103 protein-coding genes and 3 pseudogenes (1 of these 106 only partly in view) are annotated in these 114,325 nt (G+C 60.1%); 55 read left to right on the top strand and 51 right to left on the bottom strand.

What is annotated here, in order from left to right; translation table 11 throughout:
• Positions 1-947 carry the 3' portion of an integrase gene (locus ACLH0J_RS05960; protein ID WP_254989506.1) on the top strand. It extends 1,057 nt beyond the left edge of the window, so the window shows 947 of its 2,004 coding nt (coding positions 1,058-2,004); its start codon lies beyond the left edge, outside the window; its stop codon occupies positions 945-947.
• 2 nt (positions 948-949) lie between these two features.
• Positions 950-1,366: a hypothetical protein gene (locus ACLH0J_RS05955; RefSeq protein WP_254989505.1), complete on the top strand. Its 417-nt coding sequence runs from the start codon at positions 950-952 to the stop codon at positions 1,364-1,366.
• 180 nt (positions 1,367-1,546) lie between these two features.
• Here the strand turns inward: ACLH0J_RS05955 and ACLH0J_RS05950 are convergent, their stop codons facing one another.
• The 4 genes from ACLH0J_RS05950 to ACLH0J_RS05935 all read right to left on the bottom strand — a co-directional run bounded on the left by ACLH0J_RS05950 (position 1,547) and on the right by ACLH0J_RS05935 (position 8,519).
• A complete protein-coding gene (locus ACLH0J_RS05950; protein WP_254989504.1) occupies positions 1,547-1,840 on the bottom strand; it encodes a hypothetical protein in 294 nt (97 codons plus the stop codon).
• 637 nt (positions 1,841-2,477) lie between these two features.
• Complete coding sequence (locus ACLH0J_RS05945; RefSeq protein ID WP_411391248.1) at positions 2,478-5,315, bottom strand: AAA family ATPase; 2,838 nt, start codon at positions 5,313-5,315, stop codon at positions 2,478-2,480.
• A gap of 16 nt (positions 5,316-5,331) precedes the next feature.
• Positions 5,332-6,678: a CHAT domain-containing protein gene (locus tag ACLH0J_RS05940; protein ID WP_411391247.1), complete on the bottom strand. Its 1,347-nt coding sequence runs from the start codon at positions 6,676-6,678 to the stop codon at positions 5,332-5,334.
• 678 nt (positions 6,679-7,356) lie between these two features.
• Positions 7,357-8,519 (bottom strand): IS3 family transposase gene (locus tag ACLH0J_RS05935; RefSeq protein WP_340135116.1). Its coding sequence is split into 2 segments (ribosomal slippage): positions 7,357-8,267 and positions 8,267-8,519, totalling 1,164 coding nucleotides; the frame shifts between segments, so codons are not numbered across the junction.
• A gap of 494 nt (positions 8,520-9,013) precedes the next feature.
• Here ACLH0J_RS05935 and ACLH0J_RS05930 point away from each other — a divergent pair.
• From ACLH0J_RS05930 to tam, 3 genes are all read left to right on the top strand, one after another.
• On the top strand, positions 9,014-13,972 hold the full coding sequence (locus tag ACLH0J_RS05930) for an AAA domain-containing protein (protein WP_411391246.1): 4,959 nt from the start codon (positions 9,014-9,016) through the stop codon (positions 13,970-13,972).
• The gene (locus ACLH0J_RS05925) at positions 13,965-15,521 is read left to right on the top strand and encodes a hypothetical protein (protein WP_411391245.1); all 1,557 of its coding nucleotides are present in this window, start codon (positions 13,965-13,967) and stop codon (positions 15,519-15,521) included. The genes ACLH0J_RS05930 and ACLH0J_RS05925 overlap by 8 nt, the downstream gene beginning before the upstream one ends.
• Before the next feature lie 597 nt (positions 15,522-16,118).
• Positions 16,119-16,880, top strand: coding sequence for a trans-aconitate 2-methyltransferase (gene tam, locus ACLH0J_RS05920; protein ID WP_411391244.1), 762 nt, complete (start codon positions 16,119-16,121; stop codon positions 16,878-16,880).
• Positions 16,881-16,901: 21 nt separating this feature from the next.
• Here tam and ACLH0J_RS05915 read toward each other — a convergent pair whose 3' ends face one another.
• Complete coding sequence (locus ACLH0J_RS05915) at positions 16,902-17,465, bottom strand: cysteine hydrolase family protein (protein WP_411391243.1); 564 nt, start codon at positions 17,463-17,465, stop codon at positions 16,902-16,904.
• Positions 17,466-17,561: 96 nt separating this feature from the next.
• Here ACLH0J_RS05915 and ACLH0J_RS05910 point away from each other — a divergent pair, with 96 nt between their 5' ends.
• The 3 genes from ACLH0J_RS05910 to ACLH0J_RS05900 all read left to right on the top strand — a co-directional run bounded on the left by ACLH0J_RS05910 (position 17,562) and on the right by ACLH0J_RS05900 (position 20,561).
• On the top strand, positions 17,562-18,533 hold the full coding sequence (locus ACLH0J_RS05910) for a GlxA family transcriptional regulator (RefSeq protein ID WP_411391242.1): 972 nt from the start codon (positions 17,562-17,564) through the stop codon (positions 18,531-18,533).
• 173 nt (positions 18,534-18,706) lie between these two features.
• Entirely contained in the window at positions 18,707-19,816 is a 1,110-nt protein-coding gene (locus ACLH0J_RS05905; protein ID WP_411391241.1) for a DUF3182 family protein, read from the top strand.
• Positions 19,806-20,561, top strand: coding sequence for an alpha/beta hydrolase family protein (locus ACLH0J_RS05900; protein WP_411391240.1), 756 nt, complete (start codon positions 19,806-19,808; stop codon positions 20,559-20,561). Before ACLH0J_RS05905 ends, ACLH0J_RS05900 begins: the two co-directional genes overlap by 11 nt.
• A 5-nt stretch (positions 20,562-20,566) precedes the next feature.
• Here ACLH0J_RS05900 and ACLH0J_RS05895 read toward each other — a convergent pair whose 3' ends face one another.
• From ACLH0J_RS05895 to ACLH0J_RS05885, 3 genes are read right to left on the bottom strand one after another with little or no spacing between them, the layout of a single operon-like run.
• Positions 20,567-21,514 (bottom strand): lysylphosphatidylglycerol synthase domain-containing protein, encoded by a 948-nt coding sequence (locus ACLH0J_RS05895; protein WP_411391239.1) that lies wholly within the window; start codon positions 21,512-21,514, stop codon positions 20,567-20,569.
• Entirely contained in the window at positions 21,504-22,766 is a 1,263-nt protein-coding gene (gene clsB, locus ACLH0J_RS05890; protein WP_411391238.1) for a cardiolipin synthase ClsB, read from the bottom strand. Before clsB ends, ACLH0J_RS05895 begins: the two co-directional genes overlap by 11 nt.
• On the bottom strand, positions 22,763-23,542 hold the full coding sequence (locus tag ACLH0J_RS05885; protein ID WP_411391237.1) for an endonuclease/exonuclease/phosphatase family protein: 780 nt from the start codon (positions 23,540-23,542) through the stop codon (positions 22,763-22,765). Before ACLH0J_RS05885 ends, clsB begins: the two co-directional genes overlap by 4 nt.
• 171 nt (positions 23,543-23,713) lie before the next feature.
• Here ACLH0J_RS05885 and ACLH0J_RS05880 point away from each other — a divergent pair, with 171 nt between their 5' ends.
• Entirely contained in the window at positions 23,714-25,819 is a 2,106-nt protein-coding gene (locus tag ACLH0J_RS05880; protein ID WP_411391236.1) for a mechanosensitive ion channel family protein, read from the top strand.
• 40 nt (positions 25,820-25,859) lie between these two features.
• Here the strand turns inward: ACLH0J_RS05880 and ACLH0J_RS05875 are convergent, their stop codons facing one another.
• A complete protein-coding gene (locus ACLH0J_RS05875) occupies positions 25,860-30,116 on the bottom strand; it encodes a DEAD/DEAH box helicase (RefSeq protein WP_411391235.1) in 4,257 nt (1,418 codons plus the stop codon).
• A gap of 167 nt (positions 30,117-30,283) precedes the next feature.
• Between ACLH0J_RS05875 and ACLH0J_RS05870 the strand changes: the two genes are divergently transcribed.
• Positions 30,284-31,168, top strand: coding sequence for a sugar nucleotide-binding protein (locus tag ACLH0J_RS05870; protein ID WP_411391234.1), 885 nt, complete (start codon positions 30,284-30,286; stop codon positions 31,166-31,168).
• Between the two features lie 137 nt (positions 31,169-31,305).
• On the opposite strand, the gene ACLH0J_RS05865 is transcribed toward ACLH0J_RS05870, so the two are convergent.
• The 5 genes from ACLH0J_RS05865 to ACLH0J_RS05845 form a co-directional block, all read right to left on the bottom strand.
• A complete protein-coding gene (locus ACLH0J_RS05865; protein WP_411391233.1) occupies positions 31,306-32,004 on the bottom strand; it encodes an OmpW/AlkL family protein in 699 nt (232 codons plus the stop codon).
• Positions 32,005-32,098: 94 nt separating this feature from the next.
• A complete protein-coding gene (locus tag ACLH0J_RS05860) occupies positions 32,099-32,614 on the bottom strand; it encodes a DUF3299 domain-containing protein (protein WP_411391232.1) in 516 nt (171 codons plus the stop codon).
• Between the two features lie 11 nt (positions 32,615-32,625).
• Positions 32,626-33,891 carry an ABC transporter permease gene (locus tag ACLH0J_RS05855; RefSeq protein ID WP_411391231.1) on the bottom strand — a complete coding sequence of 422 codons (1,266 nt, stop codon included), beginning with the start codon at positions 33,889-33,891 and terminating at the stop codon, positions 32,626-32,628.
• A gap of 1 nt (position 33,892) precedes the next feature.
• A complete protein-coding gene (locus ACLH0J_RS05850; protein ID WP_411391230.1) occupies positions 33,893-34,603 on the bottom strand; it encodes an ABC transporter ATP-binding protein in 711 nt (236 codons plus the stop codon).
• A 6-nt stretch (positions 34,604-34,609) separates the two neighbouring features.
• Positions 34,610-35,218, bottom strand: a complete 609-nt coding sequence (locus tag ACLH0J_RS05845) for a DUF2796 domain-containing protein (RefSeq protein WP_411391229.1) — start codon at positions 35,216-35,218, stop codon at positions 34,610-34,612.
• A gap of 132 nt (positions 35,219-35,350) precedes the next feature.
• On the opposite strand from ACLH0J_RS05845, the gene ACLH0J_RS05840 reads away from it, so the two are divergent.
• Positions 35,351-35,701 carry a hypothetical protein gene (locus ACLH0J_RS05840; RefSeq protein WP_411391228.1) on the top strand — a complete coding sequence of 117 codons (351 nt, stop codon included), beginning with the start codon at positions 35,351-35,353 and terminating at the stop codon, positions 35,699-35,701.
• Positions 35,702-35,730: 29 nt separating this feature from the next.
• Here ACLH0J_RS05840 and trxA read toward each other — a convergent pair whose 3' ends face one another.
• Genes trxA through ACLH0J_RS05825 form a run of 3 tightly spaced genes read right to left on the bottom strand, consistent with a single transcriptional unit; the run spans position 35,731 to position 37,751 of the window.
• Entirely contained in the window at positions 35,731-36,603 is an 873-nt protein-coding gene (gene trxA / locus ACLH0J_RS05835; protein ID WP_411391227.1) for a thioredoxin, read from the bottom strand.
• A gap of 33 nt (positions 36,604-36,636) precedes the next feature.
• Positions 36,637-37,299, bottom strand: a complete 663-nt coding sequence (locus ACLH0J_RS05830) for a class I SAM-dependent methyltransferase (RefSeq protein ID WP_411391226.1) — start codon at positions 37,297-37,299, stop codon at positions 36,637-36,639.
• Positions 37,296-37,751, bottom strand: a complete 456-nt coding sequence (locus tag ACLH0J_RS05825) for a YbaY family lipoprotein (RefSeq protein ID WP_411391225.1) — start codon at positions 37,749-37,751, stop codon at positions 37,296-37,298. Before ACLH0J_RS05825 ends, ACLH0J_RS05830 begins: the two co-directional genes overlap by 4 nt.
• Before the next feature lie 1,181 nt (positions 37,752-38,932).
• On the opposite strand from ACLH0J_RS05825, the gene ltrA reads away from it, so the two are divergent.
• The 12 genes from ltrA to ACLH0J_RS05765 all read left to right on the top strand — a co-directional run bounded on the left by ltrA (position 38,933) and on the right by ACLH0J_RS05765 (position 48,918).
• Entirely contained in the window at positions 38,933-40,639 is a 1,707-nt protein-coding gene (gene ltrA, locus ACLH0J_RS05820; protein ID WP_042853748.1) for a group II intron reverse transcriptase/maturase, read from the top strand.
• Between the two features lie 92 nt (positions 40,640-40,731).
• Positions 40,732-41,196: a transcriptional regulator NrdR gene (gene nrdR / locus ACLH0J_RS05815; RefSeq protein WP_010566829.1), complete on the top strand. Its 465-nt coding sequence runs from the start codon at positions 40,732-40,734 to the stop codon at positions 41,194-41,196.
• Positions 41,193-42,329, top strand: coding sequence for a bifunctional diaminohydroxyphosphoribosylaminopyrimidine deaminase/5-amino-6-(5-phosphoribosylamino)uracil reductase RibD (gene ribD, locus ACLH0J_RS05810; RefSeq protein ID WP_411391224.1), 1,137 nt, complete (start codon positions 41,193-41,195; stop codon positions 42,327-42,329). The genes nrdR and ribD overlap by 4 nt, the downstream gene beginning before the upstream one ends.
• Before the next feature lie 46 nt (positions 42,330-42,375).
• Entirely contained in the window at positions 42,376-43,038 is a 663-nt protein-coding gene (locus ACLH0J_RS05805) for a riboflavin synthase (protein ID WP_411391223.1), read from the top strand.
• 15 nt (positions 43,039-43,053) lie between these two features.
• The gene (gene ribBA / locus ACLH0J_RS05800) at positions 43,054-44,145 is read left to right on the top strand and encodes a bifunctional 3,4-dihydroxy-2-butanone-4-phosphate synthase/GTP cyclohydrolase II (protein WP_010566826.1); all 1,092 of its coding nucleotides are present in this window, start codon (positions 43,054-43,056) and stop codon (positions 44,143-44,145) included.
• Between the two features lie 88 nt (positions 44,146-44,233).
• The gene (gene ribE / locus ACLH0J_RS05795; RefSeq protein WP_003209986.1) at positions 44,234-44,710 is read left to right on the top strand and encodes a 6,7-dimethyl-8-ribityllumazine synthase; all 477 of its coding nucleotides are present in this window, start codon (positions 44,234-44,236) and stop codon (positions 44,708-44,710) included.
• On the top strand, positions 44,707-45,207 hold the full coding sequence (gene nusB / locus ACLH0J_RS05790; protein WP_411391222.1) for a transcription antitermination factor NusB: 501 nt from the start codon (positions 44,707-44,709) through the stop codon (positions 45,205-45,207). The genes ribE and nusB overlap by 4 nt, the downstream gene beginning before the upstream one ends.
• Positions 45,208-45,225: 18 nt before the next feature.
• Positions 45,226-46,191 (top strand): thiamine-phosphate kinase, encoded by a 966-nt coding sequence (thiL, locus tag ACLH0J_RS05785; RefSeq protein WP_411391221.1) that lies wholly within the window; start codon positions 45,226-45,228, stop codon positions 46,189-46,191.
• Between the two features lie 62 nt (positions 46,192-46,253).
• Positions 46,254-46,970 (top strand): substrate-binding periplasmic protein, encoded by a 717-nt coding sequence (locus ACLH0J_RS05780; RefSeq protein ID WP_411391220.1) that lies wholly within the window; start codon positions 46,254-46,256, stop codon positions 46,968-46,970.
• Positions 46,971-47,099: 129 nt separating this feature from the next.
• Positions 47,100-47,717, top strand: coding sequence for a GTP cyclohydrolase II (gene ribA, locus ACLH0J_RS05775; protein WP_411391219.1), 618 nt, complete (start codon positions 47,100-47,102; stop codon positions 47,715-47,717).
• The gene (locus tag ACLH0J_RS05770) at positions 47,714-48,133 is read left to right on the top strand and encodes an MFS transporter (RefSeq protein ID WP_411391218.1); all 420 of its coding nucleotides are present in this window, start codon (positions 47,714-47,716) and stop codon (positions 48,131-48,133) included. Before ribA ends, ACLH0J_RS05770 begins: the two co-directional genes overlap by 4 nt.
• Entirely contained in the window at positions 48,130-48,918 is a 789-nt protein-coding gene (locus ACLH0J_RS05765; protein ID WP_411391217.1) for a cobalamin-binding protein, read from the top strand. The genes ACLH0J_RS05770 and ACLH0J_RS05765 overlap by 4 nt, the downstream gene beginning before the upstream one ends.
• Before the next feature lie 86 nt (positions 48,919-49,004).
• On the opposite strand, the pseudogene ACLH0J_RS05760 reads toward ACLH0J_RS05765, so the two are convergent.
• The 9 genes and pseudogenes from ACLH0J_RS05760 to ycaC form a co-directional block, all read right to left on the bottom strand.
• A pseudogene (locus tag ACLH0J_RS05760) lies at positions 49,005-50,937 on the bottom strand (TonB-dependent receptor domain-containing protein).
• 136 nt (positions 50,938-51,073) lie between these two features.
• Positions 51,074-52,969 (bottom strand): 1-deoxy-D-xylulose-5-phosphate synthase, encoded by a 1,896-nt coding sequence (dxs, locus tag ACLH0J_RS05755; RefSeq protein ID WP_411391216.1) that lies wholly within the window; start codon positions 52,967-52,969, stop codon positions 51,074-51,076.
• 110 nt (positions 52,970-53,079) lie between these two features.
• Positions 53,080-53,967: a (2E,6E)-farnesyl diphosphate synthase gene (gene ispA / locus ACLH0J_RS05750; RefSeq protein WP_411391215.1), complete on the bottom strand. Its 888-nt coding sequence runs from the start codon at positions 53,965-53,967 to the stop codon at positions 53,080-53,082.
• Positions 53,964-54,206 (bottom strand): exodeoxyribonuclease VII small subunit, encoded by a 243-nt coding sequence (locus tag ACLH0J_RS05745; protein ID WP_003176346.1) that lies wholly within the window; start codon positions 54,204-54,206, stop codon positions 53,964-53,966. Before ACLH0J_RS05745 ends, ispA begins: the two co-directional genes overlap by 4 nt.
• A gap of 380 nt (positions 54,207-54,586) precedes the next feature.
• On the bottom strand, positions 54,587-54,901 hold the full coding sequence (locus ACLH0J_RS05740) for a hypothetical protein (protein WP_411391214.1): 315 nt from the start codon (positions 54,899-54,901) through the stop codon (positions 54,587-54,589).
• A gap of 1 nt (position 54,902) precedes the next feature.
• Positions 54,903-56,638, bottom strand: a pseudogene (locus tag ACLH0J_RS05735) (RHS repeat domain-containing protein); the annotation flags it as partial.
• A gap of 500 nt (positions 56,639-57,138) precedes the next feature.
• Entirely contained in the window at positions 57,139-57,519 is a 381-nt protein-coding gene (locus tag ACLH0J_RS05730; RefSeq protein ID WP_411391213.1) for a MerR family transcriptional regulator, read from the bottom strand.
• Positions 57,458-58,102, bottom strand: coding sequence for an NAD(P)H-dependent oxidoreductase (locus tag ACLH0J_RS05725; RefSeq protein ID WP_411391212.1), 645 nt, complete (start codon positions 58,100-58,102; stop codon positions 57,458-57,460). Before ACLH0J_RS05725 ends, ACLH0J_RS05730 begins: the two co-directional genes overlap by 62 nt.
• 123 nt (positions 58,103-58,225) lie before the next feature.
• Positions 58,226-58,858 (bottom strand): isochorismate family cysteine hydrolase YcaC, encoded by a 633-nt coding sequence (ycaC, locus tag ACLH0J_RS05720; protein WP_411391211.1) that lies wholly within the window; start codon positions 58,856-58,858, stop codon positions 58,226-58,228.
• 370 nt (positions 58,859-59,228) lie between these two features.
• On the opposite strand from ycaC, the gene ACLH0J_RS05715 reads away from it, so the two are divergent.
• From ACLH0J_RS05715 to ACLH0J_RS05680, 8 genes are all read left to right on the top strand, one after another.
• On the top strand, positions 59,229-59,810 hold the full coding sequence (locus ACLH0J_RS05715) for a YjfI family protein (protein ID WP_411391210.1): 582 nt from the start codon (positions 59,229-59,231) through the stop codon (positions 59,808-59,810).
• 17 nt (positions 59,811-59,827) lie between these two features.
• Entirely contained in the window at positions 59,828-60,526 is a 699-nt protein-coding gene (locus ACLH0J_RS05710; protein WP_411391209.1) for a PspA/IM30 family protein, read from the top strand.
• Positions 60,527-60,582: 56 nt separating this feature from the next.
• Positions 60,583-61,143: a rhomboid family intramembrane serine protease gene (locus ACLH0J_RS05705; protein WP_411392777.1), complete on the top strand. Its 561-nt coding sequence runs from the start codon at positions 60,583-60,585 to the stop codon at positions 61,141-61,143.
• Between the two features lie 72 nt (positions 61,144-61,215).
• Positions 61,216-62,250, top strand: coding sequence for an ion channel (locus ACLH0J_RS05700; protein WP_411391208.1), 1,035 nt, complete (start codon positions 61,216-61,218; stop codon positions 62,248-62,250).
• Positions 62,237-62,911: a DUF2491 family protein gene (locus ACLH0J_RS05695; protein ID WP_411391207.1), complete on the top strand. Its 675-nt coding sequence runs from the start codon at positions 62,237-62,239 to the stop codon at positions 62,909-62,911. Before ACLH0J_RS05700 ends, ACLH0J_RS05695 begins: the two co-directional genes overlap by 14 nt.
• Positions 62,912-62,927: 16 nt before the next feature.
• Entirely contained in the window at positions 62,928-63,356 is a 429-nt protein-coding gene (locus ACLH0J_RS05690; RefSeq protein ID WP_411391206.1) for a DUF350 domain-containing protein, read from the top strand.
• A gap of 18 nt (positions 63,357-63,374) precedes the next feature.
• Positions 63,375-64,085 (top strand): DUF1190 domain-containing protein, encoded by a 711-nt coding sequence (locus ACLH0J_RS05685; RefSeq protein ID WP_411391205.1) that lies wholly within the window; start codon positions 63,375-63,377, stop codon positions 64,083-64,085.
• Between the two features lie 12 nt (positions 64,086-64,097).
• Complete coding sequence (locus tag ACLH0J_RS05680; RefSeq protein WP_411391204.1) at positions 64,098-65,255, top strand: glutathionylspermidine synthase family protein; 1,158 nt, start codon at positions 64,098-64,100, stop codon at positions 65,253-65,255.
• A gap of 140 nt (positions 65,256-65,395) precedes the next feature.
• Here ACLH0J_RS05680 and ACLH0J_RS05675 read toward each other — a convergent pair.
• The 10 genes and pseudogenes from ACLH0J_RS05675 to ACLH0J_RS05630 form a co-directional block, all read right to left on the bottom strand.
• A pseudogene (locus tag ACLH0J_RS05675) lies at positions 65,396-65,488 on the bottom strand (IS1096 element passenger TnpR family protein); the annotation flags it as partial.
• Positions 65,489-65,892: 404 nt separating this feature from the next.
• Positions 65,893-66,663: a helix-turn-helix transcriptional regulator gene (locus ACLH0J_RS05670; protein WP_411391203.1), complete on the bottom strand. Its 771-nt coding sequence runs from the start codon at positions 66,661-66,663 to the stop codon at positions 65,893-65,895.
• Between the two features lie 213 nt (positions 66,664-66,876).
• A complete protein-coding gene (gene ppa, locus ACLH0J_RS05665) occupies positions 66,877-67,404 on the bottom strand; it encodes an inorganic diphosphatase (protein WP_003176323.1) in 528 nt (175 codons plus the stop codon).
• Positions 67,405-67,512: 108 nt separating this feature from the next.
• Positions 67,513-68,328, bottom strand: coding sequence for a zinc-dependent peptidase (locus ACLH0J_RS05660; protein WP_411391202.1), 816 nt, complete (start codon positions 68,326-68,328; stop codon positions 67,513-67,515).
• A gap of 6 nt (positions 68,329-68,334) precedes the next feature.
• Entirely contained in the window at positions 68,335-68,991 is a 657-nt protein-coding gene (locus ACLH0J_RS05655; protein WP_247397360.1) for a DedA family protein, read from the bottom strand.
• 296 nt (positions 68,992-69,287) lie between these two features.
• A complete protein-coding gene (locus ACLH0J_RS05650) occupies positions 69,288-69,746 on the bottom strand; it encodes a GNAT family N-acetyltransferase (RefSeq protein WP_010562436.1) in 459 nt (152 codons plus the stop codon).
• Positions 69,747-69,838: 92 nt separating this feature from the next.
• Positions 69,839-70,672 carry an ethanolamine ammonia-lyase subunit EutC gene (gene eutC, locus ACLH0J_RS05645; protein WP_411391201.1) on the bottom strand — a complete coding sequence of 278 codons (834 nt, stop codon included), beginning with the start codon at positions 70,670-70,672 and terminating at the stop codon, positions 69,839-69,841.
• On the bottom strand, positions 70,669-72,063 hold the full coding sequence (locus ACLH0J_RS05640) for an ethanolamine ammonia-lyase subunit EutB (RefSeq protein WP_411391200.1): 1,395 nt from the start codon (positions 72,061-72,063) through the stop codon (positions 70,669-70,671). The genes eutC and ACLH0J_RS05640 overlap by 4 nt, the downstream gene beginning before the upstream one ends.
• A gap of 52 nt (positions 72,064-72,115) precedes the next feature.
• Positions 72,116-73,549, bottom strand: a complete 1,434-nt coding sequence (gene eat, locus ACLH0J_RS05635) for an ethanolamine permease (protein WP_411391199.1) — start codon at positions 73,547-73,549, stop codon at positions 72,116-72,118.
• 149 nt (positions 73,550-73,698) lie between these two features.
• Positions 73,699-75,219 carry an aldehyde dehydrogenase family protein gene (locus ACLH0J_RS05630; RefSeq protein WP_411391198.1) on the bottom strand — a complete coding sequence of 507 codons (1,521 nt, stop codon included), beginning with the start codon at positions 75,217-75,219 and terminating at the stop codon, positions 73,699-73,701.
• Positions 75,220-75,491: 272 nt separating this feature from the next.
• Here ACLH0J_RS05630 and ACLH0J_RS05625 point away from each other — a divergent pair, with 272 nt between their 5' ends.
• The 5 genes from ACLH0J_RS05625 (at position 75,492) to ACLH0J_RS05605 (ending at position 80,872) form a co-directional block, all read left to right on the top strand.
• Positions 75,492-77,402 carry a sigma-54-dependent Fis family transcriptional regulator gene (locus tag ACLH0J_RS05625; protein ID WP_411391197.1) on the top strand — a complete coding sequence of 637 codons (1,911 nt, stop codon included), beginning with the start codon at positions 75,492-75,494 and terminating at the stop codon, positions 77,400-77,402.
• A gap of 310 nt (positions 77,403-77,712) precedes the next feature.
• Positions 77,713-78,522 carry a hypothetical protein gene (locus ACLH0J_RS05620; RefSeq protein ID WP_411391196.1) on the top strand — a complete coding sequence of 270 codons (810 nt, stop codon included), beginning with the start codon at positions 77,713-77,715 and terminating at the stop codon, positions 78,520-78,522.
• Positions 78,523-78,619: 97 nt separating this feature from the next.
• A complete protein-coding gene (mpl, locus tag ACLH0J_RS05615) occupies positions 78,620-79,969 on the top strand; it encodes a UDP-N-acetylmuramate:L-alanyl-gamma-D-glutamyl-meso-diaminopimelate ligase (protein WP_411391195.1) in 1,350 nt (449 codons plus the stop codon).
• The gene (ubiX, locus tag ACLH0J_RS05610) at positions 79,966-80,595 is read left to right on the top strand and encodes a flavin prenyltransferase UbiX (protein WP_411391194.1); all 630 of its coding nucleotides are present in this window, start codon (positions 79,966-79,968) and stop codon (positions 80,593-80,595) included. The genes mpl and ubiX overlap by 4 nt, the downstream gene beginning before the upstream one ends.
• The gene (locus ACLH0J_RS05605) at positions 80,588-80,872 is read left to right on the top strand and encodes a YceK/YidQ family lipoprotein (RefSeq protein ID WP_411391193.1); all 285 of its coding nucleotides are present in this window, start codon (positions 80,588-80,590) and stop codon (positions 80,870-80,872) included. Before ubiX ends, ACLH0J_RS05605 begins: the two co-directional genes overlap by 8 nt.
• Before the next feature lie 6 nt (positions 80,873-80,878).
• Here ACLH0J_RS05605 and ACLH0J_RS05600 read toward each other — a convergent pair whose 3' ends face one another.
• The 3 genes from ACLH0J_RS05600 to ACLH0J_RS05590 all read right to left on the bottom strand — a co-directional run bounded on the left by ACLH0J_RS05600 (position 80,879) and on the right by ACLH0J_RS05590 (position 83,918).
• On the bottom strand, positions 80,879-81,520 hold the full coding sequence (locus ACLH0J_RS05600) for an oxidoreductase (protein WP_411391192.1): 642 nt from the start codon (positions 81,518-81,520) through the stop codon (positions 80,879-80,881).
• A 30-nt stretch (positions 81,521-81,550) separates the two neighbouring features.
• Complete coding sequence (locus ACLH0J_RS05595) at positions 81,551-83,269, bottom strand: C13 family peptidase (RefSeq protein WP_411391191.1); 1,719 nt, start codon at positions 83,267-83,269, stop codon at positions 81,551-81,553.
• A gap of 193 nt (positions 83,270-83,462) precedes the next feature.
• Positions 83,463-83,918 carry a MaoC family dehydratase gene (locus tag ACLH0J_RS05590; RefSeq protein WP_411391190.1) on the bottom strand — a complete coding sequence of 152 codons (456 nt, stop codon included), beginning with the start codon at positions 83,916-83,918 and terminating at the stop codon, positions 83,463-83,465.
• A 187-nt stretch (positions 83,919-84,105) separates the two neighbouring features.
• Here ACLH0J_RS05590 and ACLH0J_RS05585 point away from each other — a divergent pair, with 187 nt between their 5' ends.
• From ACLH0J_RS05585 to ACLH0J_RS05575, 3 genes are read left to right on the top strand one after another with little or no spacing between them, the layout of a single operon-like run.
• Positions 84,106-84,465 (top strand): CidA/LrgA family protein, encoded by a 360-nt coding sequence (locus ACLH0J_RS05585; protein ID WP_411391189.1) that lies wholly within the window; start codon positions 84,106-84,108, stop codon positions 84,463-84,465.
• On the top strand, positions 84,465-85,181 hold the full coding sequence (locus ACLH0J_RS05580; protein WP_411391188.1) for an LrgB family protein: 717 nt from the start codon (positions 84,465-84,467) through the stop codon (positions 85,179-85,181). The genes ACLH0J_RS05585 and ACLH0J_RS05580 overlap by 1 nt, the downstream gene beginning before the upstream one ends.
• A gap of 21 nt (positions 85,182-85,202) precedes the next feature.
• Positions 85,203-85,793 carry an LON peptidase substrate-binding domain-containing protein gene (locus ACLH0J_RS05575; RefSeq protein WP_411391187.1) on the top strand — a complete coding sequence of 197 codons (591 nt, stop codon included), beginning with the start codon at positions 85,203-85,205 and terminating at the stop codon, positions 85,791-85,793.
• Here ACLH0J_RS05575 and ACLH0J_RS05570 read toward each other — a convergent pair.
• Positions 85,790-87,106, bottom strand: coding sequence for a bifunctional DedA family/phosphatase PAP2 family protein (locus tag ACLH0J_RS05570; RefSeq protein ID WP_411391186.1), 1,317 nt, complete (start codon positions 87,104-87,106; stop codon positions 85,790-85,792). The two genes, ACLH0J_RS05575 and ACLH0J_RS05570, sit on opposite strands and share 4 nt — an antisense overlap.
• Positions 87,107-87,148: 42 nt before the next feature.
• Positions 87,149-87,832: a DNA-3-methyladenine glycosylase gene (locus ACLH0J_RS05565; protein WP_411391185.1), complete on the bottom strand. Its 684-nt coding sequence runs from the start codon at positions 87,830-87,832 to the stop codon at positions 87,149-87,151.
• A 175-nt stretch (positions 87,833-88,007) separates the two neighbouring features.
• Here ACLH0J_RS05565 and ACLH0J_RS05560 point away from each other — a divergent pair, with 175 nt between their 5' ends.
• The 13 genes from ACLH0J_RS05560 (at position 88,008) to ACLH0J_RS05500 (ending at position 100,471) form a co-directional block, all read left to right on the top strand.
• On the top strand, positions 88,008-89,273 hold the full coding sequence (locus ACLH0J_RS05560) for a glutamate-5-semialdehyde dehydrogenase (protein WP_411391184.1): 1,266 nt from the start codon (positions 88,008-88,010) through the stop codon (positions 89,271-89,273).
• Complete coding sequence (gene nadD / locus ACLH0J_RS05555) at positions 89,273-89,917, top strand: nicotinate-nucleotide adenylyltransferase (protein WP_411391183.1); 645 nt, start codon at positions 89,273-89,275, stop codon at positions 89,915-89,917. Before ACLH0J_RS05560 ends, nadD begins: the two co-directional genes overlap by 1 nt.
• A 69-nt stretch (positions 89,918-89,986) precedes the next feature.
• Positions 89,987-90,481, top strand: a complete 495-nt coding sequence (gene rsfS / locus ACLH0J_RS05550; protein WP_411391182.1) for a ribosome silencing factor — start codon at positions 89,987-89,989, stop codon at positions 90,479-90,481.
• Positions 90,482-90,490: 9 nt separating this feature from the next.
• Positions 90,491-90,958, top strand: a complete 468-nt coding sequence (rlmH, locus tag ACLH0J_RS05545; RefSeq protein ID WP_411391181.1) for a 23S rRNA (pseudouridine(1915)-N(3))-methyltransferase RlmH — start codon at positions 90,491-90,493, stop codon at positions 90,956-90,958.
• A 15-nt stretch (positions 90,959-90,973) separates the two neighbouring features.
• Positions 90,974-92,872 (top strand): penicillin-binding protein 2, encoded by a 1,899-nt coding sequence (mrdA, locus tag ACLH0J_RS05540; protein WP_411391180.1) that lies wholly within the window; start codon positions 90,974-90,976, stop codon positions 92,870-92,872.
• Between the two features lie 31 nt (positions 92,873-92,903).
• Positions 92,904-94,007, top strand: coding sequence for a rod shape-determining protein RodA (rodA, locus tag ACLH0J_RS05535; RefSeq protein ID WP_050442794.1), 1,104 nt, complete (start codon positions 92,904-92,906; stop codon positions 94,005-94,007).
• 17 nt (positions 94,008-94,024) lie between these two features.
• The gene (gene mltB / locus ACLH0J_RS05530) at positions 94,025-95,035 is read left to right on the top strand and encodes a lytic murein transglycosylase B (protein ID WP_411391179.1); all 1,011 of its coding nucleotides are present in this window, start codon (positions 94,025-94,027) and stop codon (positions 95,033-95,035) included.
• On the top strand, positions 95,035-96,033 hold the full coding sequence (locus tag ACLH0J_RS05525) for a septal ring lytic transglycosylase RlpA family protein (protein WP_411391178.1): 999 nt from the start codon (positions 95,035-95,037) through the stop codon (positions 96,031-96,033). Before mltB ends, ACLH0J_RS05525 begins: the two co-directional genes overlap by 1 nt.
• Positions 96,034-96,211: 178 nt before the next feature.
• Entirely contained in the window at positions 96,212-97,369 is a 1,158-nt protein-coding gene (locus ACLH0J_RS05520) for a D-alanyl-D-alanine carboxypeptidase family protein (protein WP_010562459.1), read from the top strand.
• Positions 97,370-97,454: 85 nt separating this feature from the next.
• A complete protein-coding gene (locus tag ACLH0J_RS05515; protein ID WP_010562460.1) occupies positions 97,455-97,730 on the top strand; it encodes a DUF493 domain-containing protein in 276 nt (91 codons plus the stop codon).
• A complete protein-coding gene (gene lipB / locus ACLH0J_RS05510; protein WP_411391177.1) occupies positions 97,730-98,377 on the top strand; it encodes a lipoyl(octanoyl) transferase LipB in 648 nt (215 codons plus the stop codon). The genes ACLH0J_RS05515 and lipB overlap by 1 nt, the downstream gene beginning before the upstream one ends.
• Positions 98,378-98,379: 2 nt before the next feature.
• Positions 98,380-99,399, top strand: coding sequence for a lipoyl synthase (gene lipA / locus ACLH0J_RS05505; RefSeq protein WP_411391176.1), 1,020 nt, complete (start codon positions 98,380-98,382; stop codon positions 99,397-99,399).
• Between the two features lie 151 nt (positions 99,400-99,550).
• Positions 99,551-100,471, top strand: a complete 921-nt coding sequence (locus tag ACLH0J_RS05500; protein ID WP_411391175.1) for a S66 peptidase family protein — start codon at positions 99,551-99,553, stop codon at positions 100,469-100,471.
• A gap of 127 nt (positions 100,472-100,598) precedes the next feature.
• Here ACLH0J_RS05500 and ACLH0J_RS05495 read toward each other — a convergent pair whose 3' ends face one another.
• The 5 genes from ACLH0J_RS05495 to leuS all read right to left on the bottom strand — a co-directional run bounded on the left by ACLH0J_RS05495 (position 100,599) and on the right by leuS (position 106,751).
• On the bottom strand, positions 100,599-101,924 hold the full coding sequence (locus tag ACLH0J_RS05495; RefSeq protein WP_411391174.1) for a lytic murein transglycosylase: 1,326 nt from the start codon (positions 101,922-101,924) through the stop codon (positions 100,599-100,601).
• Between the two features lie 61 nt (positions 101,925-101,985).
• Positions 101,986-102,150, bottom strand: coding sequence for an alternative ribosome rescue factor ArfA (gene arfA / locus ACLH0J_RS05490; RefSeq protein ID WP_003176285.1), 165 nt, complete (start codon positions 102,148-102,150; stop codon positions 101,986-101,988).
• Between the two features lie 223 nt (positions 102,151-102,373).
• Positions 102,374-103,411, bottom strand: a complete 1,038-nt coding sequence (holA, locus tag ACLH0J_RS05485; RefSeq protein ID WP_411391173.1) for a DNA polymerase III subunit delta — start codon at positions 103,409-103,411, stop codon at positions 102,374-102,376.
• Between the two features lie 39 nt (positions 103,412-103,450).
• The gene (gene lptE / locus ACLH0J_RS05480) at positions 103,451-104,056 is read right to left on the bottom strand and encodes an LPS assembly lipoprotein LptE (protein ID WP_411391172.1); all 606 of its coding nucleotides are present in this window, start codon (positions 104,054-104,056) and stop codon (positions 103,451-103,453) included.
• An 88-nt stretch (positions 104,057-104,144) separates the two neighbouring features.
• A complete protein-coding gene (leuS, locus tag ACLH0J_RS05475; protein WP_411391171.1) occupies positions 104,145-106,751 on the bottom strand; it encodes a leucine--tRNA ligase in 2,607 nt (868 codons plus the stop codon).
• Positions 106,752-107,013: 262 nt separating this feature from the next.
• Here leuS and ACLH0J_RS05470 point away from each other — a divergent pair, with 262 nt between their 5' ends.
• Entirely contained in the window at positions 107,014-107,325 is a 312-nt protein-coding gene (locus ACLH0J_RS05470; RefSeq protein WP_411391170.1) for a hypothetical protein, read from the top strand.
• Positions 107,326-107,419: 94 nt separating this feature from the next.
• The gene (locus ACLH0J_RS05465; RefSeq protein ID WP_411391169.1) at positions 107,420-108,181 is read left to right on the top strand and encodes a YdcF family protein; all 762 of its coding nucleotides are present in this window, start codon (positions 107,420-107,422) and stop codon (positions 108,179-108,181) included.
• A 67-nt stretch (positions 108,182-108,248) separates the two neighbouring features.
• On the opposite strand, the gene lnt is transcribed toward ACLH0J_RS05465, so the two are convergent.
• The 5 genes from lnt to miaB all read right to left on the bottom strand — a co-directional run bounded on the left by lnt (position 108,249) and on the right by miaB (position 113,651).
• Positions 108,249-109,772: an apolipoprotein N-acyltransferase gene (gene lnt / locus ACLH0J_RS05460; protein ID WP_411391168.1), complete on the bottom strand. Its 1,524-nt coding sequence runs from the start codon at positions 109,770-109,772 to the stop codon at positions 108,249-108,251.
• A gap of 8 nt (positions 109,773-109,780) precedes the next feature.
• Positions 109,781-110,620 (bottom strand): HlyC/CorC family transporter, encoded by an 840-nt coding sequence (locus ACLH0J_RS05455; RefSeq protein WP_247403765.1) that lies wholly within the window; start codon positions 110,618-110,620, stop codon positions 109,781-109,783.
• A 27-nt stretch (positions 110,621-110,647) separates the two neighbouring features.
• Entirely contained in the window at positions 110,648-111,121 is a 474-nt protein-coding gene (ybeY, locus tag ACLH0J_RS05450) for an rRNA maturation RNase YbeY (RefSeq protein ID WP_411391167.1), read from the bottom strand.
• On the bottom strand, positions 111,114-112,118 hold the full coding sequence (locus ACLH0J_RS05445; protein ID WP_411391166.1) for a PhoH family protein: 1,005 nt from the start codon (positions 112,116-112,118) through the stop codon (positions 111,114-111,116). The genes ybeY and ACLH0J_RS05445 overlap by 8 nt, the downstream gene beginning before the upstream one ends.
• A gap of 204 nt (positions 112,119-112,322) precedes the next feature.
• The gene (gene miaB, locus ACLH0J_RS05440; RefSeq protein WP_411391165.1) at positions 112,323-113,651 is read right to left on the bottom strand and encodes a tRNA (N6-isopentenyl adenosine(37)-C2)-methylthiotransferase MiaB; all 1,329 of its coding nucleotides are present in this window, start codon (positions 113,649-113,651) and stop codon (positions 112,323-112,325) included.
• Between the two features lie 131 nt (positions 113,652-113,782).
• Between miaB and ACLH0J_RS05435 the strand changes: the two genes are divergently transcribed.
• A complete protein-coding gene (locus ACLH0J_RS05435) occupies positions 113,783-114,109 on the top strand; it encodes a DUF1820 family protein (protein ID WP_003215457.1) in 327 nt (108 codons plus the stop codon).
• Positions 114,110-114,325 lie beyond the last annotated feature (216 nt).

The raw sequence follows: 114,325 nt of genomic DNA, 5'->3' as shown, positions 1-114,325 counted from the left end.
CAGTAACGCTGGCATTTCTGCACAGCTATTGCCTTAGCCAGCTTCCAAAAGGTTGGCCGTGGTTGAGAAAGGACTTAGGCGTTAAGTACTCGGATGCACTCTGCTGTTTTCGAGCTCATGAACTTCGTACCGATTTAAATACGAGCCCCGTATTGCTCTGGTTTCCAGATAGTAATGCGTTCACAGATGATTTGAAGGTGGTGGTTGGTCGGAAGAAAAAGAGTATTTGGCAGCGGCATGGTTACAGGAATCCTGATGCATCGACAATACACATGACCTCGCACCAAATTCGACACTTTCTCAATACAGCAGCCCAACGTGGAGACCTTGGTCAGTTAGATATCGCAAAATGGTCTGGAAGGGCAAATATTCATCAGAACCCTGTCTACAACCATATGGCGGATGTTGAGTATGTGGCGGTCGCACGGGAAGCTGGTATCGGCAAAGGGCTTGTCGAGAAAATCAAGGTTAACGCGCCGGTCACATTCAGCGATCTGCAGGCTGTCGGCGAAGGGGTGGCGCATGTCACCGAGTTCGGCTTCTGCGTCCACGATTATTCGATGGTTCCATGCCAGCTTCATCGTGATTGCTTGAACTGTACGGAGCAAGTGTGCGTTAAGGGCGATGCCGAAAAACTAGAGCGCTTGAAACTGCTGCGTGTCGGTATTCATTTGCAGTTGGAAAAAGCTAAGGTCGCCTCGACCGAAGGTATATATGGTTCGGATCGATGGACGCAACACCAACGTAATACGTTGGAACGAGCGGACGCACTTATTGACTTGCTGGTATCGCCTCAGACGCCGATGGGCTCACTCATTCGGCTTAGCAATAATCAGGCGCACAGTCCTCTCAAGAGGGCTATCGCTGCGCGCTCATCGGAGCTTGGGCTGAATCAGTCGCCGGTCCCCGATATCGATGAAGTTCGTTTGCTTTTGAAGGGAGTTTAGATATGGCGAAACATCTCACTGTAAGAAACATTGATGTGCTCGTTGCACTGATTGACGCTTGGGAAGGAAAATTGACTTGGGAGGCCGTATGTGATGAAGGGGCGAAAGTTATTGGCTCACGCCCTACACGACAGACGTTGAACGCTCATGAGAAGGTAAAGACAGCCTATTTAAGCCGAAAGGCTAGAATGAAAGCTGGTCATGTTCCTACTAAAAGACCGGCTAGTTTAAATATTGCAGAACAGCGAATTCGACGGTTGGAGGGCGAGAATAATCGTTTAAAAGACGAAAATGAAAGGTTGCTAGAGCGGTTTGCGAGATGGCAATACAACGTTTATAAACACGGAATGTCAAAGGAGATGTTGGATGCTCCATTACCGCCTGTTGATCGCGATTCGTCGGAGAGGCCGAAGACTTGACTTAATTAAGTTCGTGCCCTTGAGTTGGATTTTATTTCAGGCGAGATTTGCTCTAAGCAAACTGAAAAATCTGAAGTTTCAACTTGGCGTCCGTCTAAAGATACATATAAAATCAGCTTCTTAGCTGGTAGTTGGACAAGCATTCGGGTCCTTTGCAGCACTTTTTTAGTTGTAAATAAATTACGTAGGCACGTCCGAGCGAATGCCTAACTCTATTTCAAGAGCTTGGATAACAGATAGAACGGTCTTAAACGAGGGGTCTTCTTCTCCCAAAAGAAAGTCTGGCATGGGGTCAGGTTTTTCTTTGATTTTTTTAGAAACTAACGCCACTCCTCTGGCGCGAACTGCCATTCTTAAGAAATTAACTATAAAATTCGCATCTCCAGTCTTCAGTACATCATCGAATAGTACTTTTAAGTCTTCAGAATTTTTAAGGTAGGCAGTAAGATTGTAGTTGTTTAGTTTTTCTGTCATTTGTAAAGGTCCCATGCAGATGCTTAGTAATTTGAGGCATGCTACCAGCAAAACTCGTGACGTAAATGCATTAGAGGGTAGCTCATCCCTGAACGATATCGTGCAAGGATGAGCTAACATAGCTCACCGGTCGCATCATGAATGATGGTGAACCGTTTTAGAGCCGAGGTAGCATCGCAGCAAACGTGGGGTCGTCAAGAAGGACTCTCCTAAGCATCAGGTACGCCGTATCGTCCTCGCTATCGTCTGGAGCCTGTGAATCAGAATGTTTCGGAGCGATTTGCTTCTTCTGACAGTGGGGACGTCGCGATGCTCTGAGCCGGATGGGGATGATGTGTCGCTAGACTAAGGCTTGAACTCAGAGGGGCCGAGGGGCCAATCAATTTTCTCCCCGTCTGGGATTGATAGCTTTAGCTATAGGGCCAGTCACCTCTTTCTTTGCAAGGGTTCATGGTGTCAAATCACCGGCTGCCCTCGCAGGCAGGTTTATGCTTCATTTTGAAGGATATTCCTACATGCGCAGCGGAATATTTCTGGGATTTCCCGAACCCCCGAGTAATCGGTCCGAGGCTGAATTACCGGTTATTATGAACTTGTAGGAATTAAGTCACAATAGGGTGTACAGAACGCATTAATTTTAAATTGCAGAAATTTGTTGCCACTGCTCAATATATGTCATATCCGCATCTATTGATGACAGCAAGGCTTCGCAAGTTTTTTTGCTCTCGACAAAGTTGTCTATGGTTTCTGCTTTTGCGTGCGTCATAAATTGCACGTCATCCAATTTTCGGTTGGCCATATTAAGTTTTTTTTCTAGAAGCTCTTTTTCTGAAAGTAGCGCTGCGCATAAATCATCAGGAAATAGCTGATACTCTAGCTTGGTGATTGCTGTGAAAATATCTTTAACTTCAGAGCTTGTTTTGGAGTGAACAAAGTTTAGTCCGGTTTCATCAAATGCATGGTGCTCCTGATTTTGACCCCTCCAGTTGATGAGGTCTTTCTTTATAGTATTTAGGTAGGTGGTATCCTTGGCCACGGCTGCTTCAATCAGGTCGTACATCGACTCCAAGCTAATTTCCAACAGGTTGTTAGGCTTGAGATGTCGCTCTGTAAATACACCGGTTATCGAGCATTTGTTAGTTATGCAATACTTTACTACTATGGTTTCTAGCCATATGCGACAGTATACTAGGGCTTGTCTTACATCTGATACGGTAAGTGCTGCTTGCACTTTGCTTGAAAACCCAGAACTGTATTCAATTATTGTCAGCCCTTTGTTGGTGTACTTTAAGGTCCTGCTATTAAAAGTTTCGTTGCTCTTCTCTGGTGCTCCCGTGTTGCAGTACCTTTCCCAGAATAAACGATCATGGGTTGTGATGATTTGTTGAGTGGATTTTAAGTACGGATCGTTAAACATTAGTTTGATTATGTTAGCTCGATGGTCGGAATCTATAGCATTTACAACGTCATCAAATACGATAAAGGGATATTTGTACTTTTCTGCAACTGCGAGTAAAAGTGCTAACCCCAGTGACCTAAGGTGGCCCTCGCTAAGAGAGGAAAATGCATCGTGTACTAAATTATCCGCTAAGCGAATTTTGATTCTGTATCCTGTTGTCTGCCTGTCAAATTTTATAGCATAGATTTTTTCGCAATCATCATCGTGTTCGTTGATCTTCTGATAATAGTACGTGGCTTTATTTTCAATGCCGGTTATTTGACTTTCTTCAACCTCTAGCTTGTACTTTAAAAGGTCACTATACAATGTCTGATATTGGGATTGAATGTCAGTGAGTAGGTTGTTGTATTCATTTTCAGTGTTTAGGTCATGGTTATATAGTTTTAGTGTGCCGTAGAACTCCCTCAGTGTGCCTGCAAGACCTCGAATTCGTTTCAATGAGTCTTGAACAGCGCTTTTTTTAATTTGTATGTTTAGTATTGATGCTTGCAGTGCATCTATCTGTGATTGTTTTTCTAGATGTAGCGTGTTGTTGTCTTTTCCTTGTAGTACCATTTCGTGGCATTTTTCTAGGTAAGCTAATATTTCATTTTTGTTCGACGTAAGCCATTCAATTCCGAGAGCTACAAGTGATCTATGCTCTGAAGGTAAGAGCGTATGCATGTTGAGAGCTGCTAAGTTTTCTATATTCGTGGCAAAATCACTTAGAGCTATCCCTTTTGTATTGTTCTCTTGTGTTGCGTTGATTAGGCTTTTTATGATTTTGGTGCACGTTATTAATTTCCCTTCGTTTACTTTAAGGCCCTCTTGCAATGCTTTCAAAGCCTCAAAGCGATTTAGTTCTTTTTTGGCTCGAATGAAAGGATTCTCTACTGTGTCATCAACCGGCGTTAAGCAAGCGGGGCATCTTAGATTTTCATCTTGTGATTCCCCTATTTTATCAACCGCCTCGAACAATTTTTGGAAGTCAATCTCTGATAGATTATCCGCTAGATCTGCTATAGACGTGTCATAAGAGAATACGGCTTTACGCAGTGTTCGCAACACTGCTTCATATCTGTGCTTAGTGATGTATTGTGGGAGAGAAAGTTTTTTAAGGTTTCTAAGTTTATCTTCCTTATATGCGAGAAGACGTTTTTTATATTCAAACCGTTTTCCCATTTCGAATCGGTCGTAGCGATCTATTCCAAGCTCTAAACATATTTCCTTTCTGTTGTTGCATATTTCTTGGAGGTGTTGTTTTTTTGTGTCTAGTTGTTCTCTATGACGGTTTTTTAAGATTTCAATTTTTTCTTTAGTTGAATATGATTTTAGGTGATCCAAATTAAAGCTTTTTGGAAGCACAAAGCGCTGTATTAGCTCCTCAATTTCCTCAAGCCCAAATAGGGCTGCTAATACATCGCGTTCGACAAAGCTAGTATCTTTTGAACCTAGAAGTGAAAATTCTTGAAGTCGATTCCGATCTATAAAACAAGTAGACCATTGGGGGCTGCTTACAAAGTTAGAACCATCCGATGCCTTAAGAACCAGATTTACCTTTTCTTGGCCGCGACGAATATATTCATTAAGCTTTGTATGGCGGCGATCAGCTTCCTTTAACGAACCTGTAACGATGTACTCAATGGCCTCACATAGGGAAGTCTTTCCGCCACCATTTGGCGCATAAAATATATTCTTCCCCGATGAAAACTTAATGTAGGTGCCTTTGTCGTCGCTAGGCAGAGATCCAAACCCGCGGAAGTTCTTTACCCTCATCGCACCGAGAGATTTTAACTCTATTGGGCTAGCTAATGTAAGCGCTTGACGGCTATTTAAAAGTTTGGCGTATTTTTCCTTGCGGCGAGTAATGTTGATTTTTAATATGTCTCTTCCCCGTTTACTTAGTTCGTCCTTTATTTTGTCACTTAACTTGCCTTTCTCTAGTTTTCTCGAAAATACAATCCATAAAGAAATTAGATAGCCTTGTGATTTGTCATCGAGATTTGCTTGGGCAAACTGTTCAATATGAAGCGCCATGCTTTTCTCGCTTTGGTTATTGAGTGGTGTGTTTTTTATCAGTCAATATTATTAAGGTTTCTGGCCGGCCAAGCTGGCAGTAATTCATCGTCTCCATCATTGGATGGTGATTTTTTATCTGGTCGATAAAGTGGCTAGGGGGTAGTGATGTCAGTTTGGCTAGCTTTTCAAGAATATCTTCGTGCCAATTCGGGTTTAGTGAGTTTATATTCTTACTTGCCTGAAGGTGAATTTCGTTATATTGGATGTCACTAATCAGTGCTAAGTCGTCTCTGAAATAATGGAGCATGTCTGTTGTGTAGGACATTTTAAAAAAGGTACTGATCATGCTTCGCCAGGAAATTGCATTAAAGTCTAGTGCCTTTAAGACTGGCAGGAAGCTGTCTATCCTAAACAAAATCCTAGCCATGAAGATTGCAGACCGCGTCGCTTCTACGGGTAAAAATGTTCCAATAACACTAAGTGCACCTGATCGAAGTAGTCCATTAGCTACAGATGCATGGGAGCCGTTTATTGGGCTAGTCAGGCATGCACTGAGCATAACTATAGGTGGGATTCTTGCTTTTTCGTATAAGTCCCATGTATTTAACTTCTCCTCCCCGATTGCAAGCCAACTAATTCCCTCAGGACCGTCATGGTCGCCATGACAGTCAAAAATCACAATCGCACCGCTGTAGCTATTCAATGCAGATATTGTTTCTTCGATTGTTTCGACGTCAATGAATTCTACGGTGAGGCCATGCTTGAACGGGAAGGTTTCAGTTGCTACTTGAAGATAGTTTTTAATTGGGTCGCATGGTCGGAATGAGCGTATTACTAATATATTCAGCAGTGAGTTTTTGTGTATGTATTTTTTCTGCCCTGCGAAGCTGAGTTGCATCAGCATGTTTCCCGGTGTTGCTGGTATCTTCGATACTTCGTGACTAATCATTAGCGGTAGCTTGTCGAAGTATAGCCACTCTATTGGGGCGTCGCTTATTATCTTGCAAGCGCCGCTTTTCGTATTTATGTAATTGATCAGTTTTTTGTCTATGTCGCCGACGAAGTCTTCCGATATTTTTCTAAAGGCTTGCTGGAATTTTTGGCTTGAATTAGGGTTCTCTTTTTGCGAAAGCTGTTCAATTTCCTTAAGCTGTTTCGATCTGAGATTTACACTATTAGGTAGCCGAATTGCGGGTAAAAACTCACTGGTGGCTATGAAGGCCGCACAAAGGTTCGTTATAAAAAGCTCTTTTTGTCGTGTAGCTATTATTAAATGAGCCATCGGGTCATGATATGGATTGTTTTCGTCAGCTCCTTCAACGGATATTCCAGAGTATTGACGGTTTTTGAATATTCCATTTTTATTAATTTGCGGTGCCATTTTAATTTTACTTTTCGTAAGATTTGATTCCAGTAAATGCCATTCATGTCTTGGTATTTTGTAAATATGGATGGTGCATATAACACGACTTCTTGGCGGCCGTCATATATTTTGGTGTTTATTATGTTGAATATTGAGTCCGCGTTTTCCAGCATTGCGTCTACATAAGAGTCAGGGTTGGATGCGATTAAGGTTTCTGAATCTGTAAATTCAAAGCCCAGGGCGTGGTGTGTTAGTTCTCCAGCTAGTGTGACGCCGGAAGAGCGATTAGGGAAAGGAACCTTGAGGTTGTAAGTGTTCCTGGTTTTTTTCGACGGGTGTTGGCCTGTTCTGTGTAAGTGAACTGATATGTATTGATCGAGTAATTGGGATAAGGGTGTGGTTTGGTTTTGAAGGTTTATTACGTCATAGGTGTCATGATCGATGAGGCTTACAATGAGTGGAGGATATTTAAACTTTTTACAGGCTCGTATGACGGTTTCTAAATCTACCGGGCGACAAAAGAAAATGCAAAAGCGCTCGCTATGTGTGTCAGGAACGGAATCTATATACGAGGCGCTTATAGGAGTTGCATTCTTGAAAGAAGATTCGCGCCTTGATTCAAGTAGTTGTTCATATGTATAAAAAATTTCAAATGGAGTATTTGGTGCGCAGCACAGGGCGTGAAATATGTAGTGGTCAACTAATCCCGGACACGACGTTAAGTTTTTTCTCGGCCTGAGCCGGTGGCAGCCCACCATTAAATTGGTGCGGTCGAATCCAGTTGTACCGGTGCATCAAAAAATGGCTGATATCCCGCTGAGCTTGTTGGACGGTCGTGTAGCCCATGGTCGGTATCCACTCGGTTTTCAGGCTCCTGAACACCCGCTCCATCGGCGCGTTATCCCAACAATTTCCTCGCCGGCTCATGCTCTGACGCATGCGATATCGCCAAAGGCGCTGACGAAAACTCCGGCTTCCATATTGCGAGCCTTGGTCGGAGTGGAACAGCAAACCCTGAGGCTTCCCTCGCTGCTCGTAAGCCATGTCCAAGGCCTTGATGACCAAGTCGGCATCCGGCTTTCCCGACAATGCCCAGCCCACAACACGGCGGGCAAAAAGGTCCAGCACAACCGCCAGATACTGCCATTTCCCTTGAGCCCAGATGTAAGTGATATCGCCACACCAGACGTGGTCAGGAGCGGGCACATCAAACTCCCGGTTCAAAATATTAGGAATGTCGGGCCGCTCGACCGTCGCCTTTTTGTAAGCATGCGATCCCGGCTGTTTGCTGACCAACTCCAGCTCGCGCATCAGGCTGCGCACTTTGAATCGCCCGATCTGCTCGCCGTCGTCCTGCATCATGGCCATGATGCTACGGCTACCGGGAGCACTGCGGCCTTGGGTGAACAACTCGTTCACCCGACTGCGCAATCGAAGGCGTTCTACATCCGGTGTGCGGCGCCTGAGACGCCGAGCGTAGTAGCACGAGCGGGTCACTTCAAACACCATGCACAGCCAATCAACCGGCTCGTGGATGCTCAACTGGTCAATCAGCGCGAACGCTCGAGATCTTCCGACATCAAGAGCGCGGTAGCCTTTTTTAAGATCGATTTTTCCCGCTCAAGGCGAGCAATTCGGGCTTCCAGCTCTTGGATTTTCTGCTGCTCCGGGGTCAGCGCTTTGCTCTGCGGGGTGACGCCCGTGCGTTCTTGTTGCACCTGGTCGACCCATCGGCGCAAAGCCGACTCCCCAATACCAAGCGAGCGGCTGGCCTCAATGAAGCTGTAATCCTGCTTGAGAACGAGGTCGGCAGCCTCGCGTTTGAATTCAGGGGAAAAGGTACGGCGTTGTTTGGTCATCTGACACCTCGTTCTGGCGAGCATTCTCGCCTAAATGGATGTCCGGAATCATTAGACCACTACAATAACAGTATTGATTCTGCTTCTGCTAACCCAGGATGGAACCCCTGAAAGGTAGTGAATTTTTCTTCCGTGAGGGCAGGGATTACAAAAAAATAGTGAATTTCTTCCATGATGACTCCGCTAAGCGTGTTGATCCAGCTATCGAAGCTTAGCTCGGGCAATGTCTATATGCTATTACACGCTCATAGGGAGAACCAAACAGCCAGTCCGATGTGGCTGATCTCTATGGGCACAATGCCATCATTCAGATACCATTTGCATCAATCGGGATACAGGGACAAGCCTACGGGACTTATCTGTGTCTGAAGCTAGCACTGACAGCGTTTATTAAAAGCCAGCAGGAGCTGTGGCTGAGACGAGCTGGTTGCCAAGGAGGCACTATTCCCTAGGCGCCGCTTCATGGGCTGCAGGTCGGCAACAGGGAAGCCATTATGCAAATCGTCGTTCGGGGCAATGGGTTGCACAAGAGCGAGACAAACGCTCTGGATCAGATGCAAAGGCAGCTGCGTGAGAGCTGGTTCGGTTACGCATCGGTATTGGTTGCGGATAAGCAGGGTTCGATGGAGTTCGACCTCATTGTCGTGACGCATGACCGCGTGCTCGTGGTCGAACTCAAAGAATGGCACGGTAAGCTGACCAACTATGATGGCAACTGGATCATTACCACCCCGCGTGGCGAGCAGAACAGGGGCAAAAGCGCCTATCACCGCAAGCGAGACCAGGGGTATCGTCTGGCGGCCATTCTCAAAAAAGAAATAGGACATAAGCTGTCCTACGACCCCTTCGTCGAAGCGCACGTAGTGCTCTGTGGTAGCGCGACGCCTGAGCATCTGCCTGAAGGGGAGCGCAAGTACGTTCACACCCTTGAAGACTTTCTGAAGATCGCGGGCAAAGGCTACGAGACCTTGGTTCAGCAAGTGCGAATGATCAAGTTCGACGAAGTGGGCAGGCTAAGACCCAACAAAGCCCAGCCCATTTTCGACAGCTTCTTTCGTGGTAATCGTGTAGAGCTTGCTGAATTCCAATACCTGGAATACACCGCTGCTCATGCCCCAGACCGCATGCATGATCAGCATCTGTTCAGTGAGTACCCCGCCATCAAAGACGGCCCTCCTGTTAGTAAGGCCATGATGCGTCGCTGGGACTTGGCAGCTTTAGGGTTGGCATTTCACGACGATGAGACTTGGCGCCGTGTGGTGACGCGAGAAGACTTTGTCTTTCGCACCGCCAGCGCTGCGAACAGCCCGTTAGAAGATTTTCTTCTCAGGCCTTTGTCCCCGATGGTTGAGGACAATATCACCAGTGACTGCGTCGAGCTGTTCGAGATTCGCAAGAACACCCTGCGTCTTGAGCAGCATCTGAATCTGCATGGCCACAAATGGTCGGTTGACGAACGTCTTGACCTTACCAAGGCTTTATTGGCGCCCTTTGCCGAAATGCACAGTATGGGTTTTGCGCATCGGGACATCGACACGCAGAACCTTTGGTACTCCCAGGATTCGCGCATCGTCTTGGCCTCCAGTTTCCACGCCGCCTTCGTGCCTGACAAAGGCACGGTCAAGGATCTGGCCGAACGCCTAAAAAGCAACACGACTCTCCTTCCCGAAGATGTATATGCCTCACAGGGTGATGTACTCAGCCCGTTTGCCAAAGACGTCTACCTGCTGGCCCTGGTCGCCCACAAGATTTGTTTTCACTGCGCCAAGTTTGTCTTGGAAGAAGGCATTTGCGTATGGCGCTCAGTGGCCAGTGATCCCTTCGATGGCAAGCTGGACGAATTCTTCGCCAAGGCAATGGATCTAGAGCAGAAGAACCGCTTTGCTAATGCTTCTGAAATGCTTGCTGAATTTAACACGCTGGCGATCGGCAAACCGCTGCAATATGACGATACTCAGGAGGTCATGCAGGAAATTGCCAAGGGCGATTTCGTCAAGGCTGATTGGAACCCCTACATGCTGATGAGCTACTTCCCGCCAGCGCCAGGGGTCGTTCCTATCGGCACTGCAGAGAAAATGGTTTATCGGTGTGTGTTCGAATCTGAAGAGGCACTATTCAAGTTCTGGCCGAAGGCCGTGGTCGACCTGAAGAATCCTGGCACCAACCGCCGTATCCTGCGCATGAGAAAGCGCATCGAGCAGTCTCTTGAGGACGAATTGCCACTGCCGGCGCTGCTGACCCATGGCATGTTTGCGGGCGGCAATGGACTGTTTGTCGTCACGCGCTTCGAGCAGGGCACCGGCTGGCCTGAATTTGTTACGACCTTGGACAACCTTGAGAAAAAGCTGGAGGCCGCTTCGGCACTCTGCAATCTGCTGATCAATGTGCATGGCCGAGATTTTGCTCACGGGGATCTGCATCCAGACAACATTCTGGTTCGCTCAAGCGTTGAGTGTGAGCCTCTTTCGCTGATGTTCATTGACGCACTCGATTTTGGCGACACCTCTGACCCCTACAATGTCGAATACGGCCCGGCCAACCCGGCCAGCACCGACAGCTTTGGTCGCGACTGCTATGCGCTCTACAAGATCGTAGGCGAGCTCCTAGGAGCTGAAGCCCCCACATCTCTGGTCGCCGAGTTAGCTTTGGCTAGAGAGCAGCCGAACGGAATTCCCGTTGCCATTGATCCGCTGAACGAAAGCCTCAAGGCAGAGCTCGAAGCTCTTCGTAAGCCTAAGGCAGCAGAATTACCTGTACTGAAATTTGTCGCTGACGTCTTCCGGTGGCCCACAGAAGAGACACTACTTCAGGGCAGAGAGTCTGCGTATTACCTGCACGTCGAGCGCGCTGACCGCAATCCAGAGCAGCTATACATCAGGCTGACCGCGCTGGACAGGCGTCTGGCATTCAATTTTGATCCCGTGCAGCAGACGCTGTCTTCGCCTTGGCTCTCCGATGTGTCGTTCAGCGATTACATTTCGGCTGGGCACAAAGCTCAGGCTACCTTCATCCAACCCATCACCGTTCAAAAAGGTATTTCAACCAAGGCTACCGATGAGGCGTTCGTACGCTTTCTGCTGAGCCAAGAGCCCGTGCAGAGCTTCCTGAAGAAACCCGAGTCGGTGTCAGGTGAAGAGGACGGAGGTGAAGAAAGCGACGAGTTCGCCGATCAGAGCATCAGGCCATCGGCTATCTGGAAGGCAATGCTCGAAACCGAAGGTGACCAGCTGATGCGCGTCGAAATCGAGAATGCCGCCTTTGAAGAGAGCGCTAGTGGCGCACTACTCATTCCCTATGTGCCGCAAAATGGCCAGGATCTAGACTTCAACGAAGATGCCGGTGACATCGGCATCTTCCTGGAGGGCGAGAACCGCCCGTTTGGTGAGGTGGTGGCCGAAGAGTGCAGTTCAACACGCATGGCTGTGCGCATTTTTTCTGCCGGCATTCGCAGCGTTAAACAGAAGCTGACGCCAGGCACGGAGCTTATTTTTGAGTCCAAACTCAATAACGCCTCTCGCGAGCGCCGCAAGAAGGCCATGGAGCGCGTGCTCAACGGAGTGTCCCGAATTGCTCACCTCCCTGTCTACTTCGATCAAGCCGGGACCCTGCAGTCCAAGGTGACTGGCAAGATCCCTGATGAAGTTGCAATTAGAGAGCGCTATGACTCGGATAAGGGGCAACTCAATCCACGCCAAGTCATCGCTTTCCAGCGGGTCATCTCCGAAGGGCCGATCGGTGTATTGCAGGGGCCGCCTGGAACGGGAAAAACCGCCTTCGTCACCAAGCTTATCCACTACCTGTTTGAAAATGAGTTGGCGGGTAACATCCTGCTGGTGGGGCAATCACATGCCTCGGTGGACACGGTCGCGCTCAAGGCCCGCGAACTCTGCTCAGAGCTCGGCACTGACGTCAGCGTCGTTCGCCTGGGCCACGAATCGGCCATCGACGATCAGATGCTCCAGTGCCATTCCAGCTCAATTCAGCGTCAGATCCGCTTCAAGTTTCAACGTGAGTACGAAAAGCGGATCAATGCCTTGGCATCCCGGCTTATGCTCAGCCAAGATCTGGTCGAGGAACTGGCCAAACTGCACCGCAGCATCAGTCCGCTTCTCGATCGTATGCGCACCTACACCAAGCAGAGGGACGATATCGCTTCCAAGCGCCAAATCAGCGAAGAAATCCGCATCGAAAGGGTGATGGACTATGACAGTAAGATCAAAAGCTGTGTCGAGTCACTGCAGCATCACATGGACAGCCGGGGTTATGAGTTCACCCTGCCATCGCCCAACGCGCCGGAGTTCTGGCGCGAGCTGTCCAACCAAGTGGCGCGTCAGCACGGTGTGACTAATCAGCTGGCCCTGCAGCGCCTGAACAATCTGATCAGCATCAGCCAGGACTGGATCGATGTTTTGGGCTCGGGAGCGGCCAACTATGACAAGTTTCTGGTCAAGACCTCCCAATTGGTGTGCGGCACCCTGGTAGGCATTGGAGCGGGTGCCTTGCACATCGAAGAGATGGAGTTCGACTGGGTCATCGTCGACGAGGCAGGCCGTGCGCAAGCTTCGGAGCTCATGATTGCCATGCAGTGCGGGCGCCGCGTTTTGCTGGTGGGCGACCACAAGCAGTTGGCCCCCATGTACGAGAAAAAACACGTGCGCGCAGTGGCCAGGAGCCTGCAGATTGATGAGCGTGAAGTGGTCAAGACCGACTTCGAGCGTGCCTTTACGGTGAACAACGGCATTACCCTTGATACTCAGTACCGAATGATTGAGCCGATTGGAAACATTGTCAGCCACTGTTTCTATAACGACGAGCTGCACAGCTACCGCAAGAAAGCGGATTCGTGGTGCGATGAACTTCCGTATCCGTTCAACAAACCTGTCAGCTGGATCGATAGTGGTTCGGGAGAACGCGCGGTCAATGAGGATGAGCCCCAGAAGGGTAAATTCGTCAACAAGCATGAGGTTGCGATTTGCTTGCACTTGCTGCGTCAGCTCGCAAGACCCGAACACATGGAAAAGCTGAATGCCAAACGTACGCCGATGAACCCTCAACCCATAGGGCTCATCACCATGTACCGAGGTCAAAAGCGCTTGATCGAGGAAGAATTGAGTCGTGCTGAGTGGGCGGCACCGCTTCGAGATGCAGTCAGAATCGATACGGTTGACTCGTACCAAGGCAGCGAAAACACGTTATTAATTCTTAGTTTGGTGAGGAACAATGACAAAGGACTACAAGGCTTTCTTGTCGATCAATCGCGAATCAATGTTGCCTTGTCGCGGGCCAAAGATCGCTTAGTCATCATCGGTTCCAAGAAAATGTGGAGCGGAGTGAATACGCCAACTGCACTAGGGAGTGTGGTCAGTTATGTGACCGAGCAACATGCCAAGTCACCTGATGATTACGAAATCGTAGATGGCACCACTGTGATCGAGGGTCAGCGCCATGAGTGAAGAATACCAAGCTGTTGATGCCTCAGGCTTTCGCATTTGCAACACAATCTCCCTGCTTTTGCCTGCATACCAGTATCAAATAAGCTGCTCATGGACGAAGGAAGTCTCCTTGCCTGCGGTGGAGGAGTTCACGTGTCGTCTGCTGTTGGCCTTGCACGAAGTGCTGCCTGGAGAGATTCGTGAGTATTTCGGCTTGTCCAAGCGCGAATGCGAGGTATTGATCGAAACGCTCATCCGAAACAAGCTGGCCGTCTACACGAATGACGGACATTTGACGCCTTCAGCGATGCTCACAGATCGCACCAAGGGAAGCACATCGGCCAGTCCGAGTCTCACCAAGTATGAAGAGCGGATCGAGCGCCCGATTTTTGAGTTGCTGACCAAGACCATAATGCCGGCCAGTCAAAACAATCGCACTCGCTGGGGACTGCCTCAAATTCCGGTGCCGGTGGAAAATAAAGCTTGGTCCGTTCAGGCTGTGGCAGATGCATTCGGCGACCAGTATCGCGCTTTTCTGGATTACTCCAAGCTGCCCGATTCCGATGCTCGGAAGACCAGGCTCTATAAGGTTGGTGCATGCGATCAGGCGGCTCCAGTAAACATTCAGGTAGATCTGGAAATCGGTCTGCTGCCAACCCCGGCGGGCAATGTCGAAGTCATCAAGCGCGTTGCCGAGAAAGTTGGCGGCACTCGCCAGCGCCCCTTAAGTATGGAGCTCGAAGCTAAGATTTCCGACTATCTCAATAGCTTACGGATGCCGAAGGGCGGCATGACTCCCCAAGCCTATTGCGAGGAGTTCGGGGATGAAGTGTTGACCCGCTATCTAGATGACCGAGGTCTGGATATCAACACGTGGCTGATCGATCATAAGGAACGTAGGACGGGCTACGGCAGCCAAGCCACTAGAGCTATGATCGGGCCGATTTACGACAACAACAACCGGATTACTTTGGGGCGGATGCTCGAAGACCTCTCTCGAGACTGGCCAGAGGGTAAGGTTCACTCGGCATTGTGGCTGTCGAGCTCTGTGCCTCTGTGGGCAGCCAACGGGACATTGCTCAGCGACTTCTGCCGCAGGACCGCCGATAAGCTCAGTGAGGCGCCTCACGTCAAAGGTCGAATTACCGCTATCTTCCCATTCGATGAAAAAAAGGAGTTCGGCCAGCTTCGCAGCACGTATCACAATCGGATTCCTAACGGAATCGCTTTCGAAGGATCGGATCTTCAGGATCGGTTCGAGATATTCCTAGTCCCGGGGCAGTTGGCCGTGGTGCAGTACCACTTTCAGCCCAGTGACGAGAGCGCGGCGACGGTCCCGATTGGTTACATCACTTGTGACCCGCAGCGTGTTGCCCACATTGACAGCTTCCTAAACTCCCGACTGTTCGCGAGAGGTGAGGGCCATGTGGTGTGGAGTGAGGATTCTGAGCGAGACATCACTAACCATATGGAAAAGGATCGCCTGGAGCTGATTCAGTCCAGTGGTCTCGGACTTCCGATGTCTAGCCAAGTGAAGCTCACAATCAAGAAGCCGCCTAGAAAAATCTAGTGGGTTATAACGGGCTGCTTTAGAATTTTTACAGCTCTATATGTTCAGCTCAACGGGGCGTTATGTGCACGCGGCGCCTCGGTCGAGACGCCATACATAAGTGCTCCATTCAATTTTAAGCTGGTGGAGGCGGATGCTACAAACGTGACTCCAGGCCTTTAATGGAAATCGTTTGGCACTCTATGTTCTGGGGGCTCGTACCGTTGGTCTGAATTTAAGCGAGGCTCAGACAGGCAGCTTGAGAAATACACTTATCGATTTTGTAAAGTTTTCCTAAGCCTTGCACGGCATAAATTTACGAAAAACTTTACACTGATAAGAGAGCGGGGTAGTGATGATCCGTCCAATGCCCAATAAGATATGAGCTTAAGCCCACTCAGTCGTTCGTCTTGCTGACTGTCTGGTACTCATAACCGTTTTAGGATATAGCTCGAACCGGCATTACCCAAAAGCCCCTGAAGCATTGCTCCCGGGGCTTTTTATTTGTTTCGGGCAACGTGAATCTGCAAGCCGGCCTCGGCTGTATGAACAGGCATTTGTCCTGGCTGGGCACAACATTTAGGCTACTCGTCCCTTCGACGAACGAGGAAAGCCGCGATGACTTGGTCGGCCAAGCAGTACACGATGTTCGAACAGCAGCGTACCCGTCCCGTCCGCGCCCTGGTGGCGGCCATTCCCAATACCGATGTACGCACGGCGGTCGACCTGGGCTGCGGCCCCGGTAATTCCACGCAAGTGTTGGCCGAGCGTTTCCCCCTGGCGCAAGTCGCTGGCCTGGACAGTTCCGAGGACATGCTGGCCGACGCGCGTAAACGCCTGCCGGCATTGAGCTTTGAGCTTGCGGATATCGGCGCCTGGAACCCCACGCAAAAATTCGATGTGATTCTGGCCAATGCCTCGCTGCAATGGCTGCCGGATCACGCCACGCTTTACCCGCATCTGGTCAACCAACTGACACCCGGCGGCACGCTGGCGGTGCAGACCCCGGACAACCTCGACGAGCCGGCCCACCGACTGGCCCGTGAGGTCGCGGCCGATGGTCCGTGGTCCGCCAAGATCGGCGCGGTCAAACACAATGAGCGGCATTCCGCGCGCTACTACTACGAACTGCTGAGCCCGCACTGCAGCACCGTGGACATATGGCACACCACCTACCAACACCCGCTGGCCGATCACACCGCGGTGGTGGAGTGGTTCAAGGCTTCGGGATTGCGGCCTTTCCTCGCGCCGTTGACCGACGCCGAGAAAGCCGACTTCCTGCGCGAATACCAGGCGCGGATTACCCAGGGTTATCCCGCCCTGGCCGATGGCACCGTGTTGCTGCCATTTCCGCGCCTGTTCATCGTCGCGACGCGCTAAAGCCAGCCGCAGACATGGCGGTCACGCGGCCGCCGTTTGCGCCTGCAAGTATTCCTGCGCCGACACCACGCCCGCATAGCCAAACGCCAGCGATGCCATATAGGCATCATGCACGTGTGCCGCTGGAATGACCTTGCCGTTGAATTCCAGATCCCGCGTGGCGCAGGCGTCGTGGATCACCGTGACCTTGTAACCCAAGTCCGCCGCCGCACGCACCACGGCGTCGATGCACATATGGCTCATGCTGCCGACCACCACCAGCTCGGTGATGCTGCGTTGCTCCAGCAGGGCGCGCAGGTTGGTTTCGCGAAACGCATTCACAAAGTGTTTGAGCACCACCGGTTCACTGCCTTCGTTCAGCACCTTGGGATGCAAGTGGGCGCCTTCGGAGCCTGGGGTGAAGAACGGCGCATCTTCCGAGGTGAATTCATGGCGTACGTGGATCACCGCATCGCCCGCCTGGCGAAACGCCTTGAGTACCTGCGCGGCCTTGTCCGCAGCGGCTTGCGCGCCGTCGAGCGGCCACTTGCCTTGGGGGAAGTAGTCGTTCTGGATATCGATTAGGATGAGCGCTTGCTTGGCCATGGGTGTTGCCTCGTGATGGGTTGAGGGGCCCAGTATCTTAGCGGGCGCCGCGACTGGGGATTGGCTGCACCGACAATAACAGGGGGAAAACTGACAATGGCCGTGGAACGCTCGACCGTTGAGCTGGGTGTGTTGATTTACCAGGGCGCGCAACTGGCGGCGGTGCATGGCTTGACCGATTTGTTCGGTGTGGCCAACCGTATCGCCGCCGAGCATCAGTCTGTGCAACTACCACTGCTGCGGGTCAGCCATTGGCAGGTGGACGCCCACGGCATCCCCGCGCGGGTATTCGACAGTCATCCGGGCGCGGACCAGCCGATGATGGCCGTGCTGGTGCCGCCGTCGATTGGCGAGTTCGGCGAAGAACAAGCGCCGCCCGCGTTGCTTGAGTGGATACGCCAGCAACACGCCGCAGGTACCGTGCTCGGCGGCGTGTGCATCGGCTCGATCATGCTGGCGCGCAGCGGCCTGCTGGACGGGCGCAGCGCCACCACCCATTGGTCTTCGGCCAAATCCTTCGCGATCCGTTACCCGGCCGTACGCCTGGAGGCGGATAAACCCATCGTCGATGACGGCGACCTGATCACCACCGCCGGGCTGATGGCCTGGTCCGAGTTGGGCCTGCGCCTGGTCGGTCGTCTGATGGGCCCGAGCATCGCCGCCGACACCGCGCGTTTCCTGGTGATCGAGCACAGCGACAGCGCCAGCCAGTGCGGCAGCAACTTTGCGCCGATTCTCGGTCACGGCGACGCGGCGATCCTCAAGGTCCAGCATTGGCTGCAGGCCAGTGGCGCGGTGGATGTGTCGGTGGCGGCGATGGCCCAGGAAGCGGGCCTGGAGGAGCGCACGTTCCTGCGGCGTTTTCGCAGCGCCACCGGTTTGAAACCTACCGAATACTGCCAGCACCTGCGGGTGGGCAAGGCGCGGCAGATGCTGGAGTTCACCAATGGCACCATCGACCATATCGCCTGGACCGTGGGCTATCAGGACCCCAGCGCGTTTCGCGCCACCTTCAAAAAAATCACCGGGCTGGCCCCCAGTGACTACCGCAGCCGTTTTGGGGTGTGAATCGTGCAGAACGCCGTGGGCTTGAAGCGGCGTCGTGCACAATCAAACAGGCCAACTGATATCACCTTTTCACTATCTGATTGATTTCAAAAGCATCCGCCGCCAACGCGTCTTGGCGTGATCCCTGCAACCTGCTTTGCACACACACATCGCGGGATAGCCAAGGGGGACGCATGACCCCAACGAATCGCAACAAGGTGGTGGTCGCGCATTCCACACGCCACGGTGCGCCACAGCACGAAGTCGAAACCAACCGCGCCCTTGCGCGCTGGCTGGCGCAGATACTCGGGCTCACGTTCGGCGGCAGCTATGACCCACAACAGCACGCAGGCCAAGACCTGTACCTGCTGCCGACGCAAACCCTGGTCGGGCCGGCCCAGGCGCGTGCGCTGAACGTCAAAGGCCCCGAGGATTTGTGGGGTGGTTATGTCGATCACGGTTTCATCTGCACCAAAGCCATCAGTCATGGCGTATCCGGGCCGGATGCGCTGACGCCGCGGGGCTGGTCGCCGCTGTTTTGTGAACGGGTACGCGATGTGGTGCTGGACGGTCTGAGTGTCTTTGCCCTCAAGGATGCACGGGACGCCGCAGCACGCTTGCTCTGCGATGGGCCGATCCGCCTCAAGCCCGTGCACGCCTGCGCGGGACGCGGCCAGGAAGTGATCGCGAGCCTCGACGCTTTCGACGACGTGCTGGCGCGACCCGAGGCTGCGCAGTTGTTCAACGACGGCGTGGTGCTGGAACAAGACCTGCACGATGTGGTCACCCATAGCGTGGGCCAAAGCTTTATCGGCGACCACGTGTTCAGCTATTGCGGCGAGCAGTACCTGACCTCGGACGGGCAGGGCGAAGCGGTCTATGGCGGTTCCAACCTGCTGGTGGTACCCGGCGACTACCAAGACTTGCTCGCGCTCGACCTGCCCGACGACGTGCGCCTGGCCATCGAACAGGCCCAGGTGTTCGACGCCGCCGCCGACGAGGCCTACCCCGGTTTCTACGCCTCGCGGCGCAATTACGACATCGCCCAGGGCGTGGGCAGTGACGGTCGGCGTCGCAGCGGTGTTCTGGAGCAATCCTGGCGCATGGGCGGGGCCAGCAGCGCGGAAGTCGCGGCGCTGCAACGCTTCATCGACAACCCCGGCCTCAAGGCCATTCAAGTGGCCTCGCTGGAAACCTACGTGGACCAGGGGCTGCCGGCAGATGCGGTCGAGGTCTACCGTGGACCGGCAGAAAACAGCGACTTTCTTCTCAAATACGTGACGGTTAACCCTTATGACGGCTAGAAGCGAAAGCATTGCGATCGACATCGACGACGAGCAGATGAGCGGCACCTTCCTGAGCCCCAAATCCAAAGTGCCGGGCGTGTTGTTTGTGCACGGCTGGGGCGGCAGTCAGGAGCGTGACCTTGAACGCGCCAAAGGCATCGCCGGCCTTGGTTGCGTGTGCCTGACCTTCGACCTGCGCGGGCATGCCGGCACCGGTATTCCGCTGTCCCGCGTCACCCGCGAAGACAACCTGCGCGACCTGCTGGCGGCCTACGACCGCCTGTTGGCGCACCCGGCCATCGACACCTCGGCGGTGGCGGTGGTGGGCACCAGCTATGGCGGTTACCTGACGGCGATTCTCACGTCCTTGCGCCCGGTACGCTGGCTGGCGCTGCGCGTGCCGGCGTTGTACCGCGACCAGGAATGGCTCAAGCCCAAGCGTGACCTGGATAAAACCGACTTGATGGATTACCGCAACACCCTGGTACAGGCCGAAACCAACCGCGCGCTGCACGCCTGCGCGCGGTTCACCGGGGATGTGTTGATCGTCGAATCGGAAACCGACGACCACGTGCCCCACACCACCATCATGAGCTACCGCGCGGCGTGCCAGCACACCCATTCCCTGACCCATCGCATCATCGATGGTGCCGATCATTCGTTGAGCGATCCGGTGTCACAGCAGGCCTACACCTCGATCCTGGTGGACTGGATCACCGAGATGGTGGTGGGCGAACGGTTGAGCATCATCCAGTCCCGGTAACGCGCTCACGCGGGGGTTTTCTTCACTCGCAGCGCCTTGGCCTTGGCCTCGACACCGAGGTACATCACCAGGGCGATCAGCAGCGGCAGAATAAAATAGATGGCCCGATAGGCAATCAGCCCGGCCAGCAGGCTGCCGCGCGAGGCTTGGTGCTGCAGGAGGGCGATGAACACGGCCTCCAGCACGCCAAGCCCGGCGGGAATGTGGGTGACCACCCCGGCAATCGCGCTGATCAGCAGCACCCCTAGCACCAGCGGATAGTCCAGTTTGGCCGGCAACAAGGTGAAAATCACCGCCGCCATCAAGGACCAGTTCAACGCCCCCAGCGCCAGTTGCAAACACGCCATGCGCAGCGACGGCAGGTTGATCTCGATGCCGCGAATCGACCACGCGCGTTTTTTTGAAAACCGGCAGGCCGCCAGGTAACCGAGACTGGCCAGTACCAACAGCACACCCACGCCCTGCAGGGCGCCGCTGCTGAGTGTCCAGCCCGGTGGCAGTGTCACCAGCCCGCTGCTGAACACCACGCCGGCCAGGGCCATATAGCCAAACCAATTGGTCGCCAGGCTCAGGCCGAGGATCTTGGCGATATTGCCCGTGCTCACCCCCAGCCGCGAATACAGCCGATAGCGCATGGCAATCCCGCCGACCCACGCGCTGAGGTTGAGGTTGAACGCATAACTGATGATCCCCACCGGCAGTATCTGTTTCCAGCGCAGGGGCTGGCGGACGTAGGTGCGGCCTATCAGGTCGAAGCAGGCGTAGACGAGGAAGCTGCACAGCGTCAGGCCGCCGGCGATCAACAAGGTGCGCAGCTTGAACTCGCCCAGGGTCTGGATCACTTCGCTCCAGTCGATGCGCCGGGCGAGCAGGGTGAACAGCACGATCAGCAACAGGAAGAAGGCGACCGTCAGCGGTTTCTTCCAGCGCTTGAAGCGGTTTTCAGAGGTCATGGGCCGGGCTCTCGAAGGGTTTCAAGCGCGGCTTGTGCGCCGGCAGCCAGCCGGTCAGCGCAGGGAAGTGGCGCATCACATGGAACACCAGGAAACCCACGGTCAAGCGCCAGAGCCACAGGCGCGGCGTGCGGTTTTCCGGCATGGTCCGGCAATGGTTCGTGGCCAGGGCTTCAAGGCGTTCATACAACTGCTGGTTGAAGGCCCGGTCGCGAATCAGCACGTTGGCCTCCAGGTTCAGCGACAGGCTCAAGGGGTCGAGGTTGCTCGACCCCACGGTGCTCCACTCGTCATCCACCAGCGCGACCTTGCCGTGCAGCGGGCGCTGGCAATACTCGTGAATCACCACGCCATCCTTGAGCAGATAGTCGTAGAGCATGCGCGCGGCCAGCTTGGCCAGCAGCACGTCGGGCTGGCCCTGCATGATCAATTGCACCTGCACGCCACGGCGCGCCGCGTTGCGGATCGCGCGCAGCAGGCGATAGCCGGGGAAGAAGTACGCGTTGGCGATCACCACCCGCTGCCGGGCGTTGCTCAGGGCGTGGATATACGTCTCTTCGATGTCGTCGCGATGCTGGAGATTGTCGCGATAAATCAGGCGCACCAGGCCGTCGCCGTTTTCCGTCGTCCAGGGCGAAGGCCGCTGTTGGCGCCGCCGCCAGCCACGGCGCGTGCGAACCTGGCGACCGCTTTGCGCCAGGGCGAAATGATGCAAGTCGGCCACCGCCGGGCCGATCACCTGCACCGCATAATCCTGCTTGGCTTCGGGACCGAAATCCCCCAGGTGATCGGCGGAAAAATTGATCCCGCCGATAAACGCCACGGCGGCGTCCACCACCACGATCTTGCGGTGCAGACGGCGAAACCAGTTGGTACGAATGCCCAGGGTCTTGGACGCCGGGTCGAACATCTGCACCGCTACCCCTGCGTCCGCCAGTTCGGCGAGAAAGGCCGGGCTCAGTTCGCCGCAGCCAAAACCGTCCAGGCTGACCACCACCTTGACCCCGCGTTGCGCGGCCTCGATCAGCAGGCTTTGCAGCTCCTGGCCGACCTTGTCTTCGAAGAGGATGAAGGTCTCCAGCAGGATCTCGCGCTGCGCCCCGCGCAACGCCTCGAACACCTTGGGAAAGTACGCCTCGCCGTTCTCCAGCAGCTCGACCTGATTATCGCGCTGCCAGCCGTAATCCACGTCGCGGGCCGTGGTTTTGTGCGGCGGTTGATCGGTGGCGATGTGCTCGACCGCAGGGTTCATAGTTCGATCTCCACCGACAACGGCACATGGTCCGACAGATGGGACCAGGGGCGGATGGTGAGCACCTGAGGGTTATGGATCTTCAGGTTGCGCACATAAATACGGTCGAGCGCCAGCAACGGCAGGCGTGCGGGGAAGGTGCGCGCGAACCCGCCATTGGCGTGCACGAACACTTCCGTCAGGCCGCTTTGGCTCAGGTCGGCCTTCTGACGCCAGTCGTTGAAATCGCCCGCAACCACCAACGCCGCCTCGGCCGGAATCGCGCGGATGCGTTGCGCCAGCAAACGCAATTGCTGCTGGCGATGGACTTCGCGCAGGCCCAGGTGGATACAGATCGCATGCACCTCTTGCCCGGTGCCTGGCAGGCGCAGTACGCAATGCAGCAGGCCACGGTTTTCATGGCCGCTTTGGGAGATATCGAGGTTGTCGTAACGCACGATCTGGAATTTCGACAGCAGCGCATTGCCGTGGTCGCCATGGGGGTAGACCGCGTTGCGGCCGTAGGCGAACTGCGGCCAGATGCTGTCGGCGAGGAATTCGTACTGCGGCATGTCCGGCCAATTGCTGTAGCGCTGGGGATGGCGCTCGTGAGTGCCGTGGATCTCCTGCAGGAACACCATATCGGCGCCGACGCTGCGCACCGCTTCGCGCAGCTCGGGCAGGATGAAGCGTCGGTTCAGGGCGGTGAACCCCTTGTGGATATTCACCGTCAGCACCGTGAAGCGCGTGATCGCGACGTTAGGGGTGATCGGCACCCAGTCGGGGATCGCAGCCATGTTTGCTCCTCTAAACGGGTGGGGCGTGGCCCCGTTTATGGCTGACTGCGATGTTTGGCGGAAAGTTTCCGGCTTCCTACAGGCGGTGGCCTTCAGGATGGCGATATAGGGGAACGATCCAGCCTCAAACCCGTCAGTTCCTTACAGAACCTTCTGAAGGAGCCCGCTGCTTTGCTGAATCTCAAGACTGCATTACTGCTCGGCGCGCTGCTGTTTTGTGGCAGCGGCACCCTGCAAGCCGCGGCCACCGCGGCGGAACCCGACGCCGAGGCCAAGCCGGAGTTGTTGGTGGAAGGCGGTCTGCTCGGGGCCATCAGTTCCAGCATCGACGATGTGCAGCAGAAACTGGACCTCAATCAGAACCTGATCGATGAATGGCGCCTGCGCGCGGACCGGGCAGCGGATGAAGTCGGGCGGCTGGTCGACCAGACGGCCCAGCGTTCGCCGTGGAGCGTGGCCGGGGATTTCCTGTTGCTGTCCGGGGTGTGGATCGGCGCCTTTGCGGTGCTGACGATGCTCGGGCGCGTTGGCGTGCAACGCCTGGGCCGGCGTTCGTTCATCGCGCCGCGCACACGCCTGCAAGGGGGGCTGGGCTATGTGCTGCCGTATACGCTCCCGGCGCTGATCTGCCTGCCGCTGACCCTCTATGTCAGCCACTTTTTACCCTCATCCATAGGCCGCGCGCTGGCGCTGTGTTTTGCCTACGCCACCAGTAGCGGCATCTTTTCCACCTCGGTGCTGCTGTGCGTGATCGTCATGTTCAACATCGGGCATAAGCGGTCCGCCGTGCAGATCATTCGCGATTACTGCCCAAGACCCTTGTTTTTGATCGGCTTCCTCGCCGCCCTCAGCGACGCCCTCACCAGCCCGCAGATCGCCCGTCAGTTCGGCGGCAATATCACCAGCAGCATCGCGGTGTTTACCGGCCTGTTCGCGGCGGTGATCTTCGGCGTACTGGTGATTCGCCTGCGCCGTCCGGTGGCGCATCTGATCCGCAATCGGCCGTTGGCCCAGCGCCTCAAGCATCCGGCGTTGCAGCAGTCGCTGCGGGTGTTTTCCGGGCTGTGGTACTGGCCGATTCTGTTGATGGTGCTGGTCTCGGCGATCAACCTGGTCGGTGCCGGCGACGACAATCAAAAAGCCCTGCGCTGCGCGCTGTTCACCACGATCCTGCTGATCGGCACGGTGTTCCTGAGTACCGTGCTGCAACAACTGTTCAAGTCCCGCAGCCAGGTGGCGGTCCAGCGCAGCAGTGCCTACAAGGAGCGTTTCCTCAGCTTGCTGCACGCGATGTTGCGCATCGTCATGGCCGTCGCCTTTATCGAGATTCTGGGGCGGATCTGGGGCGTGTCGCTGTTCGAGTTCGCCCAGCGCAACTCGGTGGGCCGCGCGATCAGCGATTCCCTCAGCAGCATCGGCCTGATCCTGTTGATGACCTGGCTGTTCTGGGTGGTGCTCGACACGGCGATCCAGGAGGCACTCAAACCGCCGGTGAACAAACGCTCCAGCCGCCAGCCCAGCACGCGGGTGAAAACCATCCTGCCGCTGCTGCGCAATGCGGTGAAAATCATCCTGGTGGTGATCTGTGCGATCACCACCATGGCCAACCTGGGGATCAACGTCGCGCCGTTGCTGGCCGGTGCCGGTGTGGTCGGCCTGGCGATTGGTTTCGGTTCCCAGCAACTGGTGCAGGACGTGATCACCGGCCTGTTCATCATCATCGAAGACACGCTGTCGATCGGCGACTGGGTGGTGCTCGACTCCGGCCACGCCGGCACCGTCGAAGGCCTGACCATCCGCACCCTGCGCCTGCGCGACGGCAAGGGCTTCGTGCACTCGGTGCCGTTCGGGCAGATCAAGGCGGTCACCAACCAGTCGCGACAATTTGCCTATGCGTTCTTCTCGGTGCAGTTCACCTACGACACTGACGTGGACAAGGCCGTGGAGCTGATTCGCGAAGCGGGGCAGTCGATCCGGGACGATGTGTTCCTCAAATACAACCTGCAAGGGCCGCTGGAAGTGTTCGGCGTCGACAAGATGGACCTCAATGGCGTGGTGCTCACGGCGCAGTTCCGTACGGTGTCGGGCGGGCAGTATGCGGTGAGCCGTGCGTTCAATCAGCGCCTGAAAAAGCTTGTGGATAACTGTGATGCGGTGCACTTCGCGCAGACTTATCCACAGCAGGTTTGGTTGTCCAAGCGCGCAAGCCCGGTGGATGAGCCGGATGAAGAGGTGCCGGCGTCGGTGGTGTTGACCGAGCAGCCGCGCCCGCAATGATCGGCGCAAATCCCTCCTACAAAAAGCTGTCACAAGGGGCTTAGCGTTTGATCAGTTTCTCTCTGACTGCGCTGGTGGTTTGCTGATCCAGTTCCAACAGTCTGTGCGGCTTGCCACCGACCATCACCGCCGCCGGCAACCCATCGCGGTACACAATCCGGTTACCGCTCACTGCCGGCACTTTGCTGCCTGGCAATAGCGTGCCCACCAGGTTCAGCGGATCGGCCCCGCACACGGCAATCAGGCTTCCGTCATGGGGCCGGCGCCTGACTTCACGCAGCAACGGAATCGCCTCCGGCAAGGCAAACTGCTCCCCCGCCAGACCGCTGACAAACCGCCCGCCGCGAATCTCCCCCCGCGCTTCCAGCCGATGGAAGGTGCGCAGCAGTTCGCGCCAACTGGGCAACCAATCCGCCTCACGCTCGAGCAAGCGCCAGAACACCACGCCGTAGCGGCGTAGCAAGGTCATCGCCACATGCTCCAGAGTCTCGGCCGAGTGCGGGCGGGCGGCGTCCGGTGCGCGGCGGACCAGCGCCCAGCGTCCGGCATCGTCCATGCCGCCGATCAATGCCCCGCGCCCACGCCGACTGCTGCGCGCCTGGCGTTTGCTCGCTGGCGTGGTCAGTGCGCGCAGCCCGGCAAAGCTGTCGGCATTCACCAGGCCGGCGCCCACCAGTTCCTGCAGGGCGCTTTCCAGTTCGCTGCGCAGCAGATGGGCTTCGTGCACCAGCTCATCGAAAAACAGCGCGCCGTGTTCGCGCAGGGCCAGGTGGACTTTCTGCGCCTTGGGCGACAGGGTCGTGCTGTCCGTCTGTTCGGTCAGCCCGCTCCACAGCGCGACCTGGCTGCGCGGCAACAGCACCACCGGCGTGCTGCGCAGGGCGATGGCGCTGGAGGTGTTGCTCAAGCGCGTCCACACGAGTTTGCCGCTGCGGCACAGTTCATCGAGCCAGGTGGCGGCGTAATCCTTGATCCGTGCGCTGAGCAAATCACTGTCCCAGGCCGAGGTGGCGGCAGCGTAGCCCTCGAACTGGCCGACAATTTCCGCCAGCACAGCGCTGCCTTGGCCACGAGTGCCTTCGGACAGGTGCTGCCAATCGAACAGAAAGCGCATGAAGTCCTGCAACGCCACCGGCTCGATTTCCCGGCGCAGGCGCTTGACCGTGTAGCGATGAATCCGCGCCAGCAGGTGGCGTTCGCACCATTGTTCATCCACGGTGCCGGGGCTGAAGCGACCGCGCAGCACGTAACCTTCCTGCTCAAGTCGGGCCAGGGCCTGGGTGACGTCGGCCACCGGCAGCGCCAGGGGCGCGGCGATTTCGGTCACGGTCAGCGGGCCGAATCCCCCCAGGCGCGCGCGCAGGACTTCCACCAGGGCCTCATCGACGGTCCAGGGTTCATCGAAGCCCGGTAGCAGCGGCAAGCCGTTGGGGTAGATCGCCTGCACACAACTCAAGCGCTCGACGGCCACCCACAGACCGTTCTGCAAACGGTAGGCGCGTCCGCCCTTGGCCAAGGCGTTGAGCCACACGGCCCATTGCGGCGTGGCTTCGTGCTCGGCGATGCACGCCAGGCTCATCAACGCCTCGTGCATTTCATCCAGGCCATGGGGTGCCGGCCAGGCTTCTTCGCGCACGCCGGCGATGGCCTCGGCATCCAGCGCGCCGAGGTCGTCGGTGCTGTGCGGGTCGCTCCAGCGCCGGTTGAGCACGGCCTGGGTGCGGCGTTCTTCCAGCGGTGCATCGTCGAGAAAGGTGTAGGGGCGCGCGTTGAGAATCTCGGCGGCCATGGGCGAGGGCGCGGGCAGGTCGCGGCTGATCAGGCGCACTTCGCCGCGCTCCATGCGCCGCAGCAGCGCCAGCCAGGCGTCGCTGTCCATGGCTTCGTGCAGGCAGTCGTCGAGGGTTTGTTCCACCAGCGGGTGTTCGGGCACTTCGCGCTCGCCGGCGAGGTTTTCCAGGCAGGCGATCTGGTCGGGAAACACGCTGGCGATCAGGTCTTCGCTCTTCATGCGCTGGATCTGCGGCGCCACTTTGCGCCCGCCGACATAGCGCGGCAACGCCAGGGCCACCCCGGCGTTCCAGCGCCAGCGCACGCCGAACAACGGCGCATCCAGCACGGCCTGGACCAGCAGGTGCTCGGCGCTGGCGCTGTTGAGATAACGCCACACCTCATCCAGCGCGAAACTGTGGCTGGTGGACAGCGACAGCACGATCGCGTTCTCGCTGGCCGCCGCTTGCAGCTCGAAGTTGAAGGTGCGGCAAAAGCGCTTGCGCAGCGCCAGGCCCCAGGCGCGGTTGAGGCGGCTGCCGAAGGGCGTGTGGATGATCAGTTGGGTGCCGCCGGACTCATCGAAAAAGCGCTCCATGATCAACGTGTCCTGGGACGGCAACGCGCTGAGGGCCAGGCGCGTGCGGGCCAGGTAATCGACGATCTGTTCGGCGCTGGCGCGGTTCAGGCCCAGGGTGCCGGTGAGCCAGTCCAGGGCGGGTTGCAGTTCGCCGGGCGTGGCGCTGAGCAGGGCGTCCAGGTGCCCCTGCAAGCGCGCCACGGCGGCCGACAATTCGTGGCTGCGCCCTGGTGCTTCGCCGAGCCAGAACGGAATGGTCGGCGGCTGGCCGTGGGCGTCCTCGACCCGCACCTTGCCGGCTTCGACCCGCAGGATGCGGTAGGACGTATTCCCTAGCTGGAAGATATCCCCCGCGATGCTTTCCACCGCGAAGTCTTCGTTGACGCTGCCGATGTTCAGGCCCTGGGGTTCGAGCAACACGCTGTAGTCGGCGTTGTCGGGGATGGTGCCGCCGCTGGTCACGGCGGTGAGCCGGGCACCACGGCGGCCGCGCAGGGTGCGGGTCAGCGCATCGCGGTGCAGGTAGGCGCTGCGGATGCCCTGGCGACCGTTGTAGCCATCGGTGAGCATCTGCAACAGCGCCTGGAAGTGGTGTTCATCCAGCGCGGCATAGGGCGCGGCGCGGTGGATGAGCGCCAGCAGCGCCTGCTCCGACCATTCCTGGGCGCTGACTTCGGCGATGATCTGCTGGGCCAACACGTCCAGCGGAGCCACGGGAATGCGCAGGGTGTCCAGTTCGCCCCGGCGCACGCAGTCGAGCAGGGCGGCGCATTCGATCAGGTCGTCGCGGGTGGTGGCGAACAGGCGTCCCTTGGGCGTGCCGCCGACCTGGTGACCGGAGCGACCGACCCGCTGCAGAAAACCGTTGATGGAACCGGGCGAGCCGATCTGGCACACGAGGTCGACCTCGCCGATATCAATCCCCAGTTCCAGCGAGGCAGTGGCGATCAGCACTTGCAGCGCGCCGGCCTTGAGCCGCTGTTCGGCGTCCAGGCGCAGTTCTTTGGCCAGGCTGCCATGGTGGGCGGCCACGGCGGTCTTGCCCAGGCGCTCACTCAAATGCCGCGCCAGGCGTTCGGCCAGGCGCCGGGTGTTGACGAAAATCAGCGTGGTGCGGTGTTCGCGGGCCAGCGTGGCGAGGCGGTCGTAGACCAGCTCCCACACATCGTTGGCCATCACCGCTGAGAGCGGCACCGGCGGCACTTCGATGTCCAGGTCGCGGGGTCGGGCGTGGCCGATGTCGACGATGCCGCACGCTCGCCCGGTGCCGACCAGAAAGCGTGACACCGCGTCGATGGGTTTTTGCGTGGCCGACAAGCCGATGCGGGTCAACGGCTCGGCGCACAAGCCTTGCAGGCGCTCCAGGCTCAGGGCCAGGTGGCTGCCGCGTTTGCTCGATGCGATGGCGTGGATCTCATCGACGATCACCGTGCGCGTGCTCGCCAGCATCTGCCGGCCGGAGTCGGATCCGAGCAGCACGTAGAGCGATTCCGGGGTGGTCACGAGGATATGCGGCGGGCGCTTGCGCATCTGTGCGCGGTCTTTTTGCGGCGTGTCGCCAGTGCGCACGGCGGTACGGATCGCCAGGGGCGGCAGGCCCAAACGCTGCAAATGCTCGGTGATCCCGGCGAGCGGGGTTTGCAGGTTGATCTGGATGTCGTTGGACAGCGCCTTGAGCGGCGACACGTATACCACCAGGGTCTCGTCCGGCAGTTGCCCGCCGTGGGCCAGGCCCTGGTGGACCAGATCGTCGAGCACCGCCAGGAAGGCGGTCAGCGTCTTGCCGGAGCCGGTGGGCGCGGCGATCAGGGTCGAGCGGCGCTGGCGGATCAGCGGCCATGCCTGGGCCTGGGCGTCTGTCACCGAAGGGAAGGTGCTGCGGAACCAGGCGCTGACGGCGGGGTGGAAGCCGTTCAATACCGTGTCCGTTGATTCGGGAAGGTTCATCGCTCTTATATGCAACCCACGAGGTCAAGTTGCAAGCCCCGCACTTTATCCGTGACGGTTGCGCTACAAACCCGCAAAATGCAACGATTCTGGCAAATGCAAACGGCAAGGCTCACGAGCTTGCCGACACTAACCATCGTTCCAAACAGACCGGGCCTGCTCAATCTATGCGAATGCGCCTTATGTTACTGGGCGGCGGGAATGCCCTCGGGCAGGCGCTGATTCGCCTCGGTGCGGAGGAAGACATCGGTTTCCTCGCCCCCAAACCGCCCACAGACGGCTGGGATGCCGCGAGCCTCACCCAATTGCTCGACGACACCCGTCCCGATGCGTTGATCAACCTCGCCTACTATTTCGACTGGTTCCAGGCGGAGACCGTCAGCGAAGCCCGACTGGCCGCCCAGGAATCCGCCATCGAACGCCTGGCCGAACTGTGTCAGCACCACAGCATTACCTTGCTACAACCGTCCAGCTACCGCGTGTTCGATGGCTCCCGCGCCACCGCCTACAGCGAAAAGGACGAGCCGGTGCCCCTGGGCCTGCGCGGCCAGGCGTTGTGGCGCATCGAGCAGAGCGTGCGCGCCACCTGCCCGCATCACATACTGCTGCGCTTTGGCTGGCTACTCGATGACAGCGCCGATGGCACCCTCGGGCGCTTCCTGGCGCGGGCCGAGCAGCCGGATGAGTTGCTGATGGCGGACGACCGTCGCGGCAACCCGACACCGGTGGACGATGCCGCGCGAGTGATCATCTCGGTGCTTAAACAACTCGATTGCGCGGCGCCGCTGTGGGGCACCTACCACTACGCCGGGCATGAGGCGACTACGCCGTTGGCCCTGGGCCAGGCGATTCTCACCGAGGCGCGCAGCTTTCATCCGCTGGCGATCGAGGCCCCCACGGCCCAGGCCCATGCGGCGCGGCCGGATGCCGGCGAGGAACCGCAACATGCGGTGCTGGCCTGCAAGAAAATCCTCCACACCTTCGGCATCAAGCCACGGGCGTGGCGGGCGGGGTTGCCGGCGTTGCTGGATCGGTTCTACCGGCGCGGCTGACACCACACAAAGCACAAATGTGGGAGGGGGCTTGCTCCCGATAGCGGTGGGTCAGTCAATGAATCTGTTGACTGACACCACGCTATCGGGAGCAAGCCCCCTCCCACACTGGTTTTGTGACGCGTGTGAACGATCGCTTAGAACTTGTAGCCGACACCGACCATGTACACGAATGGATCAACGTCCACATTGACCTTGGCGCGAGTGCCTTGGCCCAGGGCGTTGTTGTCCACGGTGGCTGTGGTGCTGATGTCGATATAACGTACCTGGCCGTTGATCATCCAGTTGTCGTTGATCATATAGTCAGCACCGATCTGCGCGGCCCAGCCCCAGGAGTTTTCGGCCTTGAAGTTGCTGAAACCGTTTTGTTTCGCGGTGCCGCTCAGGCTCTCGTCATAGATCCAGGTGTAGTTGATACCGGCACCCACATACGGTTGGAACTTCGACGCGCTGTCCAGCGGGTAGTACACGACGCTCAGGGTTGGCGGCAGTTGTTTCAGGGAGCCGAGCTTACCGTTGGCTCCGGCCACGGAAGTGCCCTTGAGTTTCACGTCATGGGAGAACGGCGAGGCCGCCAGCAGTTCGATACCCCAGTGGCTGGTGAACATGTAAGCGAAGTTCAGACCCAGTTGCGTGTTGCTGCTCAAGGTCGCTTTGCCGCCCAGGTTGGCGCCGGCCGATGGACCCTGATCAACCTTGACGCTACCGCTGTCGGTGTTCGGGTTCACGGTAATTGCACCGGCACGAACCAGAATGTCACCGGCCTCATAAGCATGGGCAACGGGGGCAGCGAGGGCGAGGGCGAAGAGGGATGCGCCGAGCAGGGACTTGTTCATGGGAGCTCCAGAGGACGTTTAAAAGTTGTACGTCCAATGGTAGAGATCGTTCCGTTAAGTCTTTTGACTCAGCTCAATGAAAGGGCGATAAGCGTTACTCCGGCAGTTCGTAGATGTAAATCTTCTCGGCATCCATCTGATATCCGGCGTCGGCCAGCTCGCTGGAGGACGGCTTGACCTGCATCTTCCCCTCGATCCAGTACGGCTGATACAGCTCATCGAGCTTCACCCCGACTTCGCTTTTCACATGCACGATCTGGTTAGACGGCGGTGGCGGCACATGGATGCACGCGCCGAAATACGGCACCAGCAAAAACTCGGTGGTGCGGCCAGACTCGCTGACTTCCAGCGGTACGATGTAGCCCGGCAAACGGATGTGCTGGCCATCGAGGCCCTGGACCACAGGCGCGTGGGGCATTTCCTGCTTGGCCGCCGGCGCCGATTCCAGCGCACCCGCTATGCCCGACAGGTTGTGCAGCGGCTGCATATTGGGCACTTCCGGCATGGCATCCGGCGGGATCAGTTCCGACCAGGTCAGCTCTTTAGGCGCCTGGGCGGCCCAGACGGGCGAGGTCACCAGCAGCAACAGCGCAAACAGGACACGACGCATTGAAGCCTTCCTCATAAACGTATGGACAGGCCATCGGCCAGAGATTGCCGATAGGCACGCCAGGCGGGCACGCAGCCCATCAACAGCGCGGCGGCGAGAATACCCGCCAGCAGCGTCCATTCATATTCGCTTGGCCATGACATCGGCAAATCAAGGCCGTAATTGGCCTGCAGATACCCACGCGACGCGGCGATGCACACATAGAGCAGGCCCACGCCGGCCATCACGCCGGACAGCGCCAGGGCGAACGCTTCAAAGATCAGCAGCGTCGCGATATGCCAGGGCCGCGCGCCCACCGACCGCAGGATCGCCATTTCGCGGCGGCGTTCGTTGAGGCTGGTGAGGATCGCGGTGAGCATGCCGATCAAACCGGTCAGCACCACGAACAGCGAGATCACGAACAACGCTTTTTCGGCGGTGCCCATCATGCTCCACAGCTCTTGCAGCGCCACGCCGGGCAGGATCGCCAGCATCGGTTCGCCACGGAATTCATTGATCTCGCGTTGCAGGGCGAAGGTGGAAATTTTGTTGTTCAGGCCGAGCATGAACGCGGTGATCGCTTGCGGCGTGAGGTCCATGTTGCGCGCCTGGTCGGCACTGATGCGGCCTTTGCCCTGGGCCGGCACGCCGTTGTGCCAGTCGATGTGGATCGCTTCCATGCCGCCCAGGCTGATATGCAGCGTGCGGTCCACTGGGGTGCCGGTGCGCTTGAGGATACCGACCACGGTGAAGGGTTTGTCATCGTGCTTGACCAGGCTGACCGTCGCCACGCCATGGGCCAGCACCAGCTTGTCGCCGAGCGTGTAGTGCAGCGCGTCGGCCACTTCGGCGCCGAGCACCACTTCGAACGGATCGGTGGCGAAGGCGCGGCCGCGGGCCAGTTCGAGGTTCTGCTTGCGGCCGTACTGGTAGTGCTCGAAGTACGACGCGTTGGTGCCCATCACCCGGTAGCCGCGATGGGAGTCGCCGAGGGAAATCGGAATCGCCCATTTCACCTGGGGGTTGGCGGCGAAGTGCTCGTAGCTGTCCCAGCGGATGTTATTGGTGGCGTTGCCGATGCGGAACACCGAATACAGCAGCAGGTTCACCGAGCCGGAACGCGCGCCGACGATCAGGTCGGTGCCGCTGATGGTGCTGGCGAAACTGTTGCGTGCCTCGACGCGCACGCGTTCCACCGCCAGCAGCAGGCATACCGACAGGGCGATGGCGAAAGCGGTGAGGATCGCGGTAAAGCGGCGGTTAGCCAGGCTGGCCATGGCCAGACGGAACAAATACATCTCAAACCTCTGCGGGCGTGGCGGCGCGATTGAGTTCGGCCAGCGACAGGTGGCGATCGAACAGCGGGGCCAGGCTCTGATCGTGGCTGACAAACAACAGGCTGGCGCCTGCTTCGCGGCATTCGGCGAACAACAGCTGAAGGAAGGCTTCGCGGGCGTCGTAGTCCAGGGCCGAGGTGGGTTCGTCGGCGATCACCAGTTCCGGTTGGCCGATCAACGCGCGGGCGGCGGCCACCCGTTGTTGTTGGCCGATGGACAGCGAGTCGGCACGTCGCTCCAGTAGGTCTTTGTCTTTCAAGCCCAGGTGCGCGAGCAAGGCGGCGGCGGCCTTGTCGACACTGCCGTGGCGCTGGGTCGCCCGTTGCGCGCGCAATTTGGAAAAGTGACAGGGCAGCTCGACGTTCTCGCGCACCGACAGGAACGGCAGCAGGTTGAACTGCTGGAAGATATAGCCGGTGTGGTCGACGCGAAAGCGGTCACGGGCGCCGGCCGAGAGGTCGGTCAGCTCCTGGCCGAGCAGGCGGATACTGCCCCGGCTGGGTTTCTGCACGCCGCCGAGCAGGCCGAGCAAGGTGGTCTTGCCACTGCCGCTCGGGCCCTTGAGAAACAGGGTTTGCCCCGCTTCCAGGCGGAACGCGGGGATGTCCAGCAACTGTGGATGACCGGGCCAGTTGAAGCCCAGGTCGGACAGTTCGATCAATGCGTGGGTCATGTGAATTCAGAATTTCAGGGTGGCTGCGGTGGCGGTGGCATCGACACCTTGCTGGCCGCTCGGGCCGATCAGTTGTACCTGAATTTTCTGGGTGGCGGGGAAGGTCTTGAACACTTGGCTCAGGTCGAGGTTGCTCAGGGCCGTCGGCGTGGCGCAGGTGAACTGGTAGTGGGCGTGGATTTCGCTGTGGTCGTGATGATGCTCGTGGGCGCCGTCTTTGGCGTCGTGGTCGTGGTCGTGATCGTCGTCGTCATGGTCGGCTTCCGGCTTGTCGCCGAACAGCGGGCTGTTGAGTTCCTGGGTGCTGACCACGCAACCGGCGGCCGTGGGCAGGTTGAACAGGGCGGCGGGGTTTTCCAGCTGTTTGCGCACGGCAGCGACCTTGGCTTTGTCGGCGGCGGTGGTTGCCATGTGTTCGAAACCCACCAGGTTCATCGCCGGGCTGTCCAGCTCAAGCTCCAGGGCCTGGCCATCGAGCACCGCATTGAGACGGCCAACGCCGTGTTCATGGGCGCCGAGGCTGGCATGTTCGTGATCGTGGTCATGCTCGTCGGCAGCATGGGCGATAGCCAGTGGCAGCAGGGCAAACGGCAAAGCAAGCAACAGACGGCGCATGGACGGGCTCCAGAAGATGAAAGTTTTGTTATGTAATCTTATAACAAAGATGCGGCGAGTTTGACCGCCCGCTTGGCGTTGCGCAAGTCACATGGGAGCATGCCCGTCAGAAAAAATGCAGGAGTAAGGACGATGTTGCGAATTCGTGGAACCATCGGCGACTTGCCGGTGGACTTGACCGTGGAGTTGGACGACGACGATTGGGCGCGACTCGGCGCGCGCTTGCAGACCACGCCCGAGGCCAGTGCGGCCGCCGCGCCGGTTGCAGCGGTCAAGCCCAACGATGACCTATGGCAGAACGCCCAGGACCTGCTGCGCAACGCCGGACACCTCAGTGGCCTGGAACTGCTCGATCAATTGGAAGGTTTGGCGGGGGATGCCGCAGCGGCCAAGCGCCTGCTGGTGCGCCTGCGCCATAGCGCCCAGGTCAAGGTCAGCAGCGGCGCTGATACGCCGCTCTATACCTGGATCAACCCCTTGTAGGAGCGAGCAAGCTCGCTCCTACAAGGCGGTTAGTACAGCGCGGCGAACAGCTTGCGGCGGTATGCGGTCACCAGTGGGTGATCGTTGCCCAGCAACTCGAACACCTGCAACAAGGTCTTGTGCGGCAGGCCTTCGCTGTAGCTGCGGTTGCGCACAAACAGCTTGAGCAAACCTTCCAGCGCCGCGTCGTATTGCTGGCGCGCCAACTGCTGAATGGCCAACTGATAGGCGGCTTCGTCGTCCTGCGGGTTTTGCGCCAGGCGGCTTTTCAGGTCGGCAACGTCGGGCAGGTCGGCGGCCTGGCGCAGGAAGGTGATTTGCGCCTTGGCCCCGGCGAGGGCGGCCTTGTGATCGTCGCTTTTGACCGCATCCAGCACGGTCTGGGCTTCACCCAGTTCGCCGCGTTCGGCCAGGCAACGTGCGTACAGGATCAGCGCGCCAGCGTTAGTGTTGTCCTCGCCCAACAAGGCCACCAGCAGCGCTTCGGCATCGCTGATACGCCCTTCGGCAAACAACGCCTTGGCCTGCTCGAACGGGTCTGCGGCAGCCGGTGGCGGCATCTGTACATGGGGCTCCAGCATCGCCCGTACCGCCGACTCCGGCTGCGCGCCGGCGAACCCGTCTATCGGTTGGCCGTCCTTGAACAGCACCACGGTCGGCAGGCTCTGAATACCAAAGCGCGCCACGATGTCCTGCTCGGCCTCGCAATCGACCTTGGCCAGCAGCAACTCGCCCTGATAACTCTCGGCGATCTGCGCCAGCATCGGCATCAACGCCTTGCACGGCGCGCACCATTCGGCCCAGAAGTCCACGAGCACGGGTTTGTGGAAGGAGTTCTGGATCACCGCCTGGTCGAACGTGGCGGTGGTGGCGTCGAAAATGTACGGCGTGGGCTCACTCATGGGGCGTCTCGAATAAAGCGGGAATGGGGGCAACTATAAGGGCTGGCGCCGCGAATGGTACAGGCTCACCTTGCGAAACTCCCAAGGCTCGGCCAGGTCTGGCAGGGTCAGCGCGTCGAGTATCTCCAGGCGTCGATAGGCCGGGTGCTGGAAGTCCCGCACCCGCGAATCCGCCACCAGCGCTTCGCGGCCGCGACTGAGGAACAGATCCAGCAACGGCAGGTTGGCGCGGTCGTAGAGCACGTCGGCCACCAGGATCAGGTCGAAGCGGTCGGCTTCGGCGAAAAAGTCCGCTGAATATCCCAGTGTCACATCATTGAGTTCAGCATTCGCTCGGCAGGCCGCCAAGGCCAGTGGATCAAGGTCGCAGGCCACCACTTCCAGCGCGCCGGCCTTGATCGCGGCAATCCCCGCCACGCCGGAGCCGGCACCAAAGTCCAGCACGCGCTTGCCGGCGACCCACTGCGGGTTGGCCGCCAGGTAGCGCGCCAGCGCCAGGCCGCTGGCCCAGCAAAAACTCCAGTAGGGCGGTTCATGCAGGATGCGCCGGGTTTCCTCGGGGCTGAAGGCGCGGTCCATGTTGTCGGCATCGAGCAGCCACAGCGACAGCGCGGTGTCCGGCAACGGGCAGGGCACCAAGTGCGCGTCGCCGATCAGTTCGCTCAGGGCGCGCTGCAGGTCCAGCGGTGGCGTCATGGTGCTTTGACGAGTTGCAGGGGGCCGGTGGTCTGGGTGATCGGCTGGGTGATGCGCACCGCCGGCAGGTGCAGGATCAACTGGCCGGACTCGCTGGCACGACCGCGCAATTCAACCCGCGCACCGGTCGGGAAGGCCTCGGGGTTGTAGCGCAGGCGGAAGGCCAGGGGCTTGCCGTTGCCGGTGAGCACACTGCTGGCGAGCAATTGTTGTGGGCGCGAACGGTCGTCGATCACCAGCAGGGCCATCTCGACTTCGGCGCCGGCAGGCACGTTGGTCAGGCTGCCGTTGATCTCGCGCTGGTAGGCCGGCAGGGGGCCGAGGTCTTCAAGGCCGGGGACTTTTTTCTCTTGTGCCGGCTGCGGTTGCGGCGTCGACGGTTTCGGGGCTTCGCTGCTGCAGGCGACCAGAAAACCGAACAGGGTGAGTAAAACGAGTGGTCGTAACTGCATGTACGGCTCCCAAAAGGACAATATCCGTGGCTTAAAAAACATGAAACATAATCGTCAGCCTATATACCGCAAAGGCTTTGGCTTGTCTTGCCACGGGGATGCGCTACCATGGCCCTCCCTGTGCGACACGCGTAGCGTGTCTCCAGCATCAAGCTGTATGGTCAGCTTGATGGGATTTCCGCAAGGAAATCGAATACTTGGGTAGCCACCCCCAGGAAACAAAACCTGCCCGGAAGTCCATTGCCTTCAAGGACTTATCGCTGCGGCGACAGGCAAGCCCAAAGGTCGTTTAGCCCTCGGTAGCACGACCGCAGAACCGGTACCCCCGGTTTTGGAGAGCCTCTTAAATCTAACCCTTGTGGGAGCCCAGACCCCCGCAGGGGTCTCCTCCTGCCCGTTTGCAACAGGAGGTTACAATTCAGAGGCGAGCGACCTATTAGGTCGTCCCCGCTTCCATTTCTCCGGAGACATGAGCGAAAGCTCTGTCTGTCATTGTCCAACCATCGCTTTCACTGGATGGTAGCGGACTCGTTGTGCGACCAACGGTAGCCTAGGGCGACGTGCATCACTGGCAACGGTGTTGTTCGGAGCTCGCCCGACAACGTAGCCCCGTAATGGGTACAGATCTTCCGTGAGGAAGCCTGTAGAGACTCGGAGCTGCACCGGGTTGAGGCGCAAGGCTGACTGGTAGGGACAACTAATGTGAACCGCTGATAAACGCCGTGAGCATGAAGGAGCCAAAGCTGCTGTCAGGCTCTAACCAAAAGGTACGTGGTCGGTTATCCCTGTAGGGAGTGGAGATACGTCGTCATCAAGACCACCGGCGAAAAGGCGGGTCCTAACCCAGTCGTGTGACAGATAGGGAACGTGGTAAGCCTGTATCGCTGCCCTTTGGGCAGGTGAACCGCAAGGAACACTGTTGGCGGTGCGGGTATGGGATCGCAGAGAAAGCGAACGCCAGGCTGTAATGGTCTGGACAGGGGTTGGAACATCACCCCACGGGAAACCGGGCAGACTTCTGCGTGGTCTTCTGTCGCAATGACTCTGACTGAGACCGTCTCATCAACTTCAGGGCTTAGCTTCATCGGCCCTTGATAATCCTACCCTTTCGGGGTGCATGCACCCCGAAAGGGGTACGTGCGCCTTCCGCTCGGGTGGTTTCACTTTGAGAGGAAAGCAGCATGAAAGAGCTCAGCCAGCATGGTGAGCCTGCGCTTTCCGGCATTCCACAGCAGTGGCACGACGTCGATTGGTGTCGGGTCCAGCGGAACGTCCGGGAAATGCAGGTGCGAATTGCGAAGGCTTGTCGGGAGGGCAAATGGCGTAGGGTCAAATCCCTGCAACGGATGCTCACCCGCTCGAAGTCGGCTAGATACTTGGCCGTACGGAGAGTCACGGAAAATCAGGGGAGCCGCACGGCGGGAGTCGATAAGCAACTCTGGGATACACCTAACGCGAAATGGAGTGCGGTTGGTTTGTTGAAAACGCGGGGTTACAAGGCTCGGCCACTACGGCGAGTCTACATCCCGAAGTCGGATGGTCGGGAGCGCCCGCTGGGCATACCAACCATGACGGATAGAGCCATGCAAGCGCTGTACATGCTGGCTCTGTCTCCCGTCGCTGAAACCCGAGGCGATCCCAATAGCTACGGCTTCAGGATCGAACGTTCCACGGCGGATGCAATGGCGCAGTTGTTCGTATGCTTATCCCAAAAAGTCTCGGCTCAATGGGTACTGGACGCGGACATCGAAGGATTTTTCGACAACATCAACCATGAATGGCTGCTAAGGAATGTCCCAACGGATGTACGGATGCTTCGGCAGTGGTTGAAGGCCGGCGTCATCCACAAGGGGCAGTTACACGCAACGGATGCGGGTACGCCACAAGGGGGGATCATTTCCCCCGTGTTGGCAAATCTGGCACTAGATGGTCTGGAAACACTCCTCAAGCAACACCTAGGAGTGACAAGGGCGAAAAAGCTGAAGGTGAATTTGGTGCGATACGCAGATGACTTCGTGATCACGGGTACCTCTCCGGAGGTACTGGAAAACGAGGTGAAACCTTGGGTAGAGCAATTCCTCGTAACACGAGGACTACGGCTGTCACTCAAGAAAACGCGGCTCGTCCACATCGACGAAGGCTTCGACTTCCTTGGATGGAATTTCCGGAAATACGAAGGAACGTTGCTGATCAAGCCGAGTAAAAAGAACGTCAAGGCGTTCTATAGCAAGGTCAGGGAAGCAATCGACACCCATAAGACGAGTAAGCAGGAAGATTTGATCCGACTGCTGAACCCGATGTTAAGGGGGTGGGCGTTTTACCATCAGCCAGTAGTGGCCAAGCAAGTGTATAGCTGGATGGACCACAGAGTTTTTGTGAAACTCTGGCGTTGGGCGAAAAGGCGACATCCCAACAAATCTCTTGAATGGGTCCGGAAGAAGTATTTTCGAACCATCGCAGGGAAAAGTTGGATGTTCGCAACCACGGTTCTGGAGGCGAACGGCAAGAGGCGGGAGATCGGGCTGTATTCCCTTGCGGATACTCCGATCGAGCGGCACAAGAAGGTGAGTGGGGATTACAACCCCTACGACCCTGCCATGGAGACGATGGGCGAAAAGCTGCGGATGGACCGGATGCTGAATAAGCTGAAGTACCGGAAACAAATCGGTAGCCTCTACGCCAGTCAAAAAGGTTTGTGCCTGTTGTGTAAGCAGCCGATCACCAAAGAGACGGGATGGCACGACCATCACATAATCTTCCGCACACAGGGCGGTAGTGACTCAATGGGGAATCGGGTACTCTTGCACCCCAACTGCCACCATCAGCTCCACACCCGTGGTCTGCACGTGGACAAACCGGCTCCCTCTGGGGGCTTAATGACGGCTTGAGCCGTATGCGTCGAAAGGCGCACGTACGGTTCTTAGGGGGGGATAAGCCAGTAATGGCTCATCCCCACCCGACTTTTTTGTTGCCTGCCACCATGCACTGTCCCTTCTGCGGTGCCAACGACACCAAGGTCATTGACTCGCGTCTGGTCGCCGAGGGCGATCAAGTGCGTCGCCGGCGCGAATGCCTGGCCTGCGGTGAACGTTTCACCACCTTTGAAACCGCCGAACTGGTGTTGCCGCGCCTGATCAAATCTGACGGCAGCCGCCAGCCTTTCGACGAAGATAAATTGCGCGCCGGTATGCAGCGCGCCCTGGAAAAACGCCCGGTGAGTGTCGAGCGGCTGGAGGCGGCGCTGGCGCATATCAAGCACAAGCTGCGCGCGACCGGCGAGCGCGAGGTCAAGTCCCTGGTGGTTGGAGAACTGGTGATGGGCGAGCTGCAAAAGCTCGACGAAGTCGCCTATATCCGTTTCGCTTCGGTGTATCGACGCTTCCAGGACCTCAATGAGTTCCGCGAAGAGATCGACCGCCTGGCCCGTGAGCCGGTCAAAAAATGAACCCACCTTCTGCTGAACAGACCGTCCTCGACGCCCATTACATGGCCCGCGCCCTCGAACTGGCGCGCAACGGCCTGTACACCACCCATCCCAACCCGCGTGTGGGTTGCGTGATTGTGCGCGATGGGCAGATCGTCGGCGAAGGCTGGCACGTGCGTACCGGCGAGCCCCATGCCGAAGTGCATGCCTTGCGCGCGGCCGGTGACAAAGCCCGCGGCGCCACGGCCTACGTCACGCTCGAACCGTGCAGCCACTACGGCCATACCCCGCCGTGCGCCGATGCGCTGGTGAGCGCCGGGGTGGCGCGGGTGGTCGCGGCGATGCAGGACTCCAACCCGGACGTCGCCGGGCGCGGTATGCAGCGTCTGGCCCAGGCCGGCATCGACGTGCACAGCGGTGTACTCGAAGGGGAAGCGCGAGCCCTCAATAAAGGTTTCCTCAAGCGCATGGAACAGGGCCTGCCGTTTGTGCGGGTCAAGCTGGCGATGAGCCTGGACGGGCGCACCGCGATGGCCAGCGGCGAAAGCCAATGGATCACCGGCCCTGCCGCCCGCGCCGCCGTGCAGCGCCTGCGCGCCGAGGCCAGCGTGGTGCTGACCGGCGCCGACACGGTGCTGGCCGATGGTGCGCGCCTGACCGTGCGCGCCGCCGAACTCGGCCTGGACGCCGAAACCACCGCGCTGGCGATGTCACGCCCGCCGCTGCGCGTCTTGATCGACGGCCGCCTGCGGGTGCCGCTCAACGCACCGTTCTTCAAGGCCGGGCCGGCGCTGGTCATCACCTGCGTCACCGCCGAAAACCAGTTTCCCCGTGGCCCCGAGTGCCTGGTGGTGCCCGGTGTCGATGGCCAGGTCGACCTGCGCTCGGCGCTGGTGGCGCTGGCGGGCCGTGGCGTCAACGACGTGCTGGTGGAAGCCGGCCCAAGCCTGGCGGGCGCGTTCGCCCAGCAGGGCCTGGTGGACGAATACGTGATTTTCGTCGCCGGCAAGTTCCTCGGCTCCGCAGCCCGGCCATTGCTGGACTGGCCGCTTGAGAAACTGGCCGACGCCCCCCAACTCAAGATCACTGAAATGCGCGCAGTGGGCGATGACTGGCGAGTCACTGCCATCCCTGTGCCAGCAGCGAGCGTATAATTTTCGGCTTGCGCCCAGCGCGGCCCCGTTTTTCCAGGAGAAGGCCATGTTCACCGGCATTATCGAATCCATCGGCAGCATCCGCGCCATGACCCCCAAAGGCGGCGACGTGCGCCTGCTGGTCGACACCGGCAAGCTCGACCTCGGCGACGTCAAGCTGGGCGACAGCATCGCCGTCAGCGGCGTGTGCCTGACCGTCATCGAGCTGCCGGGCAATGGCTTTGCCGCCGATGTCAGCCGGGAAACCCTGGACTGCACCGCGATGAGCGACCTCAAGGCCGGCAGCCCGGTCAACCTGGAAAAAGCCCTCACTCCCACCACTCGCCTGGGCGGTCACCTGGTCAGCGGCCATGTCGACGGTGTCGGTGAAGTGGTGTCGCGCAGCGAAAACGCGCGTGCCGTGGAATTCCGCATCCGCGCGCCCAAAGAGCTGGCCAAGTACATCGCCCACAAAGGCTCGATCACCGTCGACGGCACCAGCCTGACCGTGAACGCCGTCAATGGCGCCGAATTCGCACTGACCATCATTCCCCACACCCTGAGCGAAACGATCATGGCCTCCTACCAGCCAGGTCGCCGGGTGAACCTGGAAGTCGACTTGCTTGCCCGTTACCTGGAGCGCCTGTTGCTGGGCGACAAGGCCGCAGAGCCTGCGCCCGGTACCATCACCGAAAGTTTTCTGGCCGCTAACGGCTACCTGAAATCCTGACCAAGGGGGTGCCCTGTGGCGCTCAATAGCATCGAAGAACTGGTTGAAGATATTCGCCAAGGCAAGATGGTCATCCTGATGGATGACGAAGACCGCGAAAATGAAGGCGACATCATCATGGCCGCCGAGATGTGTAAGGCCGAGCACATCAACTTCATGGCCAAGCACGCCCGTGGGCTGATCTGCATGCCCATGAGCCGCGAGCGCTGCGAATTGCTCAAGCTGCCGTTGATGTCGCCGCGCAATGGCTCGGGTTTCGGCACCAAGTTCACCGTCTCGATCGAAGCGACCACCGGCGTCACCACCGGTATCTCCGCTGCCGACCGCGCGCGCACCGTGCAAGCGGCCGCCGCCAAGGACGCCAAGGCTGAAGACATCGTCAGCCCGGGCCATATCTTCCCGCTGATGGCCCAGCCGGGCGGCACCCTGGCCCGCGCCGGCCACACCGAAGCCGCCTGCGACCTGGCGCGCATGGCCGGTTTCGAGCCGAGCGGCGTGATCTGCGAAGTGATGAACGATGACGGCACCATGGCCCGTCGTAGCGAACTCGAAACCTTTGCCGCCGAACACAACCTCAAGATCGGCACCATCGCCGACCTGATTCACTACCGCATGATCCATGAACGTACCGTTCAGCGGATTGCCGAGCAGCCGTTGGACAGCGAACTGGGCCAATTCAACCTGGTGACCTACCGTGATTCGGTGGAAGGCGACGTGCACATGGCGCTGACCCTGGGCACCATCTGCGCCGACGAACCGACCCTGGTGCGCGTGCACAACATGGACCCCTTGCGCGACCTGCTGATGGTCAAGCAACCGGGCCGCTGGAGCCTGCGCGCCGCCATGGCTGCGGTTTCCGCGGCCGGCAGCGGCGTGGTGCTGCTGCTGGGCAACCCGGTGGATGGCGACGTATTGCTCGCGCATATTCGCGAATCCGCCGAGAACACCCAGGTCAAAACACCGACCACCTACAGCATCGTCGGCGCCGGTTCGCAGATCCTGCGCGACCTCGGTGTACGCAAAATGCGCCTGATGAGTGCGCCGATGAAATTTAATGCGATATCCGGTTTCGACCTGGAAGTTGTAGAATACGTGCCCTCCGAATAAAGGCCGGCGATTCCTGCCTCTTGTTCGCGGTTAAATCATCACTGAGGGGCGCACTTTTCGCGTCCCGGCTCTTTAAGAGATTTGTCGAATGACCCTGAAGACCATCGAAGGTACCTTCATCGCCCCCAAAGGCCGCTATGCCCTGGTGGTTGGCCGTTTCAACAGCTTCGTGGTTGAAAGCCTGGTAAGCGGTGCCGTGGACGCCCTGGTTCGCCACGGTGTGAGCGAGAGCGACATCACTATTATCCGTGCCCCTGGCGCCTTCGAAATTCCGCTGGTTGCGCAAAAAGTTGCCCAGCAGGGTGAATACGCGGCGATCATCGCCCTGGGCGCGGTCATTCGTGGCGGTACTCCGCACTTCGAATACGTGGCTGGCGAATGCACCAAGGGCCTGGCCCAGGTGTCCATGGAGTTCGGCGTGCCCGTCGCGTTCGGCGTGCTGACCGTGGATTCCATCGAGCAAGCCATCGAACGTTCCGGCACCAAGGCCGGTAACAAAGGTGCCGAAGCTGCCCTGTCCGCCCTGGAAATGGTCAGCCTGCTGGCGCAGTTGGAGGCCAAGTGATTTCCGACGAGAGCGATCGTTTCAACCCACGCGACCCACGCCCGGCAGACGCGGGCAAGCCGTCCAAGAGCGTCAAGCGTCGCGAAGCGCGTCAGCTTGCGACCCAGGCGCTGTATCAGTGGCACATGGCGAAAACCTCGCTGAACGAAATCGAAGCGCAATTTCGCGTCGACAACGATTTCAGCGACGTCGATGCCAGCTACTTTCACGACATCCTGCACGGCGTCCCGGCCAACAAGACCGAGATCGACACCGCGCTGACGCCTTGCCTGGACCTGACCCTCGACGAGCTGGACCCGGTTGAACTGGCCGTACTGCGCCTGTCCACCTGGGAACTGCTCAAGCGCGTCGACGTGCCGTACCGCGTGGTGATCAACGAAGGCATCGAACTGGCGAAAGTCTACGGTTCGACCGACGGTCACAAGTTCGTCAACGGCGTGCTCGACAAGCTGGCCCCGCGCCTGCGCGAAGCCGAAGTGAAGGAACACAAGCGCTGATCCGCGCTTGAGTTCCCGATGGGCGAGTTTGAGCTGATCCGCAAATACTTCGCCGCCGCGCCCTGTGCGCAGGGCGGCGAAGGCATTGCCCTGGGGATCGGCGACGACTGCGCCTTGCTGGCGCTCCCCGCCGGGGAGCAGTTGGCGATCTCCACCGATACCCTGGTGGCCGGCGTGCATTTTGCCGACCCCTGCGATCCGTTCCTGCTCGGCCAGCGCTCGCTGGCTGTGGCGGTGAGCGACCTGGCGGCCATGGGCGCCAACCCCCTCGCGTTTACCCTTGCCCTGACCACGCCGACCGTCGATGCCGTTTGGCTGCAACGCTATGCCCAGGGTTTGAACACCATGGCGCAACGCTGCGGCGTGGGGTTGGTGGGCGGCGACACCACGCGCGGGCCGCTGAGCCTGACCATGACCGTGTTCGGCCGTGTACCGGCCGGGCAGGCGTTGACGCGCCGTGGCGCACGGCCGGGGGACCTGCTGTGTGTCGGCGGCGAACTGGGCAATGCTGCCGGCGCCTTGCCGCTGGTATTGGGGCAGCGCACTGCCGACGTGACCATCGCCCACCCGCTGCTGGCCCACTACTGGTCGCCGCAGCCGCAACTGGCCCTGGGCCTGGCCCTTCGGGGCAAGGCCACTGCGGCGATGGATATTTCCGATGGGCTTTTGGCCGATTGCGGGCATATCGCCAAGGCATCGGCGGTCCGCCTGCTGATCGAGTGCGAGAAGCTGCCGTTGTCCGACGCGTTGCTGGCGTTTGTCGGCGAGGACGAAGCGCGGGTGGCTGCCTTGAGCGGCGGCGACGACTACGTGCTGGCCTTCACCTTGCCGTCTGTCGCATTGGCACCTCTGCTGGCCGGTGGCTGGCCGATCCATGTGATCGGCCGGGTCGAGGCGGGGCAGGGCGTAACCCTGCTCGACGGCAACGGGCAGGACATCACCCCGGCCGTTCATGGCTATCAACATTTTCGCGAGACGCTTTAACCGGATGAGCTGGGCTACCCTCTACTGTCATATGGATGCATGACTTGCAGGAGGTCATCACTATGGGTGTGCGCCGCTGGTGGCTGATACTGCTGTGTGCCTTTACGGTCCTGGTGCAGGCGCAGGTGCCGGGCAACATCTTGCTGGCCAGTGAAGCCTGGGACGATTACACCAACGCCGACGGCAGCGGCCTGGCCTGGGAGGTACTGCACCAGGTCTTCGATCCGGTCGGGATCACGCTGCAGACGCGCACCGTGCCCTACACCCGTTCTGTCGGCCTGGCCCAGCGCGGCGAGGTGGACGGCTGGGTCGGCGCTTACCGTGATGAAGCCGCGGGCGTGCTGTACCCGTACTGGAACTACGATTCGGATCATATCTATGCCCTCGGGCTCGCCACGTTAAGCAAACCGACCGCAGTCACGCTGGGCCACTATCGCCTGGCCTGGGTTCGCGGCTACAAGTACGAACAGTACTTGCCCAATGTCCGGCAGTTCGATCAGATCCAGCGCCGTGACGGGATTCTGCCGATGCTCGAATACGGTCGGGCCGATTTCTACATTGATGCCCTTACCGAAGCCCAATACGTGCTCAGCCAGTCAAACGACGCCTCGAAGTTCCAGCTCATCCACATCGCCGAACTGCCGCTGTATGTAGGCTTTGCCGATAACGAGCGTGGGCGCGGCCTGATGACGGTTTTTGACCAGCGCATGGCCACCCTGGTGAAAAGCGGCGAGCTCAGGCCGATTTTCCAACGCTGGAAACAGCCCTATCCGTTCTGACCTGCATAGAACCAGGAAGAAGGCCAATCGAACCGATTGATCTTTGTCAGTGATAATTCAGCTTAAGCGTCCGTTGGAACCTGCTGTTACAATGGCCGCCTTTGTAAAAACTGAAATCAGGAGCACACGGTGCCCGTCGTTTTCGTCGCTGCTTCCAAGCTGCCTACCCCTTTCGCCACGTTCACCATGCATGGCTTTCTCGAACAAGCCACCGGGCGCGAGCACGTTGTGCTCAGCCTGGGCGATATCGCTGATGGCGCGCCGGTGCTGGGCCGCATCCACTCCGAGTGCCTGACCGGCGATGCGCTGTTCAGCCAGCGCTGCGACTGCGGTTCGCAATTGGAAGCGGCCATGCAGGCCATCGCCCGTGAAGGCCGTGGGGTGCTGCTGTACTTGCGCCAGGAAGGCCGTGGCATTGGCCTGCTGAACAAGATCCGCGCCTACGAACTGCAGGATGGCGGCGCCGATACCGTCGAAGCCAACGAGCGCCTGGGTTTCGCCGCGGACCAGCGCGACTATGGCATCTGCCTGCCGATGCTGCAGCACCTGGGGGTCAAATCCCTGCGCCTGATGACCAACAACCCGCGCAAGGTCAAAGCCTTGACCGAGATGGGCATCACCGTGGCCGAACGCGTGCCGCTGCACACCGGGCACAACCCGCACAACAAACTCTACCTCGCCACCAAAGCCAGCAAGCTCGACCACATGATGGGCAACGAGCACCAGGGCGAGGTCGACCGCGCGTGACCCGTGGCCAGGTGAAACGGCGACTGTCCTTCAACTGGTGGCAGTACCTGGCCCTGGCGCTGCTCCCGCTGTTCGTGATCAACCTGGTGTTTGGCCAGGCCGAGCCCTTGCTGCCGGTGCTGGCCATGCCGTTCTTTATCGCCGGCGTAGCGTCGATGTTCCTCAGCCTGCGTTATTTCCATGGCTATAAGCGCGCGCTGATCGCCACCTCCAAAGCCCTCGATACCCCTGAAGAGCCGGCGGCCTGGATCACCTTGGCGGCCCGTCGACGCGCGGCGTTGCTGGTGGCTGCCGTACCGGCGTGGATCGGTGCGCTGGCGGTGTTCGTCGGCCTGGAAGCAGTGCCGCTGTTTCTGCTGGCGCTGTCGACCCTGGTGCTGTTTTACCTCTATCGCATCCCGCGTCAGTTGGGATGAAGCGTCGCTGGCTGGCGCTCCTGCTGCTGGCGTGCTGCGCCCAGGCCCTGGCGGTCGAACGGGTGGTCAGCCTGGCGCCGTCGCTGTCTGAAATCGTAGTCGAGCTGGGCGCCGCCGACCTGCTGGTGGGGGTGCTCGATGGCGGTGAGCGTCCGGCGGCGTTGGCGAAGGTGGCGTCGGTGGGGCATTACGGCCAACTGGACATGGAGCGCCTGCTCAGCCTCAATCCCGACCTGATCCTGCTCTGGCCCGGCAGCATCGGTCCGGCCCAGCGCGAGCAGTTGCAGCGCTTGAATATCCCGGTGTACGTCGCCGAACCCCACAGTCTTGAACAACTCACTGCCCAAGTGCAGGCCATCGCCGAGCAATTGGGGCGTGCCGACGCCGGTCGGCAATTGGCCGCGCAGTTGCGCCAGCGCCTGGCCGACCTGCGCCAGCGCTATCGACGTACCGAGCCGTTGCGAGTGTTTTACCAGGTGTGGAACCAACCGCTGTACACCGTGGGGGGCGGGCAGATCATCAGTGATGCGTTGACGGTGTGCGGTGCGCGCAATGTGTTCGACGACCTGACGCTGCCCGCGCCGCAGGTCAGCATCGAATCGGTGTTGCAGCGTAATCCCGAGATGATTCTGGTGGGGGACCAGGCCCAGTTGCAGGCCTGGAAGGCTTGGCCCTCGATGGCCGCGCGAGTGCGCCTGGTGCCAGACAAGGGCCTGGAGCGGCCCAGCGGGCAAATGCTGGAAGCCGTAGCGCGGCTATGTAAAGTGATAACCCCGCCCTTGTAGGCGCGAGCTCGCGAAGACCGTTAACGATGACACGAGCATCCTGGACGAACGCGGCGCTCTCAGGTTTTTCGCGAGCAAGCTCGCTCCTACGGGGTCCAGGTGATGCCGAGCATCCAGGTGCGGCCTTCTTCGCGATAGTCCTGGTTGTTCAGGAAGTCCGGATCGTTGTAGCTGTAGCGGGCCCGCGCATACGTCTTGTCCAGCAGGTTATCGACCTTCAGCGACAACGACACTTCATGCGTTACCGTCCAACTGCTGCGCAGCCCGAGCAAGGCATAGCCGCCCAGGCGCTGGGTGTTGTCTTCATCGTCATAGCTGTTGCTGATCGCCTGCCAACTGGCACCGAACGCGAATTGATCGAATGACCGGTCCAGGTCCAGGTTCAACGTGCGCCTCGCCCGGCGAGCCAGGGTATGGCCGCTGTCGCGGTCGCGCGGGTCGATGATCGAAAGCCCCAGGTTGCCTTGCCAGCCAAACAGCTCCTGCTTGAGCGCCGCTTCAAAACCATTGATCCGTGCGGATGCCACGTTCTGCGGCTTGCCACTGCGGTCGAGGATGATCGCGTCGCTCAAATCGGTGCGGTACACCGACGCTTCCAGGCGCGTGCTGTCGCTCAGTTGGCTGCGCCATTGCAGCTCGTAGCTCTTGGAGGTTTCGGGCTGCAGATTGGGGTTGCTGTACTTCGTGTCCGGGTAATAGAGATCGTTGAAGGTCGGCGCGCGAAAGCCTTCGCTGTAGGTCAGCAGCACATCGTTATTGGGATTGATCGGCACGGTGAGGGTGCCGCTCCAACTGTTCTGGCCGCCAAACTGTTGGTTCTGGTCATGGCGCAGGCCCAGCTCGGTGGAAAACCATTCGCTGTGGAAACGATGCTGGACAAAGGCGGCGCGGTTCCAGCGGCTGTTTTCGCTGAACGTGGTGGAGCCGTGGAAGCGGTCTTCGTACCAGTCGCCGCCGAGGATCAGGCTGTTGCGGTCATTCAGGGGCAGGTCATTCTGCCAGTTGATCGAGTCGCGGTAGGTGTTGAACACACTGAAGTCATCGCTGAGGGTGTCGCGCTTGGTATCGCGGTTCTCGCTGTGGCCCAGTTCCAGGCGCGATTGCCAACCTTCGCTGAGGCGGGCGTCGACATAGCCGCTGGCGCTGCTGACGGCGTAGTCGGTGTAGGGTTTCTGGCCGACGGTCTGCCCGGTGGCGACGACGTAGCGACCGAAGCTGTTGTCGTACTCTGACTTGCCGCGGCTATCCAGCAGGTTGAATCCCACTTCCAATTCTTCGCTGAACGAATGGCTGAGGTTCAGGCTGACGGACTGGTTGCGGTAGGCATCGTGGTCGCCATCACTGGGGAACGAGGTGCGTGTCGAATTGATGCCGGCGGTTTCATCCAGGCTCGCGCCCAGGTTGAAGCGTGTGTGTTCGTCGCCGCCGGAAAGGCCAAGGCTGCGTTCCCAGGTCTGGTGGCTGCCGAAGCCGAGCTTCAGGCGCGGCTGCAGGCCTTGCTCCGCGTTGCGCCGGGTAAAGACCTGGATCACCCCGCCAATCGCATCTGCCATAGATCACCAGCGTGAGCCGCGCAGACTTCCACGTTCGATCTGGTCGACGTTGAGGTATTGAGCCGCGCAGCACTTCCACCCGTTCGATCTGGTCGACGTTGAGGTATTGCAGGCCGCTGTCGCCGGAGGTGGTATTGGCTATGCGTTGGCCATCCACCAGCACCAGGCTTTGCGCGGATTTGGTGCCGCGAATATAAATCCCGGGCAAGCTGCCACGGCCGCCGCTGGGCACGACTTGCACGCCGGGCACGCGGCTGAGCAGGTCGGTGAGGCTGGTGGGTTGCAGGCGGTCGATGTCGTCGCGGGTGAACACGGTGTTGGCGGCGCTGCTGTCATTGCGCGCCTGGACCTGGCGGTTGGCGCTGATGACCACATCGGGGAGTTTCAGCGCGGCGTCGCGGGCGTCGGCGAGCAGGTCGTGGGCTGGCAGAAGCAGCAAGGGCAGGGCGAGACGAAGATGATTCATGGGCTGTCCATAACGTTGAACATAGACACCAAACCAGTGTGGGAGGGGCTTGCTCCCGATAGCAGTGGTTCAGTCGCAACAGCTACAACTGAATACCGCTATCGGGAGCAAACCTCCTCCCACATGTTGACCGGGTTTACAGGCCCAGGAGTGTCATGCGTTCGCGAACCGACGCCTCAATGCCCGTCTCGTCGAGACCGCACTCGGCGAGCATCTGCGCCGGCTTGGCGTGTTCGACGTACATATCCGGCAAGCCCAGGTGCAGCACCGACTTGAGGATGTTTTCCCGCGCCAGGAACTCGCTGACTGCCGCACCGGCGCCGCCCATGATGGCGTTTTCTTCGACCGTCACCAGCAACTCATGGCCGGCGGCGATCTCGCGCACCAGCGCTTCATCCAGCGGTTTGACGAAACGCATGTCGACCACGGTGGCGCCGATCTTCTCGGCCACTTTTAGCACTTCGGCCAATTGCACGCCGAACACCAGGAAGGCGGTCTTGCTGCCTTGGCGCCGCACGATGCCCTTGCCGATCTCGATCGGAGCCAGGTCTTTTTCGATCACCGCGTTCGGGCCGTTGCCGCGCGGGTAACGCACGGCGGCCGGGCCGTTGTACAGGTGGCCGGTGCTGAGCATTTTGCGCAGTTCGTTTTCGTCGCTGGGGGTCATCACCAGCATGCCGGGGATGCAGCGCAGGTATGACAGGTCGAAACTGCCGGCGTGGGTCGGGCCGTCTTCGCCCACCAGGCCGGCGCGGTCGATGGCGAACAGCACGTCGAGGTGCTGCACTGCGACGTCATGCACCAACTGGTCGTAGGCGCGTTGCAGGAACGTGGAGTAGATCGCGACGACCGGCTTGGCGCCTTCGCAGGCCATGCCGGCGGCGAAGGTCACCGCGTGTTGCTCAGCGATGGCGACGTCGAAGTAGCGCAGCGGGAAACGCTCGCTGAACGCCACCAGGTCGGAGCCTTCCTTCATCGCCGGGGTAATGCCCACCAGGCGCGGGTCGGCGGCCGCCATGTCGCACAGCCATTCGCCGAACACGCCGGAATACTTCGGCCCGCTGGCCGTTTTCGGCGCGGCGGGGGCGTCCAGGGGTTCGAGCTTGGTGATCGCGTGGTAACCGATCGGGTCGACTTCCGCCGGGGCGAAGCCTTTGCCTTTTTTGGTGACGATGTGCAGGAACTGCGGGCCTTTGAGGTCACGCATGTTGCGTAGCGTGGCGATCAGGGTCGGCAGGTCGTGGCCGTCGATCGGGCCGATGTAGTTCCAGCCCAGCTCTTCGAACAGCGTGCCGGGGACCAGCATGCCCTTGGCATATTCTTCGGTGCGGCGGGCGATTTCCCACGCGCCGGGCAGACGCGACAGCACTTTCTTGCTGCCTTCGCGCATGCTCGCGTAGGTACGGCTGGAGAGGATTTTGGCCAGGTAATTCGACAGGCCACCGACATTGCGCGAGATCGACATGTCGTTGTCGTTGAGGATCACCAGCATGTTGGCGTCCACTTCCGGCGCATGGTTCAGCGCTTCGAAGGCCATGCCGGCGGTCAGCGCGCCGTCACCGATCACGGCAATCGCCTTGCGATCGCTGCCTTGCAGGCGGGAGGCAATCGCCATGCCCAGCGCGGCACTGATCGAGGTGCTGGAGTGGCCGACGCCAAAGGTGTCGTACTCGCTCTCGGAGCGACGCGGGAAGGCGGCGATGCCGCCCTTCTGGCGCAGGGTGCTCATGCGCTCGCGACGGCCAGTGAGGATCTTATGCGGATACGCCTGATGGCCCACGTCCCACACCAGCCGGTCGTCGGGGGTGTCGAACACGTAATGCAGCGCGATGGTCAGCTCGATGACGCCCAGACCGGCACCGAAATGCCCACCGGTCTGGCCGACCGTGTAGAGCAATTCCAGGCGCAATTCATCGGCCAGGGTTTCCAGCTCGGCTTCACCCAGACGACGCAGGCCGTCCGGCGTGGCAGCACGGTCGAGCAGGGGCGTGGACGGGCGTTTGCGGGGAATCTCTTGAAACGTCGTGGGCATCAGGCGAATCGTTATAGGTATAGAAGAGGCGGCAGTTTACCTCAAGCATCGCAAACTGCCCACGCAGAGCGCCGAACTTGGCTGATATGCGGCTGCAATGGCCGCGGTTATCAGTGGCGGCGTTCGACGATATACCGCGCCAGGTCCCGCAATGGCTCGGCCGCTGCGTCGAAAGGTCGCAGGGCCGCCAGGGCCTGGTCGCGCAGCTCGATGGCATACGCCTTGGCCGCTGCCAGCCCGAGCAATGCAGGGTATGTCGGCTTGTCCCGGGCGATATCGGCACCTTGGCGCTTGCCCAGGGTGGCGGTGTCACTTTCCACGTCGAGAATGTCGTCCTGCACCTGGAACGCCAGGCCGATGGCCTGCGCGTAAGTCTTCAGCGCCGCCAATTGAGTGGCCTCGGCACGACCGCTGGCCAGGGCGCCCAGGTGAACGGCCGCTTCGATCAAGGCACCGGTCTTGTGGCGGTGCATGTATTCCAGCGCGTGTCGATCCAGCTTCTGGCCCACCGAACCGAGGTCGATGGCCTGGCCACCGACCATGCCGGCCGGTCCCGCAGCCACGGCCAGCGCGGTGACCATGCGCAAGCTGATCTCGGCATTGACGCTGCTCAGCGCCGGGTCCAGCAAGGCGCTGAACGCCAGGCTTTGCAGGCCGTCACCGGCGAGGATCGCGCAGGCTTCATCAAAGGCTTTATGGGTGGTGGGCTGGCCGCGACGCAAATCATCGTCGTCCATCGCCGGCAAATCGTCATGCACCAGGGAATAGGCGTGGATCAACTCCACCGCGCAGGCCGCGCCGTTGGCCTGCTCGGCCGGTGCGCCCAGGGCTTCGCAGGCGGCATAGGCCAGCAGTGGGCGCACACGCTTGCCGCCATTCATCACGCTGTAGCGCATGGCTTCGTAAAGACGCTTGAGTTCGGGGCTTGGCGCAACAAACAAGGGTTCCAATGCCGCATTGACCCGGGCTTGGCTACTGGCCTGATACGCGTCGATCATTCGGGCTGTTCCGCATCGAAAGGTTCTTCGGCCAACTCCCCGTCACGCTCCAGCAACACCTGCACCTTCTGCTCCGCCTGCGCCAGGGCGCTCTGGCAGTCGCGGGTCAGGCCGATACCTTGCTCAAACGCCGTCAGCGAGTCTTCCAGCGACAACTCGCCGTTCTCCAGACGCTCGACCAATGTTTGCAGGTCGGCGAGGGATTGTTCGAAATCGAGTGCAACTTTTTTGCGGGCCATGGCGGCTATTCCGGTAGACGGTAAACCGGCGCGACACTAGCAGACATGGGGGATGGGGGCAAATGAGCGGGGGCGTCACTCGCCTGCTGTATTGACCCGATAACGTGTGCTGCGGCCGCCTGCGGGGAGGCGGGTCAGGCAGTTCTGACAGCAATGCGTTGGCTCATTCCCCTCAACGCCCGACATTGGAAGCCTGCGCGGCAACGTGCGTTTGCGGTGCAGGGAACAACAAGTGATGCCAATTCAATCGGTGTGCGAGATGGTGGAATGCCTGGTGCGTGAGCCGAATAGAGAGGTTATTCGGCTCATTCAGTGAGCCGGTTGCGCTTCGGGTTCGGCTCAGGGTCTAGTCAGAGGGTCAGTGCTTTCAATTTTTTGACTTATGTCTTCTGGGCGCTATAGCTACCAGCAACCACTTGAAAAACGACCTCTCCGCCATTGCTCGCTGTAAAGCAGTAGCTTTTTCCCGTTTCACTGGGGTCGAGTCTAATGGCCTCTTGTGAAAGGCTTGAGTTTTCTTCCTCGTACATATCGCATATTTCAGATCCGACGGCGCCTATCCCTTGAAAGGCAACTAGATCGTTGAATGTGATCTCCCATGACGTTTCTTGCCAATCTGTGAACTCCATAATCAATGTGTTTCGGTGACAAGTTACTTTTTCAATTGTTCCATCTGAAACAGGGAATGTCGTCATGTCAGATTCCTGGATGTTTTTCGCCCGGTAGAAAGCCGGTTCCGTGCCCTTCTTTATAGTTCTCGGGCTTCACCTTAATTATTAGTCTGTTTTTCTCAGCCTTTTTCCAATTCAAATCATTTGGTTTGAGCTCTATATGGTAGTGCTCGCCGTGATGTCTCGGTACGAATAGGCCTGCATCGCCTGGATGGCTCTCAAACCTTATTCGGGTATCGCTATTGGGTCTCCACTCCATTCGTTGAGTATCATGTTTTGTCTTAGATACTTTGGGGGGCACTCCTAAAACGTCGGTTAAGTCATTTGGGTCTTTTGGAAAATGAGTGCGGGCATCGGGTTGCGCTGGCACACCTTCATTAACCTGATGTTGTAGTGTTGGCTCCTCAACAGAAAGCGATGGTCTACACCCGTCACCTCCAGGGCAGTTGCTCAACCCCAGCGGATCCACCCACCCCGTAGGATTGGGCGCGTACTGGTACCTATTGATCCCACCCGCCAACTTCACCGGATCCGGCGTCAGGTAGCGACCGATATCCGGATTGTAGTAGCGATGGCGGTTGTAGTGCAGCCCGCTTTCTTGATCGAAGTATTGCCCCTGGAAGCGCAGGGGATTGTCGATTTTTCCGCTGTCGAGGCGGGCGATTTCGCCGTAGGCGCGGTAGTGGGCGGACCAGACGATTTCGCCGGCGGCGGCGGTGAGTTCCTGTGGGGTGCCGAGGTGGTCGAGTTGGTAGTGGTAGGGCTTTGTTTCGTCTGGACCAAAGCCTTCCAGCAGGGCCAGCGGGCGGAAGCTGTCGGGTTCGTAGTGGTAGCGGTGTTCGCCCTTGCGGGTGTCGAGCAGGCGGGTGAGGTTGCCGGATGGGTCGTAGTCGTACTGGCGTTGGTAGCGGTGCTGCGCCTGTTGGGTGACGGTGTGGGCATGCAGGCGTTGCTGGTCGTCGTAGTGGTAGTGGCTGAGCAGTTGGCCTTGCCGTGGTTGAACACCACGCGGTTGTTGTCCGGCAGGCGCAGGTGTTGAAGTTGGCCGCAGGCGTCGTAGCCATAGCGCAAGGTGCCCCAGCCTTGGTGTTCGGCGGTGAGGCGGTCTTGGTGGTCGTATTCGTAGGCCAGCGCCCAGTGGCCGTCGTTGACGCTGAGGAGGTTGCCTTGGCGGTCGTAGGCATAGTCGACAGTGCTGCCATCGGGCAGGGTTTTTCTTACGAGGCGGCCGGCGTGATCGCGCTTGTAGCAGGTAATTAGCTGACTGCCGTCGTCGCCGTGTTCGGTCTTTTCCTGCAGGTTGCCGTTGAGGTCATAGGCGTAAGCGGTGCGCTGGCCGTCAAAGCCGGTTTCCTGCCGGATCAGGCCGTTGGGGTGGTAGTCGAGCGTGTAGGGCTCGCCGACCTCGTTTTCGACCTCGGTCAGCAATAACCTGACGTTGTCATAGCGGTATTTGACCTGGGTGCCATCGGCATTGATGCGGCGGCTGATCAGGTGCAGGCCGTCGGCGTATTCGTAGCGGGTGACGTGGCCGCGTTCATCGCGCTCGGCGGTGATTTTTCCGTAGGGGTTGTAGCTGTAGTCGGTCACGTGACCAGCGGGATCGGTCTTACGCGTGACGTCGCCCTGGTCATTGCGCTCGTACTTCCAGACCGCCTCGCCGCGCCGCACAACCCGTACGAATCCGTTGTCGTGCTCGTAGGTCGTCGGCTCATCGTCCCCCGGAAACAGCGCCACCAAGCGTCCGGCGTCGTCGTATTGCCGTGTTCATTTAGCATGACCACGGTGGCGCTACCGTCATCCAGCCCGATTACTTCAATTGGGATGTCACCAATCGGCACGTCATATACCGACTCGAATGTGCTCTCGATCTTCAGTTCGCCGCCCAACGGACACATGGCAACACTGCCGATAAAGTCTGGGTCGTTCATGCCGACCGAGGTCTGCGAGTCTCCCACCCGCAGCACACGATCCATCCCCAGCAACGACGGCATATCCGCCGCATCGCTCACAGAGTCCAGCGCACGCGAATACCACGCCCTCATCTGCTGGCGATATATCGCCAGGCTCTGATGAAAGCCATCCAGTTCGTGTTCGATAAGGGCAATGTGGGAAGTGTCGGTCATCCGTGACGTCTCGGCAGAGGGCAAGGCGTCGGAGTCTGCCGCAGCGAAAAGCGGCTGGATGAACGGTTTTGAAAATCAGAATGGACTTACGAAGGGCGCATAATAGTCAGCGCTAAGTCACGGCTGAGGGCTACTTCAAATGGCGATTTTGCTCATTGGCAAGCAGGGCCCCTGTGCTTCTTTAAGTTGGGTTTCAAACGCAATCAGCCCCGTCTGCATCCTCTGCAATGCGGCAATTTGCGTGGATAGATCTCGTTTCTTACTGGCAATAGCCTGTTCTGCCCGCTCCCAAGGCAATCCATCGCCTGGATGGCCTCCAAGGATCTCCTGCAACTCCTTAAGCTTGAAACCCAACTGCTGCGCGCACTTGATCAACATCAGCCGCTCAATGCTCTGCTGCGAATAAACCCGGTATTGCCCCTGGCGCTGTGGCGTCGGCAGCAGACCAATGGCTTCATAGTGACGGATCGCCTTGATGGTCGTGCCCGATAGTCGTGCGGCTGTGCCGATGTACATGAAAATTCCCTTTCTCAACGAGTGCGCCTGCCCGTTTCAGCCACGTGCTGCGCTGCGCCGGTGTCGACCCCAGTACCGGCCCGAACAGCAGGGTCTTGATCGGCTGGATGCCACAAAATGCCAGTGTGGTCTTGCGCATCTGGTGGATGCCCGGCATGCGATAGAACCAGCGGTAATACCACGGCGGCGTGTCCAGGGTCACTAGCAAGTGTGCCGTTCGGCCTTGCAGCAGTTTGTCGGGGAACGCCTTGCCAGCGCGGTATTTAAAGGCAAAACCGGGTAGGAAAATGCGGTCGATAAACCCCTTCAGCAATGCCGGAATGCCTCCCCACCAGATCGGGAAAACGAAGGTCAGGTGGGTGGCCCAGAGAATGTCCGACTGCGCGCTGAGCAGATCGGGCTCAAGCGGCTGGATCTGCTGGTAGCCGTTGTGAAGGATGGGGTCGAACGCCAAGTCACCCAAGCGTAGGACGCGTACCTCATGGCCGGCGATTTTTGCGGCGTGGGCGTAGGTGTCGGCGAGGGCCGAACAGAGGCTGGCGTTGGACGGATGGCCGAGGATCACCAGAATGCGTTGGGTCATGGGGCGGGCGCCTGAAAAATGGGGCTTTCAGGGTAGGGTATGCCGTATAGGGGAGAGTCAAGATATGTCTGAAACAACGAAAGCCTGCTTTTAAGGGCAGGCTTATTGCGAATCTTGGCTGGCTTACTTCTGATGAGCGGTCAGCGCGGCATAACCGTTCATCAAGTTGCGATAGTTGGGAATGCGCTGGGACAACAGATTGCCCAGGCCTTCGATATCGTTGCGCCAGTCGCGGTGCAACTCACAGGCCACCGAGAACCAGTTCATCAGTTGCGCACCGGCCTGGGTCATCCGGCTCCACGCCGCCTGCTGCACCGTGGTGTTGAACGTACCCGACGCATCGGTCACCACGAACACGTCAAAGCCTTCTGCCAGTGCCGACAAGGTCGGGAACGCCACGCACACATCCGTCACTACGCCGGCGATGATGATCTGCTTACGCCCGGTTGCCTTGATCGCCTTGACGAAATCTTCGTTGTCCCACGCATTGATCTGGCCAGGGCGAGCGATGTATGGCGCGTCCGGGAACATCTCTTTCAGCTCTGGCACCAGCGGGCCGTTGGGGCCTTGCTCGAAACTGGTGGTGAGGATGGTCGGCAGGTTGAAGAACTTGGCCAGGTCCGCCAGGGCCAGCACGTTGTTCTTGAACTCATTGGGCGAGAAGTCCTGCACCAGAGAGATCAGGCCGGTCTGGTGGTCGACCAGCAGAACGATGGCGTCGTCTTTGTTCAAGCGGTTGTAGGTTGGCGTGCTCATGGTTGAATCCTTTTTTTGTTTGGGTGGGTTGGGCGTTGCGTTCAACGTGGGCACAGATTAAAGGGGGGGCTGGCGGGGGATAAATCGGCTGGAATGGGTAATACCGTCAACTCAGAAGCGACAATTCTTGGGCTGTCAGCAGGACTGATCTTTTTCATGGCTAAAAAAGTAAGACAAAAAATCTCACGCGTGAGCTATTGAGTGTGGCAAAAATTGCCTGTAGCTTTTCTCACGCGTGAGTTTTCACAGCGAGGTCAGTTCCATGAAACGCAGCTCTCCATCGAGCCCGTCCACAGGGCCCGATACCGATTCAGCAAACCTTCAGGGAGAGCGCTTGAAGCCGTCCGCGAAAAAGCCATCGAGCTTTTACATGAAGCAGATGCGCGCGGGCCTGGCGGCCGCTGGCTACGTGAAACACGAGACTTGGGTGCTTCCCGAAAACCGAAGCTTGCTCAAGCAGATGGAGAAACAGCTTCGCCAGCCGATTCTGGCTGGCTCATTCATGTCGGAGAATTACATGAGCGCAGGTAGCAACTGGAATATCGATCGCCTCTTCACGGCTCTTCAGGCCCTGGACGACGTGGTGTCAAAGGACATTACGCTTTCTCTCGTTCAAGGCTCCGAGTCCAGTATCAAGCTGGAAATGAACGACTTCGGTGGCTTGCCGATTTACATCGCGGTGGTCGGCGAGCAGATCATCGTGGACACCGTGCTGGTCGATGTCGAGTCCATCAACGACGTAACGGCATTCAATGATGCGGTGCTGCGCAGCCGGGAAATGTTCCCGCTGTCCTCGATCGGTATCGAGTCCATGCCTAACGGGCAAGTTGTCTACAACATGTTCGGCGCGTTGAGCTCCGATTCCAGCCTGACCAATATCGTGACCGAGGTGAAAACCCTCGTCGATAACGTGCAGCGTGCCAGCGAAGCCTTCGAACGTTTCTTCAATTAAGTATTCGGGAATATGCAATGACTCAGTCCATCTGGAGCAAATTGTTCACCGCGTTGCGTGGCGGTGCCAACGAAGTCGGCGAGTCGATCGTCGACCAACAGGCCCTGCGCATTCTCGATCAGGAAATCCGCGATGCCGACACCGCGCTGGCCAACGCCAAGCGTGAGCTGGTCAGTATCATGGCCAAGCACAAATTGGCGGCTGATCGCGTCAGCGAGTACGACGCCAAGATCAAGGACCTGGAGTCCAAGGCGATGGCTGCTCTGCAGGCCAATCGTGAAGACCTCGCCATGGAAGTGGCCGAAGCCATTTCGACCCTGACCAACGAGCGGGATGTCGAGCAAAAGCAAGCCACCGAATTCGGTGGGTATGCGGACAGCATGCGCAAGGACATCAGCAAGGCCGAAAGCCGGATCAAAAGCCTGCGCCAGCAAGTGGATATGGCCAAGGCTCGCGAAAGCGTACAGAAGGCCCAGGTCAGCGCTTCCATCGCCAGCGGTGGTGCCAATGGCAAGCTGGAAACCGCCGTCGGTACGCTGAATCGTTTGCAGGCCAAGCAGCAGCAACGCGCCGCTGAATTGCAAGCCCAGGATGAGTTGGCTGAGGCGTCGACGGGGACCGACCTGGAGCGCAAGCTGCGCGAAGCCGGTATCACGCCGAACGAAGGCAGCGCCAATGCGATTCTGGAGCGTCTGAAGCAAAAGTCGGTCGAGTAAGCAACGTTGCCGCAGGAAGGGCAGTGTCGGCCCTTCTTTTTTACGTCGAGGTCAGGATGGATGCCCTGAAGGGTTTCAAGACAATCGCAGGCTTGGCCCTCTTCATGGGGGCGCTGCAACTGCTCAATGTGGCGACCGGTTACAGCCTCATGGCATTCGGCCTGATTCCGAGAACGGTGCAGGGGCTGCCCGGCATCCTCACTTCAGCGTTTTTACACGGCTCTTTTGCTCATCTGGGCGCCAACCTGATTGCCTTTTTGATACTGGGCACCCTGGTGATTATCGAAGGGGTCAATCGGTTCGTTACCGTCAGCGCGATCATCATTCTGCTGGGCGGCTCGCTGGTCTGGTTGTTCGGTTTTGCGGGTATACATGTGGGGGCCAGCGGTTGGGTATTCGGGTTATGGGCCTACCTTTTGGCTCGTGCCTGGTTCCACAGGAGCTGGGGCAACCTGATAACAGCCAGTGTCGTGGCGGTACTTTATGGCGGCCTGATCCTTGGCTTCCTTCCTCGTCAGGGGGTTTCTTTCGAGGGGCACCTGTTTGGTGCGTTCGCCGGATTTATTGCGGCCAAGGTACTTTTCTCGAGGTCGCGTAGCAGGTTAAATGCCGGCTGAACGCACTTGAGCATCCAGACATCGAGGCGATGGCGTCATCAGGAATCAAGTACCCAAGGAATCAGGGACGAAATGTCGATTTTTCTTTTGTTGCGCATGTACGCCTCCTCTCTCTTTCACCGCTTCGGTTGGGCAGGCCTGGTCATTGCATTGGGCGTACACCTGAGCGCGTCTTATCTGGGCCTGGTGTATCTGGGCGAACAACATCTCACCGCTCCCGCTACGTTTGTTTACTTCTATCTCACCACTACGCTGACCGTCGGCTATGGCGATCTTACGCCGCAGAGCTCGGCGGGGCGCGTGTTCGTGGCGACATGGGTCATGCTCGGGGGCATTGCGCTGTTGACGGCAGCCATCGGCAAAACCACCAGCAGTGTTATCGATGCATGGAGAAAAGGCATGAAGGGCAAAGGCGATTTCACCGGCAAGGTCGGCCATACCGTGCTCATTGGCTGGGAGGGCGCGCCGAGTGAACGGGTCATTGAGTTGTTGGTTCAAGACGAAACCTCAAGCGGCAACCTGATCGTTATTTGCGATTGCACCCTCGAAGAAAACCCGATGCCCGGCAAGGCGGCGTTCATCCGAGGTGAAAGCTTGTCCTCCACAGCGTTATTGCTGCGTGCGGGTGTTCCCGGTGCTGAGCGTGTGTTGGTGCGAACCCCGTCTGACGATCTGACGCTGGCCACCGTGCTGGCGGTAAATCAGTTGAATCCAGTGGGGCATGTAGTTGCCCACTTCAATGAAAGCGAAATCGCCGCACTGGCCAGCTCCTATGCGCCCAGCCTGGAATGCACCTCAAGCATGGCCATCGAGATGTTGGTGCGTGCTTCTCAGGATCCGGGCTCGTCGGTGGTCATTAATGAACTGCTGTGCGTGGGGCAAGGTGCCACCCAATACCTGATGAGATTGCCCGAGGCCTTTGAAGCCTCATTTGGCGATCTGTACACCCAAATGAAAGAGCACCACAACGCCACCCTCATCGGCTATCGCGCCAAAGGTGCCTCGCAACCGTCGATCAACCCACCCAGCGCCACGCGCGTTGAGGGCGGCGAACTCTTCTACATCGCCTCTGCGCGCCTCAAGGAAACCTTCAATGGGATGGCTTAAACAGTTGATGGGGCTTGAGGCCCCGAAAGCGAATACACAATTGAAATCGAGCGCCGGCGAACCCTTGCCGAGCACGGGGCCGCTGGGCCTGGCACCGGGCAAAGGCGTGATATTCGACACGAGCCTGAGGTTGTTGCTCGACGGGAAAACCACGGTGGTGATCCCCGGCACCCAGGAAATCTGGAGTAACGGCACCGTTGACCTCGGGCAATCGACCTGGCTGTCGCGCTATTACATGAACGATGAAGACTACTGGCTGCAGGTGCACACCACGGGCGACGTCGCCGGGCAGGTCGAGTCAGTGATCCTGTTCAACTACCTGAGTTACGTCACCATCAGCAGCGAGGCGGAACTACGTCGCCTGGCGGGTCCACAGAGTCTGATCGGGTTGCCGACTTACACCTACAACGGCGTCGAATTCACGCGCGTGTGGGGAAGCGAGGAGGGCCAGACAGAGTTGGTGGCGATGAGCGAGCACGTGATAAACCCCGAGGACTCCTACAGCGTCGAGCATCGTTCGATGCTATATGCCCGTGACACAGGTCTGACCGATCGACGGGAATTTCTGCTGTTTTCCGTTGAGGAAGACGCTGAAGGCAGCGTCAGCTTGAGCACGTCGCTGGGGATTTCGCTGTACACAACCGATTTGAACGCGCTCTAAAAAAAGGAAGCAATCCATGCTAGAAGCTCTTTCCATCTCACTGAACAAAGCCGCCGTGTTCGGGTTTGTCACCTACATTCTGGGGGCCGCGTTGCTGTTTGCGCTGTTCCAGTTCATCTACACCCGCATCACCCCGCACAAAGAGTTCGAGCTGATCCGGGCTGGCAACGTTTCTGCGGCAGTCGCTCTGGGCGGCGCCATCGTCGGTTTCGCCATTCCGGCCAGCAACGTGATTGCCTACTCGGTCAGCATCCTCGACTTCGTCGTCTGGGCCGTGATTGCCGCCGTGGTGCAATTGTTGGCGTTTGTGCTGACCAGCCTGGTGCTCAAAGGCGCTTCCGAGCGCATCAAGAAAGGCGAGCTCGCGGCAGGCATCTACGTGGCCGCGGTGGCCATCAGCGTCGGCATGTTGAATGCCGCGTGCATGACGCCTACCCAGAACTGATTGCGCACGGAGCTCCCGATGAAACGAAGCAAGTACGTCCAGCTTTCGCTGGCAGCGTCGGTCGCCATGGCGATATCCGGCTGCGGCCCGACGGAAAAAACCTACGATTTGCAGAAGAAGTACAACTTCCAGTCTGTTCAGCAGTGTGCCGATGAAAAGCTGCCGGTGGACGTCTGCTCGGACGCCTACATGACGGCCATGGCCGAGCATCGGCGCATCGCCCCGGTATACGCCAGCCAGGCCGATTGCGATGCCGACTTTGTCGCCGGCTGGTGCCAACTGGACTCCAATGGCCAGTTCATTCCCAAGCTGGGCGGTTTCGAACTGACCGCCGAAGGCCAGGTGACACAATCCCAGGTCGACGCTGCCAATGCTCAAGCGGGCGGCTCCCAGGCGAACAGCGGTGGCTCAGGCTTCTCCACCAGCAGCCTGCTGACCGGGCTGCTGATCGGCAACATGCTTAGCAACAACCGCAACAGCTATCGCTCCGAACCGGTGTATCGCTATCGCGATGATCGCGGCGACTACGGTTCCTCGACGCTCAACCAGCGCGTCTCCAATGGCGCGACGTTTGGCCGCTCGAACCAGGCCAGGTACGGCAGCAGCAATTACTCGAATACACTGCGCTCTTCCAGCAAACCGGTGTCTGTTGCATCGTCCACCTCCCGTGGCGGCTTCGGCAGCAAGGCCAGCGCACGCAGCGGCTGGGGCGGCGGGTCGAGCAGTTAAGGAAACCGGGCCATGAAGAAGATCCATTGCGCAGAGCGTGATGACTGGAAACAGACTGCCGACAGTCTTGGCTTTCTGTTCCATACCATCGACAACGAACCTTACTGGGACGAGAGCGCGTATTACCAGTTCACGCTCAAGCAAATCGAGCACGACCTCGAAGACCCGACCACCGAGATCCATGACCTGTGCATGGACCTCGTCGCCCGCGTGGTCCAGAGCGAAGAGTTGCTGGAGCGGCTGAGCATTCCCGCGCCCTTCTTCGACATGATCAGAACCTCATGGCTCGAAGGCCACCCGCACCTGTACGGGCGCATGGATTTCTCCTACAACGGCACCGGCCCCGCTAAACTGCTGGAACTCAACTACGACACACCGACCAGTCTCTACGAGGCCGCGGCGTTCCAGTGGGGCTGGCTCGAGCAATGTATCGAACGCGGTCTGCTGCCCAAGCATGCCGACCAGTTCAATAGCATCGACACCAAACTCCACCAGGCTTTCGCTCAACTGCAGGTCAACCAGCCTTTCTACTTCGCCTCGATGAGAGACTCGATCGAAGACAAAGGCACCACGGACTACCTGCGCCTGGTTGCCGAAAAAGTCGGTATCGAGTCACGCCACATCGATATCGAAGACATCGGCCTGACCAGCGAAGGCCGATTCGTCGACCTCCAGGACCGCTGGATTGCGCACCTGTTCAAGCTGCACGCCTGGGAGTTCATCTTCCACGAACCCTTCGGTGCCGCGATCGCCCAGAGCGACACACAGTTTTTCGAGCCTGCCTGGAAATCCATCCTCTCCAACAAAGGCATCCTGCCGCTGCTGTGGGAATTCAACAAAGGCCACCCCAACCTGCTCGCGGCCCACCTGGACACCGACCCCGGCAAAGCCGTGCCAAAGGGCTGGGTGCGCAAACCGTTCTTCTCACGGGAAGGCGCCAACATCGAGCTGCAAACGGCTGATGGGTTGATCGTAAAAGAAGACGGCCCCTACACGGATGCGCCATTTATCCTTCAGGAATTCGCACCGCTGCCGCGGTTTGGGGACAGCTATACGTTGATTGGGTCCTGGGTGATTGGGGATCAGGCGGCGGGGATTGGCGTGCGGGAGGATAATAGTTTGATTACCAAGGATTCGAGCCGGTTTTTGCCGCATTTGATTTTGGATTGAGGAAGTCTGCGCAGGATTGTGGGTCAGTAGCAGGGGAGCGCAGGGGTAGACTCATGCGTGATATTCAAGGGCCGGCAGTACTGGGCCCTTTCTGTAGGTACCGTCTACGCAAAAAAGGGATCTGCTCTAGCGGGTAGTAGCCAGCCAGGTCCGCCACCCACGTCTTCCGGTGGGCAAGCATTGGCGCCCTCGATGCAGTACGGCACTTGAGGACAGGCAATAGCGGGTAGTTTGGCTGACTTGCAGCTCTTCAAGGCTCAACTGGAGCGGATCGATCATCGCGTCCAGTTGTTCGGAGCTGGGACAGGCGCTAAGTCGGAATCGCGGTGCTGGACCGCAGCGAGACTACTGCTGCAGCTCAAGCATTCATTGAGTTGGCAGAGAAGATTTACCGGAATCGTAAGAGTTCCGTAAATCAAGGCTTTTAGACATTAAAAAGCCGGCTTGTGGCCGGCTTCTCGGGGACTGCCTCAGCTTGTTTTTGACAAACCTCACCAGCCTTCAAATCGCTCAGCCCACATTGCGTCAGGCTGAATAGTAGGGGCATCTGCGGGCGTTATTCCGCATCGCCGGACAGGGTGGATAGCGCAAAGCTACCCCCTTGCCAAATGTGCGGCGGATGATACCCACATTCACTTCAAATGCCCACCTCGGGATCGGATTTAGAGCCTTCCCAGCCCAATAGATGTTCATCCAGCGGTACCGGTCGGCGGTTGTTCAGTGTGGACCACCAGAATACCCACCCCACGATCAGGAAGTTCTGTTCGAACCGTTGCTCATAGGTCAGGTATTCGTCCGGGTGTTCGCCGGCATTGTGGCTGCGCATGCGCAAGCCGCCACCTGGCCGGTTGTAGAGGTATTTGATGCGCAGCATGCCGTCGTGTTCGACGGCGTAGATTTCGCCGTCGACGATTTGGGTGCGGCCTCGGTCGATGGCGAGGGTGGCGCCTTGTTGGATGATGTCGATCATGCTGTTGTCGACCATGTAGGCGCCTACCGCGCGGTCGGGGTCGACGTTGAGGGTTTCGAGGGTGTTCAGGGAGATGCGGATGCATTCGATGGAGGTGAAGGTGGGGTGGAGAGGAATCTCCACGTCGATTTTTTCCGGGCGGCAGGCGGGGCCTGTGAGGTATTTGCCAGTGTCTTCGCGGGCAGGGAGTCCTTTCCTGATGTCCGGGCCTTCCAGCAGGAAGTTGGCCGGTGGGTGTTTGGGGCCTTCGCCGGTGCGCAGCCAACGGCTTGAGACGCACAGCAGTTCTGCGATCTCGTTGAGTCGGCCCATGGGCACACCGCGCTTGAACCAGTTGTTCACGTGTTGAGGCGTGACACCGCGGTTCTTGGCGAAGTCGGAGGCGGAAAGATGAACTTCCCGTAATAGCGCTTTTAAGCGATCACCTGATGTATTCATAAACGCAGAGTTTACTGGCCGGTAAAACAGATCAAATAAACCATGCGTTGAGTTGTGCCTGTAGGTTTTTGCTTAGTTGTAGCGTGGCACTTCGAATTTGCAATTAAATTAAACGACGTTTATAAAATATTGAACTTGGTGTTTAATTTTTCCCACAAAAAAAGCCCCGATTAATCGGGGCTTTTTAGTTGCCGAGGCAATGAGGAGCGGGTATCAGCCTTTGTAGGCAGCGACCGACTTCATGATCTCGGCGCGGGCGGCGTCTGCGTTGCCCCAACCGTCGATCTTTACCCATTTGCCTTTTTCGAGGTCTTTGTAGTTCTCGAAGAAGTGTTTGATCTGTTCCAGCAGCAGTGGCGGCAGGTCGGTGTATTCCTTCACGTCCACGTACAGCTGGGACAGCTTGTCGTGGGGGACCGCGATAACCTTGGCATCGCCGCCGCCGTCGTCGGTCATGTTCAGGATGCCGACTGGACGGGCGCGGATTACCGAGCCAGGCGTCACTGGGTAAGGGGTCACGACCAGTACGTCGAGGGGGTCACCGTCGTCGGCCAGGGTGTTGGGGATGAAACCGTAGTTGGCCGGGTAGAACATCGGGGTGGCCATGAACCGGTCAACGAACAGGCAGTCGCTGTCTTTGTCGATTTCGTATTTGATCGGCGCGTGGTTGGCCGGAATCTCGATGGCGACGTAGATGTCGTTCGGCAGGTCTTTGCCAGCCGGAATCTTGCTGTAGCTCATTGGGCGGTGCCCCCGTAGTTGGCCATATGACATGGCCGGATTGGCCTAAAAGTGGCGGCGATTATAGGCATATTCTGACGCCGATGCCATGCGTCAGACGTCGTACGGTCATTCGCCTTGCGGCTGATAACGCGGGTCGTGCGCTTGTAGCTGGATGAGGCGGGCCAGAGGGTCCTGGCGGTAAAAACGGCTGAGTTGGGCGTACACCTGTGGATAACTTTCCATCAATAAATCCGGGGCGCTGAAAAAATATTCGCTGGTGACGGCAAAGAATTCGGCCGGGTTTTCGGCGGCGTAGGGGTCGATGGCGGTCTCGGCATCGGGGTTGGCGTCGAGCTGGCGATTGAGGTCGTCAAACGCGCCTTGCATCACGCTGGCCCATTCCTGCACGCGCATGTCGTGGTGCAGCGGCGGCAGGCCGTTGGCGTCGCCGTTGAGCATGTCGAGTTTGTGGGCCAGCTCGTGGATCACCAGGTTGTAGCCTTCCCAGTGGCCGCTGGCCAGTACGCCTGGCCAGGCGAGGATGATCGGCCCTTGTTGCCAGGCTTCACCGCTGTGTTCGCCATCCCACTCATGCTCGACGCCGCTGGCATCGCGATGGCGCTGGGGGCTCAGGAAGTCGTCGGGGTACAGCACGATTTCGTGGAAACCCTGGTACCAGTCGAGGTCGCCGAGGTTCATCAGCGGCAGTTGCGCCTGGGCGGCCAGCAGCAGGCGTTGTTCCTGGTGCAGCTCTACGCCGGGCAGGGCGGTGAGGTGTTTTTCGGCGAGGAAGATCACGCAGGCTTCGCGCAGCCACTGGTCCTGCTCGGCGCTGATGCCGTCGAGAAAGGTCAGGTGGTGGCGCACCCGCTGCCAGGTGTCGTCGGCAATCGGGTGCTTGGCCAGCAGGCGCCGGCGACGCCAGGCGCTGAGGGACCACACCGCGGGTTACTGCGGCTTGGCTTCGGAGGACGCGCGGCCAAAACGGCTGCGGAACACACTGATGATCATCGGCACCAGCGACAGCAGGATGATGAACACCACCAGCAGCGACAGGTTTTTCTTGATGAACGGTACGTTGCCGAAGAAGTAGCCCAAGGTCACCAGGCCGCCCACCCAGAAGACGGTACCCAGCACGCTGAAGCCGAAAAACCGTGGGTACGGCATTTTCGCGATACCTGCAACGAACGGTGCAAAGGTGCGCAGGATCGGCAGGAAGCGCGCCAGGGTTACGGTTTTGCCGCCGTGCTTGTCATAGAAATCGTGGGTTTTTTGCAGATAGTCGCGGCGGAAGATTTTCGAGTTCGGGTTGCTGAACAAGCGTTCCCCGGCTGTTCGTCCGATCACATAGTTGGTGCTGTCGCCGAGGATCGCCGCCAACATCAACAAGCCCGCGAGCAATACCGGGTCCATGCCGCCGCCTGCGGCCACCGCGCCGGCGATGAACAGCAACGAATCACCGGGCAGGAACGGCATGACCACCAGGCCGGTTTCGCAAAAGATCACCAGAAACAGAATGGCGTAAATCCACGGACCATAATTGGTTACCAGCAGGTCGAGGTAGACGTCGAGATGCAGGATAAGGTCAAGCGGGTTGAAATCCATGGATGGCACCTGTGTGAATGGCCCGGCTCGGCAGGCCTGTGCGGAAGCTCGGGTAATAAGGCTACAAGTATTTGTCGCGCGTCTTACAGCCGTGAAAGGTCGGCATTATACGGATCGGGAAGTGAAAAGCGTGTGGGTTTTGTAGCGGGGAATGTCGTGGGGCTCGGCTCCCAGAGCACCACAGAACCAAATATGGGAGGGGCTTGCCTCGGGTCAGTTATAAATAGTCTGACTGGCCCATCGCTATCGGGAGCAAGCCCCTCCCACAGGGATTTTGTGATGCTTGGGGTATTGGGTCAGTCTTCGCTGATCGGCAAGGTGTAGTTTTTGAACTCGGTGTCTTCGCGAAAGCCGATCGACTCGTAGGTCTTTTGTGCGACTTGGTTGTTACTGCTGGTCGACACCCGTAGCCGTACCGCGTGGGTGTCCTTGGCCATTTTCTTCGCCGTGCGGATCAAGTTATCCGCGACCAACTGCCGGCGGGCATCTTCGGCGACATAGATGTCATTGAGAATCCACACGCGCTTGAGCGATAGCGAGGAAAAGCTCGGGTATAGCTGGCAGAACCCCAGCAGTTTTTTGTCGTCGTCGTCGGGCAGGGCCAAGTAGATCACCGACTCCTTGCGGCGCAGGCGCTTTTCCAGGAAGGCCCGCGATGAGTCGGGGAAGGGCAGGGCCCCGTAGAACTCGCGGTATTTGACGAACAAGGGGGTCAACAGGTCCAGGTGTTCCAGGGTCGCTTGAGTGATCCGCATGCCAGGCCTCAACTTCCAGAAGGTGTATGACCACGCGAGCGGCCGTGACTTGATGCTGCCTAAAGACGCGAAAAAGCGCAATCGTGCCGGGATTAGTCTTTGGGTGAGCTGAGCAGGAAATTACCTTTCATCAAGTCGGGGTCGTCGGATTCAATCGTTTGAACCTGGGCCTCGTCCTTCAGATTGACCCCCGACAACTGCCGGCGACACGCCTCTCGCATCAAGTACAGCAGGCGATGGGCCGCCATGCCATAACTCAAGCCTTCCAGCCGCACGTTGGAAATGCAGTTGCGATAAGCATCGGTCAGGCCGACCTTGGGGTTATAGGTGAAATACAACCCCAGGCTGTCCGGCGAACTGAGCCCCGGCCGCTCGCCGATCAGGATCACCACCATCTTCGCACCCAGCAATTGACCAATTTCATCGGCCACCGCCACACGGCCCTGTTCCACCAGAATCACCGGCGACAAGGACCACCCTTCGGCGTGGGTCTGTTCCTCCATGCGCGTCAGAAACGGCAAGGTGTGTTTATGCACTGCCAGCGCCGACAGGCCATCGGCCACCACCACCGCCAGGTCCACGCCGCCGGGATTGGCCGCGGCGTAGTCGCGAAGACGCTGGGCCGATTCATCACTCAAGCGTCGCCCCAGGTCCGGGCGTTGCAGGTAGCTGTGCCGGTCGGTGGCGGCGCTGTGCAGCAACAGGCTGTCACGTCCGCGCTCGGCCAGTTGGCTGCCGAGGCCGGCGTGGTCGAAGGGCAAGTGCACCGCGTCCCGCGCCTGGGCGTGGGCGAACTGGAAGTCCAGTTGCGCGCTGGTGGGGATGCTCGTGCCGGTACGGCCGAGGGCAATGCGTGCCGGGGTGAGGCGGCGCAGTTGCAGCCACGGGTTGTCAGGAAGATCTGGTTGCACGGTCGGCTCCTTCATCCCAATTGCGCCAAGGCGTGGCGAAACGCCGGTGGCAGGCTGTTGCCGAAATGCACCTTGCCATCGGCTTGCGTGAAGATGCCCATTTTCGCCAGCCATTGTTCAAACTCCGGTGCCGGCTTTAACCCCAATGTTTGCCGGGCGTACAGGGCGTCGTGGAACGAGGTGGTCTGGTAGTTGAGCATGATGTCGTCGGAGCCGGGGATGCCCATGATGAAATTGATCCCGGCCACGCCCAGCAGGGTCAGCAGGGTGTCCATGTCGTCCTGGTCGGCTTCGGCGTGGTTGGTGTAGCAGATGTCGCACCCCATTGGCACGCCCAGCAGCTTGCCGCAGAAGTGGTCTTCGAGGCCGGCGCGGATGATCTGCTTGCCGTTGTACAGGTACTCGGGGCCGATAAAGCCGACCACGGTGTTCACCAAAAACGGCTTGAAGTGCCGGGCCACCGCATAGGCGCGGGTTTCGCAGGTTTGCTGGTCGACGCCAAAATGCGCGTTGGCCGACAGGGCGCTGCCCTGGCCGGTTTCGAAATACATCAGGTTCTGGCCCAGGGTGCCACGGTTCAGGCTCAAGCCCGCCTCGTAACCTTCCTGCAGCACGTTCAGGTTGATGCCGAAGCTGGCGTTGGCCGCCTCGGTGCCGGCGATCGACTGAAACACCAGGTCCAGCGGCACGCCACGGTTGATGGCTTCGATGGAGGTGGTGACGTGGGTCAGCACGCAGGCCTGGGTCGGGATTTCGTAGCGCTGGATGATCGCGTCGAGCATTTCCAGCATGGCGCAGATCGAGGCGATGCTGTCGGTGGCCGGGTTGATGCCGATCATGGCGTCGCCGTTGCCATAGAGCAGGCCGTCGAGAATGCTCGCAGCGATGCCTGCCGGTTCATCCGTGGGGTGGTTGGGCTGCAGGCGGGTCGACAGGCGCCCGCGCAGGCCCATGGTGCCGCGAAACCGGGTGACCACGCGGATCTTCTGCGCCACCAGTACCAGGTCCTGCACGCGCATGATCTTGGACACGGCGGCGGCCATTTCCGGTGTCAGTCCGGGCGCCAGGGCGCGTAGGGCATGTTCGTCGGCAGCATCGCTGAGCAGCCAGTCGCGCAGGCCGCCGACGGTCAGGTGGCTGACCGGGGCAAACGCCTGTCGATCGTGGGTGTCGAGGATCAGTCGCGTGACTTCATCGCTTTCATAGGGGATCAGCGCTTCTTGCAGAAAGTGCTTGAGCGGGATATTCGCCAAGGCCATTTGCGCCGCGACCCGCTCGCCGTCGTTTTGCGCGGCGACGCCTGCGAGAAAGTCCCCGGAGCGCGCCGGGCTGGCCTTGGCCATCACGTCCTTGAGGCTGTCGAAACGGTAGGTTTGTGCACCCACCGCGTGGGAAAAGCTTGCCATACAGTGTCTCCTTGACGACGCGAGCAGGCGCCCGCGTCGAGGTTTACGGCTATCAGTGCAAGGCGGCTTCTGCGGCCTGGATCGCCGCGAACTCTTCTTCGGGCGTGCCTGCTACCAAGTGATGCCGGCTGTAGAAAGCAAAGTAAGCAATTAATACTCCATAGATGATCGCGGCGCCAATCACCACCCGTGGGTCGACCAGAAAGCCCGCCACCACGGCCACGCAGGCCAATACCAGGGCCACGCCGGAGGTGAAGATGCCGCCCGGTGTGCGGTACGGACGGTCCATTTTGGGGCGCCGGATGCGCAAGGTGATGTGCGCGGCCATCATCAGCACGTAGGAAATGGTCGCGCCAAACACCGCCACCAGGATCAGCAAATCGCCCTGGCCGGTCAGCGACAGGCCGAAACCGATGATGCCGGGGATCACCAGCGCGAGTACCGGCGCCTTGCTCTTGTTGGTCTGGGACAGTTTGCGCGGCAGGTAGCCGGCGCGGGACAAGGCAAATATCTGCCGCGAATAGGCGTAGATGATCGAGAAAAAGCTCGCGATCAGGCCCGCCAGGCCGACCAGGTTGACGAAGCTGCCCATCCAGGTCGAACCGCCGTAGGACAGCGCCAGGGCTTCCACCAACGGGTTGCCCGACTTGATCAGCGCATAGGTGCCCGCGCCGCCCGGTGCGATCACCAGGATCAACAGGGCAAAACTGGTCAGCACCACAATGGCGCCGATCAGGCCGCGAGGCAGGTCGCGCTTGGGGTTCTTGGTTTCTTCGGCGGCCAGGGGCACGCCTTCGACCGCGAGGAAAAACCAGATCGCATAAGGGATCGCGGCCCACACGCCGACGTAGCCGAACGGCAGGAAGGTGCTGGCGCCCTTGGCCTCGGTCACCGGAATATCCAACAGGTTGGCGACGCTGAAGTGCGGCACCATCGCCACCAGGAACACGCCCAGGGCAATCGCGGCGACGGCGGTGATCACGAACATCAGCTTCAAGGCTTCACCGACACCGAAGATATGGATGCCGATAAACAGGATGTAGAACGCCAGGTAAATTACCCAGCCGCCAATGCCGAACAGTGACTCGCAATAAGCGCCGATAAACACCGCGATGGCGGCGGGGGCGATGGCGTATTCGATCAGGATGGCGGTGCCGGTGAGAAACCCGCCCCAAGGCCCGAAGGCACTGCGGGCAAAGCCGTAGCCGCCGCCGGCGGTGGGGATCATGGAAGACAGTTCGGCCAGGGAAAAGCACATGCACAGGTACATGGTGGCCATCAGCAAGGTGGCGAGGAACATCCCGCCCCAGCCAACCTGGGCCAGGCCGAAGTTCCAGCCGGCGTAGTCGCCGGAGATCACGTAGGCAACGCCGAGGCCGACCAGCAGGACCCAGCCGGCGGCGCCTTTTTTCAGTTCGCGTTGTTGGAAGTATTGGGAGTCGACTTTTTCGAAGTCGACGGAAGATCCAGTCGGTTCGCTAGGCATGAGAAAGTACCTTTCATTCTTATTGTTTTTTTAACTCGGCCTCTGTGTGCCGAATGCGCATCGCAAGTACTTGTGAAGCTCTAAGTGTGGGAGGGAGCAAGCCCCCTCCCACCTTTGGTTGCATTTCCAGGGTGAGAGGGGGTTGTGGGTTAGAAGAAACCCAGCGGGTTGATGTCGTAGCTCACCAGCAGGTTCTTGGTCTGCTGGTAGTGATCCAACATCATCTTGTGGGTTTCACGACCGACGCCGGACTTCTTGTAACCGCCAAACGCGGCATGCGCCGGGTACAGGTGGTAGCAGTTGGTCCACACACGGCCCGCCTTGATCGCACGGCCCATGCGGTAGGCGCGGTTGATGTCGCGGGTCCACACACCAGCACCCAGGCCGAACTCGGTGTCGTTGGCGATGGCCAGGGCTTCGGCTTCGTCCTTGAAGGTGGTGATGCTCACCACCGGGCCGAAGATTTCTTCCTGGAACACACGCATGTCGTTGGTGCCCTTGAGCAGGGTCGGCTGGATGTAATAGCCGCCGGCCATGTCGCCGCTGAGTTGCTCGACCTTGCCGCCGGTCAGCAGTTGCGCGCCTTCGCCCTTGGCGATTTCCAGGTAGGACAGAATCTTGTCGAATTGCTGCTCGGACGCCTGGGCGCCGACCATGGTGTCGGTGTCCAGTGGGTCGCCGCGTTTGATCGACTCGATTTTTTTCATCACCACTTTCATGAAGTCGTCGTAGATCGACTCTTGCACCAGGGCGCGGGATGGGCAGGTGCACACTTCGCCCTGGTTGAAGAACGCCAGCACCAGGCCTTCGGCGGCCTTTTCGATGAACGAGGGTTCGGCTTTCATGATGTCGGCGAAGAAGATGTTCGGCGACTTGCCGCCCAGTTCGACCGTCGACGGAATGATGTTCTCGGCGGCGCAATGCATGATGTGCGCGCCCACCGGGGTGGAGCCGGTGAAGGCGATCTTGGCGATGCGCTTGCTGGTGGCCAGGGCTTCGCCGGCTTCTTTGCCGAAACCGTGTACCACGTTCAGCACGCCCGGCGGCAGCAGGTCGCCGATCACTTCCATCAGCACGTTGATGCCCAGCGGGGTCTGCTCGGCAGGCTTGAGCACCACGCAGTTGCCGGCGGCCAGGGCCGGGGCGAGTTTCCATGCGGCCATCAGCAGCGGGAAGTTCCACGGGATGATCTGGCCGACCACGCCCAGCGGTTCGTGGAAGTGGTAGGACGCGGTGTGTTCATTGATTTCGGCGCTGGTGCCTTCCTGGGCGCGGATGCAGCCGGCGAAGTAGCGGAAGTGGTCAGCCGCCAGCGGGATGTCAGCGTTGAGGGTTTCACGCACGGCCTTGCCGTTGTCCCAGGTTTCGGTGACGGCCAGCAGTTCGAGGTTCTGTTCGATACGGTCGGCGATTTTCAGCAGCACCAGCGAGCGATCCTGGGCCGAGGTCTTGCCCCAGGCGTCAGCGGCGGCATGGGCGGCGTCGAGTGCTTTGTCGATGTCTTTGGCAGTGGAGCGCGGAAATTCGGCGATAGGCTTGCCGTTGACCGGCGAGGTATTGGTGAAGTAGTTGCCATCGACCGGCGCAACGAATTCGCCACCAATGAAGTTGCCGTACTTGGCCTTGAACGAAACGATCGCGCCTTCAGTACCGGGGTGTGCGTAACGCATGGTGGATTCTCCTGGCTTTTATGTTTATTGGAGTACAGCGCGACTAGCGCTTGATAAAGCGTAGAGCAAAGGTTGGGCCACTGCCTTGAGGGCCAGTTAAATCAAGGGGATGGCGTCTGTTGCAAGGCGTTGCTGTGGCACGCTCGGTACAGTCGAAGTGACAGTTTGTGCCATAAACGGTACAGCCTGTGACCGGCGGGTCCGCTCGGGATTGCAATGACTGGGGGCGTGGAGGATGCTGGGGGCTCTCACGCAGGGAGAATAATAAGAACATGCACAACGATCATTTCAGTCGCCATGCCCAGCAGGTATTGACCGTTGCGCGCGGCCAGGATCTGTCCCACGGCCCGGCCAGCGACCCGTCCATCGCCCGCTCCTGGCTGCGTTGCCTGGAGGACTACCACCTCGACCCCGCTCTGAGCATCGCACCGACCGTGCTCGAACACGGCCGCCTGCTGGAAAGCCGCGAGCGTCTGCACCAGGTGTTGCAGATCGCCGGCAGTGAGATGAACAGCCTGCATCAGCAGCTCTCGGGCGCCGGTCATGCCGTGCTGCTGACCGATGCGCGTGGCGTGATCCTCAACTGTGTTACGGCGCCGTCCGAGCGCACGATCTTCGAGCGCGCCGGGCTGTGGCTGGGCGCCGACTGGAGCGAGGCCTGCGAAGGTACCAACGGCATCGGCACCTGCCTGGTGGAGCGCCAATCCCTGACCATTCATCGTGATGAGCATTTTCGCGGGCGGCATACCGGGCTGACGTGTTCGGCGAGCCCGGTGTTCGACCCCCATGGTCAACTGCTGGCGGTGCTTGACGTGTCGTCGGCCCGCGAAGCGGTGTCGCGCCAGGCCCAGTTCCATACCATGGCGCTGGTGAATCTGTCGGCGAAGATGATCGAGAGCTGTTACTTCCTGCGTCACTTTGAAAACCACTGGCTGCTGCGCTTTCATTTGCAGGCCGAGTCGGTGGGGCTGTTCAGCGAAGGCCTGCTGGCATTCGATGGCGAGGGGCGCATCTGCGCGGTGAACCAGAGTGCGCAGAACCTGTTGGGGCAGAGGCGCGGTGGCTTGCTGGGGCAGCCGGTCGAGGCGTTTTTTGATTGTTCGCTGGATCAGTTGCTGGGGCGCGCCAGTGCCAATGCCACCGCCAGTTGGCCGTTGCGCACCCGTGACGGGCGACAGTTGTTCGCGGCGTTGCGCGGCCAGACGCGCAGTGCGCCGGCGCCTATCGCCAAGCCTGCACCTGCGCCGTTGCCTGGCATCTGCCTGGGCGATCCGGCGCTGCAAAATGATTTTCGCAAGGCGCTGCGGGTATTCGAGCGCGACGTCCCCCTGCTGATCAATGGCGAAACCGGTTCCGGCAAAGAAGCCTTCGCCAAGGCCGTGCACCAGGCCAGCCAGCGAGCGAACAAAGCCTTCGTCGCCCTCAACTGCGCCGCCATCCCGGAAAGCCTGATCGAAAGCGAACTGTTCGGCTATCGCGGCGGCACGTTTACCGGCGCGCGCAAGGAGGGCATGCAAGGCAAGCTGCAGCAGGCCGATGGCGGCACCTTGTTCCTGGATGAGATCGGCGATATGCCGCTGGCGCTACAAACCCGCTTATTAAGGGTGCTGGAAGACCGCATGGTGGTGCCCATCGGCGGTGAGCCCCAGGCCATCGACGTCAGAATCATCAGCGCGACGCACCGGAATTTGCTCGAGCGCGTGCAGGACGGCAGTTTCCGCGAGGATTTGTATTACCGGCTCAACGGTCTGGACATTCCCCTGCCGGCCTTGCGTGAGCGCACGGACAAGGCGCAATTGCTGGATTTCCTGCTGGCTCAGGAGGCGGGCGACCAGCCGGTCGCCCTTGAACCGGCGGTGCGCCAGGCATTGCTGGCATTCGCCTGGCCCGGCAATGTGCGGCAACTGCGCATGGTGCTGCGCACATTGGTCGCGTTGTGCTCCCAGGGTCTTGTGCGGTTTGACGATCTGCCGCCGAGCATTGGCCAGCCTGCGGCGGCAAGTGTCACGCCGTCTACCGATTCGTCACTGGACGCCGCCGAACGTGCGGCATTGCTGACGGCCCTGGCGCAACAACACTGGCATATGAGCCAGACTGCGGTGGTATTAGGCGTCAGTCGAAATACGCTTTATAGAAAGTTGCGTAAATATGGAATTGCCCGCCAATTGCAGCATTCGTGTTAATGCCCCGTTGCGCATTAACAGGTGCCTGTAAGGCGTCAATTAAGTTCATTGTATGAAGGGTCGGGATTATCGTGCGCCGTTGATTTTGTGGAACTGGATAAAGGTTTTTAAAGACGCAGACAGTAAGGCCAAGTTGCAACTTGGCGCTGAGTGATCGGCTTTGACAACCCCTGTTTCATCAATCATTAAGGTAAAGATTATGCGTATTCCCAGTCTGTTTCCGTCGACGGTATTCAGGCGTCCCTCCATTGCTCCTGCGCGAGCGCCCAGCGTGGCGTCGTCTTCGGCGCCATCGCTACGACCGCCTGCCATGCCCGCAAGCCCCAAGCCCGCGCCGAAGTCTGCGCGGGACAGCTTCAGGGATATCTCGAACCGCATCACCGGCCAGTCAGGTGAAAGTGTGCTGGCCTCCCAAAGCCATATCGCCCCGAAATCGTTGGCCCAAGTGGCACAAAACCTGATCGTTGCCGACCGCTTGCACAAGGCCGGCGTGTTCTCCACCGCGCCCCAATTGGGCACTGTCGCCCGCGATGCGTTTGTGAATGCGGGCATCAATGGGCTTGTCAGCGCGCCGATGAGCATCGCAACGTACGCCGGGTCCACCTGGACCGGCGAGGCCATCAAGGGACAGTACGCGGCGCAGACGCCGGTACTCCCGTCCATTCATCTCCCGGCTCCCAGTGCGCAAGGGGGGACCATCCCCGTCCAGAGCGCGACGCCGGTCGGCACGGTTGCGGAGCCGGGTGTGGAGACGCGGATCAAGCTGGCCGAGCTGCGCATCGAAGTGGTGGCCAATAACATCATGGCGATACGCCAGGGAACGGATGCCCTCGCACTCACGTTGAGCGAGCGTTCGCCGGCGGCCACGGGAGAGCGTCTAACCATGCTTGAGGCCTTGTACGACGTGGCTGAGCGGCAACTCACGTTGATTGGCGATGAACACGACATGGTCTTTCGCGCCTACCGCGACCCTGCCGGCACCGCTGCCGACACGGACACCCGTCGGCTGGAGCGCCTGGACAAGCGCTTTGAAGCAGTGAACAGGTTCATCGGCAAACTGATCGTGCTCAAGAGTACCGAGTTGCCCGTCGACGCCGCGGCTGGGACCGCCGCGGTCTAAGTCTCTGCGCGGCTCTTCGGGGCCGCCGCCTGACAGCTAAAGAGTGCGATTTCCCACGCCCTGCGCTAACCTGCCTCGATGTTTTACGAGGTCGACTATGCACATTCATATTCTTGGTATCTGCGGCACATTCATGGGCTCGATGGCGGTTCTGGCCAAAGAGCTGGGCCATCACGTCACGGGCTCCGACGCCAATGTTTACCCGCCCATGAGCACCCAGCTGCAGGCCCAGGGCATTGAGTTGACCCAGGGTTATGACCCTTCCCAATTCGACCCGGCCCCGGACCTGGTGGTGATCGGCAACGCCATGTCCCGTGGCAATCCGGCGGTCGAGTACGTACTCAATAAAGGCTTGCCGTATGTGTCTGGCCCACAGTGGCTGGCCGACCATGTGCTGCAAGGTCGCTGGGTGTTGGCCGTCGCGGGGACCCATGGCAAGACCACCACCAGCAGCATGCTGGCCTGGGTGCTGGAACACGCCGGCATGAGCCCGGGTTTCCTGATCGGCGGCGTGCCGCAGAACTTTTCGGTGTCGGCGCGCCTGGGCGAGACGCCGTTCTTCGTCATCGAAGCCGACGAATACGACAGCGCCTTCTTCGACAAGCGCTCCAAGTTCGTCCACTACCGTCCGCGCACGGCGATCCTCAATAACCTTGAGTTCGATCACGCGGATATCTTCCCGGACCTGGCGGCCATCGAACGGCAATTCCACCATTTGGTGCGCACCATCCCGAGCGAAGGCCTGGTGATCCATCCGACCACCGAGCCGGCTTTGCAGCGTGTGATCGAGATGGGCTGCTGGACCCCGGTGCAAACCACCGGCGCAGGCGGGGAGTGGCAGGTCAAGCTGCTCAGTGAAGACGGTTCGCGCTTTGAGGTGCTGTTCGAAGGCGAGGCCCAGGGCATCGTCGAATGGGACATGACCGGCCAACACAACGTCGCCAATGCCCTGGTGACCCTGGCGGCCGCGCGGCATGTCGGCGTGGTGCCCTCGATGGGCATTGCGGCGTTGAGTGCCTTCAAAAGCGTGAAACGCCGCATGGAAAAAGTCGCCGACGTGAATGGGATTACCATTTACGACGACTTTGCCCACCACCCGACCGCCATTGCCACCACCCTTGATGGCTTGCGCAAGCGTGTCGGCGATGCGCCGATCATTGCGATTATCGAACCGCGCTCCAACTCCATGAAGCTCGGCGCCCACCGCGACGGCCTGCCGGAAAGCGTCAACGATGCCGACCAGGTGGTGTGGTACGCCCCCGCCAACCTCGGTTGGGACCTGCCGGCGGTTGCGGCGCGGTGCTCGGTGCCCTCGACCGTCCGTGATTCCATCGAGGGCATCATTGCGTTCGTCAAACAACAGGCCAAGCCGGGTACCCACGTGGTGGTCATGAGTAACGGCGGCTTCGGCGGCCTGCATGGCAAGCTGGCCGAGGCATTGAAGTGAGTGGCCCGGAACGCGTCACCCTGGCGATGACCGGCGCATCCGGCGCGCCTTATGGCCTGCGCCTGCTCGATTGCCTGGTGCGCGAGGACCGCGAGGTGCACTTCCTGATCTCCAAGGCCGCGCAATTGGTGCTGGCCACCGAAACCGATGTCGCGTTGCCCGCCAGGGTGCAGTTGATGCAGGCGTTCCTCACCGAGTACACCGGTGCGGCGGCGGGGCAGATCAAGGTCTACGGCAAGGATGACTGGATGTCGCCGGTGGCGTCCGGTTCCGGCGCACCGGCGGCGATGGTGGTGGTGCCGTGTTCCACTGGCACGTTGTCGGCGATTGCCACCGGGGCTTGCAACAACCTGATCGAGCGTGCGGCGGACGTCACCCTCAAGGAACGCCGTCAATTGATCCTGGTGCCCCGCGAAGCGCCGTATTCGAGCATTCACCTGGAGCACATGCTCAAGTTGTCGAACATGGGCGTGACCATCCTGCCGGCGTCGCCCGGCTTCTATCACCAGCCGCAGACCATCGACGACTTGGTGGACTTTGTGGTGGCGCGGATTCTCAATCTGCTGAATATCCCTCAGGACATGTTGCCGCGCTGGGGCGAGCACCATTTGAGCAGCGATGAATAAGGTCCTGTTGGTGATACTCGCGCTGCAACTGGCCGGCTGCGCCACCGCGCGCACCCTGGATGCTGCCAAGCCCGGCGCGCCGGTGGTGTATGCCGGGACGCGGCTGGACTTGTACGCCATGAACGGTGGCTGTTGCGCCATGGACCGGTTTGGCGCCGAGGCGCCGAGCTATCCGCGCGTCGACCTGCCGGCCAGCGCGGTGCTCGATACCTTGCTGCTGCCGTTGTCGGTGCTGACGGTGCTGGGCGTCGGCTTCAACGCAACGGGTGGCTTGTAGGAGGGGTTATTTGCCGAGTTTGCGCAGCTCGTCCGACTCCACCACCCGCACGCCATCCTGTTCTTCCAGTGCCAACCGCCACATCGCGCGGGCCAGTTCGCAGACTTCGATGCCGTGGTACTTGCCCGGAATCAGGCGTGACAGAGGCCCGGCCAATTGTTCGGCCAGGCGTGGTTCCAGTCGTTCCCCCAGCAACAGTGACGGTCGCACGATGGTCAGTTGCGGCCAGCCTTGCGCCTTCAGCGCCTGTTCCATTTCCCCCTTGACCCGGTTGTAGAAGACCGAGGATTTCGGGTCGGCGCCAATCGCGCTGATCACGATCAGATGCCGCGCGCCCATTTCCCGCGCGCGTTTGGCGAAGGCCACCACCATGTCCAGGTCGATGGCGCGGAAGGCTTCTTCGGAGCCCGCCTGCTTGATGGTGGTGCCCAGGCAGCAGAAGGCGATATCCACGCGGCCGCTCAGTTGCGGCAGCAACACCGCCGGGTCGCCCACCGGGTTTTCCAGGCGCGGGTGTGCCGCCAGCGGTTTGCGGCTGGGTGCCAGCACGCGGGTTACGGTAGGTTCGTTGAGCAGGCGGTCGAGCAGGTGCTCGCCAGTGAGGCCAGAGGCGCCGGCCAGCAAGATATGTTGAGGTGTCAGATACATGGTGCTTCCCCCCTCGTTACGCATTACAGCTTAGTTGCCTTTGGCGTCCTTGTTATTCATTGAGACGCTTTCGAGCGCCTTTCGTGCCTGCTGCTTGCGTAATAGTTGCCAGTGGGCGATCACGCCCTTGGGGGCCCAGATCTGGGGTTCGGAAGGCTCGAAATTGTCCGCCTGTTCGCGCTCGGTCACATGCAGTTGCGCCAGCTTGAAGGCTTGCTGCAGGTCATCGGTCTGGTTGAAGGCCTGGGCAAAGAGGGCTTCACCGAAGTAGGTGAAGTCAGCCTCCTCGGAACATCCGAAGGACACGCTGTCAGCGCGCGTGGCGGTCATGATCAGGGTACGTTCGTCTTTCAGCGCCGGGATGAATCCGCCGGAGTAACAGGCGGAAATCACGATGATCTTGTCGCGATTTTTCAGCGGCGTGAGCACGGCCGCCAGTTCGTCGGCGGGCAGGTCGGCCAGTTCCATGCGCGGCTGGTCCAGCACCAGTTCGTGTTCGTGGGTGCCGTGGCTGGTCAGGTAGATGAACACCAGGTCTTCCGGCCCGCTGCGTTCGGCCAGGGTCTGCACCGCGCGGCGCAGGTTTTCGCGGGTGGCCAGGGGGCGATCGGCGATATGGTCGCGGTGGTTGACCAGGCGAATCTGCCCGCGGGCACCGAAGCGGGTGGCGAGCAGGTTGCTGACGTAATCGGCTTCGCGCAGGAACACGCTTTGCTTGCCGTCGCCGGCCAGCGCGAGGGTGTACAGCTCTACGGCGGGGGTGGAGGCGGGCACGGCAGCCAGGGCGGCGTCCAGCAGGCGGCCTTGGGCCAGGACGCCGATCTCCAGCGGATCGGGTAGCAGCTTGCCGTCGGCGTCCCGCACGCGCATGCCGTTGACCCAGGTACCGGCCTGCACGGTGCCATCGGTGAGCACCAGCGTGCCACGGCCCTGATAGTTGTCGCTGTCGAAGCCACCAATATAGAAGCTGCCATCGGTGAGGTTCAGACGGCCTTCGCCGCTGAAACGCCAATCGCTGAACTGGCCGACGTAATGGCTGCCGTCCACACCGATCAATTCACCCTTGCCGCTCAGGGCGCCTTCCTTGAACTGGCCGATCCACACGTCGCCGTCGGCATTTTCGTAGCGACCCTTGCCGTTGAGTTGGTTTTGCTTGAACTGGCCGACATAGATGTCGCCGTCAGCGCTGTTGAACGTGCCGTTGCCTTCCAACTGGCCATCGACGAAGTGGCCGCTGAACTGGTTGCCGCTGTCATCGTTACGCTGGCCTTCGCCATTGGGCTTGCCGTGGGCGAACTGGCCCTGGTACTGGCTGCCGTCGGCCAGTTCCAGGCGGCCCAGGCCAGAATACTGGTCGTCCAGGAATTCGCCGCGATAGGTCATCTGCCCCTCTTTGAGGGTGCCTTCGCCGTTGCGTCGCCCGTTCTTGAAACCGCCGACATAGTGGCTGCCCGCCGTGGTCAAGCTGCCCTGGCCGTCGAACAGCCCTTGCTTGAACTGGCCTTTATAGACCTCGCCATTGCTGCCATGCCATTCGCCCATGCCGTGCCATTGGCCTTTGTCGAACTGCCCGGCGTACCAGCTACCGTTGGGGTAGTCCACACGGCCCTGGCCTTGCAGCAAGCCATTGACCACATCGCCACGGTAGCGACCGCCATCGGGCAGGCGCGCATCGGGCGGCAGCAGCGATTCGCCGTCTCCGCAAGCGGTGAGCAATAGGGCAAGGGCAAAGGGAGCGAGTGGGCGCATAGCGGGATCCGGATAATTGAGCGCCGAGTATGCCGCAGCGAGGGAGCCATACCTAGTGGTCTGTCAGGGAATAGATGACCTGCGGGAGCCGGTTTGCTGGCGAGGGGGGCAGCGATGACGCGGGCGTTCAAGGTGGTGCGCGGCGTCTGGGGGTTTTTCGCTGGCAAGCCGGTCCTACAGAGGGTGTACGGGGTTATACGAAGCAGAGTGACAGTGACTCGGCGATGTAGGCGGGTTTTTCCTGGCCTTCGATTTCCAGGGTGGCGGTGGCCTTGAACAGCCATTGGCCGGGTTTTTTCTCGGTGACATCGGTGAGGGTCACGTTCAGGCGGACCTTGGAGTCGACTTTCACCGGCTGGATAAAGCGCACGCTGTCCAGGCCATAGTTAACCGCCATCTTCAGGCCTTCAGGCATGATCAGGATGTCTTCCATCAGCTTGGGCATCAGCGACAGTGACAGGAAACCGTGGGCGATGGTGCTGCCGAACGGCGTTTGCGCGGCCTTGACCGGGTCGACGTGGATGAACTGATAATCGCCGGTGGCTTCGGCGAACAGGTTGATGCGGGTCTGGTCGATGGTGAGCCATTCGGAACGTCCCAGTTCCTTGCCGACATAATCTTTGAGCTGCGCTACGGGTACATAGGGCATTGCGTCTCTCCTTGGTTCATCGGTGTGTCCCCATCCACGGGGACGGGTTGTTGTTATGGGTTACAGAGAACCAATGTAGATCATCATGGCCATTCGGCTCGGTCAACCCAACATGCTTACGGCGAATGCCTGGGCATAGGGCGGGCATGCTTATAATGCGGGCGGGTTTCGAGGGGGGAGAAGACGGATGCTGTTACGTGGCCTGACATGGCTGGTGCTGTTTCAACTGATCGGCACGGCGATCAACCATTTGCTGTTACCGGTGCTGCCGGGACCGATCATCGGCCTGCTGCTGATGCTGGGTTACCTGGTGTGGCGCGGCGAAGTCGGCGAGCCCCTGAGTCTGGCCGCCAGCAGCCTGCTGCGTTACCTGCCGTTGCTGCTGGTGCCGCCGGCGGTGGGGGTGATGGTGTACGCCAAGGATATTGCCGCCGATTTCTGGGCCATCGTCGGCGCGCTGGTGTTGTCGCTGGTGATCGCCATGGGGGTTATCGGAGTGATGATGCAAAAACTGGTCAAGCGCCAGGCGCAGCGGGAGGACGAGTAATGACGGTCGACTGGCAAGGCGCGTGGGCGGCGGTGATCCACCACCCGTTATTCGGCATCGGTATCACCCTGGGCGCCTATCAACTGGTGCTGGCGGGGTTCGAGAAAACCCGCTGGATTTTCCTGCAACCGGTGCTGGTGTCCATGCTGCTGGTGATCGGTGTGTTGCTCTCCTGTGGCTTGAGCTACGTCGAGTACCGCAAGAGCACCGAGATCATGGGCATCCTGCTGGGCCCGGCGACGGTGGCCCTGGCGGTGCCGCTTTATCTGAATCTGCGGCGGATCCGCCAATTGTTCTGGCCGATTTTTACTACGCTGGTGATAGGGGGCGTGTTTGCCACCGGCCTGTGCGTCCTGCTGGGCTGGGGGTTTGGCGCCGAACACATGATGTTGATGACCATGGCGCCCAAATCGGTGACCTCGCCGATCGCCATGCTGGTGGCCGAGCAGATCGGCGGCGTGGCGGCGTTGGCGGCGGTGTTTGTGCTGATCACCGGGGTGGTCGGCGCAATGATCGGCCCGGCGTACCTGTCGCGCCTGGGCGTGCACAGCCCCGAGGCGCGTGGCATGGCGCTGGGCATGACGGCGCATGCGGTCGGCACCTCGGTGGCCCTGCAGGAAAGCGAAGAATGCGGCGCCTTCGCCGCGCTGGCCATGAGTCTGATGGGTGTGGCCACGGCCGTGTTTCTGCCATTGGCCGTGTCGGTGATTGTTTGAATCGGGTTTAAGGAAACCTTTATGAGTCTGGCGCTGTTCCCGCTCAATACCGTGCTGTTCCCTGGCTGCACCCTCGACCTGCAACTGTTCGAGGCGCGCTACCTGGACATGATCAGCCGCTGCATGAAAAAGGGCGAAAGCTTTGGCGTGGTGTGCATCCTCGATGGCAAGGAAGTGGGGATGGCCCCGGATGGCTACGCGCTGATTGGCTGCGAGGCGCTGATTCGTGACTTCAAGCAACAGGACAACGGCCTGCTGGGGATTCGCGTCGAAGGCGGGCGCCGCTTTCGTGTGCGTGGCGCCGACGTGCAGAAGGACCAATTGCTGGTAGCCGACGTGCAATGGCTGGAAGAGTTGCCGGACCAGGCGCTGGAAGAAGAAGACGCCGACTTGCTGGCCTTGCTCGAGGCCCTGGCCGAACATCCGATGGTCGCCTCGCTGGACATGGGCGCCCACGCCGATGGCCAGCAAGCCTTGGGCAATCAGTTGGCGTATCTGCTGCCGTTCGACGAGGCCGACAAGATCGACCTGCTGCAACTCGACGACCCGCAGCAGCGCCTGGATGCGATCCAGATGTTGCTCGATGAGCTGCAGGGCGAGTTGTTCACCTAATAGGCATAGCGCAGCAGCGCGTCGGGCGTGCCGGTAAACGCAGCAAAGCTGAGCACCGCGACCAGCGCCGGTAGCAGCAGCCACCAGGTTTTTTGCGGCATGGCCGGCAGTGGGCGGCGGTACTGGCTGGCGGTCAAACTGAATGCACACACGGTCATCGCCAGCAGCGTGCCGGCCAGGATGTCGCTGGGCCAATGGACGCCGAGGTAGACCCGTGACAGGGCAATGAAGGCCGCAGGAATACAGCCCAGCAGCATCCAGGTCAGGCGCAGCCGCGTAGGTTGCCCGCGCCCGGCCAGCACCGCCAGCGCCAGGAAAAACGCGAATGCGCCGGAGGCGTGGCCGCTGGGCATGCTGAAACTGGTCAGCGGGTCGCTGAGGACTTCCGGGCGACCCCGCGCAAAAAACAACTTGGTCGCCGTGTTGAGGAGCGCTGCACCGGCCAGCGTGGCGCCGACGAACATGGCGTGGCGCCATTGGCGCGCCAGTAATAGCAGGGCGGTGAACGCGGCGCTGGCGAAGAACATTTTCTTGAACTCGCCCAGTTGGGTCACTCGCACCATCACCTCGTCCAGCCATGCGCTGCGGTGTTCCTGCACCAGAGCGCTGAGGCCGTGGTCGAAATCGTTCAGGTGGTGGTAGCCGATAAACAACGCGATCAACAGCGTCAGACTGGCGCAACCGATCCACAACGTGGCGCGACGATGGCCGCGCAGGCTGCTGTTCAAACTCAGGCCCAGCAACACCGCGAGGCAAGCCGCGACAACGCCCGCTTCCGGCCAGAAGCCCGGCGGCAACGGCAGGCGGAACGCGGCGCCGGTCGCCCAGCCCGGCAGCAGATACGCCACCGACCAGCCCGCCGCCGCGATAATGCTTACCGCCGCGAAGCGTGGGAACGGCATGTCGCACATGCCCGCCACCATCGGCAGCATGGGACGCAGCGGGCCAATGAAACGTCCGACCAGCAGGCTGGCAATGCCGTACTTGTGGAAGTAGGTCTCCGCGCCGTTCATCCATTCCGGGTGGTGGCGCAAACCGGGCAGGCGCCGGATGTTCTGGTGGAAATGTCGGCCCAGGTAGTAGGAAACCCCGTCGCCCAATAACCCGCCGAGGAAACCCAGCAGCAGGGTTTCACTCAAGGACAGTGCACCGCTGCCGGCCAGCGCCGCGATGGCGAACAGCAAGACCGTGCCCGGTACGATCAGCCCGGCAATGGCCAGGCACTCCACGCACGCGACGAGAAACACCGCGACTGCCAGCCATTGCGGGTTCAGGGTCAGCCAGCCGGTCATGCTATCGAGCCATTGGCCCATACAATCAACTCCCATCTATAAATACCCCTCCTACAGGGGGGCTCAAATCAGAACGTAGTCGCGCCCTTCGACCTGGCCCCGGCGCAGCGGGTTCCGTGTGCAATAGGGCGCGTAGCTGGCGTCGACGAAGCGGTACATCAGGTGCTCATCACGGCCGCCGGGAATGCCCAAGCGGGTGGTCTGGATAATCTGCGTCGGGGTCTGGCCGACATCCTCGACATACAGCTGCGCCGGGTCGAAGCGCTTGGCATCCCACATCGGCACCTTCAGGCCCAAGGCCTTGCACAGCAAGGTCTGGCCGGCGCAGAGCTTCTGCGAAGGGCGCGGGCTGCCGTCGGCATGCGGATTATTCAGCAGCATTTGCGCCAGGCTGGCCGGGCCCGAGGTTTCATCGACCCACGGATAGGCCGATTTGATCAGCACGGCATTGCCCGGGCCGTGGGCGCTGAAGTTCAGCGAATCACCGCCACGGGCGTAGTACATATAGATATGACCGCCATCCAGAAACAAAGCCTTACGCTTTTCTGTGTAGCCGAGTGACGCGTGGCTGCCTTTTTCGGCCAGGTAATAAGCTTCGGTTTCAATAATTCGCGCTGAAAGCCAGATTTCGCCGACGCGATGGCGTATGACTTTACCGAGCAATTCCCGCGCGAGTCTTTGTGCGTCGCGGTCGAAGAAGCGGTCGGGCAGGGCGCTGGCGGGGCGTTGCGGCGAAGGGCTGGGCATGGTGGTCAGGGGTAAATACGGCTAAATGTGACGGAATCATAACAACTCCCACCTTAATTACGGCTGAAGGCGGGGTTTTTACAGTTCATTTCGACCATCCGCCCCTCACCGCTGTCCGTAGGACGGCGTCACAGCTATAATCTGCCGCTTTCCTCTTTGCCAAGACTCCCTGACCATGACTGAGTCCGTTCTTGACTACATGACCCGCCTGGGTCGCGCTGCCCGTCAGGCCTCGCGGTTGATCGCCCGTGCGAGCACCGCGCAGAAGAACCGTGCCCTGCTGGCCGCCGCCGATGCTCTGGATGCCTCGCGCTCCGAGTTGACCGCCGCCAACGAACTGGACCTGGCCAACGGCCGCGCCAATGGCCTGGAGCCGGCCTTGCTGGATCGCCTGGCGCTGACCCCGGCACGTATCGACGACATGATCGAAGGCCTGCGTCAGGTGGCCAAGCTGCCCGACCCCATCGGTGAAATCCGCGACATGCGTTACCTGCCGTCCGGTATTCAGGTCGGCAAGATGCGCGTGCCCCTGGGCGTGATCGGCATCATCTATGAGTCGCGTCCGAACGTGACCATCGACGCCGCGAGCCTGTGCCTCAAGTCCGGCAACGCCACCATCCTGCGCGGCGGTTCCGAGGCGATCCATTCCAACCGTGCCATTGCCGCTTGCATCCAGAAGGGCCTGGCCGTGGCCGAGCTGCCGGCTGAAGTGGTGCAAGTGGTGGAAACCACCGACCGCGCCGCTGTCGGCGCGCTGATCACCATGCCCGAATTCGTCGACGTGATCGTGCCGCGCGGTGGCAAGAGCCTGATCGAACGTGTCAGCCGTGATGCCAAGGTGCCGGTCATCAAGCACCTGGACGGCGTGTGCCACGTTTACATCGACATCGCCGCCGATATCGACAAGGCGATCCGCATCGCCGACAACGCCAAGACCCACCGTTACGCCCCGTGCAACACCATGGAAACCCTGCTGGTGCACGCCGGCATTGCCGATCGCGTGCTGCCGCCGCTGGCTGCCATCTACCGTGACAAGGGCGTGGAGCTGCGTGGTTGCGAACGCACCCGTGCGCTGCTCGGCGCGGACGTGATCGAGGCAACTGAACAAGACTGGTACACCGAGTACACGGCGCCGATCCTGTCGATCCGCATCGTCGATGACCTGGACCAGGCCATCGAACACATCAACACATACGGCTCCAAGCACACCGACGCCATTGTCACCGAGCATTTCAGCGATGCCCGGCGTTTCCTCAACGAAGTGGATTCCGCTTCGGTGATGGTCAACGCCTCGACGCGGTTTGCCGACGGCTTCGAGTACGGCCTGGGGGCGGAGATCGGTATCTCCACCGACAAGCTCCATGCACGGGGGCCGGTTGGCCTGGAAGGTCTGACCAGCGAGAAGTACGTGGTATTCGGCGATGGTCATGTGCGCACTTGATGGCTAAACGCATCGGGCTGCTCGGCGGTACCTTCGACCCCGTACACATCGGCCATTTGCGCAGTGCCCTGGAAGTCGCGGATGCCCTCGCGCTGGATGAGTTGCGCCTGGTACCCAATGCCCGGCCACCTCATCGCGACATGCCGCAGGTGTCCGCACAGCAACGTCTGGAAATGGTGCGCGTGGCCGTCGCCGGTGTACCGCCGCTGGTGGTGGACGACCGCGAGCTCAAACGCGATAAACCGTCCTACACTGTTGACACCCTGGAACTGATGCGCGCCGAGTTGGCCGCCGATGACCAGTTGTTTCTGCTTTTGGGCTGGGACGCATTTTGCGGCCTGCCCTCTTGGCATCGCTGGGAGGAACTCCTCCAGCATTGCCACATCCTGGTTTTGCAACGCCCGGATGCCGACAGCGAACCGCCGGATGCCTTGCGCAACCTGCTGGCCGCGCGGTCGGTAAGTGACCCCTTGGCCCTGACCGGTCCGAACGGGAATATTGCATTCGTCTGGCAGACCCCGCTTGCGGTGTCCGCCACCCAGATCCGTCAACTGCTGGCCAGCGGGAAGTCGGTACGTTTCCTGGTGCCTGACGCGGTCCTGGCCTACATCGATGCGCACGGACTTTACCGTGCGTCGAACTGAAAAGGCGCGCTTGAACGCACGAACATTCGTGCAGCAAGCGCCCGAACATACGAGCAAAACGAGTTTTTTATGACGAACAAAGACGTAAGCAAAGTTAAACGCAAAGGCACGTTCAAAAGCGCGCCACTGCCGGTCGAAGCCCATGTCGGCCCGGAACTGGCTGGCGAAGAGCTGGTGAAAGTGGCCGTTGCCGCCCTGGAAGACGTGAAGGCCCAGGACATCCAAATCCTGGACGTACGCGACAAGCAGAGCATCACCGACTTCATGATCATCGCTACCGGTACCTCCAACCGCCAGATCGGCGCGATGCTCGACAAGGTTCGCGAAGCCGTGAAAGCCCAAGGCGTGAAGCCGCTGGGTGAAGAAGGCAAGGGCGACAGCGACTGGGTGCTGCTGGACATGGACGACGTGATCGTTCACATGATGACCTCCAACGCGCGCCAGTTCTACGACCTGGAACGCCTGTGGAAAGGCGCCGAGCAGAGTCGTGCCGCCGATGGCAAGCACCACAGCCCGGAAGTGGGCCACGCGCACTTCGACAAGCTCAACAAAGACCAGGAATAAGGAACGGCTGTGCGCCTGCGTCTGATTGCTGTCGGTTCACGCATGCCCAAGTGGGTGGAAGAAGGCTGGCATGAATATGCCAAGCGTCTGCCCGCTGAGCTGGCGCTGGAACTGGTGGAAATACCGCTCAACACCCGGGGCAAGAATGCCGATGTGGCGCGCTTTATCCGTCAGGAAGGCGAAGCCATGCTGGCCAAGGTCGGCCCCAACGAGCGCATCGTCACCCTCGAAGTGCACGGTAAACCCTGGAGCACCGAGCAACTGGCGGTGGAACTGGATCGCTGGCGCCTGGACTCGCGTACGGTCAACTTCATGGTCGGCGGCCCCGAGGGGCTGGCGCCGGAAGTCTGCGCGCGGGCGGACCAACGCTGGTCGCTGTCGGCGCTGACGTTGCCGCACCCGTTGGTAAGGATTTTGATCGGTGAACAGCTGTATCGCGCCTGGACGGTCTTGTCCGGGCACCCTTATCACAAATAATCTGCGCCCCTCCCGATGACCCAGCCGATCCGCATCAAGGACCACGAGAAAGACGCACGTCTGGTGCGCTCGCGCGTGGTATTTGGCGCGATCATGGTGGTGACGCTGATCGCGGTGTTGATCGCGCGCCTGTATTTCCTGCAGGTGATCCAGTACGACTATCACTCCACGTTGTCGGAAAACAACCGGGTGCATGTGCAGCCGATCCCGCCGACCCGTGGGCTGATTTTCGACCGCAACGGCGTGGTGGTCGCGGATAACCGTCCCAGCTTCAGCCTGAGCATGACCCGCGAGCGTTCCGGCGATTGGCAGCAGGTCCTGGATGTGATCGTCGAAGTGCTGCAGTTGACCCCGGAAGATCGGGTGATCTTCGAGAAACGCATGAAGCAGGGGCGCCGGCCATTCGAGCCGGTGCCGATCCTGTTCGAGCTGACCGAAGAGCAGATCGCGCGGATCGCGGTGAACCAGTTCCGCCTGCCGGGTGTGGAAGTGGTGGCGCAGTTGGTGCGCCACTATCCGCAAGGGCCGCACTTTGCCCACTCTGTCGGCTACATGGGGCGGATCAACGAGAAAGAGCTGAAAAGCCTCGATCCGGTCAATTACAGCGGCACCCACCATATCGGCAAAACCGGCATCGAGCGTTTCTACGAGCCCGAGCTGCACGGCCAGGTGGGTTACGAAGAAGTCGAGACCAACGCGCGTGGCCGCGTGTTGCGGGTGCTCAAGCGTACCGATCCGGTGCCGGGCAAGGACATTGTGCTGAGCCTGGACATCAAGTTGCAGGAAGCCGCCGAGATGGCCCTGGGCGGGCGGCGTGGCGCGGTGGTGGCACTGGACCCGAAGACCGGCGAAGTGCTGGCGATGGTCAGTCAACCGAGCTTCGACCCCAACCTGTTCGTCACCGGGATCAGCTTCAAGGCCTATGCCGAGCTGCGTGATTCCATCGACCGCCCGCTGTTCAACCGGGTGCTGCGCGGCCTGTATCCGCCCGGTTCGACCATCAAGCCGGCGGTGGCGATTGCCGGCCTGGATGCGGGCGTGGTCACGGCCTCCAGCCGCGTGTTCGACCCAGGCTACTACATGCTGCCCAACTACGATCACAAATACCGGAACTGGAACCGCACCGGCGACGGCTATGTCGACCTGGACACCGCGATCATGCGTTCCAACGACACCTATTTTTACGACCTGGCCCACAAGCTGGGGATCGACCGCTTGTCGGCCTACATGGGCAAGTTCGGCCTGGGTCAGAAAGTATCCCTGGACATGTTCGAAGAATCCCCCGGCCTGATGCCTTCGCGGGAATGGAAGCGGGCGACCCGTCGCCAGGCGTGGTTCCCCGGTGAAACCCTGATTCTCGGCATCGGCCAGGGCTATATGCAGGCCACGCCGCTGCAACTGGCCCAGGCCACGGCGCTGGTGGCCAACAAAGGCATCTGGAACCGCCCGCACCTGGCCAGGACCATCGAAGGCGAAAAACCGGTGGATGAAAACCCGATCCCGGACATCGTGTTGCGCGATCCGTCGGACTGGACCAAGGTCAACCACGGTATGCAGCAAGTGATGCACGGCGCGCGTGGCACCGCGCGCAAGGCTGCGATCGGCGCGCAGTACCGCATTGCCGGCAAGAGCGGTACCGCCCAGGTGGTCGCGATCAAGCAGGGCGAAAAATATGACCGTTCCAAAGTCCAGGAACGCCACCGCGACCACGCCTTGTTTGTCGGCTTCGCCCCGGCGGACGACCCGAAAATCGTGGTGGCGGTGATGGTCGAGAACGGTGAGTCCGGTTCAGGCGTCGCCGCGCCAGTGGTGCGCCAGGTGATGGACGCCTGGCTGCTGACCGACGACGGCAGGCTCAAACCCGAATATGGCGGCCCCCCTTCAAGCACCGAGGTTACGGCCAGTGAAGAGTAATTTTGACCGCATCCTCTCCAGTGAGGATGTGATGCGTCGCCGCGCGACGTTGTTGCAGCGCATGCACATCGACGGCCCGTTGCTGATCCTGCTGCTGACCCTGGCCGCCGGCAGTCTGTTCGTGCTGTATTCGGCCAGCGGCAAGAACTGGGACCTGCTGATCAAGCAAGCGTCGTCCTTCGGCCTGGGGTTGTTGTCGATGGTGGTGATCGCCCAGTTGGAGCCGCGTTTCATGGCGCGCTGGGTGCCCTTGGGGTATGTCGCCGGCGTATTGCTGCTGGTGGTGGTGGACGTGATGGGCCACAACGCCATGGGCGCGACCCGCTGGATCAACATTCCGGGGGTGATTCGCTTCCAGCCGTCGGAATTCATGAAAATCCTGATGCCGGCGACCATTGCCTGGTACCTGTCCAAGCGCACCTTGCCGCCGCAGCTCAAACACGTGGGGATCAGCCTGATCCTGATTGGCGTGCCGTTCATCCTGATCGTGCGCCAGCCGGACCTTGGCACATCGCTGCTGATCCTCGCGGGCGGGGCGTTCGTGCTGTTCATGGGCGGCTTGCGCTGGCGCTGGATTCTCAGCGTGCTCGCCGCCGCCGTGCCGGTGGCGGTGGCCATGTGGTTCTTCTTCATGCACGACTACCAGAAGCAGCGAATCCTGACTTTCCTCGACCCTGAGAGCGACCCGCTCGGCACTGGCTGGAACATCATCCAGTCGAAGGCGGCCATCGGTTCCGGCGGTGTATTTGGTAAGGGCTGGTTACTGGGCACCCAATCGCACCTGGACTTTTTGCCCGAGAGCCACACCGACTTCATCATCGCGGTGATGGGCGAAGAGTTTGGCCTGGTGGGCATTTGCGCGCTATTACTGATTTATTTGCTGTTGATCGGTCGCGGCCTGGTGATCACTGCCCAGGCGCAGACGCTATTCGGTAAATTGCTCGCCGGCAGCCTGACCATGACTTTTTTTGTTTACGTTTTCGTCAACATCGGTATGGTCAGTGGCCTGCTGCCGGTGGTGGGGGTGCCGTTGCCATTCATTAGCTACGGCGGAACTTCGCTGGTGACCTTGCTGTCAGCGTTTGGGGTTTTGATGTCGATTCATACGCATCGCAAGTGGATCGCTCAGGTTTGAATAAGGTGAAGATGTCAATGCAAGTAATGCGCGGCTGGGTGACTCGGCATGCGTCCTGGATGGGCCTGATTGGGCTGTTGGGGGCAACGCAAGAGACGCTGGCCGGTGACTACGATGGCTCACCCCAGGTCGCTGAATTCGTCGGCGAAATGACCCGCGACTATGGTTTCGCCGGTGAACAACTGATGGGCGTGTTCCGCGAGGCCCAGCGCAAGCAGGCGATCCTCGACGCCATCTCCCGCCCGGCCGAACGCGTGAAGCAGTGGAAGGACTATCGCCCGATGTTCCTGACCGACGCCCGCGTGGCCCGGGGTGTGGACTTCTGGCGCGAGCACGAGGCCGTACTGGCCCGTGCCGAGCAGGAATACGGCGTGCCGGCCCAGGTGATTGTGGCGATTATCGGCATCGAAACCTTTTACGGGCGCAACACCGGCAGCTATCGGGTGATCGACGCGCTGTCGACCCTGGGCTTCGATTACCCGCCGCGCGCCGATTTCTTCCGCAAGGAACTGCGCGAATTCCTGTTGCTGGCCCGTGAAGAGCAGGTCGACCCGTTGACCCTCAAGGGCTCCTACGCCGGGGCCATGGGCCTGCCGCAGTTCATGCCGAGCAGCTTTCGCGCCTATGCGGTGGATTTCGACGGTGATGGCCACATCAACATCTGGAGCAATCCCGACGACGCCATCGGCAGCGTCGCCAGCTACTTCAAGCGCCACGGCTGGGTGTCCGGCGAATCGGTGGTCGTGCGTGCCGAGGTCACCGGGGAGCGCGCCGACGAAGGCCTGACCCAAGGCATCGAGCCGGCCAAGACGGTCGGGGAGTTGCGGGCGCTGGGCTGGTCGAGTCAGAATGCGCCACGCGATGATGTGCCGGTGACGGCGTTCCGTCTCGACGGCGAAAACGGCCCTGAATACTGGATGGGCCTGAAGAATTTCTACGCAATCACGCGTTATAACCGCAGTGTGATGTACGCCATGGCCGTGCATCAGCTGTCAGACATGCTGGTCCAAGCACGGGGCACCAAGTAATGCGGGCATCGCCGTTCAATAAACCGCTCAAGCTGGTGGCGTTCGCCGCGTTGTCCTTGCTGGTTGTCAGTTGTTCCACCAGCCGTGGCCCGACGCAGAAGTACGGTGGCACGGCCGTCCGTTCCCAGCCGGGACTGGATATCAACCGTGCGCATAAAGATGGCGCGCCGTGGTGGGATGTCGACGTGTCGAAAATCCCGGATGCCACGCCGACCCTGCATACCGGCGCATACAAGGCCAACCCGTATACCGTGCTGGGCAAGACCTACTTCCCGCTGCAGGATTCCAAGACCTACGTGCAATCGGGCACGGCGTCCTGGTACGGCACCAAGTTCCATGGCCAGAACACCGCCAACGGCGAAGTGTATGACCTGTACGGCATGAGCGCAGCCCACAAGACCTTGCCGCTGCCCAGCTATGTGCGGGTCACCAACCTGGACAACCACCGCACGGTGATCCTGCGGGTCAACGACCGTGGGCCGTTCTATTCGGACCGGATCATCGACTTGTCCTACGCTGCGGCGAAGAAACTCGGTTATGCCGAAACCGGCACCGCACGGGTCAAGGTCGAAGGCATCGACCCGGCGCAGTACTGGGCCCAGCGCGGCAAACCGGCGCCGTTGATGCTTAATGAGCCGCAGACACCACAACCGCAAATTACCGCGTCGGCCGGCAAGGTCGAGCAGTGGACGCCGCCGCCGGCGCAACACGCGCCGGATACCGTGGCCGTGCCCCAGGCCGCGCCCGGCAGTTCGATGGCCGGCGGGCAATACCTGCAGGTGGGCGCTTTCGCCAACCCGGATGCGGCAGAACTGTTAAGGTCCAAGCTCAGCAGCATGGTCAACGCGCCGGTATTCATCAGCTCCATCGTGCGTAACCAGCAAACCCTGCACCGTGTGCGCATGGGCCCGATCGGTTCGCCGAGCGAGGTCGCGCAAGTGCAGAACAGCGTGCGCCTGGCCAACCTGGGGCAACCCAGCGTGGTCACTGCCGAATAAAAAAGATTGATGGTTCTGGCGCGCATGCGCGGCTGAACCCTGGTTGTTGGCTCGTTGAACAATAAAACCCAGGGGCAAGGGGTGAGCGGGCAACCGAACACGTGACAGTCTGCTAACGGGCTGTCTGAATAAGTTTTGCCCGCGAGGGCAAGTTTCCATAAGTAATTTCGAGAGACGGATGAACATCACCACCTTAGCCAAACGCACGTGCCTGCTTATCTCGCTGATCATCACCCCGGCCGCCTGGGCGGTTGAAATGGTGCCGGCTTCCCCGCAACTGGCTGCCAAGGCCTGGGTCCTCATGGATGCCGCCAGCGGCAATGTGCTGGTCGAGAACAACGGTGACCAGCGCCTGCCGCCGGCCAGCCTGACCAAACTGATGACGGCCTACATCGCGACCCTGGAAATCCGTCGCGGCCAGATCGGCGAGAACGACCCGGTGACCGTCAGCGAAAACGCCTGGCGTACCGGCGGTTCACGGATGTTCATCAAAGTCGGCTCGCAAGTGACGGTGAGCGACCTGCTGCACGGCATCATCATCCAGTCCGGTAACGACGCCAGCGTCGCCCTGGCCGAGCACATCGCCGGCAGCGAAGACGCATTCGCCGACATGATGAACAAAACCGTGGCCGACCTGGGCATGACCAATAGCCACTTCATGAACCCGACCGGCCTGCCGAACCCCGAGCACTACTCGTCGGCCCATGACATGGCGATCCTGGCGCGCGCGATCATCCGTGTCGACCCGGTGCACTACGCGATCTACTCCCAGAAGGAATTCTTCTGGAACAACATCAAGCAACCCAACCGCAACCTGCTGTTGTGGCGCGACAAGACCGTCGACGGTCTGAAAACCGGCCACACCGAAGAAGCCGGCTACTGCATGGTGTCGTCCGCCGTACGTGATGGCCAGCGCCTGATCGCCGTGGTATTCGGCACCAACAGCGAGCAGGCCCGTGCGGCCGAGACGCAAAAACTGCTGACCTATGGTTTCCGCTTCTTCGAAACCCAGACCTTCTATCAGAAGGGTGCCGAGCTGGCGACCGCGCCGGTCTGGAAAGGCGCGACCTCGCAAGTCAAGGCCGGCCTGGCCGAAGACCTGACCCTGACCATGCCTAAAGGCCAGTTGAAAAAGCTCGCGGCCAGCATGACCATGAACCCGCACCTGGTTGCGCCAATCGCCAAGGGCGACGTGATCGGTAAAGTCGAAGTGAAACTGGACGACAAGGTGGTGCACAGCGCCGACCTGATCGCCCTGGACGCCGTCGACGAAGGTGGTATCTTCCGCCGCGTGTGGGATAGCATCCGCCTGTTCTTCTACAGCTTGTTCAACTGATAAGTGTGCACCTGCAAAGCCCCGTGTTGATCCGACATGGGGCTTTGCCCGTCGCCACGGCTTACGCTTACGAGGCCGTTACGCCATGACCGATACCGAAGTAAAGGCGCCAAAGATCGAGTTCCCAAACGTGGACTATCCCGTCAAGGTGATCAGCGATACAGGTGTGGGCAACAGAGACAAGATCATCGAGATCGTCAAGAAACACGCAACAATCAACCACAACCGTGTGGATGAGCGTCAAAGCACCAACGGCAAGTACACCACGATCCAGTTGCACATCGTTGCGACCGGTCAAGATCAGCTCTACGACATCAACAGCGAACTGCGGGCCACCGGCTTCGTACACATGGTGCTGTGATGCCACAGATCCTGGGCTTTCGCGAGCTCGGCCGGATGGACTACGAGCCCGTCTGGCATGCCATGCAGCGCTTCACCAACGAGCGCGGCAGCTCGGCCCCCGATGAAATCTGGCTGGTGGAACACCCGCCGGTGTTCACCCAGGGCCAGGCCGGCAAGGCCGAGCATCTACTACTTCCGGGTGATATTCCGGTGGTGCAGGTCGACCGAGGGGGGCAAGTGACTTACCATGGCCCCGGTCAACTGGTGGCTTACTTGCTGCTGGACGTGCGCAAGCTGGGTTTCGGCGTACGTGACCTGGTGAACCGCATGGAGGCTTGCCTGATCGAGCTGTTGACCAGCTACGGCGTGAGCGCCGCGGCCAAGCCCGATGCACCCGGTGTGTATGTGGACGGCGCGAAGATCGCTTCCCTCGGCTTGCGGATTCGCCACGGTTGTTCCTTTCATGGCCTGGCCTTGAACGTGGACATGGACCTGGCGCCGTTTCGACGGATCAACCCGTGCGGTTACGCAGGGCTGGCGATGACCCAACTGAGCGACCACGCCGCACCGATTAAATTTGCCGAGGTAAGTGCCCGGCTGCGTGCGCAGCTCGTCAAACACCTCGACTATGCTGAGCAGACGACCCTCACGGGCGGAATCGACTGATTATGACTACTGATGCTGTGCAAACCATGATCCCGACGCTGGACATCACCGAGCGTCCGGCCCCGCGTGCCAAGGTGGAAGCCGGCGTCAAGCTGCGCGGCGCCGAGAAGGTTGCACGCATCCCGGTGAAGATCATTCCGACCACCGAACTGCCGAAAAAGCCTGACTGGATTCGCGTGCGCATCCCGGTCTCGCCGGAAGTCGACCGTATCAAGGCCCTGCTGCGCAAACACAAGCTGCACAGCGTGTGCGAAGAAGCCTCCTGCCCGAACCTGGGCGAGTGCTTCTCCGGCGGCACCGCCACCTTCATGATCATGGGTGACATCTGCACCCGTCGTTGCCCGTTCTGCGACGTCGGCCACGGCCGGCCGAAGCCACTGGACGTCAACGAGCCGGAAAGCCTGGCCATCGCCATCGCCGACCTGAAGCTCAAGTACGTGGTGATCACCTCCGTCGACCGCGACGACCTGCGTGACGGCGGTGCCCAGCACTTTGCCGACTGCATCCGCGAAATCCGCAAGCTGTCACCGGACGTGATGCTCGAAACCCTGGTGCCGGACTACCGTGGCCGCATGGACGTGGCACTGGAAATCACCGCCGCCGAGCCGCCGGATGTGTTCAACCACAACCTGGAAACCGTGCCACGCCTGTATAAAGCCGCGCGTCCAGGCTCCGACTACCAGTGGTCGCTGACCCTGCTGCAGAAATTCAAGCAGATGATGCCGCACATCCCGACCAAATCCGGCCTGATGCTGGGCCTGGGCGAAACCGACGACGAAGTGATCGAAGTCATGAAGCGCATGCGCGAACACGACATCGACATGCTGACCCTGGGCCAGTACCTGCAACCGTCGCGCAGCCACTTGCCGGTCCAGCGTTTTGTGCACCCGGACACATTCGCCTGGTTCGCCGAGGAAGGCTACAAGATGGGCTTCAAGAACGTGGCCTCGGGCCCGCTGGTGCGCTCTTCGTACCACGCCGACGAACAGGCCAAGCTGGTCAAGGCAAGCCTGATTTCGTAATACAGATCTGCGCAACACCGCAGGTCAGTGTGGGAGGGGGCTTGCTCCCGATTGCGGTATGTCAGTCACTACAGTGCTGGCTGATCCATCGCTATCGGAAGCTGGGCCACCTCCCACATTTCGTTCCGCGTCAAATTAGGGAGAGTTGTGTATGACGGTAGCCGTTCCAGCCCTTCGTTCTGAAGGCGTCATCGCCCTGATCGCCCCGGCCGGCCCGGCCACGCTGGACATTGAAAAGGCCGGCCAATGGATGCGCTCCCGTGGCTACGACCTGCGAATTTCCCCCGGTGTCTATGCGCGCGACGGCTACCTCGCCGGCAGCGATGACATACGCCTGCGTGACCTCCACACTGCCTTCGCCGACCCCGAAATCGATGCGATCTTCTGCCTGCGCGGCGGCTACGGCACACCGCGCCTGCTCGACCGCCTGGACTTCGACCTGTTGCGCGCCAACCCCAAGCCGTTCGTCGGCTACAGCGACATCACCGCCTTGCATCTGGCGATCAACCGCTATGCCGGTTTCGTCACCTTCCACGGCCCGATGCTCAATGCCGATCTGTTGGGTGACAAGCAACAACCGACCGAGTCCTCGCTGTTCAGCCTCTTGCGCGGGCAACTGGGCGCCGGCAGCGTGCTGACCCATCCGGTCGCCTACCCGTTGACCACGATCGAGCCTGGTATCGCCTGTGGGCGCTTGCTGGGGGGCAATCTGTCGATGATCGCGGCGGTGATGGGCACGCCTTATGAAATCGACGCTGAAGGCATCGTCCTGTTTATCGAAGACGTCAACGAGCCGATCTACCGCATCGACCGCTTGCTGACACACCTGCGGTTGGCGGGCAAGTTGGCGCAGGTCGCGGGTGTGCTGGTGGGGGATGTCGCCGGGGTGGATCGTATTGCGCTGGAGTGCCTGCTGAAGCAAACCTTCGCCTCGCGGGGCATTCCGGTGTTATCCGGCTGGCGCAGTGGGCATTGCGATCCGAACCTGACGCTGCCGATGGGGGCGCTGGTTCGGCTGGATGCGGGGGAGCAGCGGGTGGTGCTGGAGCAGGATGTGGTGTTCAGGCCCTGAGGCTGTTGTCGTTTGTTAAACCGCTATCGGGAGCAAGCTCCCTCCCACATTTGGACCGAGTGCATTCTTTGGAATGAATTCAAATGTGGGGGCTTGCTCCCGATAGCAGTCATCGCCATAAGCCGATCTAGCGGTTCTTCAGCGATTCCAGCAATTTCACCGTCGGATACCCATCCGCCGGCCAGCCCAACGACTGCTGCGCCGCCCGGATCGCCTTACGGGTGTTCGCGCCGATAATCCCGTCCGGGTTGCCGGCGTCATAGCCATTGGCGCTGAGCACTGTTTGCAGGTCAATGCGCTGCGACCGGCTCAGTGGCAGCTCGTCTTTCGGCCAATCGCCACGAATTACACCGCCGCCGCCAAAGCGCTCCGACAGCAGACCCACGGCCAGGGCGTAAGACGACGAGTTGTTGTACTTGAGGATCGCGCGGAAGTTATCCAGCACCAGGAACGCCGGGCCACGGTAGCCGGCCGGCAGCAGCAGGGCGGCGGACAGGTGGTCGACGTTCGGCGGCATGCTCGCGCCCGCCGGCAACTCGATACCCAGTTTCAGCCATTCGGCGACGGTCTTGCGCAGGCCGCCGTCGGCCAGGGCGTAATCGAAGTTCATCGGCAATGGCTTGACTTCAAAGCCCCACGGCTGGCCCCTCTGCCAGCCGGAGCTTTGCAGGTAGTGCGCGGTGGAGGCGAGGGCGTCGGCCGGGCTGTTCCAGATGTCGCGGCGACCGTCGCCGTCGAAGTCCACGGCGTGGGTGTTGTAGGTGGTCGGGATGAACTGGGTCTGGCCCATGGCGCCGGCCCAGGAGCCTTTCATTTGGTCGGCCTGGATATCGCCGTGCTGGATGATCTGCAGCGCCGCCAGCAATTGCGCTTGGGCAAACGCGGGGCGACGGCCTTCGTAGGCCAGGGTCGCGAGGGAGCGGATTACCGAGTTGTTGCCTTGGAACTGGCCGAAGTTACTCTCCATGCCCCACACCGACACCAGCGCCTGGCGGTCGACGTCGTAACGTTGTTCGATGCTTTGCAGGATGTCCGCGTATTTGATCAATTGCGCCTGGCCATTGCGCACACGTACCGGCGACAGGGCGCCTTCGAGGTATTCCCACACCGGCCGGGAAAACTCCGGCTGGCTGCGGTCGGCGCGGATCACTGCCATATCAGGGGTGACGTTGGCAAAGGCATTGTCGAACACCGCCGCCGTGATGCCGGCCTTCAAGGCGTCCACGCGAAAGCCCGCCTGCCATTCGGCAAAGGTCTGGGTCGGCTGGATGTCGAGGTTGTCCACGGCCAGCGGGGCCACGACAGCGGGCGCTGCCACCGGGGCGGTCTGGAGCGTCGGTAGGGGTTGGGCGTCGGCGGCGGTAGGTTTTTCGGCGCAGGCGACTAGCAGTACGAGGCTGGCGGCAGCGATCAATTGGCGAAGGTGCCAACGACGGGAAAGACTAGAGGGCATGCACAGGTCCAGGGGTTACAAATCAGGTACAGACCTTATCATGCCAGAGGGGCGCTTGCCTTCAGGCAGCCAGAAAGTAAGAAGCCTCCCAGCTATTAGACTGGAAGGCTTCGCGGCGGTAGCTGCCTTTGCCCTTGCCGGCGCGTTCCTGACGGCTGCGGAACAGTGGCTGGGCGATGATGGATTTGGCCTTGTTGGGGCCATGCTTGGATGGCTTTTTGCTCATGATCGATACTCTCGTGGGTGTGGAATACAGCGGTGCAAATCATCGGCCTAAGTTGCACGGCTGTAAAGCCCGGCAGGTGTCTTGAAATGTAAACGCGGTCCAGATGTGGGAGGGGGCTTGCTCCCGATTTTGGGGTGTCAGTCGCTATAGATGCTGGCTGATCCATCGCTATCGGGAGCAAGCCCCCTCCGACCTGGGTTTGGCGGTGTTTTTAAGCGAGGGGTTATTCGGCGGGTAATGCCAGGCACTGTCCAGACATCAGCAGTGACAGACGGCTGAGGCTCATCCACGGCGAACCGGCGGCCTGGCCCTTGATCTGGGCGTCGATACGCTGTGCATCCAGCAACAGCTGCGCCCAGCGTTGCGCCGAGTGCCGTTGCAGGGCCTTGCTCATCAGGGGTTTGCGTTTGTCCCACACCGGCGGCCTGGCCTGGCTGAAGCATTTGTCCAGCGGCGTGCCCTGGCTGTATTGCAGGGAAATGTTGGCCAGCACCCGCAGCTCCCGGGCCAGGGCCCAGAGAATCACCGGAGGCTCCACGCCTTCGCCGCGCAGGCCTTCGAGCATGCGCAGGGCATGGGCGGGTTCGCCGTTGAGAATCGCATCCACCAGCCCGAATACGTCAAAGCGTGCGCTGTCTGCCACTGCGCCCTGGACGGTCTCGACGGTAATCTGCCCGTCTTCGGCCATCAGCTTGAGCTTTTCGATCTCCTGGGCGGCGGCCAGCAAGTTGCCTTCGACCCGGGCAGCGATCAACTCTACCGCGTCCTGGGTCGCCGCCAGCCCCGATTGGGACAGACGCTGGCGAATCCATTGCGGCAACTGGCTGCTGTCCACCGGCCAGATCTGGATGAATTGGGTCTGTGCCCCTTCCACCAGGGCCTTGCCCCATTTGGTTTTCTGCGCGCTGCCGTCGAGCTTGGGCAGGCTGATCAGCAACACCGTGTCTTCGGCCGGGCGCGAGCAGTATTCCATCAGGGCTGCCGCGCCTTTGTCGCCCGGCTTGCCCGACGGCAGGCGCAGTTCCAGCAAGCGTTTTTCGGCGAACAGCGACATGCTCGCGCCCGCTTGCAGCAGCGTGCCCCAGTCGAAACTGGCGTCGGCGCTGAACACCTGGCGTTCATCGAAACCTTGCTGGCGCGCGGCGCTACGAATGGCGTCGGCGGCTTCCTGGCACAGCAGCGGGTCGTCGCCGCTGACAATGTAGACAGGCGCGAGGCTACCTTGCAGGTGCTTGGCGAGTTGGGCGGGGGCGAGTTTCATAGGCGGGGCGAACGGGGCGCTGGGGGCGCCCCGTCTGGCTTACTCGACAGGGACTTCGACAGGCGATTGTTTCGGCGTGTTGTCTTCGTATTCCTGCGCGGCTTTCAGCGCGTCGGCATCGGCCTTGGCCTTGTCGTCAGCACGTTGCTGCAGGGTAGCGAGTTGTTCCGGGGTCAGCATCGACAGGCGCAGCACCATGCGCTGTACCAGCTCGCGACGCATTTCCTTGCGGACCTGGATGATTTCGGAGTCCGAGCCCACCAGGTTGTTGCCATCGTGGCTGACGATTTTCTGCACTTGGAGGTCGTCACTCATCAATGGCAGGTGATCGCGGCCCTGGATTTGAAAGCTGAGCACGCTGATCAGTTCGATGTCGGAAGCACGACCGGCGCTGGCGTAGCTCAGGTTGCGCTGGGTTTCTTTCTCATTGGCCAGGAACAGCTTGTAAGTCGCGCCGGTGTAGACGTGCACGCCGCTGTTTTCAAGGACCTGACGCAGCTGGGTCACGGTTTCGCTGTAGGCGTCGCGAGCGCTGACGTCCAGTTCCTTGATCGTCAGGTCATTGGTGCCGGTACCGCGCAGCTGGAAGCCGCAAGCGCTCAGCAGCACGGCGAGGCCCATAACCAGCAGATTGCGTTTGATCATTTTGTTGCTCCCCTTGAAACCATGTGGGCCTTATCGAGGCCCTGAAGGCTTTGTTCGGCGCAAGGCTCAAGCCTTGCGCCCGATCCGATTAGCTAGCGACGATATTGACCAGTTTGCCAGGCACCACGATCACTTTGCGGATCGTCAGCCCTTCGGTAAAGCGCAGCACGTTCTCGTTGCCGCGGGCTGCCGCTTCGACTTCTTCGCGGCTGGCGCTGGCAGGCATGTCGATCTGGCCGCGCAACTTGCCGTTGACCTGGATGACCAGTTGCAGCGTGTCCTGAACCAGGGCGCTGTCATCTTGTACCGGCCAGCGCGCATCGATGACCGCCTCGCTGTGGCCCAGACGGCTCCACAGTTCATGGCTGATGTGCGGCGTGATCGGCGCCAGCAGCAGGGTGACCGTTTCCAGGCCTTCCTGCACCAGTGCGCGATCCTGTTCGGTGGCGTGCGGCGCTTTTTCCAGCACGTTCATCAGTGTCATCACCTGGGCGATGGCGGTGTTGAATTTGTGATTCTGGCCGACGTCCTGGCTGGCTTGCTTGATGGCCAGGTGGGTGCTGCGGCGAATGGCTTTCTGCTCGTCGGTCAAGGCGGCCACGTCCAGTTTGCCCGGCAGGCCCTGGCTGACATGGGCGTGCGCCAGGCGCCAGACGCGCTTGAGGAAACGGTGCGAACCTTCGACGCCGGAGTCGGACCATTCGGCGCTCATGTCGGGCGGCGAGGCGAACATCATGAACAGGCGGCAGGTGTCGGCACCGAACTGGTCGATCATCGACTGTGGGTCGACGCCGTTGTTCTTCGACTTGGCCATCTTCTCGGTGCCGCCGATTTCCACCGGCAGGCCGTCGGCGATCAGCTTGGCGCTGATGACCTTGGCTTTGCTGTCGCGCTCGAGCTCGACATCGGCCGGGTTGAACCAGGTGTAGGCGCCATTGGCTTCACGGCGATAGTAAGTCTCGGCGACCACCATGCCCTGAGTCAGCAGGTTCTTGAACGGCTCGTCCGAACTCACCAGGCCTTCGTCGCGCATCAGCTTGTGGAAGAATCGTGCGTACAACAGGTGAAGAATGGCGTGCTCGATACCGCCGATGTACTGATCCACCGGCAGCCAGTGGTCGGCTGCCGACTTCTCGACCATACCGCCCTCGTAGTGGGGCGAGGCATAACGGGCGTAGTACCACGAGGACTCGACGAAGGTGTCCATCGTGTCGGTTTCACGCTTGGCTGGCGCGCCGCATTTCGGGCAGTTGCATTCATAGAACTCGGGCATGCGCGCCAACGGCGAGCCGGCGCCGTCCGGCACCACGTCTTCCGGCAGGACGACCGGCAGTTGGTCTTCCGGCACTGGCACGTCGCCGCAGGTGTCGCAGTGGATGATCGGGATCGGGCAGCCCCAGTAGCGCTGGCGGCTGATGCCCCAGTCGCGCAGGCGGAACTGGGTGCGCGAGGCACCGAGGTTTTTCTTGATCAGGGCGACTTCGATGGCGTCGAAGGCGCCGGCGAAGTCCAGGCCGTCGAACTCGCCGGAGTTGATCAACTCACCGTGCTCGCCGTAGGCGTCTTGCCACGGGGCCGGGTTGGTATCGCCCGAGCTGGTGCGGACCACGGACTTGATCGGCAGGTTGTATTTGGTGGCGAATTCGAAGTCGCGTTCGTCGTGGGCCGGCACGGCCATGACGGCGCCATCGCCGTAGTGCATCAGCACGTAGTTGGCGACCCATACCGGCAATTTTTCACCGGTCAGCGGGTGTTCGACGAACAGGCCGGTGGGCAGGCCTTTTTTCTCCTGGGTGGCGACGTCGGCTTCGGCCACGCTGCCGCCTTTGCATTCGGCGATGAACGCCTGCAGCTCAGGGTTGTTCTGTGCGGCCTGGGCAGCCAGCGGGTGTTCGGCGGCCACGGCGACGTAGGTCGCGCCCATCAGGGTGTCCGGACGGGTGGTGAAGACTTTGAGTGCGCCCGCTTCGCCGATCGAATCGACGTTGTACGGGAACTGCACTTCCATGCCCTTGGACTTGCCGATCCAGTTGCGTTGCATGGTCTTGACCTGTTCAGGCCAGCCCGGCAGGTCGTCGAGGCTCGACAGCAGTTCATCCGCGTAGGCGGTGATCTTGAAGTAGTACATCGGGATTTCGCGCTTTTCGATCAGCGCGCCGGAACGCCAGCCGCGACCGTCGATCACCTGCTCGTTGGCCAGCACGGTCTGGTCGATCGGGTCCCAGTTCACGGTACCGTTCTTGCGGTAGATCACGCCTTTTTCAAACAGGCGGGTGAACAGCCATTGTTCCCAGCGGTAGTAGTCCGGCTTGCAGGTGGTCACTTCGCGGGACCAGTCCACCGCGAGGCCCAGGCTGCGTAGCTGGTTCTTCATGTAGGCGATGTTTTCGTAGGTCCACTTGGCGGGAGCCACGTTGTTTTTCATCGCGGCGTTTTCCGCCGGCATGCCGAAGGCGTCCCAACCCATGGGTTGCAGGACGTTCTTGCCTTGCATGCGCTGGTAACGGGAAATCACGTCGCCGATGGTGTAGTTACGCACGTGCCCCATGTGTAGCTTGCCGCTGGGGTAAGGGAACATGGATAGGCAATAGAACGTCTCCTTGCCTGGCTGTTCACTGACTTCAAAGGACTTTTGCTCGTCCCAGAAGGTTTGGGCGGCATTTTCTATTTCACGGGGCTGATATTGTTCGTGCATGGCTACTTTTGAACTGAATAGGGGTGGCCTAATCCTCTTCGGTGCAATGTCCAGGCTGATCGACACCAAAAAGCGCCGCGTCCGTGCCCAAACCCTGCGGGAAGTGGAGTTACAGGAAGCGCCGTAGCATACATGACCCCACTCTATCGAGGGAAACCCTGATTGCGCGGTTGAGGCCGTCTGTCGCGGCGCCAGGCAGGCGTAGCCAAGGGTACTACGCTGTTTATTGGGGAGTGAGTCTTATCTTCAATGAGGTGAGGGGATGGTTGAATCGCAGCGAAGCGCAACGAAAACGGACATCTATGAAGGACTGATCGACCGATTGGGTCGAGCATTGGATGCAGCGAGAACAGCGGGCCGATTGCGAGATGAACGGCCTGTCGAGTTGGAACTGCGCGGTCTGAGCCGCGCGGAGCTGGAACTGATCAAGGCTTATCTGCAGCGTAATGGGCGCAGTACACCTCCTTGTGTGGCAATCCCGCCAGCCAAGGAACCTGCGCATTCTGCCAAGGTGGTGTGGCTCAATGACGTGTCGGTCGGTCGCGGCCCGGAAAAGCTCCGGTCCGTCCGCTGAAGTCATCCATTCCCCCCTGGTACGTCATGTCACGGTAAAGATTGTCGCTAAACCCCGTTACACCTTAGGCTTCGGGCATCTTTGGAGATGCCCGATGCCTATTCGTTACTTCATCAAACAACTGCTTTTGCCGCCCGGCATTCTCTTGCTGTTGCTGGCTCTTGCCTGGTGGTTTCGTCGCAGCCGTCCACGCTTGGCCGCTTGCTGCTTTGCCCTTGGGCTGGGCGGCATGTGGTTGATCAGCCTGCCGGTGATGGTGGAGTGGGGCGCGCGGGCCCTGGAGAGCGAGCCGCCGCTGGCCCGTGAAGACTGGTCGACCCTGGCCCAGCGCGCCGACGCCATTGTGGTGCTGGGCTCGGGGCGCGAGCGCGGCGACCCGGCGTGGGGCGCCGATCAGCCGACCGGCATCGGCCTGGAGCGCCAGCGCTATGCCGCGCGACTGGCCAAGGCCTCCGGGTTGCCGGTGTTGACCACCGGCGGCCTGCATTACGGCACGCCGCCCAGCGAGGCGCAGTTGATGGCGGTATCGATGCAGGATGATTTCGGCGTCGCCGTGCGCTGGAAGGAAGAGCGTAGCCGCACCACCTGGGAAAACGCGCAAATGAGCGCCGAGATTTTATTGCCCGAGGGCATCAAGCGGGTGGTGGTGGTCACCCAGGCCTGGCACATGCCGCGTTCGGTGTGGAGTTTTGAAAAGGCCGGCTTCACCGTGGTGCCGGCGCCGGTAGGCTTCCTCGGCGTGGACAACGCCCGGCCGCTGGGTGGCTGGATGCCGGAGTTCAAGTCGGTGTGGCAGAGCGGGCAGTTGATCAATGAGGCGGTGGGGCAGGTGGGTTACCGGTTGTTCTACCGCTGACGTTGCGGACAAAACCCCATGTGGGAGGGCGTGAGTCCTCTTCCACATGGGGTTTTGTGTGGGGCTGTCAGACCGTTTTGGACATCCGACCGGCCAACAGTGCCCAGCCAAACAACACCAGGCACAGGGTGATCAGCGGCCACGAGCGCCATTGCAGGTACGGCGTGAGTTCGTGCATCGGCACCACTTCGCCGTACAGAATGCCGCGCTCGAACTGCGGGAGCTGCGCGGTGATCTGCCCATACGGATTGATCAGCCCGGTCACGCCGTTGTTGGTGGCACGGATCATCCAGCGACCGGCTTCCAGCGCACGCATCTGTGCCATTTGCAGGTGCTGCAAGGGACCGATGGAGCGGCCGAACCAGGTGTCGTTGCTGATGGTCAGCAGCAGGTCGCTCTGGGCCGAGAGGCTGGCGGCGAATTCCGGGTAGACCACTTCATAGCAGATGAACGGTGCGATCTGATAACCCTTGGCTTGCAGCATCGCCTGGTCGGACGGGCCGCGGGCGAAGTCCGACATGGGCAGGTCGAAGAACGCGATCAGCCCACGCAGCATGTCCTGCAGCGGCACGTATTCACCGAAGGGCACCAGTTTCTGCTTCAGGTAAGTGCCATCGCCTTCGCCCACCACGGTGATGCCGTTGAAGTAGCGCTTCTGGTGGTGCACTTCCTGGCGAATCGGTACGCCGGTGATCAGCGCGGTGTGTCGCTCGGCGGCGAACTTGCCCATCATCCCGAGGTAGCCCTCGACGGACTCCTTGAGCACCGGCACTGCCGTTTCCGGCCATATCAGCAGGTCGACACGCTTGGAGCTGAAGCTCATGTCGCGGTACAGCGCGAGCTGCGCATTGAGCTGCTCCGGGTCCCATTTCATGCTTTGTTCGACGTTGCCCTGGATGGCCGCCACGCTCAGTGGCGCACCGGACGGGCTGGTCCAGGCGTGATGCTTGAGCGCCAGGCCGATGGCCCAAGGCGCTACCAGCAACACCAGGCCCGCGCCGATGAAAGCATTGCGTTTGCTCGCCAGCAGGCGCGGCAGGTTGCACAACAGGGCGGCGGTCAGGGCCAGGGCGAAGGAAATCAGCCACATCCCGCCCACTGGCGCGAGGCCGGTGAGGGGGCCGTCAAGTTGGCTGTAGCCGGAGTACAACCACGGGAAACCGGTGAGGAACCAGCCGCGAAAGGCTTCCTGGCCGACCCACAGCGCGGCGAACGCCAGGGCGTCGGCCAGCGGCGCTTCATTGCGGCGCAACCAGCGCGCCCACAACCAGGCGGGCAGGGCGAAGAACCAGGCGATGGCGGCGGTGAACAGCAGCATCAGGAAACCCGCCAGCAGCACCGAAGCGCCGCCGAAGTGGTGGATGCTGTAGTAGATCCAACTGGTGCCGGCGCCGAACAGGCCGAAACCGAAACACCAGCCACGGCCGAGAGCCTGGCGTGGGGTCAGTTCCCGCAGCCCGATATAGAACAGTCCGACCGCCAGCAGCGCAAACGGCCACAGATCGAACGGCGCCAACGCCAGGGTGGTGATCGCGCCGGCCACCGCGGCCAGCAGGTTACCGGGCCAGCCGGGAGCGATGAAACGGCGCATGTCAGTCCTTAGCGGGCAATAGGTGTCAGGCGGATCAAGTGGATACGGCGGCTGTCGGCATTCAGGATGCGGAAGCGATAGGCGCCGATCACCGTGGTTTCGTTACGTTTAGGCAAGTGACCAAACGCACTCATTACCAGTCCGCCGACGGTGTCGAACTCGTCGTCGGAGAATTCGCTGTCGAAGAACTCGTTGAAGTTTTCGATCGGCGTCAGCGCTTTGACCAGGAAATCACCGCTGGGCAGGGGTTTGATGTAGCTGTCTTCTTCGACGTCATGCTCGTCTTCGATGTCGCCGACGATTTGTTCCAGTACGTCTTCGATGGTTACCAGGCCCGCGACGCCACCGTATTCGTCGATCACGATGGCCATGTGATTGTGGTTGGCGCGGAATTCGCGCAGCAGCACATTCAGGCGCTTGGATTCGGGCACGAAGGTGGCCGGGCGCAGCAGGTCCTTGATGTTGAAGCTGTCGCCGTTCTCCTTGAGGATCAGCGGCAACAGGTCCTTGGCCAGCAGGACACCCATGACGTCGTCATGGCTTTCACCGATCACCGGGTAGCGCGAGTGCGCCGAGTCGATCACGGCCGGGAGGAATTCCCGTGGGGTCTGGGTCGCCTTGATGCTGATCATCTGCGAGCGCGGGACCATGATGTCCCGAACCTGCAGGTCAGCCACCTGGATGGCACCTTCGACGATGGCCAGCGCTTCGCTGTCCAGCAACTTGTTCTGATGGGCCTCGCGCAGCAGCTCCAGCAGCTCCTGGCGGTTTTTCGGCTCGTGGGCAAAAGCCTGGGTCAGTTTACCCAGCCATGACTTTTGCCCGTTGCTCGATCGGTCTTCGCTCATAGCGATTACTCTAAATCCTTTGATGTTTCAGTTAGGTGTCGTGTCGGTTTCGTCGTCGGCATACGGATCGCGATGACCCAGCTCTGCAAGCAACGTTCGTTCCAGTGCTTCCATCTCTTCGGCTTCGTCATCGTCTATATGGTCGTAGCCCAGGAGATGCAGGCAGCCGTGGATGACCAGGTGGGCCCAATGGGCCTCGAGCGCCTTGCCTTGTTCCTTCGCTTCACGCTCGACCACTTCGACGCAGATCACCAGGTCGCCCAGCAAGGGGATATCCAGCAGCTCATCGGGAACGTCGGCGGGAAAGGACAGCACGTTGGTCGCGTAATCCTTGTGGCGCCAGGTGTGATTCAGTTCGCGGCCCTCGGGCTCGTCCACCAGGCGGATGGTCAGTTCCGAGTCAGCGGTGCGCTGGCGCAGGGCCAGGGTGCACCATTGACGGAACTGGGCTTCGCTGGGGGCAGGCGCTTCGGTGGCCAGTTGCAGATCAAGCTCAAGCATCGCGGCGGGTGTCCTTGGCGGATGCGTCGTTCTGATGCTCGAAACGCTCATAGGCTTCGACAATGCGCTGCACCAGCGGGTGACGGACCACGTCCTTGGGCATGAAGTGCGTGAAGCTGATACCTGGCACGTCCTTGAGCACTTCGATGACTTGGGCCAGGCCGGATTTGGTGCCTTTGGGCAAGTCGACCTGGGTGACGTCGCCGGTGATCACGGCGGTGGAGCCGAAGCCGATGCGGGTCAGGAACATTTTCATCTGCTCGACGGTGGTGTTCTGGCTTTCGTCGAGGATGATGAAGCTGTTGTTCAGGGTGCGGCCACGCATGTAGGCCAGCGGGGCGATCTCGATCACCTGGCGCTCGATCAGCTTGGCCACGTATTCGAAGCCGAGCATTTCGTACAGTGCGTCGTAGAGCGGTCGCAGGTACGGGTCGATCTTCTGGGCCAGGTCGCCGGGCAGGAAGCCGAGCTTTTCGCCGGCCTCGACTGCCGGGCGCACCAGCAGGATGCGGCGCACTTGCTCGCGTTCCAGGGCGTCGACGGCACAGGCCACGGCCAGGTAGGTCTTGCCGGTACCGGCCGGGCCGATGCCGAAGTTGATGTCGTTGCCGAGAATTTCTTTGACGTAGCGCTGCTGATTCAAGCCGCGTGGGCGAATCATGCCTTTTTTGGTGCGCAGGGCCACGCTGGCTTCGGCTACCGGGTTGTTGGCCAGGTCTTCCACGGCTGATTCCTGCAGGTACAGGTGCACGGTTTCCGGTGACAGCTCACTGCCCTTGGTTTCGCGGTAGAGGCGCCGGAGCAGGTTTTCTGCGGACGTGGTGTGCTGGGGATCACCAATGAGCTCGAACTGATTGCCGCGGTTGCGGATCTCGATGCTCAGGCGTTGTTCGATCAGGCGCAGGTGCTCGTCGAACTGTCCGCACAGATTGGCGAAACGGCGAGCCTCAAAGGGCTCGAGGAGAAAACGATGGGGTTCTGCTATGGGTGCGTTCAAGGTTGCTTTTAGCCGCCCTTTGGCTGTTTAAGTGAAAGAGAGGATAACGCCAGCCGCCTGTGTGCGAAAGCACTTATCCAACCCGAGTTCGGCGTAATTCCAGTGTGGGAGGGGGCTTGCTCCCGATAGCGGCGTGTCAGGCAGCTTATGTGCTGCTGATGTGTTGCTATCGGGAGCAAGCCCCCTCCCACATTTGAATAGCTGTTACTGCAACAGCGAGCCGCGCAACGAGTGCGGTTGCGCCGCATCGATGTGCACATCGGCGAACTGGCCGATCAGGGTTGGATTGTCGCAGCGGAAGTTGACGATCCGGTTGTTCTCGGTACGGCCCTGCAGCTCGCCCGGGTCTTTTTTCGAGTAGTCGGTGACCAGGATGCGCTGGGTCGACCCGACCATTTGTCGGCTGATCTCGAAGCCCTGCTGGTTCAGGCGATGTTGCAGGGCGTTCAGGCGCTCTTTTTTCAGCTCTTCCGGGGTTTCGTCCGGCAGGTCGGCGGCCGGCGTGCCGGGGCGCTGGCTGTAGACGAACGAGTAGGAGAAGTCGAACCCGACGTCCTCGATCAGCTTCATGGTTTGCTGGAAGTCCTTCTCGGTCTCGCCGGGGAAGCCGACGATAAAGTCCGAGCTGATGCAAATACCCGGCACCGCCGCGCGCAGTTTGCGCAGTTTGGATTTGTATTCCAGGGCGGTGTGGTTGCGCTTCATCGCCGAGAGGATGCGATCCGAGCCGGATTGCACCGGCAAATGCAGGTGTTTGACCAGCTCCGGCACTTCGGCGTGGGCCTGGATCAGGCTGTCGGAAAACTCCAGCGGATGGGAGGTGGTGTAGCGAATGCGCTCGATACCGTCCACGGCGGCCACTACGCGGATCAGCTCCGCCAGGTCCGCCAGGCGCCCGTCGTGGGTCAGGCCGCGATAGCCATTGACGTTCTGGCCCAGCAGAGTCACTTCGCGCACGCCGTTTTCGGCCAGGTGGATGATTTCCGACATCACGTCGTCAAACGGCCGGCTGACTTCCTCGCCGCGGGTGTAGGGCACCACGCAGAAGGTGCAGTACTTGCTGCAGCCTTCCATCACCGACACATAGGCGCTTGGCCCATCGATGCGCGGTTCGGGCAAATGGTCGAATTTTTCGATTTCCGGGAACGAGACGTCTACCTGGGGCAGTTTGGTGATGCGCGCGGCGTCGATCATTTCCGGCAGGCGGTGCAGGGTCTGCGGGCCGAAGACCACGTCGACATAGGGCGCGCGATCGCGGATGGCCGCGCCTTCCTGGCTGGCCACGCAACCGCCGACGGCGATTACCATGTCCGGGTTGGCCAGTTTCAATTCGCGCCAGCGGCCTAGCTGCGAATACACACGGTCCTGGGCCCGCTCGCGGATCGAGCAGGTATTGAGCAGGATCACGTCGGCATCTTCGGCGCGGGCAGTGACTTCCAGGGCCTGGTGTTCACCCAGCAGATCGACCATGCGCGAGCTGTCGTACTCGTTCATCTGGCAACCGTGGGTTTCGATATAAAGCTTCTTGGCCATGGGAATCGTCAACTGGTGGTAAAGAACCGCGCATTATAGGGGGCATGCCCATTGGTTCCTAGCGTTGTGCATCGGGTGCCATGCTATAGTTCGCGCCCTCTTTTATATTCCCGACGTGTTCCCCGCCCACCATGACCAAACGTGAAGCTCCAATCTATAAGGTGATTTTCCTCAACCAGGGCCAGGTGTTCGAAATGTACGCCAAGCAGATCTATCAAAGTGATCTGTGGGGCTTCCTGGAGGTGGAAGAGTTCGTCTTTGGCGAGCGCACACAACTGGTCGTCGACCCGGGCGAGGAAAAACTCAAGGCTCAGTTCGAAGGCGTAGTGCGCAGTTTTGTGCCGATGCATTCGATCGTGCGCATCGATGAAGTCGAACGCCTGGGCACGCCGAAGATCAGCGAAGCGCGGGGCATGAGCAATGTCATGCCGTTTCCGATGCCAATGCCTGAGAAATAAGTCTCTCGGTTAATTTGTAGGATGCTTCTGAAATGTTCCTGTCGTGCATGGACATTCTGCTGGAAAAGTAGCAGTTTTCGTCCATGCAGAGAGGGCATCATGAATACATCAATAATAAAAACGCCTCGAAGTTCCCCGTATTTCAACATCGTTGAACCCCATCATTAGTTAACGCCGAGTTTCTTATCACGCCGTCATTAACGGACTTATCTGTTC

It is taken from the genome of Pseudomonas sp. MPB23 (assembly GCF_046605395.1).
Lineage (GTDB): Bacteria > Pseudomonadota > Gammaproteobacteria > Pseudomonadales > Pseudomonadaceae > Aquipseudomonas.
Note: the sequence above shows the minus strand (reverse complement) of the source record. Positions and strands in the feature narration are given on the sequence as shown.

Coding starts and splice junctions, on each gene's coding strand:
- ACLH0J_RS05780 (WP_411391220.1), top strand. CDS start 46,254: ATGGGTGTGCGCCGCTGGTGGCTGATACTGCTGTGTGCCTTTACGGTC.
- ACLH0J_RS05725 (WP_411391212.1), bottom strand. CDS start 58,102: ATGACCCAACGCATTCTGGTGATCCTCGGCCATCCGTCCAACGCCAGC.
- dxs (WP_411391216.1), bottom strand. CDS start 52,969: ATGCCCACGACGTTTCAAGAGATTCCCCGCAAACGCCCGTCCACGCCC.
- ACLH0J_RS05765 (WP_411391217.1), top strand. CDS start 48,130: ATGAAGCGTCGCTGGCTGGCGCTCCTGCTGCTGGCGTGCTGCGCCCAG.
- ACLH0J_RS05860 (WP_411391232.1), bottom strand. CDS start 32,614: ATGCGTCGTGTCCTGTTTGCGCTGTTGCTGCTGGTGACCTCGCCCGTC.
- mrdA (WP_411391180.1), top strand. CDS start 90,974: ATGACCCAGCCGATCCGCATCAAGGACCACGAGAAAGACGCACGTCTG.
- nadD (WP_411391183.1), top strand. CDS start 89,273: ATGGCTAAACGCATCGGGCTGCTCGGCGGTACCTTCGACCCCGTACAC.
- leuS (WP_411391171.1), bottom strand. CDS start 106,751: ATGCACGAACAATATCAGCCCCGTGAAATAGAAAATGCCGCCCAAACC.
- ACLH0J_RS05930 (WP_411391246.1), top strand. CDS start 9,014: ATGCAAATCGTCGTTCGGGGCAATGGGTTGCACAAGAGCGAGACAAAC.
- ACLH0J_RS05715 (WP_411391210.1), top strand. CDS start 59,229: ATGAAGCAGATGCGCGCGGGCCTGGCGGCCGCTGGCTACGTGAAACAC.
- ACLH0J_RS05830 (WP_411391226.1), bottom strand. CDS start 37,299: ATGACGCCACCGCTGGACCTGCAGCGCGCCCTGAGCGAACTGATCGGC.
- ACLH0J_RS05580 (WP_411391188.1), top strand. CDS start 84,465: ATGACGGTCGACTGGCAAGGCGCGTGGGCGGCGGTGATCCACCACCCG.
- lipB (WP_411391177.1), top strand. CDS start 97,730: ATGCCACAGATCCTGGGCTTTCGCGAGCTCGGCCGGATGGACTACGAG.
- ispA (WP_411391215.1), bottom strand. CDS start 53,967: ATGATCGACGCGTATCAGGCCAGTAGCCAAGCCCGGGTCAATGCGGCA.
- ACLH0J_RS05570 (WP_411391186.1), bottom strand. CDS start 87,106: ATGGGCCAATGGCTCGATAGCATGACCGGCTGGCTGACCCTGAACCCG.
- ACLH0J_RS05625 (WP_411391197.1), top strand. CDS start 75,492: ATGCACAACGATCATTTCAGTCGCCATGCCCAGCAGGTATTGACCGTT.
- ACLH0J_RS05705 (WP_411392777.1), top strand. CDS start 60,583: ATGGATGCCCTGAAGGGTTTCAAGACAATCGCAGGCTTGGCCCTCTTC.
- ACLH0J_RS05950 (WP_254989504.1), bottom strand. CDS start 1,840: ATGACAGAAAAACTAAACAACTACAATCTTACTGCCTACCTTAAAAAT.
- ACLH0J_RS05940 (WP_411391247.1), bottom strand. CDS start 6,678: ATGGCACCGCAAATTAATAAAAATGGAATATTCAAAAACCGTCAATAC.
- ACLH0J_RS05685 (WP_411391205.1), top strand. CDS start 63,375: ATGAAACGAAGCAAGTACGTCCAGCTTTCGCTGGCAGCGTCGGTCGCC.
- ltrA (WP_042853748.1), top strand. CDS start 38,933: ATGAAAGAGCTCAGCCAGCATGGTGAGCCTGCGCTTTCCGGCATTCCA.
- ACLH0J_RS05955 (WP_254989505.1), top strand. CDS start 950: ATGGCGAAACATCTCACTGTAAGAAACATTGATGTGCTCGTTGCACTG.
- ACLH0J_RS05620 (WP_411391196.1), top strand. CDS start 77,713: ATGCCCGCAAGCCCCAAGCCCGCGCCGAAGTCTGCGCGGGACAGCTTC.
- ACLH0J_RS05515 (WP_010562460.1), top strand. CDS start 97,455: ATGACCGATACCGAAGTAAAGGCGCCAAAGATCGAGTTCCCAAACGTG.
- tam (WP_411391244.1), top strand. CDS start 16,119: ATGACTTGGTCGGCCAAGCAGTACACGATGTTCGAACAGCAGCGTACC.
- arfA (WP_003176285.1), bottom strand. CDS start 102,150: ATGAGCAAAAAGCCATCCAAGCATGGCCCCAACAAGGCCAAATCCATC.
- ACLH0J_RS05700 (WP_411391208.1), top strand. CDS start 61,216: ATGTCGATTTTTCTTTTGTTGCGCATGTACGCCTCCTCTCTCTTTCAC.
- ACLH0J_RS05850 (WP_411391230.1), bottom strand. CDS start 34,603: ATGACCCACGCATTGATCGAACTGTCCGACCTGGGCTTCAACTGGCCC.
- trxA (WP_411391227.1), bottom strand. CDS start 36,603: ATGAGTGAGCCCACGCCGTACATTTTCGACGCCACCACCGCCACGTTC.
- mltB (WP_411391179.1), top strand. CDS start 94,025: ATGCAAGTAATGCGCGGCTGGGTGACTCGGCATGCGTCCTGGATGGGC.
- ACLH0J_RS05925 (WP_411391245.1), top strand. CDS start 13,965: ATGAGTGAAGAATACCAAGCTGTTGATGCCTCAGGCTTTCGCATTTGC.
- ACLH0J_RS05470 (WP_411391170.1), top strand. CDS start 107,014: ATGGTTGAATCGCAGCGAAGCGCAACGAAAACGGACATCTATGAAGGA.
- eutC (WP_411391201.1), bottom strand. CDS start 70,672: ATGAAGGAGCCGACCGTGCAACCAGATCTTCCTGACAACCCGTGGCTG.
- ACLH0J_RS05855 (WP_411391231.1), bottom strand. CDS start 33,891: ATGTATTTGTTCCGTCTGGCCATGGCCAGCCTGGCTAACCGCCGCTTT.
- ACLH0J_RS05840 (WP_411391228.1), top strand. CDS start 35,351: ATGTTGCGAATTCGTGGAACCATCGGCGACTTGCCGGTGGACTTGACC.
- ACLH0J_RS05520 (WP_010562459.1), top strand. CDS start 96,212: ATGAACATCACCACCTTAGCCAAACGCACGTGCCTGCTTATCTCGCTG.
- rodA (WP_050442794.1), top strand. CDS start 92,904: ATGCGTCGCCGCGCGACGTTGTTGCAGCGCATGCACATCGACGGCCCG.
- holA (WP_411391173.1), bottom strand. CDS start 103,411: ATGAAACTCGCCCCCGCCCAACTCGCCAAGCACCTGCAAGGTAGCCTC.
- ACLH0J_RS05465 (WP_411391169.1), top strand. CDS start 107,420: ATGCCTATTCGTTACTTCATCAAACAACTGCTTTTGCCGCCCGGCATT.
- lptE (WP_411391172.1), bottom strand. CDS start 104,056: ATGATCAAACGCAATCTGCTGGTTATGGGCCTCGCCGTGCTGCTGAGC.
- ribE (WP_003209986.1), top strand. CDS start 44,234: ATGACCCTGAAGACCATCGAAGGTACCTTCATCGCCCCCAAAGGCCGC.
- ACLH0J_RS05595 (WP_411391191.1), bottom strand. CDS start 83,269: ATGCGCCCACTCGCTCCCTTTGCCCTTGCCCTATTGCTCACCGCTTGC.
- ACLH0J_RS05900 (WP_411391240.1), top strand. CDS start 19,806: ATGACGGCTAGAAGCGAAAGCATTGCGATCGACATCGACGACGAGCAG.
- ACLH0J_RS05805 (WP_411391223.1), top strand. CDS start 42,376: ATGTTCACCGGCATTATCGAATCCATCGGCAGCATCCGCGCCATGACC.
- ACLH0J_RS05630 (WP_411391198.1), bottom strand. CDS start 75,219: ATGCGTTACGCACACCCCGGTACTGAAGGCGCGATCGTTTCGTTCAAG.
- ACLH0J_RS05585 (WP_411391189.1), top strand. CDS start 84,106: ATGCTGTTACGTGGCCTGACATGGCTGGTGCTGTTTCAACTGATCGGC.
- ACLH0J_RS05600 (WP_411391192.1), bottom strand. CDS start 81,520: ATGTATCTGACACCTCAACATATCTTGCTGGCCGGCGCCTCTGGCCTC.
- ACLH0J_RS05885 (WP_411391237.1), bottom strand. CDS start 23,542: ATGGCTGCGATCCCCGACTGGGTGCCGATCACCCCTAACGTCGCGATC.
- ACLH0J_RS05655 (WP_247397360.1), bottom strand. CDS start 68,991: ATGGATTTCAACCCGCTTGACCTTATCCTGCATCTCGACGTCTACCTC.
- ycaC (WP_411391211.1), bottom strand. CDS start 58,858: ATGAGCACGCCAACCTACAACCGCTTGAACAAAGACGACGCCATCGTT.
- ppa (WP_003176323.1), bottom strand. CDS start 67,404: ATGAGCTACAGCAAGATTCCGGCTGGCAAAGACCTGCCGAACGACATC.
- ACLH0J_RS05605 (WP_411391193.1), top strand. CDS start 80,588: ATGAATAAGGTCCTGTTGGTGATACTCGCGCTGCAACTGGCCGGCTGC.
- ACLH0J_RS05640 (WP_411391200.1), bottom strand. CDS start 72,063: ATGGCAAGCTTTTCCCACGCGGTGGGTGCACAAACCTACCGTTTCGAC.
- ACLH0J_RS05910 (WP_411391242.1), top strand. CDS start 17,562: ATGGCCGTGGAACGCTCGACCGTTGAGCTGGGTGTGTTGATTTACCAG.
- clsB (WP_411391238.1), bottom strand. CDS start 22,766: ATGAACCCTGCGGTCGAGCACATCGCCACCGATCAACCGCCGCACAAA.
- ACLH0J_RS05905 (WP_411391241.1), top strand. CDS start 18,707: ATGACCCCAACGAATCGCAACAAGGTGGTGGTCGCGCATTCCACACGC.
- lnt (WP_411391168.1), bottom strand. CDS start 109,772: ATGCGCCGTTTCATCGCTCCCGGCTGGCCCGGTAACCTGCTGGCCGCG.
- ACLH0J_RS05710 (WP_411391209.1), top strand. CDS start 59,828: ATGACTCAGTCCATCTGGAGCAAATTGTTCACCGCGTTGCGTGGCGGT.
- thiL (WP_411391221.1), top strand. CDS start 45,226: ATGGGCGAGTTTGAGCTGATCCGCAAATACTTCGCCGCCGCGCCCTGT.
- ACLH0J_RS05495 (WP_411391174.1), bottom strand. CDS start 101,924: ATGCCCTCTAGTCTTTCCCGTCGTTGGCACCTTCGCCAATTGATCGCT.
- ACLH0J_RS05650 (WP_010562436.1), bottom strand. CDS start 69,746: ATGCGGATCACTCAAGCGACCCTGGAACACCTGGACCTGTTGACCCCC.
- miaB (WP_411391165.1), bottom strand. CDS start 113,651: ATGGCCAAGAAGCTTTATATCGAAACCCACGGTTGCCAGATGAACGAG.
- ACLH0J_RS05945 (WP_411391248.1), bottom strand. CDS start 5,315: ATGGCGCTTCATATTGAACAGTTTGCCCAAGCAAATCTCGATGACAAA.
- eat (WP_411391199.1), bottom strand. CDS start 73,549: ATGCCTAGCGAACCGACTGGATCTTCCGTCGACTTCGAAAAAGTCGAC.
- ACLH0J_RS05575 (WP_411391187.1), top strand. CDS start 85,203: ATGAGTCTGGCGCTGTTCCCGCTCAATACCGTGCTGTTCCCTGGCTGC.
- ACLH0J_RS05875 (WP_411391235.1), bottom strand. CDS start 30,116: ATGAACCTTCCCGAATCAACGGACACGGTATTGAACGGCTTCCACCCC.
- ACLH0J_RS05455 (WP_247403765.1), bottom strand. CDS start 110,620: ATGAGCGAAGACCGATCGAGCAACGGGCAAAAGTCATGGCTGGGTAAA.
- mpl (WP_411391195.1), top strand. CDS start 78,620: ATGCACATTCATATTCTTGGTATCTGCGGCACATTCATGGGCTCGATG.
- ACLH0J_RS05825 (WP_411391225.1), bottom strand. CDS start 37,751: ATGCAGTTACGACCACTCGTTTTACTCACCCTGTTCGGTTTTCTGGTC.
- ACLH0J_RS05680 (WP_411391204.1), top strand. CDS start 64,098: ATGAAGAAGATCCATTGCGCAGAGCGTGATGACTGGAAACAGACTGCC.
- rsfS (WP_411391182.1), top strand. CDS start 89,987: ATGACGAACAAAGACGTAAGCAAAGTTAAACGCAAAGGCACGTTCAAA.
- ACLH0J_RS05895 (WP_411391239.1), bottom strand. CDS start 21,514: ATGACCTCTGAAAACCGCTTCAAGCGCTGGAAGAAACCGCTGACGGTC.
- ACLH0J_RS05690 (WP_411391206.1), top strand. CDS start 62,928: ATGCTAGAAGCTCTTTCCATCTCACTGAACAAAGCCGCCGTGTTCGGG.
- ACLH0J_RS05845 (WP_411391229.1), bottom strand. CDS start 35,218: ATGCGCCGTCTGTTGCTTGCTTTGCCGTTTGCCCTGCTGCCACTGGCT.
- ACLH0J_RS05865 (WP_411391233.1), bottom strand. CDS start 32,004: ATGAACAAGTCCCTGCTCGGCGCATCCCTCTTCGCCCTCGCCCTCGCT.
- ACLH0J_RS05870 (WP_411391234.1), top strand. CDS start 30,284: ATGCGAATGCGCCTTATGTTACTGGGCGGCGGGAATGCCCTCGGGCAG.
- ACLH0J_RS05590 (WP_411391190.1), bottom strand. CDS start 83,918: ATGCCCTATGTACCCGTAGCGCAGCTCAAAGATTATGTCGGCAAGGAA.
- ACLH0J_RS05560 (WP_411391184.1), top strand. CDS start 88,008: ATGACTGAGTCCGTTCTTGACTACATGACCCGCCTGGGTCGCGCTGCC.
- ACLH0J_RS05730 (WP_411391213.1), bottom strand. CDS start 57,519: ATGTACATCGGCACAGCCGCACGACTATCGGGCACGACCATCAAGGCG.
- ACLH0J_RS05435 (WP_003215457.1), top strand. CDS start 113,783: ATGACCAAACGTGAAGCTCCAATCTATAAGGTGATTTTCCTCAACCAG.
- ACLH0J_RS05565 (WP_411391185.1), bottom strand. CDS start 87,832: ATGCCCAGCCCTTCGCCGCAACGCCCCGCCAGCGCCCTGCCCGACCGC.
- ACLH0J_RS05915 (WP_411391243.1), bottom strand. CDS start 17,465: ATGGCCAAGCAAGCGCTCATCCTAATCGATATCCAGAACGACTACTTC.
- ACLH0J_RS05500 (WP_411391175.1), top strand. CDS start 99,551: ATGACGGTAGCCGTTCCAGCCCTTCGTTCTGAAGGCGTCATCGCCCTG.
- lipA (WP_411391176.1), top strand. CDS start 98,380: ATGACTACTGATGCTGTGCAAACCATGATCCCGACGCTGGACATCACC.
- ACLH0J_RS05670 (WP_411391203.1), bottom strand. CDS start 66,663: ATGAATACATCAGGTGATCGCTTAAAAGCGCTATTACGGGAAGTTCAT.
- nrdR (WP_010566829.1), top strand. CDS start 40,732: ATGCACTGTCCCTTCTGCGGTGCCAACGACACCAAGGTCATTGACTCG.
- ACLH0J_RS05740 (WP_411391214.1), bottom strand. CDS start 54,901: ATGACGACATTCCCTGTTTCAGATGGAACAATTGAAAAAGTAACTTGT.
- ACLH0J_RS05745 (WP_003176346.1), bottom strand. CDS start 54,206: ATGGCCCGCAAAAAAGTTGCACTCGATTTCGAACAATCCCTCGCCGAC.
- ACLH0J_RS05525 (WP_411391178.1), top strand. CDS start 95,035: ATGCGGGCATCGCCGTTCAATAAACCGCTCAAGCTGGTGGCGTTCGCC.
- ACLH0J_RS05695 (WP_411391207.1), top strand. CDS start 62,237: ATGGGATGGCTTAAACAGTTGATGGGGCTTGAGGCCCCGAAAGCGAAT.
- ybeY (WP_411391167.1), bottom strand. CDS start 111,121: ATGCTTGAGCTTGATCTGCAACTGGCCACCGAAGCGCCTGCCCCCAGC.
- ribD (WP_411391224.1), top strand. CDS start 41,193: ATGAACCCACCTTCTGCTGAACAGACCGTCCTCGACGCCCATTACATG.